The organism is Kitasatospora sp. NPDC088391 (assembly GCF_044753345.1).
Taxonomy (GTDB): domain Bacteria; phylum Actinomycetota; class Actinomycetes; order Streptomycetales; family Streptomycetaceae; genus Kitasatospora.
In genome coordinates this window covers 649,672-763,584 of record NZ_JBIVNB010000002.1, presented here as the reverse complement: position 1 = coordinate 763,584, position 113,913 = coordinate 649,672, and the positions used below count along the sequence as shown (strand labels likewise).

The window sequence follows — 113,913 nt, the reverse complement described above, 5'->3', positions numbered from 1 at the left end:
GCCGTGCACCGGACAACCGGTCGTTCGGCCAACCGCGGCGGCTTCACCGGATGTTGACACGCCGTCAACGAACGGCGGGTCAGTCGGTCAGGGCGCGCCGGCGCTTGACGGTGCGGAAGCGGCGGGCGACCTGGCGGGCCAGGTCGGCGGCGCCGACCAGGCCGGCCTCGTTGCCGAGGGCGGCGGGCACGATCTCGGCCTCGGGGCGGAAGCCGCGGCCGGTGAGGGTGCGGCGGAAGGCGTCCCGGGCGGGGCCGAGCAGCAGGTCGCCGGCCTCGCTGACGCCGCCGCCGACCACGAAGCGGCCGGGGTCGAGGGCGGCGGCCAGGTTGGCGAGGCCGACGCCGAGCCAGCGGCCGACCTCGTAGAGCAGTTCCACCGCGACCGGGTCGCCGTCCCGGGCGGCCGCGGTGACCAGCGGGCCGGTGATGCCGAGCGGGGTGCCGCCGGCCCGGGCCAGCAGCGGCTGGACCACCGGGGACTCCTCGGCGGCCAGCTCGCGGGCCTCCCGGACCAGCGCGTTGCCGGAGGAGTACTGCTCCCAGCAGCCGCGGTTGCCGCACGGGCAGCGGTGGCCGCCGGGCACCACCTGCATGTGGCCGAACTCGCCGGCCAGGCCGTACCGGCCGCGGTCGACCCGGCCGTCCCGGACCACCGCGCCGCCGATGCCGGTGCCGAGGGTGATCATCACCATCTGCTCCTCGCCGCGGCCGGCGCCGAACCGCCACTCGGCCCAGGCCGCGGCGTTGGCGTCGTTCTCGACCACGACGGGGAACCGCAGCCGGGAGCTGAGCGCCTCCCGGAGCGGCTCGCCGCGCCAGTTCAGGTGCGGGGCGAACAGCACGGTGGAGCGGTCGGCGTCGACCCAGCCGGCCGCGCCGACGCCGACGGCGTGCACGTCGTGCTTGTCGGCGAGCTCCAGCACCAGGTCGACGATGACGTCCTCGACCACCTTGGGGCTCTTGCTCTTGTCGGGGGTCTCGGCGCGGACCCGGTCCAGCACCCGGCCCTCGCCGTCGACGACCCCGGCGACCACCTTGGTGCCGCCGATGTCCACGCCGATGGTCGGCAGGCGGAGCACCCCGGCGGGCAGCGTGCGGCGGCGCCGTTCGGCGCGGGGGCCGAGGCCCAGCAGGTTCGGCAGGACGGGGCGGCCGGAGCCGCTGGCTGTGGTCACGTGATGAATGCTCCTGGATTCGGTAAAAGGTCCGCCCGAGTGGAGGTCGGCCGTCGGCGAACTGGCAGACTGAGCCACGAACGCACAGCGGATTCTCACGAAAACGTGATGTTCCTCTCAGGTTTCTCCGGGTGTCGGCAGCAACTGATCGTGTGTTTGACGCAGTCTGACAAGTGTGATGTGCGAACCGGGGGACCGTGCCCCGGACGGCCGGACGACCCGATTCGAGAGACCCCGATGCAGCTGACAGGCACCCCGTTCCTCCTCCTCACGATCGTCCTGGTGCCGGTCTCGATCGCGGTGGCGCTGCTGCTGTGGGGGCGGGTCCGGGGCCCGCGTCCCGTCCAGGCACTGTCCAGGATCGTGATGCTGCTGTTCTGCCAGATCACCGCGGTCACCACGGTCTTCGTGATGGTGAACAACGCCAACCTGATCTACGGCAGCTGGGACGACCTGCTGGGCACCGGCAACCACGTCCGCGCGGTGCCGAACGTGCAGGCCGAGACCGGCGGCGCGTCCGGCGGGCCGGGCGCCCCCGGCAACGACGCCAAGCACAGCAAGGTGATCCAGAAGTTCGACCCGGTCGGCGACCCGAAGGTGCCGAACGACGTGCGGACCACCAACCTGAAGGGCGCGGTCTCCGGCGTCGACGGCGAGGTGCTGGTCTGGCTGCCGCCGCAGTACGACGACCCGGCGTACAAGGACAAGACCTTCCCGGTGGTCGAGCTGCTGCCGGGCTGGCCGGGCTCCTCGAAGACCTGGTTCGGCACCCTGCGGGTCTCCGAGCAGCTGAAGCCGATGATGCAGAGCGGCCAGGTCGCCCCGTTCATCCTGGTCTCGCCGCGCACCAACCTGCTGGGCGACAGCGTCGACACCGGCTGCGCGGACGTCCCCGGCAAGGTCAACGCGGACGCCTGGCTGTCCCGGGACGTGCCGCAGATGGTGCTGGACAACTTCCGGGTCGACCCGTCGGCGGACCGCTGGGCGGTGGCCGGCTACTCGGCGGGCGCGCACTGCGCGGCCAAGCTGGCGCTGGAGCACCCGGACCGCTACCGCGCGGGCGTCAGCCTGTCCGGCTACAACGACCCGGCGGGCGAGGACAAGTCGCTGACCGCGAAGGACCCGCACCTGCGGGAGGTCTCCAACCCGCTGAACATCCTGAAGTCCGCCAAGACCCCGCCGAAGACCGCGCTCTACGTCAGCGGCAACAAGGGCGACGGCCTGGAGGCCGGCGAGGCGCTGAAGGCCGCCGCGAAGGCGCCGACCACCGTGACCGTGCAGGAGACCACCGGCGCGCACAGCAGCGACGTGTGGAAGCCGATGGTCCCCGGCATCTTCACCTGGCTGACCTCGGTGATCCCGGCCAACCACTGACCCGGGGCCCCGGCCCGGTGCCGGCCCCCGTGCGGGGGCCGGCACCGGTTCAGGACTTCGGCACCGTGTTCACGTAGTCGGTGCCGGCCGCGTAGAAGGCGTCGACGGTCTTCTGCACCTCGGCCGCGGGGACGGCCTGGTCGGCCTTGTAGTAGAACCAGTTGACCTTCATGTCCCAGCTGCGGCTGCCGCCGATCGCGGGCAGCAGGTCGATGAACCAGTTGCTGAAGTGGACGTCCACCTTCTCGCGCAGGACGTACTTGCCGGAGCTGGTGTACAGGTCCTTGCCGTCCATCGCGTAGGTGGCCTTGCCGTCCATCACGGTGATCGTCATCAGGTGCCAGCCGCCGAACGCCTGCTTGGTGGGCTTGGTGACCCGGTCCGGCGGGTCGGCCTTGAACCAGCTGGTGGTGTCGAGCTGCGGGCCGGGCGCACCCCAGCCACCGTTGGCCAGGTACTCGAAGTCCAGCTCGCTGTAGTTCGGCGAGGTGTCGGCGGGCGAGATCGGGAAGAAGGTCTGCACGACGTGGTCGCCGGTGCGGCCGGTGGCGGGCTTGTCGCTGAGGTAGATCCGGGCCGCGTAGGTGCCGTTGAGCAGGTTGGTGCCGGTGGTCAGCACCTCGACCTGCCGGGTGCCCTGCTTGGTGCCGTCGGTGGTGGAGCGCAGCTGCATGGTCCGGCCGCCCTGGGCGGTGGAGTCGGCGGGGAAGCCGGCGCCGGCCGCGGACCAGGTGTCCTTGATGCCGGGGCCGCCCGCGCCGGAGCGGACCTCCCAGCCGTGCGCGGTCAGCGCGGGGTCGTCGGCGCCGGTGTAGTGGAAGGTGTCGAACAGCGTCCCGGGCGGGCCGGTGGGCGTCGGCGAGGCGCCGGCGGCGGGGTCCTTCGCGGCGCCGTCCTTGGCTCCGGCGGCCGCGCCGCCGGTGGCGGGGGCGGAGGAGCAGGCGGCCAGCGCGCACAGCAGGGCCGACAGCGCGAGCACGCTCCGCGCGCGGCGGCGGGGGAGGCGGCGGGGCTGGCTCAACTCGGGCTCCTTGGGTGGCGCGGCGGTGCGGTGGGCCCGTCCGCTGCGCGGGCGTCGACGGCCGTTCCGGTGAGGCGGTCATCCTAACGGGGCGCGCAAGGGTCACCGCCCTTGCCCCGTCCGCTCGCTGACGTGCATGAGCCAAGGTCAACGGTCCGTGCACAGGTCTGTACCGGTACGTGGTGGTAGTGGTCTCGATCCGATTACAACACTGCGTCAGATCGCCGTAAAAGCAGACATAGTACCCATTCCCTTAAGGGTCCCCTCAGGTCCGTGGACTAGCGTTCGCCCTAATCTCCCGCGGCCCGAGGGCCGCGCTCCGAAAGGCCCGCACCATGCGCCCTGTCATGACTTCTCCCGAAGCCGGATCGGTGCCTGCCGCGGAGCCCGTTCCATCCGGTACGAACCTCGAAGCCGAAGAGGCGCTCCCCGAGCCGGTGTTCGTCGACGGTTCGGGCCTGCGCGGCCGGCTGCTGCGCGGTCTGGGCTGGCCGGTCTCGCTGGTCGGCGCGGTGCTGGCGGTCGCCATGGGCGGCAGCCTGGTCGGCATGCAGGCGGACGCCCCGGCACTCGGGATACCGCCGCAGCCCGCGCAGTCCCCGGCCGCCCCGGCGCCCTCGCCCTCGGCCGTGCCCAGCACGCCCGCGCCGAGCGCCTCCCCGGGGGCGAAGCCGGGGGGCGCCGCCTCCTCGCCCGCCAAGCCGAAGAACTCGCCCAGCGCCCCGGCCAGGTCGACGGCCTCCACGGCCTCCACGGCCGGGCTGCGCGGGGCGGCGCCCACCGGCGCCGCGTCCAAGCACCCCTGACCCGCTTCTCGGAGCAGCACCCCCGAACGTCCGCACCGCCCTCCCAGGAGCACCATTGTCCCGCCACCAGCGCCGCCGGCAGTCCCTGCTCAGGCCGCGCCGACTGGCCGCGCCGCCACTGCGCTTCTTCATGCCGCTGTCGCTGCTGGCCTGCCTGCTGGTGCTGCTCGTGCTGCGCGGCCTGGCCACCAACGAGGTGTTCCACGACACCCGGATCGCGGTGTCGGTCGACAAGGACACCGTGCCGCCGGAGCTGCTCAAGGGCGGGCCGGTGATCGACGCCCGCGGCAGCAAGAACGCCCACCCGGTGAGCTACCGCATCCCCGACAAGACGGTGGTGCTGAGCTTCGACGACGGCCCCTCCCCGGACTGGACGCCGAAGATCCTGGACGTGCTGGCCAAGCACGACGTGCGCGCGGACTTCTTCGTCACCGGCTCGATGACCACCCGCAACCCGGAGCTGATCCGGAAGATCGTCGCGGGCGGCCACGAGATCGGCCTGCACACCTTCACCCACCCCGACCTGGCCTACCAGTCGCACGCCCGGATCAGCTGGGAGCTGGCCCAGACCCAACTGGCGCTGGCCGGCGTCGCGGGCGTGCACAGCTCGCTGTTCCGGCCGCCGTACTCCTCCGACGCCTCCGCGATGGACGACTGGAACTACCCGGTCATCAAGTACGTGGGCGCGCACGGCTACCTGACCGCGTTCATCGACCGGGACACCGACGACTGGAAGCGCCCCGGCGTCGAGGAGATCGTCAAGTCCGCGATGCCGACCAGGCCCGGCGCGGGCGAGCTGATCCTGCTGCACGACGCGGGCGGCGACCGCGCCGAGACCGTCGAGGCGCTGGAACAGATCATCGTCAAGCTGCAGGGCGAGGGCTACCGCTTCACCACCGTCTCGGACGCGCTCGGCGCGTCCAGCGCGATGGTGCCGGTGCACGGCTTCCAGCTGTGGGCGGGCAAGGGCTTCATCTGGGCCACCCACGCCGCCGTGGTCACCCTGCCGCTGCTGGTCGGGATGCTCGCCCTGGTCGGCTTCCTGAACTTCGGCCGGTTCGCGCTGATGCTGGTGCTGGCCCCGGTGCACGCCCGCCGCGCCAAGCGCAAGGACCAGTGGGGGCCGCCGGTGACCGAGCCGGTCACCGTGCTGGTCCCGGCGTACAACGAGATCGAGTGCATCGCCAACACGCTGAACTCGCTGGCCGCGAGCGACTACCCGATCGAAGTGATCGTCATCGACGACGGCTCGACCGACGGCACCGCGGACGCCGTCGAGGAGATGGACCTGCCGTTCGTCCGGCTGATCCGCAAGGTCAACGGCGGCAAGCCCAGCGCGCTCAACGCCGGCATCGCCGCCGCCTCGCACGACATCGTGGTGATGATGGACGGCGACACCGTCTTCGAGCCGTCCACCGTCCGCGAGGTGGTCCAGCCGTTCGCCGACCCGGCGATCGGCGCGGTCGCGGGCAACGCCAAGGTCGGCAACCGGGACAGCCTGATCGGCGCCTGGCAGCACATCGAGTACGTGCTCGGCCACAACCTGGACCGCCGGATGTACGACGTGCTCAACGTCATCCCGACCATCCCCGGCGCGGTCGGCGCGTTCCGCAAGGAGGCGCTGCGGCAGGCCGGCGGGATGAGCGACGACACCCTCGCCGAGGACACCGACATCACCATGGCGGTGCTCTGCGCGGGCTGGCGGGTCGTCTACGCCGAGCGCGCCCGGGCCTGGACCGAGGCCCCCGCCAGCCTGCAGCAGCTGTGGTCGCAGCGGTACCGCTGGAGCTACGGCTCGATGCAGGCGATGTGGAAGCACCGGCGCGCCGTGGTCGCCACCGGCCCGGCCGGCCGGTTCGGCCGGATCGGCCTGCCGCTGGTGGTGCTGTTCGGCGTGGTCGCCCCACTGCTGGCGCCGCTGGTCGACCTGTTCCTGCTGTACGGGGTGCTGTTCGCGGACGCCCCGATCACCCTGGCCAGCTGGGGCGGCTTCATCCTGCTCCAGTCGGTGCTGTCCTGGTACGCCTTCCGGCTGGACCGCGAGAAGCCCTGGCACCTGATCAGCCTGCCGCTCCAGCAGGTGGTCTACCGGCAACTGATGTACATCGTCCTGCTGCAGTCCACGATCACCGCGCTCACCGGTGGCCGGCTGCGCTGGCAGAAACTGCGGCGCACCGGCGAGGTCTCCGCCGCGCCGGTGGAGGTCTGACATGGCGTCACCTGCCGAGCCCCAGGGCCGCGACGGGCGGGACGGACACGGCGGCCGCGACGGGCGGGACGGCCGCGACAGCCGCGGCGGCCACCAGGACACCGTGGCACTGCGCCTGCCGGTGAACTTCGGCGGCCACCAGGACACCCTGGCGCTGCGCATCCCCGAGCAGCTGCGCCGCGAGTACGCCGAGGACAGCGGGCACCCCGCGGAGCCCGTGGAGCCGGTGCGCAAGGGCGGCCGCGACCGCTACCTGGACCTGCTGCGCGCCCTGGCGCTGGTCCGCGTGGTGCTCTACCACAACTTCGGCTGGTTCTGGCTGCCGCTGCTCTTCCCGTCGATGGGCGTGATGTTCGCGCTGGCGGGCTCGCTGATGGCCCGTTCGTTGAGCCGCCCCGCGCTCGGCGTGGTCCGGGGCCGGCTGCGCCGCCTGCTGCCGCCGATGTGGCTGTTCGGTGGCCTGGTGGTCGTCCTGCAGGTGGCCGACGGCGGCGGCCCGCACGCCGACGGCCACCCGACCTGGTGGTGGGCGAAGCTGGCGTTCTGGGTGCTGCCGCTGAGCACCCCGCCGTACGCCGACGAGGGCCTGGGCGGCTTCGGCCACCTGGTGGAGTCGGGCTGGGCGACCCAGCTGGTGGTGCCGCTGTGGTACCTGCGGGCCTACCTCTGGTACGTGCTGCTGTCGCCGCTGCTGCTGAAGGCGCTGCGCCGCTTCCCGGTGCCGACGCTGCTGTTCCCACTGGCGATGGTGATCGTCATGAACGGCTGCTTCCCGGACCAGGAGTTCGTCTACCAGCGGGTCTGGGAGACCGCCAACGACTTCGCCACCTTCGGCTCCTGCTGGGTCCTCGGCATGGCGCACCAGGAGGGGCTGCTGAAGCGGATCCCGCAGTACGTGCTGCCCTCGATCGCGCCGCTGGTGATGGTGGCGGGCTTCTGGTACCTGCAGAGCCGGCCGGTCGACCCGACCCAGTCCACCGACATCGAGGCGTGGCCGATCGCGCAGGCGGTCTGGTCGTTCGGCTTCGTGGCGCTGCTGCTGCACGTCAGCCCGTCCTGGGAGCAGTGGCCGGAGCCGCTGGAGCGCTGGAACGGGCTGGTGAGCCTGCTGAACGCGCGGGCGGTCAGCGTCTACCTGTGGCACGTGACGGCGCTGGTGCTGGCGGTGCCGCTGATCGACCACCTGTGGGACGTCGACTTCTTCTACTCCCACCTGCGCTGGCTGCTGACCAGCCAGTGGCTCACCCTGCTGGTGGGCGTCGTGCTGCTGGGGCTGCTGGTGCTGCTCTTCGGCTGGGTCGAGGACGTGGCGGCGAAGCGCTCGCCGCGGCTGTTCCCGTACCCGCGCCGCAAGCGCGGCAAGCGGCGCGGCAGCACCGTCTGACGGGGCGTCGTCCCGCGGGGCCCGGCACGGGGGTGCCGGGCCCCGCGGCGTTGCGCACCGGACGGTCAGGCCGGGGGACGGGGTGCTCTGCGGCGGCGGGACCGCAGGTGGAGGACGGCCGCGGCGGCGACAGCGGCGACGAGGGCCCCGGCGAGCGCGGCGAGGAGCGGGCCGGCAACCGGGGCGCGGCCGGCCGACACCGGCCGGGCGTCCGTCGGGCCGGTGGCGGCCGGCGTGCCGGGGACTGTCGTGCCGGTGGCCGTCGGGTCAGGGGCGGCGGAGGGCGGGGCGGGAGCGGGCGGGGTGCCGTCGGCGGGGGCGCTGCTCGCGGCAGCGGGGGCTCCGGTTCCCGACGGGGTGTCGGCCGGTGTCGCGGAGGACGGGGCCGGGGCGCCGGTGGGCGGGGCGGGAACGGCCTTCGCGGGGGTGACCTCGAAGGGGGCGACGGTGCTGTCCTGGCCCGCGTTCAAGGTGCAGGGGACGTCGACCCGGCCGGGCCCGGCCAGGTTGCCGTCGGCGTCCTTGGGCACGAGGTGCAGGACGAAGCTGCCGGCGGTCACCCGCCCGGTACCGGGGCGGGTGAAGGAGAGCCGGGGCGCGTTGCCGGTCGCGGGGATCTCGAAGGCCCCTGCGGCGGGAACGGGCGTGGGCGTGATGGCGAGGTGGACCGGGACGGCGGTCTCGCCCTGCGGGGCGAGGACCCGGGTGTCGGCGTCGACGGAGCCCTCGATGCTGCGCACCCCGAGGACGTAGCGCAGGCCGAGGGTGAAGGACGCCTCGACGGTGGCGGCGGCCCGGATTCCGAAGGCGGGGCTGGATTCGCCGGCCGGCAGGGCGGCCGGGATGTCCGCGGAGATCACGGCGGTGACGGCCTGTCCCCCGATGGTCGGGAAGACGCAGGTGTAACGGAGGGTGGGGGCGGCGGGCCGGGCGGCCGCGGGGGCGGCTCCGAGGGTGCCGACGAGCGCGGTGGCGGTCGCGGCGACGGCCGCGCGCCGGGTGCGCCCGGGCGGGCGGTGCGTACGGGGTGCGGCGCTCATCGTGTCCCTTCCGTCAGGTGCTGTTCCGCCGGGCGGCCGGGTCGGTGCCGACCGTGGCGCTGCCGGTGGCTGCGGCTCAGGTGGCTCTGGATCCAGGCGTGCCGGAACTGGTAGACCGCTCCGACCTGGCGGAGCACGCCGCGCTGGTGGGCGTCCTCCAGGAAGGCGATCAGCGCCCAGGGCAGTCGGCCGGTGAGCGGCAGCCAGATCCGGGCCAGTGCCACCCACTGGCCCCAGGCGGTCAGGCTCAGCCCGTAGCCGAGACCGGCGCCGAACGCACCCTCCAGTCCGAACACCAGGCCGACCTCGAAGCCGCGCAGCGGCCCGTACACGATGCCGTTGACCAGGCCGACGCCGGTGCCGAGGACGAGTGCCCAGGTGATCAGGTGGTAGACGACGTTGCGGCGCTCGATGCGCAGCAGGTCGGCGGGGCTGACCACGGAGTCGGTGCGGACCGGGGCCTCGAACAGGGCGATCAGGCCGAAGACCAGGCCGACCGAGAGGGCGATCGGGCCGACGAAGACCAGCCCGGCGGTGAGCCCGGCGCCCTGGCCGTCGGCGAGGCCGAGCGGTGCCACCAGTCCTTCGTCGACCAGGATGAGCAGTGCCATTCCGGCCGCTCCGCCAGCCAGGCCGATCAGGAACCGGGTGCGGGCGTTGCGGCGGGTCGTCGGGGTGCCGGGGCCGAGCCGCATGCGGACCGGCGAGGGTCTGAGGCCGGCGCGGGCGTGCCGGTACAGGAGTCCGAAGAGCGTGCCGGCGGCGAGGCCGTGCAGGAGGCCGACCAGCAGGCCCCGGACGACGGCGAACCGGAGGCCGTGGGTGGTGGCGACCAGGTCGACCGGGAGGTTGCCGATCGCGGTGGTGACGCCGAAGGCGAGACCGGCCAGGAAGGCGATGACCAGGGTGCGCGGGGTGCGGCCGAGGCTGGTGCCGATCTCCCACCAGGTGAGGTCCTGCCGTTCGGGGCCGAGCCGGGTCAGGTGGTCGGCGAGGTGGCCGAGCCAGTGTTCGGCGCGTTCCGCGTCCCACGGTCCGGGTCGGCGCCGGGCGGTGTCGAGCCGTTCGGCGGGACGGGGGCGGTAGACGGCGGGGACGAACCCGGCCAGCAGGTGCTCCTCGATCGCCTCGGGGTCGGGGAAGCGCGCGGTGTCGAGGAGTTCGCCCGGCCGCCGTTCGGGGTGGTCGCTGTACATGGTGCGGGCGAGGGCGATCATCAGCGGGGTGCGCAGCGCGGTGGCGAGGTTGGCGCGGCCGGTGCGGTCCGCCGTCCGGGCGGGGTCGAGGACGGCCTCCCAGCTCGCGTCCGGCCCGTCGGTGTCGGCGGGACGGGGGAAGGCCGGGTCGGTCCGGGGCAGGTAGTCGCGCAGGTCGTCGAGGTCGAGGTCGCGCAGTTCCAGGACGACGGCGGTGGCCAGTGGGGCGTGGGCCGTCCGGACGGCGGCGGTGAACTCGGCGTGCCGGCTGGTCAGGACGAGTGGCAGCCGGGAGAGGTTGAGCGCTTCGAGGGCCGGGGCGCGCAGGCCCTCGGCGAGTTCGTCGAACCCGTCGAGGACGGGGAGGACCAGGTCGTCGTCGAGCAGGTCCGCGGCCAGTGTCTTGCCGCTGGCGACCCGGCGGGCCAGGTGCGGGTAGTCGCGCAGCAGTCGGCCGATCAGCCAGTCGCGCAGGGCCACGGCGGTCGGGTTCCAGGCGCCGAGGCTGAAGATCACCGGCACCCGTTCGCCGCGGGTGCGGGCGTCCAGCAGGTCGAGGGCGAAGCGGACGGCCAGGATCGACTTGCCCGATCCGGCCCGCCCGAGGACCACCAGTCGGCCGGACGGTATGCGCCGGTAGACCTCGGCGACCCTCCTCAGGTCGCCGCCGAGGTCCGGGGCGGCCCGGGTCTCGCCGGGAACCTGCAGGAGGGCGTTCGCCGACTGGTCGGCCACTCCCGCCGGCACCTGCTGCCAGCGCACCGGCAGCGCGAACGGGTGGTGCACCCGGTGCTGGGCCTCCTCGCGGCGCCAGCGCCGCCGGCTCTCGCGGGCCAACTCCTCGGCGGCGTCGGCGAGCGGGCCGTGCTCCCGGAGCGGTGGCAGTGGTTCCGGCGGGGCGTCCGGGGCTTCCGGCGCGGCCGGGCCGGTGCCACCGCCGAGGGCGTTCAGGCGGTGGCGGTCCCCGGGGCCGGCGTCGAGCGCGTCCGCGATGCGGTTGATGGTGCCGCGCCGGTGGTCGAAGGGCCGGTCGGTCTCGATCCGGCGGACGGTGCTCTCCCCGCACCCGGCCCGCTCGGCGAGCTGGAACTGCGTCAGACCGGCCCGTTTCCGTAACTCGCGGACCAGTGCTCCGAGCGTCTCCGCCACGCCCCGTCCCTCCCCCGGTGATTCGGATGCAGAGGTGAGCCTACCTCCGACGACCGGTCACATATGACCGGTGCCGTGACCTGGGAACTTCACTGACGCGACGTCAGCATCGGTGGTGCGGACGGCGGTTGCCGGGTCTTCGCGACGCACCCCGTCGCCCGGCCGGGCCGCCCCGTCCGCGGGACCGGTGCACGGATCGAGGGAGGCGGTGTTTGCGATGGCGGAGGCGAAGGGTGTCCTGCTGCCGGCCTATGTGGTGGCCGACGAGTCGGGTTCGATGGCGCCGTACCAGCGGGAGTTGGGGGACGGGGTGGCGTCGCTGTGCGAGGGGCTGCGGGCGGAGCCGATGGTCGCGGCCAAACTCCGGCTGGCGGTGCTGGGCTTCTCCGACGACGTCCAGGTCCGGCTCGCGGTGGCCGACATGCGCACCGAGACCACGGTGCCCCGGCTGGTGATCCGGGGAGTGACCAACTACCGGGCCGTCTTCGAGGACCTGCTGCAGCGGATCCCCGGCGACGTGAAGTGGCTGCGCGGCGAGGGCTACCGGGTGCACCGCCCGGTGGTCTTCCTGCTCAGCGACGGCCAGCCCACCGACGGCTCATCCTGGCGCGCGCCGCACGCGGAGCTGACCGACCGGGACCGCACGCCGACCGCGCCGAACATCATCGCCTGCGGCCTGGGCGACGCCCGGGCGCAGACCATGGTCGACGTCGCGACCCGCCCCGAGTTCGCCTTCCTCGCCAAGTCCGGCACCGACGTCGGCCGGGCGATCTCGGAGTTCTTCCACTCGCTCACCATGAGCCTGGTGGCCTCCGGGCACGCCCTGAACTCGGCCGCCCCGCAGTTGGTGGTGAACCGGCCCGACCAGTTCACCATGGCCATCGACGAGGTCGGCCGGTGACGCCGGCCCGCCGGGACGACCCGGAGCCCGCGCCGCCGACGGCGCCCCCCGGGCCCGCCGGACCGCCCCGGGCGGGCGGGCCGGACCCGGCTCCTTGGCAGCGGATCACCGTGGACGTGCCGGGCCTGGAGTTCGAGGCCCGGCCGCCCGGCCAGTACGCCTTCGACTTCCCGGACAGCGAGTGCGAGGGCTGGTCCACCGACCGGCTCACGCTGCGGTTCGCGTCCGTGCGCGGCGCCAAGCACCGCTACTACCGGCAGCCGCGCCAGGACGCGGCGCGCGCCGCCGTGCACGAGGCCACCGGCAGCGTCGTCTTCGCGGTCGCCGACGGCGTGTCCAGCGCCACCGAGTCCCACCAGGGCGCCGTCGAGGCGTGCCGGGCCGCCGTCGAGCGCATCCTGCACCTGCTCGACCGGGGCGCGCAGCGGCTGGACGGCGCCGACGTCGCGTCGTACGCCGCGGAACGGCTGCGCGAACTGGCCCGGTGGCGGCTGGGCATCGCCGCACCGCAGGTCGCCGAGGTGACCCGGCTGTACGCGACCACCCTGGTGGCGGGGGTGGTCCGGGTCGCGGGCGAGGCCCTGGAGGCCGAGGTGTTCCGGATCGGCGACTCCGGGGCGTGGCTCCTCGACCGGGTCGGCGGCGGCTACCACCCGCTGTTCGGGGGCAAGGCCGTACCGGGCACGCCGCTGGTCGGCAACGAGGTCTCGCCGCTCCCCCTGGTCCCGGACCGGCCGGAGAGCGCGGTCGGACGGCTGGCCGAGCCTTGGGTGCTGCTGGTCGGCACCGACGGGTTCGGCGATCCGCTCGGCGAGGGGGACGGCCGGGTCGGGGAGCTGTTCACCCGTCAACTCGGCTCGCCCCCGCCACCGTTGTGGCTCGGCCACGTGCTGGACTTCACCCGGGAGACCTTCGACGACGACCGGACCCTGCTGGCGGTCTGGCCCCGGGCCGAGGGGCGCGGGTGAGCGCGGGACCGACCGCCCCGGTCGATTTCGCCGCGCTCGCCCTGGGCGGGGAACTCGGCCGCGGCGGCCAGGGAACGGTCCACCGGGTGCGCAACAAGCGCATCAACGAGTCGGCGGCCGACGGTGGTTGGGAGGTGGTCTACAAGGAGTACGCCCCCTCGGTACTGCCGCAGGTGGACGCCGCCGCGCTGGCCGCCGCGGTCGCGCTGCCCACCCGGCTGACCGGTGAACAGGGGCGCTGGCTGTGCGAGAAGACCGCCTGGCCGGCCGCCGTGGTCCGGCGCGGCGGGCAGACCTGCGGGTTCCTGATGCGGGCCGTCCCCGACCGCTTCCGCTTCACGCTCCGGACCATGGCGACCGGCAACCAGGGCCCGCCCCGGCTCGCCACCCTGGAGTACCTCCTCAACCCGGACGCCTACGTCGCCGGCATCGGACTGACCGTCACCGACCGGGACCGGCTGCTGCTGCTCGCCGACCTCGCCACCACCCTCGACCGGCTGCACCGCTTCGGCGTCGCCGTCGGCGACCTCTCGCCGAAGAACCTGCTCTTCGCCCTCGGGCCGCGGCCCGAGTGCTTCCTCATCGACTGCGACGCGGCCCGGACCGACGGCGCGACGGTGCTGCCGCAGGCCGAGACCCCCGACTGGCAGGTCCCGCCGGGCGAGGAACGGGGGACCCGGCACAGCGACACCCACAAGCTCGCCCTGCTCGCCGTCCGCCTCTTCGCCCGGGACCAGGGCGCGACCGATCCGGCGGCACTGGCGGCGGTCGACCCGGCCCTCGGGGCGCTGGCCCGCGCCTCGCTCGGGACGGACCCGGCCGCCCGGCCGGCACCCGCCGCCTGGGCCGAGCAACTGGCCTCCGCGTCCGGCGCGTCGAAGCCCGGCCGCGGAGCGAAAGCCGCCGCCGGCGCGAAGCCGAAGCCGCCGGCCGGGCCGAAACCGCCCGTCAACGGCGGGGGCGGGCCGACCGGGCCGACCTCGGGCAGCACGGGGGCGGGCAGCACGGCGGCCGGGATCGGTAAGGTGCTCGCCGCCGTGGCCGCCGTCGTGGCCGTGGTGCTGCTGTACGCGGCCCACCACGACGATCCGCGACCGGCGGACAGCCGACGGCCGTCTGCCGTCGGCGGCTCGTACCGGCCCCCACTGCCCGACCCGGTCACCGGCAGCCCCCGTCCGGAGCCCCCGGGCCCGACGCCGACGCCCGTCCCGACGCCCACCCCGAGCCCGAGCCCGACGCCCACCCCGAGTCCGAGCCCGACCGATCCGGTCGCCCTCGCGGACCTCGGCGACTGCTTCTTCGACACCGGGACCAGTGGTCACGCCGACCTCACCGCGACCGCCTGCACCGGCGGGTCGTACAAGGTCGTCCGGATCAACGAGGGCAGCACCGACCTGAACGGCTGCGCCGGCGTGCGCGACAACGACGAGAGCGTCAGCTCCACCCGCTACTCGCGGGTCCTGTGCCTCAGCTACCAGAGTTCCGGCGGGGACTCGTACCACGCCGGACAGGGCGACTGCGTCTTCGGGCCGAACGGCACCGGCCCGTGGTCGCTGCTGTCCTGCCGGACCGGCGTCTTCAAGGTGCTCGCCGTCTACTACGGCACCGACGACCACTCCAAGTGCGACGGCTGGCCGCACTACAACCAGTGGCGGACGGTCTCCGGCCCCAGGGGCGCGGGGCGGGACGCCCTGCAGTGCCTGTCCATGGTGTTCCCGGACGACGCCGGCTACGCCACCGTCCGCGAATGCCTGTCCAAGTCGGGCTCCACGTTCACCAACGTCGGCAGTTGCGACCGCTCCAACGTCTACGTCACCGGACGCACCGACACGCCGAACTACCCGGCGTTCTGCGGCCAGGACGCCTCCGTCTACTGGCGTTCCAACGACTTCCCCGCCCTCGGTTACACCGTCTGCTGGCGCTGGCGCTGACCCCGCCGCCGCGCGTCGACCGATCCACCATCCCACCGACGAAGTTCGAGGACCCGACATGGCATACCGCTACCGGTGCGGCGAGTGCGGCTTCAAGACCTCCTGGGGCACCGAGTCCCAGGGCGAGCGGGACCAGGTCGCGCACTACGCCGACCGCCACCCCGGCCTGTACCCCGGCGGAACGGTCGAGACCAACACCAAGAACCCGGAGGGCAACGGCTGCCTCGGCTGCCTCGGCGCCCTCGCCGTGCTGTTCCTGCTGCTGATGCTGGCCGCCTCGTGCGGCCGGTGAACGACGACGGCCCCGACACCCCCACGAGGAGGGCGACATGACGAAGCACTACTGGAACCAGGGCCCGGCCGCACCGGCACCGCCCACCTGGCAGCAGACCCCGCGCGCGGTACCGCCCCCGCTCGGACCCGGCGGCGGCAACGGCGGCGGCAGCGGCGGCGGTTCGGCACCGTCCGTACCCGCGCGGCCGGCCGCCGGGACGGGCGGGCAGCCGCCGACCGGGCCGGTGACCCCGCCGCCGGTGCCGCCGGGCAGGCCGGTGCCGCCGGGCAGGCCGGTGCCGCCGGGCAGGCCGGTGCCGCCGGGCAGGCCGGTGCCGCCGCCCGGGGCGCGGGCGGCGCGCCGGGGAGCCGGGGTGCTGCGCCACTGGCGGCTGCTGGTGGCCGCGCTGGTGCCCTGCCTGCTGCTGGCCGGCATCGGGTGGTGGTTCTGGCCGCAACAACCGACGGGCCTCCCGCCGCACATCACCGAAGGGACCGTCCAGGCGGACCTGCTCGGCACCGACGGCGTCAGCGAACTGGTCGGGACGACGGTGGTGGCCGGGCCCGAGTCGAACCGGCCCCACCCGCCGCTCGCCACGGCCCCGGCGGACTGCGCCGTCGCCGCCGGGCCGACGACGCAGTCGGTCTATGGGCAGGCGTGGAAGGCCTTCCTGTCGGCGACCTACCAGGACGCCGCGGGCTCGGGCAGCTACACCGTCAACCAGGTGGTCGGCGTGTTCCCGGACGGCGCGAAGGCGACCGCGGCCTTCCGGACGCTCACCGAGGGCCTCGCCAAGTGCCCGTCCTCGACCCTCGCCGACCAGGCCGGACGCACCTCGAAGTGGACCTACGCGACGCACCCCGCCGCCGAGGACGCGGTGGCGTGGACCGCCACGCAGGGCGACACCGCGAACTGGTCCTGCTCCCACCAGGCCCGGGTGAAGGGCACCGGTCTGATACAGGTCTCCGTCTGCCAGGCCGGTGACGGCGGACCCACCGCCTTCATGATCGCCGACGCGCTGGCCGGCCGGGTGACCGGATGACCGCGCCCGCGCGCACGAAGGCCGCGCGCCGCCGGTGGATGCCGCGCCGGGTCCTGCACCTCGTGCTGGTGGCGCTCCTGGCACCGTTCCTCGTCGCGGTGACGCAGACGGTCACGGCGACCGGTGCCGCGGCGGTGACGGCCGCGGCGGGAGCCGTCGCCCCCGCTCCGCTGGTGGCGCCCCGGGGCTACGAGGCCGCCGTGGCGGCCCTGTTGGCGGGGGCCGAGGACGCCAACCGACAGGCGGCGGAGCAGGCGCAGCAGGAGAAGGCGGTGGTCGCCGAGGCGGAGCGGATCACCAAGGAGGCCGCCGCCGTCCGCGACAGCAAGGCGGCGCTCAACGCCAGGGTCGCCGCGGTGAACCAGGAGATCAGCAGCCACAACGAGCGCGCGAAGGCCGTGGACGAGGAGATCACCGCCCACAACGCGAAGCAGGGCACGGTCCAGGGTGCGGGCGCAGTCGCCGCCTACAACGCCGAAGCGCGCCAGTTGGAGGCCAAGAGGGACCAGGAGAACGCCGTCGAGGACCGGGTCCAGGGCGAGCAGAACCAGATCCGGCAGGAGGCCGCCCAGGTCGACGCCAGGTCCTCGCAGCTCGACAGCGCCGCCGCGGCCAACGATTCGAAGGCCGCCGCGCTCAGGGCGAAGGGGCAGCAACTCCATTCCCAGGCGCAGCAGTTGATCATACAGATGGCGCAGGTGGTGCAGAGCTTCGACTCCGCCCCGGCCGACCCGGTGGCCGCCATGGACCGGGGCGGTGACGCGCCCGCCCCGGCTCCGCAGGCCGGCAACCGGTCGGCCGGCCAGGACGAGGACCCCGGGGACAGTCCCGACCGGCAGCCCAGGACCGCCGCGCTGGCCCAGTACGCGAAGCAGCACGGCGGCACCGTCGAGGCGCGCCCGGGCACGGCGTACCTGACGCCCGACGCCGTCCGGCGGCTCTCCCCCGCGCAGGCGGCCGCCCTGGGCAGCCCCGCGGTCGGCTACGACGGCCTGGTCCGCAAACCGAACGGCCACTACACGGCGGTACAGGTGCGGGCCCCGGCCGCCGCCGACGCCCCGTCGACCGCCCCGGCCCCGGCGGCCCTCGGTTCCGGCGGCCTGGTCGCGTACCAGAACGGCGCGCGGCTCCCTGTCGACGAGGTCACAACGGTGGACGAGGCCCCCGCAGCCGCCCCGGCGCCCGCCCCGGGAAGCGGCAGCCCGGCCCCCGGGGGCTCCCCGGCCTCCGGAGCGGGGCACGGCGATCCGGCTGCCGAGGGGGACGGCGACCGGAGGATCAGTGCCTGCAAGGACCTGAAGCCGTCGGGTGCCACGGACCTGCAGGGCGGCGGCTGGGTCGACTACCTGCCGGCGGACGACAAGGGCCGCAACCGGGGGGTCCGGGCCTGTCTCGAGGGGAAGCCCGATTCCAGGAACAGGGGTCAGGACGCGGCCGGCACCATCCGGGGCTGGACGGACGCCGAGGCGCGGGCCACCGCTCTCGGACTGCGCCCGGGCGATGTCCTCGCCCGCTGCCACTCCGTGCCGAAGATGGCGGGCGGAACAAAGGACGAGCGGAATCTGACGCCGTGTTTCCAGGTGGGGGCCAACATCAACCAGGCGACCGGCGGCACCATCACCAACAGCATGCGGGCCTTCGAGAGCAGGGCCGGGAGGAGCATGGACGGAGGCTGTGTGCTGTACAGCGTGCGTCCGCAGTACAGGAACCCCGGCAGCACCATTCCGTACAAGTGGTACATGGCACTGTACGCGTGGGACGCCACCACCGGGGCGTTCCGGGACTTCGCGGCGACGGCGGTGGAGAACGCCATGTACATCCAGGCCGGACTCGTGAACCTCGCAGACTAGCCGTCCCGCAGGAGCGGGCGGCCGACAGGAGTGGACATGGACGTCGAGGAGATGCTGGACCGGCTGGGCACGGTGCTCGGGCCGCCGCCGGAGGGCGGGGTGGCACCGGTGCCGTGGGAGCTCGGCCCCGGGGTGATGGGTTTTCAACTGCCGCTGGACTACCGGGCGTTCGTCGACCGGTACGGGTCGGTCAGCATCAGCGGCGAACTGCACGTCCGCACGCCGTCGGGAGCGCGCGGGGTCGAGGCCGACGCACCGCTCGGCTTCGAGGGGTTCCTGTACGGCACGACGAACCCGTACGGATACTGCGCCTGGCTCGCCGAGGCCCATCGGGACGGGGACCACGAGGAGTGCCCGTACCCGTTGTTCCCGGCCGAGCACGGGCTGCTCAGGTGGGGCAACAACTACAACTCGGACTATTTCTTCTGGCTGATGCGGGGCCCGGACCCGGACCGCTGGCCGGTCGCCGCCAGGTTCCACGCGAGGCAGGAGTGGGACCTGTTCGAGGGCGGCTTCCTGGCGTTCCTGCTGGCGACGGTGTCCGAGCGGTACCCGTACCACGGCGCCGTCCTCCCCGGCGGGGTGCAGGAGGTCGAGGACGGGCGCTCCTACCGCCTCCGGGGCGACTGGGCGAGGCAGTTGCCATGGTGAGCCGCGGCGTTCACTGGGCCAGTTCCAGGGCCAGGTAGAAGTCGACCCGGTCCTCCAGCCGGGACAGGTCGCGGCCGGTCAGCTCCTCGATCCGGCCGATCCGGTAGCGCAGCGTGTTGACGTGCACGTGCAGCCGGGCGGCGCAGCGGGTCCAGGAGCCGTCGGAGCGGAGGAAGGCTTCGAGGGTACGGACCAGGTCGGCCTGGTGCTCCAGGTCGTAGGCGATGACGGTGTCGAGCAGGCGGGAGCGGAAGGCGCGCCGGACCTCGTCGGGGACGGCGGCCAGCAGCAGGACGTGCGAGGCGAGTTCCTCGGGGCCGGCGACGCAGACCCGGCCGACCCGGGCGGCGGCGATCCGGCGGGCGTGCCGGGCCTCCTCCAGGGCGCCGCGCAGGCCGCCGGACTCGGCGGCGGGGGCGCAGACGCCGACGGTGATCCGGCCCTCGGAGCCGAGGCCGGCCTCCAGCGGGGCGAGCAGGTCGCGGACGGCGTCGGCGGGGACGGCGGCGTCCAGGGCGGGGAGGACGGCGACGGCGCCGGTGCGGCCGAGGGCGGCGGTCAGCGCCCGGTCGGTGGCGCCGGCCAGCGCCTCCTCGAGGATCGGGCGGAGCGCGCCGTCGGGCAGGCCGGTGGCGTCGGCGGACAGCACCAGCCACTGCGGGTCGGTGCCGGGGGGTTCGGCGGCGCCCTCGTAGCGGACGGCCATGGTGGTGGCGGTGTGCAGGGCGCGGCCGGTCTCGGCGGGGTCGGCGTCGCGCTGGAGCAGGGCGAGCACCTCGTCGGCGATCCGGCGGCGCAGCCGGCCGCCCTCGTCGCGGCGGGCGCGTTCGGCGGCGACCAGGCGGGCGAGGTTGTCGGCGAGCTGCTGGCGCTTGGGCGTCCACTCGGTGACGTCGCCGGCGACGGCGAGGATCCAGTCGGCGAGCGGGGACTCCTCGGCGCCCTCGGCGGCGGCGGGCAGCAGCGAGTAGGTGCGGTCGGCGAGCCGGACCCGGTGCGGGGGGCGGCGGCGGCCGCGCTGGGCGGCGAGGTGGGCGCGGGCGAGCCGGTCGCGGTCGGCGGGCGTCAGGTGGTCGGCCGGTCCGGCGACGACCCGGCCGGTGGGGGTGAGCACCCAGCAGTCGAGGTCGAGGTCGCCGCCGAGCAGGTCGAGGACGGCGTCGAGGCCGCCGGCCCCGGCGGCGGAGACCAGCAGGCGGTGCCGGTCGACCAGGGCGGCGAGGTCGGCGGCCCGGTCGGCGGAGACCTGGCGGCCGACGTACTCGGTGACGGCGCCGAAGGCGACGTCGTCGGGGACGGCGAGCAGCGGCAGCCGGTGCCGGCGGCAGGCGGCGGCGAGGTCGTCGGGGACGGGGCCGACCTCGACCTGGCCGGCGCCGAGCGCGGCGGCCCCGGCACCGGCCAGGGTGCGGACGAAGCGCTCGGAGTCGGCGGGGTCGGTGCGCCAGAGCATGCCGGTGAGGACGAGTTCGCCGCCGTGCAGGTAGCGGCCCGGGTCCTGGAGGTCGGTGGTCATCACGCCGGTGACCTGCCGGTCGAGCTCGTCCTCGCCGGCGAGCAGGCGCAGCCGGGGGGCGCCGGGGGCGAGCAGGTCGCGGACGCGCATGGGCGGGCCCTCCTTGTGGTCTGTGAGGGTGGCGGCGAGGGCCGGGACGGCCCAGTGTGCACGACCTGAACGGGCGGATCGTCCATCTTGGAGGAACGTACAGGACGGTGCCACGGGCCACCGCCGGGGCTCATGCCATCGGTGACTGCCAGTGGTCCCCGTCACAGCGGTTCACTGGCCAACACGCCGCCGGGCTGCACCGCGGCACCCGACCGGCCCCGGCCGCGGGCGCCGGCAAGGGCGCAGTGCCCGCGTCCGGTCGGCGACGACTTGAGGAGTTACCCGCATGGAGTTCCTTCGGCCCGCGAGCTGGGACGAGGCACTCGCGGCGAAGGCCGAGCACCCCGCCGCGCTGCCGGTCTCCGGCGGCACGGACGTCATGGTCGAGTTGAACTTCGACGTGCGCCGGCCGTCCGCGATCCTCGACCTGAACCGCGTCACCGAGCTGGCCGAGTGGTCGGACGACGGCGCGGTGGTCCGGCTGGGTGCGGCGGTGCCGTACGCCCGGATCATCGAGGAACTGTCGGGGCCGCTGCCGGGGCTGGCGCTGGCCGCGCACACGGTGGGGTCGCCGCAGATCCGCAACCGGGGCAGTGTCGGCGGCAACCTGGGCGCGGCCTCGCCGGCCGGCGACGCGCACCCGGCGCTGCTGGCGGCGGGCCGGGACGTGTCCGTGGAGGCGGAGTCGGTGCGCGGGACGCGGCTGATCCCGATCGACGAGTTCTACGTCGGCGTGAAGCGCAACAGTCTGGCGCCGGACGAGCTGATCCGGGCGGTGCGCATCCCGGTCGCGGACGGGCCGCAGCAGTTCTCGAAGATCGGCACCCGGAACGCGATGGTGATCGCGGTCTGCGCGTTCGGCTTCGCGCTGCACCCGAAGGACGGCACGGTCGGCACCGGCATCGGCTCGGCCGCGCCGACGCCGCGCCGGGCGGTGGCGGCCGAGGAGTACCTGGCCGGGGAGCTGGCGGCGCGCGGCCTGTGGGAGTCGGGCGGCCTGCTGGGCCCGGAGGTGGTGCGGCGCTTCGGCGAGCTGGTGCGGGAGGCGGCCTCGCCGATCGACGACGTCCGGGGGACCGCCGCGTACCGGCGGCACGCGCTGGCCGTGCTGGCCCGGCGCACCCTGACGTGGTGTTGGAACGACTACGGCAAGCAGATCAGGAGCGCGGCATGAGGGTCACGTTCAGCGCGAACGGGAAGCCGGTGGAGGCCGACGACGTGTGGGAGGGCGAGTCGCTGCTGTACGTCCTGCGCGAGCGGGTCGGCCTGCCCGGCTCGAAGAACGCCTGCGAGCAGGGCGAGTGCGGCTCGTGCACGGTCTACCTGGACGGGGTGCCGGTCTGCTCCTGCCTGGTGGCGGCGGGCCAGGTGCAGGGCCGCGAGGTGCGCACCGTGGAGGGCCTGGGCGGCCCGGACGGCGAACTGGGCCCGGTCCAGCGGGCGTTCGTGGACGCGGGGGCCGTGCAGTGCGGCTTCTGCACGCCGGGCCTGCTGGTGCAGACCGACGCGCTGCTGGCGCGCGACCCGCAGCCGTCCGACACCGACATCCGGGAGGCGCTGTCGGGCAACCTGTGCCGCTGCACCGGCTACGAGAAGATCATGGACGCGGTGCGGCTGGCCTCGGCCCGGATCTGCGCCGGCTCCGGCGGGGGTGCGGAGAAGTGACGGCCCGTACGGTGCGGGGCGAGAAGAACCTGCAGAACATCCACCAGTCGTCGAAGGACGGGATCGGCGGCTCGCCGCTGCGCCCGGACGGCGTCCTGAAGGTGCGCGGCGAGTTCGCGTACTCCTCGGACCTGTGGCACGAGGACATGCTGTGGGGCACGGCGCTGCGCTCCCCGCACCCCCGGGCGAACATCCTGTCCGTGGACGTCTCGGCGGCGCTGGCCGTCCCCGGCGTGTACGCGGTGCTGACCCACGAGGACGTCCCGGGCGAGAAGTACTACGGCCTGGAGATCGCCGACCAGCCGGTCCTGGCGATCGACAAGGTCCGCTACCACGGCGAGGCGATCGCCCTGGTGGCCGCCGACCACCCGGAGACGGCGCGGCGCGCGGCGAAGAAGATCAGGGTCGAGTACGAGGTGCTGACCCCGATCACCACCGAGGAGCAGTGCCTGCACCCGGAGGTGCACGGCTACGTGCACGAGCCGCACGAGTACAGGTCGCACGCCCACGGCAACGTCTGCCACGAGCAGCGGCTGGTCTCCGGCCTGGGCGTGACCGACGAGGTGCGGGCGCTGGCGGACGTGGTCGTCTCCGGCGAGTACGAGGTCGGCATGCAGGACCAGGCGTTCCTGGGCCCGGAGTCGGGCCTCGCGGTGCCGGCCGAGGACGGCGGCGTCGACCTGTACGTCGCCACCCAGTGGCTGCACGTGGACCGCCAGCAGATGGCGCCCGTGCTGGGCCTGCCACCGGAGCGGGTCCGCCTGACGCTGGCGGGCGTGGGCGGGGCGTTCGGCGGCCGCGAGGACCTGTCGATGCAGATCCACGCCTGCCTGCTGGCGCTGCGCACCGGAAAGCCCGTCAAGATCGTGTACTCGCGCGACGAGTCCTTCTTCGGGCACGTGCACCGGCACCCGGCACGGATGCGCTACGAGCACGGCGCGACCCGGGACGGCAGGCTGGTGTTCGCGGACTGCCGGATCGTGCTGGACGGCGGCGCGTACGCCTCCGCCTCCCCCGCCGTGGTCGGCAACGCGGCCTCGCTGGGCCACGGCCCGTACGTGATCCCGAACGTGCGGATGCACGCGATCGCGCTGTACTCCAACAACCCGTCCTGCGGGGCGATGCGCGGCTTCGGCGCGGTGCAGGCCGCGTTCGGCTACGAGTCGCAGATGGACAGGCTGGCCGAGGCGCTCGGCATGGACCCGGTGGAGCTGCGGCAGCTGAACGCCGTCGCGCAGGGCGACCGGATGCCGACCGGGCAGGAGATCGACGCGCCCGCGCCGGTCGCCGAACTGCTCCAGCGGGTCAAGGACATGCCGCTGCCGCCGCCGCTGGACCCGGAGCACCTGGACGTCCGCACCCTGCCGGGCGCGCTGTCGAACAGCTCGCACGGCGAGGGCATCGTGCGGGGCGTCGGCTACTCGGTGGGCATCAAGAACGTCGGCTTCTCCGAGGGCTTCGACGACTACTCGACGGCGAAGGTCCGGCTGGAGGTGATCGGCGGCGAGCCGGTCGCCATGGTGCACACCGCGATGGCCGAGGTCGGGCAGGGCGGCGTCACCGTGCACGCCCAGATCGCCCGCACCGAGCTGGGCGTCGAGCAGGTCACCATCCATCCCGCCAACACCGAGGTCGGCTCGGCGGGTTCGACCTCCGCGTCCCGGCAGACGTACATGACCGGCGGCGCGGTGAAGCTCGCGGCGGAGGCGGTCCGGCACGAGCTGCTGGAGCGCGGCCGGCGGCGCTACGGCTGGACCCGGACCGACCTGTCGCTGGCCGGCAGCAAGGTGGTGTCGGCCTCGGCGGGCGTGCTGGTGCCGATCGTCGACCTGCTCGGCGAGGACGTGATCGAGCAGACCCGGGAGCACCGGCACCGCCCCACCGTCCCGTTCGACAAGGAGACCGGGCAGGGCTTCGGCCACGTCCAGTACACCTTCTGCGCCAACCGGGCCGTGGTCGACGTCGACGTCGAACTGGGCCTGGTGAAGGTGGTCGAGCTGACGGCCGTCCAGGACGTCGGCAAGGCGCTGAACCCGCTCTCGGTGGTCGGGCAGATCCAGGGCGGCTGCACGCAGGCGCTCGGCCTGGCCGTGATGGAGGAGATCGTGCTGCGGGACGGCAAGGTGCGCAACGCCTCCTTCACCGACTACCTGATCCCGACCATCCTGGACACCCCGCCGATCCCGGTGCAGCTCCTCGAACTCCCCGACCCGCACGCCCCCTACGGCCTGCGCGGCGTCGGCGAGGCCCCCACCGTCTCCGCGACGCCCTCGATCGTCGCGGCGATCCGGCAGGCCACCGGCAAGGCGCTCACCCGCATCCCGGTGCGGCCCGAGCACCTGACCGACACGCTCTGACGGTGCGCCACCCCGGGCCGCCCGCGCCTCGCCGGGCCGGGCGGCCCGCGCACCACCCGTGAGTCGAACCAGTCCCCCTGCGTACCCCCCTGACGGGCGCTCAGGTCGGCTCGCCCACCCCAACCCCCTATGAACCTTGGGAGTGGACATGAACCGGACCTCCACGGAGCCCGGCCCCACCGAAGCGGCCCCCACGCCGCCCGCACCGGCGGCGCGCGGCGCCCTGGACGCCTACTTCAAGATCTCCGCCCGGGGCTCCACCCTCGGCAACGAGATCCGCGGCGGCCTGACCACCTTCATGGCGATGGCCTACATCGTCCTGCTCAACCCGATCGTCCTGAGCGGCGCCGACGTCACCGGCGCCAAGCTCGACCACGCCCAGCTGACCACCGCGACCGCGCTGGCCGCCGCCGTCACCACGATCCTGATGGGCGTGGTCGGCAACGTGCCGCTGGCCGTCGCCGCCGGGCTCTCGGTCTCCGGGGCGATCTCCGCGCTGGTGGTGCCGCACACCACCTGGGCGCAGGCGATGGGCCTGTGCGTGCTCTACGGCCTGCTGATCGTGCTGCTGGTGGTCTCCGGCCTGCGCGAGAAGATCATGAACGGCATCCCGGTGGCGCTGAAGCACGCCATCACCATCGGGATCGGCCTGTTCGTCGCGATCATCGGCTTCTACAAGGCCGGGTTCGTGCACACCGGCGGCCCCACCCCGCTCTCGCTCGGCCCGTTCGGCGAGCTGCGGGGCTGGCCGGTGCTGATCTTCGCGCTCACCCTGCTGACCGTGTTCGTGCTGCTGGCCCGGAACGTCCGGGGCGCGATCCTGATCGGCATCGCGGCCGGCACCGTCGTCGCGCTGGTCGTGGACAAGGCGGCCGGGCTGACCGCGGCGGACTGGGGCGGCTCCGCGCCCGCCTGGCCCGGCTCGCCGGTCTCCGCCCCCGACTTCGGCCTGTTCGGGCACGTCGACCTGTTCGGCGCGTTCGGCCCGCACGGGCTGGGCGCGATCAGCGCCTCGGTCGCCGTCTTCACCCTCGTCCTCGCCGGGTTCTTCGACGCGATGGCCACCGTCATCGGGGTCGGCACCGAGGCCGGGCTCGCCGACGACAGGGGCCGGATGCCCGGCCTGTCGAAGGCGCTGTTCGTCGACGGCGCGGGCGGCGCGATCGGTGGCCTGGCCGGGGCGTCCGGGCAGACCGTGTTCGTCGAGTCGGCGACCGGCGTCGGCGACGGCGCCCGGACCGGCCTGGCCTCCACCGTCACCGGCGGCGTGTTCGCGCTGATGCTGTTCTTCTCGCCGGTCGCCGCCGTGGTGCCGGTGCAGGTCGCCTCGGCGGCGCTGGTGGTGATCGGCGCGATGATGATGAGCCAGGCCCGGCACATCGACTGGGCCGACCGCGAGACCGCGGTCCCCGCCTTCCTGACCTGCGTGCTGATGCCGTTCACCTACAGCATCACCGCGGGCGTCGCGGCCGGCGTCGTCTCCTGGACCGTCATCAAGGCCGGGGCCGGCAAGTGGCGCGAACCCGGCCCGCTGATGTGGGTGCTGACGGCGGTGTTCGTCGTGTACTTCGCGCTCGTCCCGGTCAAGTCCTGGCTGGGCGTGCACTGATCCCCGGCCGCCCCGCCGGTGTCCCCTCCACCGGTGGGGCGGCGCCTCCTGTCGCACACTGGACCGGTACCGCAAGGAGCACGCTCGTGCACGACATCGCCGCACCACTCCGCGACTGGCACGCCGCCGGACGCCCGTTCGCCGTCGCCACCGTCGTCGGCGTCTCCGGCTCCGCCCCGCGCGACCCCGGCGCCGCCCTCGCCGTCGACGCCGACGGCGAGGCCGTCGGCTCGGTCTCCGGCGGCTGCGTCGAGGGCGCCGTCTACGAGCTGTGCCGGGAGGCGCTGCGCACCGGCCGCCCCGCCCTGGAGCACTTCGGCTACAGCGACGAGGACGCCTTCGCCGTCGGCCTGACCTGCGGCGGCCTGCTCGACGTCTTCGTCCAGCCGGTGCTGCCCGGGGCCTCCCCCGGCCTGGACGCCGCCCTCCCGCTGACCGCCGCCGGCACCCCCGTCGCCGTCGCCCGGATCGTCGACGGCCCGCCCGCCCTGCTCGGCGGCACCCTCGCCGTCACCGCCGACACCCGGCACGGCGCCCTCGCCTCCTTCCCGCTGGAACGCGCGGTGACCGCCGAGGCCCGCGCGATGCTCACCGCCGGACGCACCGGGCGCCTGGTCCTCGGCCTGGACGGGCGGCCCTGCGACCCCTCCTCGGCGGGCACCGTCACGGTCTTCGTCGAGTCCTGGGTGCCCGCCCCCCGGATGATCGTCTTCGGGGCGATCGACTTCGCGTCCTCCGTCGTCCGGATCGGCAAGTTCCTCGGCTACCACGTCACGGTCTGCGACGCCCGGCCCGTCTTCGCCACCGCGCGGCGCTTCCCCGAGGCCGACGAGATCGTGGTCGACTGGCCGCACCGCTACCTCGACACCCAGCTCGACCGGCTCGACGGCCGCACCGTCCTGTGCGTCCTCACCCACGACGCCAAGTTCGACCTCCCCCTGCTGGAACGCGCCCTGCGCCTCCCCGTCGGCTACGTCGGCGCGATGGGCTCCCGCCGCACCCACCGCGACCGCCAGGCCCGCCTCCGCGAAGCCGGCCTCACCGAGGCCGAGTTGGCCCGCCTGCACTCCCCCATCGGCCTCGACCTCGGCGCCCGCACCCCCGAGGAGACCGCCGTCTCCATCGCCGCCGAACTCGTCTCCCACACCCGCGGCGGCTCCTGCCTCCCCCTCACCACCACCCCGGGCCCCATCCACCACGACCGCTCCCCCACCGACCGCTCCCCGCACGCGGCCTGACACCGCGTCGGCCGCGTCGGGCGGTCTGCGAGAGTGGGGCCATGAGCGATGTGGTGATCCGCCGGGCCGGGGTCGACGACGCGCCCGCGCTGGCCGCGCTGCGACTGCGGTTCAAGCGGGAGGACGAGGACGGCGAACCGCCGGTTCCGGCGGCGGAGTTCCTCGCCGGGTGCGAGGGGTGGCTGCGCTCCCGGCTGGCCGGACCGTGGCGGGTCTGGCTGGCGGAGGCGGACGGGCGGGTCTGCGGCCACGTGTTCCTCCAACTGGTGGAGAAGGTGCCGAGCCCGTACCCGTCCGCCGACACGCTGGGGTACGTGACGAACTTCTACGTCACCCCGGAACGGCGCGGCCGGGGCCTGGGCGGCGCCCTCCTCGACGAACTGAACCGCTACGCCCGCGCCCGCCCCCTGGACACCCTGGTCGTCTGGCCCTCCGACCGCAGCACCCCCCTCTACCGCCGCCACGGCTTCGGCCCCCCGGCCGAACTCCTCGAACAGCCCGTCGCCCCCGGCTGAACCCTCCCCGCCCGGAGGGCGTCCTCACAGCCCGGCCCCCAGGGGCTCGCCCGGCTTCGCGCCCGGGAGGACCCAGGCGACGGCGGAGGCGGTGTGGGTGAGGTAGGGGGTGAGGGCGTCGTGGTCGGCGAGGCGGGATTGGACGCGGGTGAAGAGGGCGGGGTCGCGGAGGAAGGCGCAGAAGAGGAGGCCGCGGTCGGTGGGGGTGTCGTCGTAGGAGTAGCCGCGGCGGAGCATGCGGGTGCCGCCGTCGAGGCGGGGGCTGGTGAGGCGGACGTGGGCGGTGGCGGGGATGAGGTAGGAGCCGTCGGGGTGTTTGGCGTAGATGTCGGGGTCGTCGTGTTCGGCGGTGCCGGTGAGGGGCGCGCCGCTCGTGGCGCGGCGGCCCATGGCGAGTTCCTGCCGGTCGGTGGGGAGGGCGGCGAAGGCGGCGGTGTCCATCCGGATGCGGCGGTAGACCAGCAGGGTGCCGTCCTGGTGCCAGAGGGCGGGGTCGGCGGGGTCGGGGTTGGCGGTGCCGTCCTTGAAGCCGAACAGGTTGCGCGGGGTCTGCCCGTCGGGGACGGGCGGCAGGAAGCCGGCCTGGTGCCAGCGGACGGCGGCTCCGGCGGTGTGCGCGGCGGCCACCAGGTGTTCCGTCAGGATGCCGGTGGTCCACGGTTGTTCGGCGCAGACCTGGACCAGGAGGTCGCCGCCGCTGCGCGCCGGTTCGAGCCGGTCGCCGGTGAAGGCGGGCAGTTCGGCGAGGGTGTCGGGGGCGGGGAGCGCGAGTCGTCCGGCGAGGGCGGCGCCGACGGCGACCAGGGAGGTGACGGGCGGGGTGCCGGTGAGCCGGGTGTCGCCGAGCGTGCCGTCCGCGGTCCTGGCGAGGACGTCGGAGAGTCCGGCCAGCAGCACCCGCAGGGCGCCGCGGTCGGCGTCGGCGGGGAGGTCGAGGGCGAGCAGCCGGGTCGCCGGGAGTTGCGGGTGCGTCAGCGCGGACTGCCGGGCCCCGTGGAAGGGCACGGCGGCGGGCGGCGGCGGGGCCGCGGTGGCGGGGGCGGGGCGGGTGTCCCGGGCGAGCACGGTCGCGGCGCCCGCTCCGGCGGCGAGCGCGGCCCCGGCGGCGAACAGGGTCCGCCGGTCGAGCCGGGGGCGGGCGGGGTCGGGCGCGGCCTGCGGGTTCCCGGGTTCGGTGTGCATGCCCGCCATTGCAGACGATAGAACACGTTTCATGCAATTCCTCCGTGGTCTCGTGTCATTGATGGACCGTCAGCTCCGCGCGGTCCCGCCGCTGCTGGGCGTGCTGCTGCTGGCGGCGGCCGCGGCCGGCTGTTCCGCCGGCCCTGGCGGCGCCTCGGCGGACCGGCATCCGCCGGGGACGGTGCTGCGGGTGCCGGCGGACTTCCCGTCGGTGCAGCGGGCGGTGGACGTGGCGGTGCCGGGCGACCTGGTGCTGGTCTCGCCGGGCACGTACCGGGAGAGCGTGCGGATCACGAGGCCGCGGGTGGTGCTGCGCGGCACGGACCGCAACGCGGTGGTCTTCGACGGCGGTCTGAAGCTGGTCAACGGGATCACCGCGACGGGCGCGGGCACCGTGGTGGAGAACCTGACGGTGCGCGGGTACCTGGCGAACGGGGTGCTGTTCACCGGCGTCACGGACGAGAAGCTGCAGCGGCACGGCGCGGGCGGCTCCGCGTACGACCCGCTGGACACCACCCGGTTCCCGGCGGTGGAGGGCTTCCGGGCGACGCGGGTGACCTCGTACGGGAACGCGCTGTACGGCATCTACGCGTTCGACGCGCGGGGCGGGGTGATCGAGGACTCGTACGCCTCGGGGATGGCGGACTCGGGGATCTACGTGGGGCAGTGCCGGCCGTGCGACACCCTGGTGCGCGGCAACACGGTGGAGCGCAACGCGGTGGGCATCGAGATCACCAACGCCTCGGAGAACCTGACGGTGGTGGGCAACCGGGCGGTCGGCAACCGGGTCGGGGTGACGGTGAACTCGAACGACCTGGAGTCGCTGGCCCCGCAGCACGCCGCGGTGATCGCGGGCAACGTGGTGGCGGACAACAACGCGGCGGACTCGCCGGAGCAGGCCGACGGCGGCTTCGGGATCGGGATCGGGATCGGCGGCGGGACGGGCAACCGGGTGGAGCGGAACCTGGTGCGCGGGAACCGGGCGGCGGGCGTGGTGGTGACCGACCCGCCGGGGCACCCGGCGAGCGGCAACCGGGTGGCCGGGAACCGGGTCTCCGGGAACGGCGTGGACCTGGTCGGCGGGGCCGCCGATCCGAGCAACTGCTTCACCGACAACGCCCCGGCGGTGCAGAGCCCGCCCGGGCTGGAGCAGTTGGCCCCGTGCGGGGCGGCGGGCGGGGCGAAGGTCCCGGCGGGGCGGGCCGCCGCTGTGCAGGCGCCGCCGGGCACCGCGTTCAACGCCGTGCCGGCGCCGCCCGCGCAGCCCTCGCTGCCGGACCCGAACGTCCCGGCCGTCCCGGCGGTGGGCCTGCCCGGCCCGGTCGACCCGGACGCGTACCCGCTGCCCGCCGCCGTCTGACGCCCCGTCGGCCACGGTCGCGGCCCGGTCAGCCGGCCGTGGCCCAGGGGGCCTCGGGGAGTTTCGCGCCCGCCTGCTGCCCCTGCAGGTCGAGGGTGGTGGGCGTGCCGAGGCCGGCGATCCGCATGGTGACGCGGCGCAGCCCGCCGTCGGCGTCGATCCAGTAGGTGAGCGGGGAGTCGGCGGTGTCGCGGTCGGCGGCCTCGCGCGGGCGGGGGCCGGAGATCCGGTCGTAGGCGCGGCCGTCGATGGTGTCCCGGCCGAGCCGGCGCGGGCCGGACTGGACGAGCAGCAGCGGGTTGTCGGGGCGGTCGGCGCCGAGCTGGACCAGCAGGTTCAGGCCGGAGTCGAGCGGGTCGGTGCCGTAGGCGCGGGACGACCAGCCGCTGCGGGGCACGTGGTCGGCCTGTTCCCAGGCGGGCCCGGCCACCCCGGCGGGGGCCTTGGCCAGGCCGAGGCCGCCGGTGTCCCAGACCACCAGGCCCTCGTCCAGCGTCCCGGCGGGCCCGCTGACCCGGTAGCCGCCCGCGGCGTGCCGGGTGCGGTAGTCGACCACGCCGTGCACCTCGACCACCATGCCGTCGCCCTCCTGCGCGGTCAGCGCGACCCGGACGGGGCTGGCCCCGTAGAGGGTGAACCGGGACAGGGCGAGCCGGGACGCCTCCTCGGTGGTGAGCGGCCGCGGCCCGTCCTGACGGTCCGTCAGCTGCCAGGCCGTCACCCCGCCGGCGGCGAGCAGTGCCGCGGCGAGGGCGGCGACCACGGCGGTGCGGCGCTTCTTCCCGGCGGGCCGGGGCTCCCGGGCGGGCCGGGTCTTCTCGGTGGCCCGGTTCGGGCCGGTGCGGGTCGCCATGCGGGTCGGGTCCTCCGGGGTGCGGGGCTCGGGCGGGGCCCCGGGGCGGTTCGCCCCGGGGCCCCGGTGGTGCACTGACGGTACGTCAGCCGGTGCGGCGCCTGCGGACGGCGATCAGCAGTCCGGTGCCGAGGGCGACCAGCAGGCCGCCGGCGGCGAGCAGGTGGGGCAGGTTGCCGCCGGCTCCGGTGCTGGCCAGCGGCCCGGACGGGACCGGCCGGGCCTGCGGCGGGGCCGGGGTGTCCACCGTCGGGGTCGGGGTGGGCGTCGGCGGGATCAAGGTGTTGACGGCGGTGGTGGTGATGCCCGCGTCCAGGTGGTCGTCGTCCAGCACGACCGGTCCGAGGACCGGCTCGCGCGGGGCGGCGTAGCCCTGCGGCGGGGCGACCTCCTCCCAGTAGTAGGTGCCCTGGTCGGCCTGGGTGGCGCAGGTGCCGTCGGTGCCGGTGGTGCAGGGGCCGCCGACCTTGGTGTCGGGCTTGTCGCCGGCGGTCTGCAGGCCGTCGGTGCCGTCGGTCTCGCGCCACAGCTGGAACACGGCTCCGGCCAGGGGCCTGCCGTCCTGGTCCTGCTTGGCGAGGCGCAGTGCGCCGCGCTGGGGCTGGAAGCCGAAGTCGAAGCTGTGGTCGTCCTGTCCGGCCGCGCCCGTGGTCAGGGCCCGCTCGACGTAGGTGCCGCCCTTGGGGACGGTGCCGTCGGAGTCGGTCAGCCGGTTGTCGCCGACGTTCGCCGCGGTGGGGACCCAGTGGTGCAGCGGGCCGCCCTTGGCGTAGTCGGCGGGGTTGTCGAGCCGGATGGTGTACGCGGTCCTGGGCCTCAGCCCGCCGGTGACGTTGCTGTCGTCGAAGTAGTACTCGCCGCGCGCGGTGGTCCTCGTGCTGCCGACCTTCTTGCCGTCGGCGTCGTACAGGTCGACGGTCGCGCCGGGGACGGGTTTCTGCTGGGGCAGTTGCAGGCCGGAGCGCTCCGGGTCGTACCAGACCCGGTTGCCGATCTGCAGGGGCGCCCGGTCGCAGAGGACTTCCAGGTCGGCCATGGCGGCGCCCTTGCCGAAGCGCGAGCGGCCGTCGGAGAGTTCCTGGCCGAAGCCGGGGTCGGGGCCGCCGGTGCGCAGGGTGAACATGGTGCCGGCGGTGACGATGTTGTTGGACACGTCGTAGCCGGAGGTGGCGATGGAGTTCTCCGCCTTGGACAGCGCCATGCCCGCGAACGCCGGGTACGGGTGGCCGCCGGGGTAGGGGCGGTGCAGGTCGAAGAAGCCCTTGTTCCGGGTGGTGGCGCCGCAGCCCAGGTTGACGTCGAGCACGTAGGCGTCGCCGGCCCTGCAGGCCTTGTTGAGGTCCGCGGAGGCGAGCACGTACACGAAGCCGGGCGGGAACGGCTGGCCCTCGGCGGGTGCGGCGGCGGCCTGGTCGGCGTACCGGTCGCGGAAGGCGAGCAGCATCGAGCCGTCGGTCTCGAAGCCGACCTCGCCGAGTTCGGGCTCCGGGTAGAGGCCGCAGTCCTGGCCGTTGGCCGACCGGACCCGGGTGTCCGTCCACGGGTACCAGTAGTAGCCGCCGGTGCAGGACACCGGGGGCGTGCCGCGGTGGTCGAGCGGCTGGTCCAGCACGGCGGCGCCGAAGACGCCGGTGGCCGGGTCGAACGGCAGCACCACGGCCCGCAGGTCGGTGATCCGCTGGGTGGACTCGCCGGAGCAGACGCCGCCGAGGTAGCCGACGCCGTCCTGCATGCCGAGGCCGTAGGGCCGCCAGTCGCCGGCGGCCGGGCAGTCGGCCGCCGGGATCGGGTAGACGGCCTTCGGCGCGGACGCCGTCGCCGCGGTGGCGTCGTACCGGTAGAGCTTGCGGTCGTGCAGGTTGACCACGTACAGGTCGCGGCCGTCCTCGGTGAGCTTCAGCCCGCCGAGGCTCTCCTTGCCGACGGCCGGGTAGAAGGCCGCGTCGTCGCCGCCGCCGTGCGCGGTCGTCCCGGTGTTCGGGACGGTGGTGAACAGCGTGGTGGCCTTGGTGGCGGGGTCGGTGACGTAGACCGCGCCGGGGCCGCCGGGGCCGTACTTGGTGTCCCGCTTGGCCTGGGCCGAGCTGAACAGCCGCTTGTCGTCCCGGTTCCAGGCGATGCCGAAGACGTTCCCGGTGTCGGCGGTGTCGCCGATGTCCGTGACGTCCTTGTTCACGCCGCGCGAGCGGTACGGGAAGGTCAGCAGGGTGCGCTGGGTGTCCGGGCCGAGGGCGGCGGGCTGGCAGGCGGTGGCCAGCGGGGCGTTGGCCTGGCAGTAGTCGGACGGGTTCCACAGGCCGGTGGTCAGGGTGGCCTGCTTGCCCGCCGAGAGGTCGACGAACTCCTCGTTGCTGCTCAGCCGGTTCGGGGCGCCCGCCAGGCCCTCGCGGGCGGCGAACGCGGGGTACAGCACGCCCGGCTTCGGATTGACCACCTCCACCCGGTACCTGCCGCTGGCGGTGGCCTTGGCGGGGGCGAGGGTGACGGTGCCGTCGGCGGCGGTGACGGCGGTGCGCACCGTGCCGTCGTCGCCGGTGAGGGTGACCGTCACTCCGGCCATGCCGGGTTCCAGTGCGGGGCTCCACGTCCCGCTCTCGTCGACGGCGCGGACCACCCGCACCGTGACCGAGCCCTCCGCGCCGGCGGGCGAGGCGGACGGCGCGGCCACCGCCGTCGCGGCGGCCAGTGCGGCCACCACGGCGGCGGCCCGGCCTGCCCGCCGCCGGCCCGTGCGCGGCACGGGTGATCGAGGCTGTTCTGCTGTCTGAATCATGCCCTGCTCTCGTGGTCGGGAAGGCACGCCGGACCGGGGCCGCGGAACCACCCGGACGGCCCTGCGTACACCTCTTTTGGCCGAATCGTAAGCGGAATACGGCCATCCGGCGTACGGAACAGGAAAATTGACGTCCCATCAGGAAGCACGACCGATCCTCCGCGTGCGCCCGGTGCGCCCCGCGTGCCCCGCCCTGCGACTGCCATGTCAAACGCTTTCGGCCACCGGCACTAGGGTGGCCCGATGGTCGAACAACCTTTGCCGTCCGCCCACGGGGCGCTGCACCACGTCGAGTTGTGGGTGCCCGACCTGGAGCGCGCGGTGCGGTCCTTCGGGTGGTTGCTGGAGTCGCTCGGGTACGCCGTGCACCAGGACTGGCCCGCCGGGCGGAGCTGGGTGCTGGGGGCGACCTACCTGGTGGTGGAGCGCTCGCCCGCGCTGGCCGCCGACCGGCACGAGCGCCGTCGGCCGGGGCTCAACCACCTGGCCTTCCACGTGCGCGACGCGGCCGCGGTGGACGCCCTGGTGGCGGCGGCGCCCGCGTACGGCTGGCGGCTGCTGTTCGCGGACCGGCACCCCTACGCGGGCGGGCCCGGGCACTACGCCGGCTACCTGGAGGACGAGGACGGGTTCGAGGTCGAGCTGGTCGCGCTCGCGGGGCCGGGCGACTGACCGTTCCGCCGTGACCGGGGCCCGGGGGCGGAGGAGAATGGGACGGTTCGCCGAAGGCCCGCACCCCCCGGGAGGCACGCGATGCGAACGATGATCGTGGCGGAGCTCGACACCGAGAAGTCCAACCGGCTGATCGCCGAGGGGCTGATGCCCGAGCGGATGGGCGCCATGCTGGCGGCCCTGAAGCCGGAGGCGGCCTACTTCTACCCGGCCGGCGGCCACCGCGCCTTCACCCTGGTGGTGGACCTGGACCAGGAGTCCGCGCTGGTCACCGCCGTCGAACCGCTCTGGATGGAACTGGGCGCCCACGTGACGCTGACGCCGTGCATGAACGCGGAGGAACTGCGGGCCGGTATCGACAAGTTGACGAGTTGACCGCAGGGCGGCGGCCGGCGGCTCAGCGGGTCAGCCGGACGGTGCTCTCCTGCGCCCAGTCGGCGTCCCGGACGGCCAGCACCCCCAGGACGGGCTGGGCCAGGTCGCCGTACTGGTCGAAGGCGACCGGCCCGGTGACACCGTCGAAGCGGAGTTCGGCGAGGGCCCGGACCACCTCGGCCCGGGCGTCCGCGGGCAGCGTGCCGCCGTGCGCGGCGGCGACCGCGCCGACGGCCCGGACGATCGCGCCGGTGGCGTCGTAGGCGTAGGCCCCGTACTGCTCGGGGTCGCTGGTGTAGCCGCCCTTGGCGAAGGCCGCCAGGAACTGCTTGGCGCCGGGCATCCGGCTGCCGGGGACGGTGGTGGAGACCGTCAGGTCGCCGGGGGCGGCGGCCTTGGCGAACTCGGGGGCGTAGAGGCCGTCGCCGCCCATCAGCGGGCCGTCCACGCCGCCCTGCTTGAGCTGCCGGGAGAGCGGTCCGGCGTCCGGGTACATGCCGCCGAAGAACACCGCCTGCGCGCCCGAGGCCCGGACCTTCGCCACCAGCGCGGTGAAGTCGGTGTCGCCGGTGCGGATGTGCTCGGCCCCGGCCGCGGTCCCGCCGACCCGGTCGAGTTCGGCGGCGAACCGGGCGACGATGCCGCTGCCGTACGCGGAGCCGTCGTCGACCAGGAACACCTTGGGCCGCTTCGCCGTCCGCACCAGGTGGTCGGCGGCGGTGGCACCCTGCTCGGCGTCGTTGGCGCAGACCCGGAAGAACGAGCCGTACTGCCGGGTGGCCCGGCCCGCCGCCCAGTCCGGGCCGAGGGTGAGCATGGTGTTGGTGGCAACCGGTGAGACGGTGGCCAGCCGCGCGGCGTCCAGCGGCGGCAGCATGCTCTGCGCCACCGAGGAGTTGACCGGGCCGACCACGCCCAGCACCGCGCCCTCCTCGACCAGCCGGGTGGCGTTGGCCCGGCCGTCGGCGGGCTGCCCGTGGTCGTCCAGGGCGCGCAGCTCGAACTGCACGCCGGGGACGGTGTTGCCGCGGTTGGCGTCCTTGACGGCGAGGTCGGCGGCGTCCTTGACGGCCTGGCCGGTGGCGGCGAGCGAGCCGGTCAGCGGGGCGTCCAGGCCGATCACCACCTTGACGGCCTTCCCGTCGGGGGGCGGTGCCGCGGTCAGCCCGCTGCCGTTGCTGCCGCCGGTGCCGCCGCTCCCGATGAACTGCCGGGCCAGCAGGCCGCCGCCCAGCACGGCGAGCGCGACGGCGACGGCGGCGATCCGCAGCCCGGTCCGGCGGGGGCGGGCCGGCGGGGCGGTCGGCGGCGGGGGCGGCGGGGGCGGTGCCGTCAGGGTCTCGGTGGCGGCGGCCAGCAGGGCGGCGGCCCGGTCGGTGTCGGCGCGCCGCCCGGGGTCCTTGGCGAGCAGCGCGTCCAGGACGGGGGCGAGCGCACCGGCCCGGACCGGCGGGAGGTGCGGGCGGGTGAAGACGGCGAGGGCGAGCGCGTGCAGGCCGTCGGCGTCGAACGGGGGGCGGCCCTCGACCGCGTGGTAGAGGGTGGCGCCGAGCGCCCACAGGTCGTTGGCGGGGGCCGGGTGCCTGCCCTCCAGCTGCTCGGGCGGCATGTAGTGCGGGGTGCCGACGACGGCGCCGCTGTGGCTGAGCCGGGTGGTGGCGTCGGCGAGGTGGGCGATCCCGAAGTCGGTGAGGACGACCCGGTCCCCGGCCAGCAGCACGTTGTCGGGCTTGAGGTCGCGGTGCACGATCCCGGCGGCGTGCGCGGCGCGGAGCGCGCCGAGCAGGGCGGTGCCGATCCCGGCGACCCGGGCGGGCGGCAGCGGGCCGTCGGCGCGCAGCAGGGCGGCGAGCGAGCGGCCGCGCAGGAACTCCATCACGATGACGGGCGAGCCGCGATGCTCGACCACGTCGTGGACGGTGACCACGGAGGGGTGGTTGAGCAGCGCGACGGCGCGGGCCTCGGCGGTGAACCGGCCCAGCAGGCGGGCGCGTTCCTCGTCCTCCAGGCCGGGCGGGAACAGGATCTCCTTGACCGCGACCTCGCGCCCGAACAGCTGCCGGTCCCGGGCCAGCCAGACCCGGCCCATCCCGCCCTGTCCGATCATTTCGGCCAACTCGTAGCGGCCCGCGACGACTTCCGGCTGCTGCTCGGTCACCCGGGCACTCTAACGGGACGGGCGGGTCGGCCCGGGCGCTGTCGACAAGTCGTGACGTTCCGCCCTGACGGTCCGTCAGTCGCCGAGGGCCAGCTTGGCGCCGAAGCCGAGGACGGCGGTGCCGGTGACCCGGTCGAGCAGGCGGCGGGCGGCGGGGCGGCGCAGCCAGCCGCGCAGGGTGTGCGCGAAGCCGATCAGGACGGCGGACCAGAACAGGCCCTCGACGACGTGCACGGAGGTGAGCAGCACGCCGGCGGCCAGGTGCGGGGCCCCGGCGGGGATGAACGGGGGCAGCACGGCGACGTAGAACACGCCGACCTTGGGGTTGAGCAGGTTGGTGACGGTGCCGCGCCGCCAGCCCGCCCACCAGCCGCCGTCCCGGTCGGCGGGCCCGGCGTCCTCGTCCTGCGCGGAGTGGCGGCTGCGCAGCAACTGGACGCCCATCCACAGCAGGTAGCAGACCCCGGCCCAGCGCAGCGTCTCGTACGCGAGCCGGGAGGCGGTGAGCAGCACGCTCAGCCCGGCGGCGGAGGCGGTGCCCCAGACCAGGGTGCCGGTCTGGATGCCGAGCACCACACCCCACGCCTGCCGCCGCCGGCCGAGGGCCGCGGTCCGCAGGATGAGCGCGGTGTCGAGCCCGGGCGTCAGCGTGAGCAGCCCCACCACCAGGGCGAAGGAGGCCAGCGGCCCGGCCATCGTCGTCAGGTCCATGGGCGCTCAGCCTAGCTCTGCGCCGGGCGGCCGTAGCGGGCGAGGCAGTGCCAGACCTGTTTGACGTGCTGGGGGTCGTGCGCGCCGCTGCGGGCGGCGGCGCCGATCGCGGCGGGGTCGAGGACGCCGTCCCGGGCGAGGATGGCGGCGAGGGCGGTGATGTGCGGGCCCCGGTAGTCGGCGTACCGGTGGAGGTCGGTGGCGGGGAGGCGGTGGCCGGGGTGCCATGCGAGGGGGCAGGGCAGCAGGCGGGCGGCGGCCTCGATCTCGGTGCCGCGGTAGCAGGGGTCGAGGACGAGGGCGTCGACGTGTTCGGTAAACCGGACGGGGCCGTGCAGTTGGGCCTCGATGTAGGAGTCCAGCAGGTCCTGGTCGTCGGCCTCGGCGAGGGCGATCAGGTGGTTGGCGGCGGCGGTGCCGAAGTCCTCGGGTTCGAGGAAGCTGTCGGGGTAGCAGAAGGTGGCCCGGTGCAGGGTGTCGGGGCGCAGCCGCAGGTGGGCGGAGCCGAACCGGGGCGCGCCGCCGCAAGGGCCGGCCCTCGGACCCCCGTCGCAGCCCTGCGGCGTCCGGTGCGTGCTCTCGGCGTGCCGGCCGGAAGCCCTCGTACTGGGTGTACTCGGGCTTTCGGCCGGTGCGGCGAGAGGGCGTGCCGGGAGTCGTGGGGCAGGCGGGGGTCCGAGGGCCGGCCCTTGGGGTCGCGGCGGTGGTCGAGGGCGCCGTAGACGGGGCGGAGTTCGGCGGGGGCGTCGTCGTAGGCGCCGCCGAAGATCCGGCTCTCCCACTTCCAGCGGTCGCCGCCGGGGTGGGCGGTGAGGCCGCCGTTGCTGGTGCCGGTGGAGAACTGGGAGCGGTAGACGCCGTCCTCGGCCATCGAGCGGAGGATCGGGCGGCCGTCGATCAGCCGGTCGGGGTGGAAGTTGAGGGTGACGGTGAGCCCGGCGGGCAGCGGCCCGCCGCGGCTGCGGGCGGCGACGTGGTGCAGGGCGCGGGCTGCGGGGGTCGGGTCCATGCCCCCGCAGTCTGCCGGGGCGGGCCGGGTGGCGCAGCCGGTTTTCCGGCGGGCGGCGGGCGGTGGCCCGGTGGCGAGCGGGCGGTGGCCCGGTGGCGGCCCGGTGGCGGGCGGTACGTCAACGCCCTTGCCGTGGTGGCTACTTGCGAGTAGGAAGTGTCCGGGTCCGTTGTCGCGTGCATGCGCAGAGCCGCCCGACGGGCCGTCGACTCCCTCCACTTCCCCCAGGGATGGCCATGAAGCTGTTCGTCCGCCGCGCGCTGTCCGCCGCGGCCGCGCTCGCGCTCTGCCTGCCGCTGTCCGTCTCCGCCGCCCGGGCCGCGCCGTCCGCCGCGGCCGATCCCGGCCCGCCGCCGGTGCTGACGGGGGCTCAGCTGGCCGCGTCCTGGACCGGGCCGTTGAGCACCCGGGGGCGGTACGTGGTGGACGCGAACGGGAACCGGTTCAAGCTGAAGGCCGGCAACTGGGCCGGGGCGCAGGGCACCTGGCAGGGCAGCGGGTCGACCACCGACCCGGCGAACAACCAGGCGGGGCAGGTCTCGTACAACCTGCCGCTGGGGCTGGACCGGGCCCCGGTCGCGGACATCCTGGCCGGGTTCCACCGGCTGGGGATCAACAGCGTCCGGCTGCCGTTCGCCGACGCGATGCTGCACGACTCCGCGCCGGTGCCGGACGCGGCGGTGGCGGCGAACCCGCAGTGGCGGGGCCGGACGCCGCTGCAGGTGTACGACGGGGTGGTGGCGGCGCTGACCGCCGACGGCTTCGCGGTGATCCTGAACAACCACACCACGAGCTACCGGTTCTGCTGCGGCCTGGACGGCAACGAGCGCTGGAACAGCGGCCAGTCCACCCAGGCGTGGGAGGACGACTGGCTGGCCCTGGCCGCCCGCTACCGGGACAACAAGCGGGTGGTCGGCGCGGACCTGCGCAACGAGGTGCGCCGCGACACCTGGGACGACCCGAACTGGGGCCTGGGCGACGCCCACGACACGTACGCGGCCTACGAGGAGGCGGGCAACCGCCTGCTGCGTGCCGACCCGGACCTGCTGGTGATCATGGAGGGCATCAACTGGTACGGCATCCCGGCCGCCGGGTTCAGCCACGGGCGGCCGCAGTTGACGCCGGTCCGCACCCTGTCGAACACCCTGGTCGACTCCGGGAAGCTGGTGTACTCGGCGCACTTCTACGGCTACACCGGCCCGGCCAACACCGGCGCGGGCAGCGGGCCCGGCTCGACGAGCGACCCGCGCTACCAGGACTTCTCCCCGCAGCAGTTGGAGCAGGTGGTGAACGACGAGGCGCTGTTCGTCACCCAGGCCGGGCAGCACTTCACCGCCCCGGTGTGGATCAGCGAGTTCGGCGCGGGCGGCCGGGGCGACACCGACGCCGCGGGGCAGGCCTGGTTCGCGAACTTCACCGCGATCCTGGCCGCGCACGACACCGACTTCGCGATCTGGCCGCTGGTCGGCTGGCAGAACGGCGGTTTCCCGCAGGACAGTTGGGCGCTGCTGAGCTTCGACCCGGCGGGCCGGGCGCTCGGCCTGGAGGACCCGGGCGACTGGCGGGCGGCGGCCTGGAACCGGCTGCTGGCCGCCCCGTCCGCGACCGGGCCGGTCGCCCCCGTCGCGCACTGGAACCTGCTGGACCTGGACCACGCCGACGCGATCGCCTCCCGCCGGATGCTGGCGCTGCCGGACTGGAGCGGCGGCAACCGCAAGGGGAACTGCCCGGACGGGCAGCGGGTGGTGGGCCTGGGCCGGGGCAGCGGGCGCGGCCTGTGCACCGACGCCGGGCAGCCCGCGACCGGGCCGGGCGGCTGGACGACCGTCACCGACGAGCGCTACGTGACGGGCGGCGACTGGGCGTCCGGCTACAACAAGCTCCAGTGCCCGGACGGGAGTTTCGCGGTCGGCTACGGCGTCCGCAACAACGCGATGGCGGCGCTGCTCTGCGCCCCGGCGGCCGGGCCGCTGCCGTCCACCGGGCGGGTGCTCTGGTTCGACCACGGCGACAACCGGCCGGCCGCCGGGGGCTCGGCGGGCAGCGACTGGGCGCCGGGCTCGTACAAGGGCCAGTGCGCGGACGGCGAGTACCTGGCCGGGGTCGCCTACACCTGGAAGTGGCTGCACTACGGCGTCCCGGACGCCGTGCTCTGCCGCCCGCTGGCCTGACGCACCGGCAGGAGCACGGCGGTGGGGGGGGCCCCCCCCCGCGCCCCCCCCCCCCCCCCCCCCCCCCCGGCGGGCCCCCCCCCGGGGGCCGGGCGGGGGGGCGGGGCCGCGCGGGGGGGGGGCTAGACGCTGTTGTGGGGGGCGTCGTGGGGGCCCGCGCCGGGGGGGCCCCCCCCCCCGCCGCCCCCCCCCCGGCGCGGCGGGGGGGGGGGGGCCCCCCCCCCCCCCCCCCCCCCCGCCCCCGCCCCCTCCCGACGGGCCGTCAGCCCGCGTTGATCCGGGCGGCCTTGCGCAGCAGCGCGGGGCTGAGCCGGCCGAGCAGCCGGGCCGCCTTGGCCTCCACGGTGACGGGCACCACGGCCTTGTTCGCCCGGACGGCGCGGACGATCTCGGCGGCGACCTTCTCCGGCGGGAAGCCCCGGCGGGCGTACATCTTGGACACCTTGGCCTGCTTGGCGGCCTGGTCGTCCTCCCCCAGGCCGGAGAAGGTGGTGGTGCGGGTGATGTTGGTGTTGACGATGCCGGGGCAGATGGTGGAGACGCCGATCCGGTGCGGGGCGAGTTCGGCCCGCAGGCAGTCGGAGAGCATGAACACCGCCGACTTGGAGGTGGCGTACGCGGCCAGCACCTTGGACGGCAGGTAGGCCGCCGCCGAGGCCAGGTTGACGATGTGTCCGCCCTGGCCGCGCTCCACCATCAGCTGTCCGAAGGCCCGGCAGCCGTGGATGACGCCCCACAGGTTGACGTCCAGCACCCGCTTCCACTCGGCCTCGGTGGTCTCCAGGAACGTCCCGGAGTGGCCGACGCCCGCGTTGTTGACCACCACGTCGGGGACCCCGAAGTCGGCGGCGACCTGCCGGGCGAAGGCGTCCACGGCGGCGGCGTCGCTGACGTCGACCCGGTAGGCGGCGGCCTTGACGCCGGACAGCTCGCACAGTTCGGCGGTGCGCTGCGCGGCGGGCAGGTCGCGGTCGCAGACCACCACCCGGGCACCCCGGTCGGCGAAGGCCAGCGCGGTGGCCCGGCCGATGCCGCTGCCCGCGCCGGTGACCACCACCAGCTCGCCCGCCCCGGAGGGCTCCTGGCGGACCGCGCCGTGGTCGCGGGCGGCGAACTCGCGCACCAGCGCGGCCACCGCCGGGCCCTTCTCCAGCAGCGCCGACCAGTGCGTGGCGTTCAGCGAGCGCCTGGTCAGCCGGGGCACCCACTGCTCCAGGCCCTCGGAGAGGAAGTCCGAGACGTAGTGGTCCCGTTCCAGGGTGATCAGCTGCACCGGGACCTCGGTGAACCGTTCGCGCGGCCGGCGCACGGTGGGCTTCATGTTGGCCCGGTACAGCTCGATGCCGTGCACCGCGTCCTTCGCCAGGGTGGCCTGCGGGTGCCCGGGGCGCGGCCGGACCGCCTCCAGGTCGCGCAGCACCCGGGGCCAGAGCCGGGCCAGGCCGAGCTTCCAGGCGGCGGGCGCCAGCACCGGCAGGTGGAACAGCGCGATGTACCAGGAGTGCGCGCCCTGCCGGAGCAGCTGGGAGAGGTGACGGGGCGTCGGGCGGCGGGTGCGGTGCCTGATCCAGTGCCCCATGTGGTCCAGGCACGGGCCCGACATGGTGGTGTAGCTGGCGATCCGCCGGTACGAGCCGGGCGTGGTGATCGCCTCCCAGGACTGCACGCTCCCCCAGTCGTGCGCCACCACGTGCACCGGCCGGTCCGGGCTGACGGCGTCCGCGACCGCGAACAGGTCCTCGCCGAGCAGTTCCAGCCGGTAGCCCTCGCGGCCGGCCGGCACCCCGGACGCCCCCGAGCCCCGGGTGTCGTACCGCACCACGTGGTGGTCGGCGGCCAGGTCCGCGGCCACGTCGTCCCAGACCGAGTGGTCGTCGGGGTAGCCGTGCACCAGGACCACCGTCGGGTTCGCCGGGTCGCCCTGCTCGTACACGGCGAGCGCCAGCCCGCCGGAGTCGACGGTGCGTCGGCGGATCTCGGTGTTGCCGCTGGTCATGCCGCGTCCTCCAGGAGTGCCCAGCGCCGCACGTGCGGCAGGTCGTCGTCGAGCCAGTACACGTCGTCCTCGGTGACCACGAGGAGTTCCTCGAACTTGATGCCCACCTCGCGGAACCCGATGTGCGGTTCCACCGCCCACAGGCCCGGCGTCGGCGCGTGCCGGGAGGCCCGGCCGCCCGCCCACAGCGGGGACCTGCCCTCCAGCCGCTCCTTCACCAGTTCGCGTCCGAGGGTCTGCAGCGTACGCACCCCGAAGCCGAACAGGTTCACCCCGGCCGGGCCGCGGGCCGTCATCCGGGTCACCTGGTGGCCGATCACCCGGCCCGGGTAGACCTGGTGGCGGTTGTCGTAGCCGTGCTCGGCGATCTGCGCGTCCACGGCCGCGTACACCTCGGCGAGGGTCCTGCGGGCCTTCACCTCGCGCAGGATCAGCTCCCGGTACGCCTTCAGGTCCAGCGCGAGGCGGTCCCAGACCGGGTTCTCGCCGACCTTGCCGCCGTAGCCGATGTCGGCGGTGTAGCCGTCCACCACCGGCGCGCAGTCCAGCACGTACGGCATGCCCTCCTTCAGCACCCGGGAGCCCGCGAAGAACTGCAGCGGGGTGTGGAAGTGCCGGAACGCCGTGCGGTCGCCGAACCAGGCGAACGGCACGTGGAAGAAGTCCTGCACGCCCGCCCGGACCAGGCAGCGGCGCAGCTGCGCGGTGGCCTGACGCTCCGTCACGCCCGGCTCGATCCAGGCCGCGACCTGCTCGGCGCAGTGGTAGGCCAGTTGCTGGGTCTCCCGGAACCGGGCCAGGTCGCGCTCGTCGAAGGGGAACTTCGGGGGTTGCTTCATCCGACTACACCTCCAGTTCGAGGGTCTCGCCCTCGGCGGCCCGGGACACGCACGGCAGCATCAGGCCGGCGGCCCGCTGCTCCTCGGTCAGCCTGCGGTCGCGGTGCTCGGGCGTCCCGGACGCCACCTTGAGCACGCACGTCCCGCAGAAGCCCTGCTTGCACGAGTACGGCAGCTCCGGCCGCGCCTCGCGCGCCACGTCCAGCGCGGAGCGGTCGGCCGGGACGGCCAGCTCCGGGCCGCCCGGGCCCAGCCGGAGCGTGAACGGACGGCCGTTCAGCACCGGGGCGGCGCCGAACCGTTCGTAGTGCAGCGAGACCGCGGGCGAGGCGTCCAGCGCCCGCTGCACGGCCGCCAGCATCGGCGCCGGGCCGCACACGTACACCGCGGCGCCGCGCGGGGCGCGGGCCAGCAGTTCGGCGGCGTCCGGGAGGCCGTGCTCCTCGTCGGTCCTGATCTCCACCCGGTTCGGGTCCAGCGACCTCAGCTCGTCGGTGAACGGCAGCGAGGCGGCGCTGCGGCCGGTGTGCACCAGCCGCCAGTCCACGCCCGCGTGCTGGGCGGCCCGGGCCATCGGCAGCAGCGGGGTGACGCCGATGCCGCCGGCCAGGAACAGCACCTTCTCCTCGCCGCAGAACGCGAAGCCGTTGCGCGGGCGGCGCACCCGCAGCCGCACGCCGACGTGCAGTGCGTCGTGGACCTCGGCGCTGCCGCCCCCGCCGTCGGGGACGCGGCGCACCGCGATCCGGTAGCCGTGCCGGTCGGCCGGGTCGCCGCACAGCGAGTAGTGCCGCTCGCGCCCCGACGGCAGCGTCAGCCGCACCCGCGCGCCCGGCTGCCACTCCGGCAGCATCCCGCCCGAGGGGTCCGCCAGCCGCAGCTCCACCACGTCCTCGGCCACCACTCGGTGCGCCGTCACCACCAGGAACAGCGGCGGCACCCCGCGCGCCTCCGCCCGCCGCGGACTGCGCCGCAGTCCGGGCCGCCCCAGCGCCGGGCTGTACCAGTCCCCGAACGCGGTCAGCCGCTCGAAGAACCGGTCCGCCCGCGGGCGTCCGTACAGGTCCGGCGGCGGGGTTTCGAGATCCATGGGGGAACACTCCGGGAAGAGGGCTGTCAGGGAGACGGAACGTGCGGTCGGGGCACTCGTGAGCGTGCACCCAGGGGCGCGGGGAACTGCGCGGGTGGGGCACAGGAGCGTCCGCAGGGTCCGTGGGCCGAGGGGGAGGTGCAGGTGGACGGGCCACCCGCGAGGGGCCGCGTCCCCGCTCCGCGCGGTCAGTGCGTGGCGGCGGCCCGGGCGGCCGGGGACTTGGCCAGGTAGGCGAGGGCCTGGGAGGAGCTGCCCTCGCGGGTGGGGTGGTAGCCCGGGCCGAAGTAGCGCAGCGCGGAGCGGACGAAGCGGGCCGGTTCGGGGAGCAGGCCGCGCCGGGCGGCGCGCTGGGCCTCCCGCCAGGTGGGGACGATCCGGCCGTCCAGGGTGGGGTCGGCGGCGAGCATGAAGCGGGCACCGCGGACCCAGAGGTGGACGAGCAGCGGGCCGGAGACGAACATGCCGCGGACCCGGCGCAGGTAGCCGGGGTCGAGGTGGCGCATCAGGTCGTAGGCGACGCTGCGGTGCTCGACCTCCTCGGCGCCGTGCCAGCGCAGCAGGTCGAGCATGGTGGGGTCGGCCTTGGCCCGGTCCAGGCCGGGCGAGTTGAGGGCCCAGTTGCCGAGGAAGGCGGTGAAGTGCTCGATCGCGGCGACGAAGGCGACCCGTTCGATGACGTTCTCGCGGTGCTGCCGGGCGCTCAGCCCGGGCTTGTCGCCGAGGACGCGGTGGAACAGCCAGCTGACCTGCCGGACGTACGGCCGCGGGTCGAGGCCCTGGCCGAGCAGGTGGTCGAGGACCTCCTGGTGGGCCTCGGCGTGGATCGCCTCCTGGCCGATGAAGCCGAGCACCTCCTCGCGGAGCTGCTCGTCGCGGATCATCGGGAGCGCGTCCTTGAAGACCTTGACGAACCAGCGCTCGCCCTCGGGGAGCAGCAGGTGCAGGACGTTGATGGTGTGGGTGGCCATCGGCTCGTCGGGGATCCAGTGCATCGGCAGCGCGGACCAGTCGAAGTGCACGTCGCGGGGTTCGAGGACCAGGCTGTCGTGCACGGCGGGCGGCGGGGTGGTGCGGGGCATGGGGGTGCCTCCTTGGGCGCGGACGGACGGGTGGCTCCGGGCCTTCCGGTGCGGTCATCTCCCGTCGGCGGGGCTTCGGTTCCGCACCCGGCGGCAGGGAGGGTGCGGGCGCCGGCCGGGAGATGGCCGTACCGGAGGGTCCGGGTCCGGAGGGCTCCGGGGGGACCGGTGGGCACACCGGCAAACTACTCGCGGGTAGTGGGCTGGACAAGGGGTTGGACCGTTCTTATCAACATCGAGTCTAATAAGCCGCTCGATAGGGTGACTCCGAGCCGCCCAGGGAGACGCCGTGACCGACCGCCCCGCACCCGCCCCGCTCGTCGCCGCGCTGCTCGCGCACCCGGTGCTGGCCGCCCCGGCCTACCCGGCGCCGCCGCCCGGGCCGGTCGCCGACCCGGCGGGCCTGCTCGCCGCCTGGCTGCTGGACGCGCTGGCCGCCGGGGAGCCGGACGCCCAGGTGGTGACGCTCTCCACGCTCGGCGCCGACGGGCACCCGGACGCCCGGGTCCTCGTCCTGCGCGACCTCGAACCGGGCACCGCCGCCTGCCACTTCTGGACCGAACCGGACTCCGCCAAGGCACGGCAGCTCGCCGCCCACCCGCAGGCCGCGCTGACCGCCTACTGGCCCCGGCAGGGCCGGCAGGCCCGCCTGCGCGGACCGGTCCGCCCCGGGCCCGACTGCTGGACGCCGTCGCCCGCCCTGCGCTGCTACGTCCTGCACCCCGTCGCCGTCGACCTCTGGCAGGCCGCCCCGGACCGCCGGCACCTCGCCCTGCACGCCGCCCGCACCCCGGACGGCTGGACCCCGGCCGACTGGACCGCCGCCGCCGTGGACTGACGTCCCGTCAGGCCACCGGGGACGACGGGGCCGCGTCCTCGGGCAGGTGCTGCAGGACCAGCGCCACCGAGGCGGCGGCGGTGCGGCCCTCGTGCACCCGGCCGTCGGCGAGGTGGACGTCGAAGCGGTTCCCGCCGTGGGTCCGGACCCGGGGGAGGTCGTGGCACTGCGGCGGGGCGGCCCGGTGGCTGAAGGTGATCCAGTACATCGCCCGGCCCGGCGCGAGCGCCCGCAGCCGGGGCTGGGCGTAGGCCGCCTCGACGAACTCCCGGGCGTCCGCGCCGGGTTGGCCGGCCGCGAAGGCCCGCAGCGCCTCCCAGCGGACGGCGATCGGGTCGAGGGTGCGGGGGTGGGCGTCGGGGTCGTCCTCGGAATCGGGGGGCTCGGCGGCCTCGGTCAACTCGGGCATGGGGCCGAGTGTGCCAGAGCGGGCCCGGGTTTCCCCGGAGCTTCGGAAGTCCGCCGCCCGTTCGTGGGGCTTCCGCCCGATTCCCGTCACCCGGCCGCCGTCATGCCCTTCGCCCGGCCGCCGTCATGCCCCCTCGCCCTCGGCCCTGCGCACCCGAACCGCTACCCTCCCCCGCATGGAGAAGATCACCGTCCCGGACGAGCCGCGCTGGCCCGGGTACGCGGCGGGGCGGTGGGCCGCGCTCGCGGCCCTCGCCGCCCTGGTCGCGGCACTCGGCCTGGCCGCGGGGGCGGCCTGGCGGCACCTGCCCCCCGGGTACTCCGCGGTCCCCCCGCTCCTCGCGGCGGGGGCGGCCTGCTGGGCCCAGCAGGTGGCCCGGGGCGCCGAGTGGTGGACGTCCTGGCCACCGATCGGCCGGTGGACCGCCTCGCTCGGCGCGGTGGCGCTGTTCGCGGCCGGGACGGCGCCGGCTGGCCGGCCGCCGCGCTGGCGCTGACCGCCGCCGGACCGGCCGTCGCCACAGGCCGGGCGGACCGCCACAGACGGCTGGGGCGGCTGACCCGGGAGCGGAACGCCGCGCTGCACCGGGTGCGCATCCGGCAGGAGGGCGAGAGCGCCCGCGGCGCGGTGGTCGAGGTCGCGGACCTGTCGGACGAGCCGGACTACCGGGGCCTGTACTCGGCCCGGCTGCGCATCCGCTACACCACCGCGGCGGGCACCGACCACACCGTCCGGCACGACACGGACTTCTCGGTGCACCGCCCGCCCCGGGTCGGCCTGGGTGCGACCGTGCGCTTCCTCCCCGAGGACCCGACCGACACCGAGATCGCACTGGACCCGGTGACCGCCGCCGCGGAGGCCCCGCCCGCCCCCGCCCCCGCCTCCGCTCCCGCTCCCGTGGACGTCCCCGCCGTCCCCGGCCTGCCCGCGCAGCTGGAGCACCTGCACCACCTGCACCTGGACGGGGCGCTCACCGCCGAGGAGTTCGCGCTCGCCAAGCGGCAGTTGATCGCCCCGCCGGACTGACCCCGCCCCGTCGCCCGCGCGCCCGCCGGGCTTCTCCCCCGCTTCACCGGAAAATGGTCCGGACCAATCCGGGCGGCCGCTACGCTCCCCCGCATGGAGGAGATCATCGTCCCGGGCGAGCCGCGCTGGCCGGGGCTGTCGGGCGGGCGCTGGACCGGGATCGGCCTGCTCGCCGCGGTGGTGGCGGTGCTCGGGTGGCTGGCCGGGTCCGCCCTGCGGGGCACCGGGGCGGCCGCCGAGCGGTACGTGCTGTTCGGGCTGGCGGCGTTCTTCGGGTTCCTGGCCTTCCTCTGGGCGCAGTACCTGGCCCGGGCCGAAGGGGAGCTGTACCGCCCGGTGTTCGGCTGGTGGGCCGCTTTCCCGGCGGGGGCGGCGGTGTTCGCGGCCGGGGTCCTGCTCGGCGGCGCCGGCGGGTGGCCGGTCGGCGCGGGGGCGGTCGCCGCCGTCCTGGCCGCGGCCGGGGCGGCCCGGCGCGACCGCCGGCTGCGGCTGGCCGCGCTGGCCGGGGTCCGGGCGGCGGCGCTGCACCGGGTGCGCGTCCGGGCGGAGGGCGAGACCGTCCGCGCCTCGGTGGTCGAGGTGCTGTCCCGCGCCGACACGCCCGACGACCGGGGCCGGTACTGGACGGGGCTGACGCTCCGTTACACCGTCGCGGCGGGCACCGAGCACACCGTCGAGCACCGGGCCGGCTTCTCCGTGCACGACACCCCCCGGGTGGGCCGGGGCGCGACCGTGCACCACCTGTCGGCGGACCCGGCCGACATCGAGGTCGTGCTGGACCCGGCGGGCCTGCCCGCCGACGACCCCGACCTGCCCGACCGGATCGCCCGCCTGCACCGGCTCCATCTGGACGGGGCGCTCACCGCCGAGGAGTTCGCGCTCGCCAAGCGGCAGTTGCTGGCCCCGGGGAACTGACCCCGCGTTCGGTTCGGGTGCGATAGGTTCCCGGGCATGACCGAGATACCGCCCGCCGCCTGGCCGCCGCCCGCCCCGATCCGGACCGCCCGTCTGGTGCTGCGCCCCTCGGAGGCCCGCGACCGGGCGGCCTTTGTCGACCTGTTCTGCTCGCCGGAGGTCGGCACGTACATCGGCGGCGCCCGCCCGCGCGCGGAGCTGGAGCGGGCGGTGCCGGAGGTCCCGGGGAACCGTCCGGGCTTCTTCGTCGCGGAGCTGGACGGCGCGGCGATCGGCGTCGTCACGCTGGACCGGCGGGCCCCCGAGCGGACCGGGCACCTGCGGCCGGAGGGCGGCGAGGCCGAGATCGGCTACCTGTTCCTGCCGCACGCCTGGGGCCGCGGCTACGCCGCCGAGGCGTGCGCCGCCGCCCTGGACTGGCACGCGGAGGTGCTGCCCGGGGAGCCGGTGGTGCTCTGCACGCAGAGCGCGAACGCGGCCTCGATGCGGGTCGCGGAGAAGCTGGGCTTCGCCGAGCTGGAGCGCTTCGAGGAGTACGGCGCCGAGCAGTGGTTCGGCGTCCGCACCCCTCCCGCGCCCGCCGGCTGACGCCCCGTCGGCCCGCTGCCGGGCCGACGGCAGCGGGTCAGCCCGCGAGGATCGCCAGCTGCCCGGTGGCCCGGGTCATCGCCACGTAGCGGTCGACCGCGCCCTCGATGCCGTCGCCGAAGGACTCCGGGTCGACCAGCACCACGAAGTCGAACTCCAGGCCCTTGACCAGCTCGGGGGCGAGCGAGCGGACCCGGGGCAGGCCGAGGAAGGACGGGTCGCCGATCACGCAGGCGGTGCCCTCGGGGTGCGCGGCCAGCCACTCGGCGAGCACCGCGTCCCGCTCGGCGCGGGCGCCGTGCCGGACCGGCAGGCCGCTGGAGCGGATCGAGGTGGGCACGTTGGCGTCGGGCAGCACGGCCCGGATGACGGGCGCGGCCTCGGCCATCACCTCCTCGGGGGTGCGGTAGTTGACGGTCAGTGAGGCGAGGGTGATCCGGTCCAGGCCGGCCCGCTCCAGGCGCTCGGTCCAGCTCTCGGTGAAGCCGTGCCGGGCCTGGGCGCGGTCGCCGACGATGGTGAAGGAGCGGGACGGGCAGCGGGCGATCAGCATCTGCCACTCGGCGTCGGTGAGTTCCTGCGCCTCGTCGACCACGATGTGCGCGAACGGGCCGGCCAGCAGGTCGGGGTCGACGGGTTCGGCCTCGCTGTGGTCGATCAGGGCGTCGCGCAGGTCGGCGCCGCGCAGCATGGCGACCGCGCCCTCGCCGTCGTCGTCGGATTTCAGCAGGTGGTCGACGACGCCGTCCATCAGTTCGCGCTCGGTGGCGAGCCGGGCCCGGTGGGCGCGCTCGCGGCGGTCGGCGTCGGTGTCGCCGAGCCGGCGGCGGGCGGCGTCCAGCAGCGGCAGGTCGGAGAGCGTCCAGGCGGCCGGGTCGGTGCGCTGCAGGGCGCGGACCTGCTCGCGGTCCAGGAACGGGGCGCACAGCCGCAGGTAGGCGGGGACGGTCCACAGGTCGCCGACCAGGTCGGTCGGTTCGAGGATCGGCCAGGCCCGGCGGAGCGCGCCGAGCAGTTCGGGGTCGCGCCGTAGTTCGCGGCGGAGCACCTCGGGCGAGATGCCGTCCTCGTCGTCGAAGGAGTCGGCGTTCTTGTCGAGCAGGATGGTGATCAGCTCGTCGAGGATCTGCTGGCGGGCCTCGTTGTGCGGGACGCCGGGGCCGGGGGCGGCGAACGCCTCGGACCAGTCCTGCGGGTCGATCCACAGCTCGTACCACTCGGTGGAGAGCTTGCGGCCCTCGGCGGGCGGCTCCTCGTAGACGGCGACGGCCTTCTCGATCGCGTGCACCATCCCGGCGGCGGCCTTCAGCCGGGCCACCTCGGGGTCGGGTTCGGGGGCGACGGCGGCGCCCTCGGGCAGCAGGTCGCGCAGGGTGCAGGTCTGCACGCCCTCCTCGCCGAGGCTGGGCAGCACGTCGGAGACGTACGCCAGGTACGGCTGGTGCGGGCCGACGAACAGCACCCGGCCCTTGCGGTGGCCGAGCCGGGGGTCGGAGTACAGCAGGTGGGCGGTGCGGTGCAGGGCGACCACGGTCTTGCCGGTGCCGGGGCCGCCGTCGACCACCAGGGCGCCGCGCGAACCGGCCCGGACGATGGCGTCCTGGTCGGCCTGGATGGTGGCGAGGACGTCGCGCATCCGCTCGGAGCGGGAGCTGCCGAGGCTGGCGATGAACGCGGACTGGTCGTCGAGCGCGGCGTGGCCCTCCAGTCCCTCGGCGGTGAACACCTCGTCCCAGTAGTCGCCGACGGCGCCGCGCTGCCAGCGGTAGCGGCGGCGGCTGACCAGGCCCATCGGGTTGGCGTGGGTGGCGGCGAAGAAGGGCTCGGCGGCGGGCGAGCGCCAGTCGATCAGCAGGCGGCGGCCGTCGGCGTCGGCGAGGCCGAGGCGGCCGATGTAGACGGGCTCGGGGTCGTCGGCGCGGACGATCCGGCCCAGGCACAGGTCGGTGCCGAAGCGGCGCAGGGTGCGCAGCCGGGCCGAGAGCCGGTGCACCTCGCTGTCGCGGTCCATCGCGGCCCGGCCGGCTCCGCCGGGGCTGCGGCGGACCTCCTCCAGGCGGGCGGTGAGGTCGGCGATGTCGGCTTCCAGGGTGGTGGCGATGTCCGTGAAGTGCCGGTCGTCGGCGGCGATCAGGGCCGGGTCCGCCTTGGCGGCGAGCCGCTCGGGCAGGTCGAAGGCGCTGGTCGTCGGGGAATTCATGGGTGTCGGCTCCGATCCGCTGTCTGGTCCGCCGCGCGCCGCCCGCGTGCTGCTCGCGGTCTGCCCCGTTTGTGCTGTTTGCGCGGGTTCCCAGGTTCAGATCAGCGATTGTGCGGCACTGGGGGGGCCTTGCCGCAAGGCCCCCCGTGCGGTATACATTGGATAACGGCAGGAGAGTGCGAACTCCCTGCCTTTCGTGTTTCCCGGGCCGGTGCGCCCGGGCTTCCCCCATCCTCGCCCATCCTCGCCCGTCGGCGGCCCTGCCTTCGACCTCACGAGCCGCCTCACAGGCGGTCCAGGGCCTCCACCGGGTCGGGGCCGTTCCACTCCTCCGGGTCGTCGTCCTCACCCACCTGGCCGGTCGCCTCGAACTCGGCGTCGGCGGCCCGGACGGCGGCGGCGTAGGCCGCGGCGTCCGCCACCGGGTGCAGCACCCGGGCCCCGGCGGGGGCCAGCGCGAGCACCCCGAGGGTGTAGCGGTCGCGCGGACCGGGCCAGATGTGGTCGCGGACCACCGCGAAGCCGCCGGCCGGGCCGGTCTCGGGGGCGGCGGCGCGGACCAGGGCCAGGAACCACAGCGGGTCGCGGAAGCTCTCCCGATGGACCGTCAGGTTCACCACCGTCAGCACGCCCCGCCCGGCGTCGTAGTCGACCCGGGCCAGGCCGGGCTCCTCGGCGGTCCGCAGGAAGGCCCGGAGCTGGGCCCGGTGGTCGTCGCCGTCCGCCAGCCAGCGCGCCACCGTCTCCTCGTCCGGCCCCGGGTGCAGCGACCAGGGCAGCCCGCCGTCCTCCCCCCGCCGGTCGTGCCACCCCGTCAGCCCCGCCCGGTCGGCCCACTCGGCCAGCGGCCGGGGCGCGGCCGCCAGGTAGCGCCCCAGCGCGGCGGGCTCCAGGTGCAGTCGGGCCATCGCACAGTACGGCTCGGACATCACGGCTTCCTTCCCGGTGGGCGACGCTGCGTCAGGGGGCCGATCCTGCCAGGGGGTTGCGACAGTGCTCCGGGGCGGCCCCGAGCCGCTCGGGCGGACCTGGGATGCTGGCGGGTGGCGGGGGCCGGCGAGGTGGAGGGCGGGCGGGGCATGGCAGTGGCGACGGGCGGGGGTGCCCCGGACGAGGGGGTGGACCCGAAGGACTGGTTCGACGCCTGGCGGGAGCTGATCGGCCTGACCAGGGACTGCGACACCACCAGCCCGTACGCGGACCGGTTCGAGGCTGAACTGCGGCGCTCCGAGCTGGGCCCCGTCACCTTCCTGGGGACGTCGTTCCCCTCGGCGAGCTTCCGGCGCACCGACACCCGGGTGCGGCGCTCCGACCCGGGCGTGTTCCACCTGACCCTGGTGCTGCGCGGCGAGTTGAACCTGACCCGGGCCAACGAGCCCACCCGGTCCTTCCGGCCCGGCGAGCTGACCGTGGTCGACAGCTCCCGGGCGTACGAGCTGCGGGCGCTCGGCGGGCGCGCCGACGGGCACGACCGGCCCGCCTCGGTGGACGCGGTCGGCATCGACTTCCCGATCTCGCTGCTGCCGATGTCGCCGTTCCAGCTGCGCCGGCTGCTCGGCCGCGGTTTCCCGGCGGGCGAGGGCACGGCGGCGCTGGTCGGCGACTTCCTGCTCAGCCTGGACCGGCAGTCCGGCAGCCTCGGCCCGGCAGCCGCCGCCCGGCTCGGCCCGCTCGCCGTCGACCTGGTCTCGACCTGGCTCGCCGACGAGTTGGAGCAGGACGCCGCGCTGTCGCCGACCGCCCGGCGGCGGGTTCTGATCGAGGGCGTCCGGGCGTTCGTCCGCCGCAACCTGCACGACCCGGGGCTGACCCCGACCACGGTCGCCGCCGCGCACCACATCTCGGTCAGCTACCTGCACCGGGTGTTCGCCCAGGAGTCGCCGGGCGAGACGGTGGCCGGCTGGGTCCGCCGCCAGCGCCTGGCCCGGGCCCACCGCGACCTCGCCGACCCGGCGCTGCGCGCCACCCCCATCCACACCGTGGCGGCCCGCTGGGGGATGCCCCGCCCGGACGACTTCAGCCGCGCCTTCCGCGCCGAGTACGGGCTCTCGCCGCGCGACCACCGGCGGCAGGCGCTGACCGCCGCCGCCGGACGCGCGGACGGGTGAACGCAGTGCCAATCCGCTGTCGACGCAGCGCCAACACCCGCCCGGCCCCGCCCGCCTAGCCTGGACACCGCGGGGGGAACTCCGGGCCCCACCCCACGGCGGCCCGGCCCGAGGCGAACCACCACCGGCCCCGGGGGGACCGGGCCGGAACACGGGGGAGGTTCGCCGAACGCCGGGAGCGGCCGTTCCGGATCACCCGGTCCGGACCGGCCGCTCCCGCGTCCGTTCCCCGGGAGTGACGGGGCGTCAGCCGAGACGGCGGCCCAGGTAGGTGACGGGGCCGGGGTCGGGGACCGCGACGGGGTGGAAGCCCAGGCGGTCGTAGAACGGGCGGGCCCGGGTGTTGGCGGTGACCATACCGAGGTGCAGGCCGGGGACGCCCTTGGCGGTCAGCGCGGCGACCAGGGTGTCGATCAACTCCCGTCCGTGGCCGACGCGCTGGTGGCTGGGCAGCAGGTCGATGTGCAGGTGGGCCGGGTAGGCGGCGAGTTCCGGCAGCAGCATCCGCTCGGGCTCGTGCAGCAGCCGCGCCATCTCCTCGCTGGGGGTGCCGGGTTCGCCGGCGGGCGGCGGGAAGCGGTCGGCGACCCGGGGCAGCCACTCGGCGCGGAACCGCCGGACGAACTCCGCGGTGTCGGCGGTCGCCACCACGTAGCCGACCGCCCGGGTGCCGTCGTCCACCACGAAGGCGAGGTCGGGCTCCAGTTCCGCGTACGGGGCGGCGAAGATCGTCGGCAGCAGGTCGAGGTCGGGGTACTTGTGCCGCGAGTCGCCGCCCAACTCCCCCGTCCGGACGCAGATGTCGAACAGGTCGGCCCGGTCGCGCGGCTCGTACGGGCGCACCACGGCCCGTTCCCGGTGATCGCTCATGCCCCATCCTGACCGGCCGGGGAGCGCTCCCACAAGTGGATTGCGCCGGACCCCGTCAGACCGCCATCGCCAGCATCAGCGGCGCGGCCCGCAGGGCGAGGAGTTCGGCGGCCTCGCGGAGCCGGTACGCCTGCGCGATCGGCAGCGAGGTGGCCAGGCAGCCGACGGTGCCGCCCGCGACCACCGGCACGGCCGCGCACACCGTGTCCATCGAGTACTCCTGCAGGTCCAGCACCGGGACGGTGGCGGGCTGCCGGTCGAGCCGGTGCAGCAGCCGGTCGGTGCGGGTGATGGTGCGGGCGGTCAGCCGGGCCGCCGGGTGCCGGGACAGGTGGTCCAGCCGGGCCCGGTGGTCGAGTTGGGCCAACAGGCACTTGCCGATCGCCGAGGCGTGCGCCGTCGCCCGGAAGTCCGCCCACTCGTGCACCGCCGGGGCGTGCTCGGCGGCGCTCACCGCCTCCACCGACAGTTCCCCGTCGTGGTAGCGGGAGAAGTACACGGCGGCGCCCAGCTCGTCCCGCAGCTCCTCCAGCCGGTGGTGCAGCCGGGCCCGGACCATCGGCTCCCGGTGCTGCGACCCCAGCAGGGTGAACGCCCCGCCCAGCGCCCAGACCCCGTCCAGGTGGACCAGGTACCCCTCGGCCTCCAACTCCTCGGCCAGCAGCCGGACCGAGGCCACCGGCATCGTCAACTCCCGTGCCAGCTCGGCCAGGACGACCCCCTCCGGGCGGCGGTCCACCGCCTCCAGCAGCCGCAACGCCCGCCGCAGCACCCCGAACGACCCCGGCCCGCCACCGCCTCCGAGCAATCCCCCGTGCCGCCCGCTGCTCACCGTCGCCATCGCCTCGCCCCCTCCGTCACCACCCTAGCCAGCCCGCCCCGAACCCATGCCCCACCCACCGAATATTCGCCCGAGAGGGCCGGGCCCCCTTGACAGGCATATGCCCCGGAGGGTGTTCAGGGGCCGGGCCTTCGGCCCGGAACGGGGTGGCGTTCAGCGGCCCGTCGGACAGCAGCCACTCGGCACCGCCGTTCCCCGGGCCCCTGGAGCTTCGCTCCGCGGGCCTGGGAGAGCGAAGGGAAACGCGCGGCTCAATGCCGTTCAGTCCGCGTACAGGGCCCGGACGGGTGTCGCGTCGGCGAGGGGGCGGGCGGTGGCGAGGTCGGTGGGGAGGCCGGCCGCGGTGAGGGCTTCGCGGGCTTCGGCCGGGGGGAGGGCGTTGAACCAGCGGAGGGCGAGGGCGTCCTGGCCGGCGGGGGTGAGGCGGCCGGTGAGGCGGAGGCGGGCGAGGCCGCCGTCGGGGTAGACGTTGATCCGGACGTGGGTGACGGGGGCGCCGGCCGGCAGGCGGTAGCGGTGGCGGGTGTCGGGTTGGAGGCGGGTGCGCGGGAGGAGGACGGTCTCGGTCCCGTCGACGGAGCCGACGAGTTCGGCCCAGCCGGGGGCGTTGGCGACGAAGCAGGAGGTGTCCACCTCGGCGGCCAGCACCTCGCCCTCCCCGGCCAGGGCTATCCGCACCCAGTCGTGGCCCTGGTCGCGCCGCCGCCGGGTCTCCCAGCCGTCGCCCATGACGGCGGCGCGGCCGGGGGCGTTCAGGTGGTGCGGGGAGGAGTAGAAGCGGTCGGAGGCGGCTTCGGCGACGCCGCCGTGCTCCTGGGCCGCCAGGTCGAAGGTGAGTCCGGTCAACTCCCGCGGGTCGGGCCGGACTTCGCCGTGCACCCGGAGCCGGGCGACGCCGCCGTCGGGCCAGATGTTCAACCGGACGTGGGTGTACCGGGTCGGGTCGGCGACCGTGAAGGCGTGCGCGGTGTCGCCGCGCAGGGGGGTGCGCGGGACGAGGTCGGTCCACTCGGCGGCGGCGAGTTCGTCCGGCGCGGGGTGGCCGGGCACGGACGCGGCCTGGACGGACGCGGTCTCGGGGTAGTTGCCGGTGAAGTGCGCGGTGTCGACGATCACGCCGCGCACCACGCCCGCGACGCCGAGCCGGACGACCGCCCAGTCGTGGTCCTCGTCGGTGGGGTGCGGCTGCCGGGCGCTGCGGCCGCGGCGGCGGCGGGACTCCCAGCCGTCCATGATCTGGCCCTTGTGGCCGAAGGTGTGCGGGCGGAACTCGGCGGGCGCGGCGACCAGCAGGTTCTCGGCGTCGGCGAAGGTGTCCTCGTTGGTGGCGACCACGCCCGCGCCGAGCAGCCGGGAGGCCAGGTCGACCAGGTCGGTGAACGGCGTCTCCGCGGTCCGATCGGTCGGAACGGTCCGATCAGTGGGCAACTGATTCTCCTTCGGGTCGGGTCGGGTCGGGTCGGGTCAGGGTCGGGTCAGGGGCGGGTGAGCGGGCGGCCGTGCGGCGCGCCGTCGGGGTCGACGGGGCGGCCGCGCAGCCAGGTGCGGCGGACCCGTCCGGTCAGGGTGCGGCCCGCGTACGGGGTGACGGGGTTCTTGTGGTGGAGCCGGTCGGCGTGGACGGCGAAGTCGGCGTCCGGGTCGAAGGCGACCAGGTCGGCGTCGCGGCCGGGGGCGACGGCGCCCTTGGCGCCGGTCAGGCCGACCAGGGCGGCGGGCCCGGCGGACATCCAGCGGACCACGTCGGCCAGGGTGTGGCCGCGGCGGCGGGCCTCGGTCCAGATCGCGGGCAGGCCCAGTTGCAGGGAGGCGATGCCGCCCCAGGCGGCGGCGAAGTCGCCGCTGCCGCCCAGCCGCCGGAGCAGTTTGAGGTCGGGGGTGGACGGCGAGTGGTCGGAGACCACGGCGGCGAACTCGCCGGCGGCGAGGGCCTGCCAGAGCAGGTCGCGGTTGGTCTCGTCGCGGATCGGCGGGCAGCACTTGAACGCGGTGTCGCCGTCCGGGACCTGTTCGGCCGTCAGGGTCAGGTAGTGCGGGCAGGTCTCGGCGGTGACCCGGACGCCGTCCGCCCGGGCGGCGCGCAGCAGCGGCAGCACGGCGGCGGAGGAGACGTGCAGGACGTGCACCCGGGCGCCGGTGCGGCGGGCCGCGTCGAGCAGCCGGGCGACGGCGGCGGCCTCGGCATCGTCGGGGCGGGAGGCCAGGAAGTCGCGGTAGCGGCCGCCGGGGACCTGCGGGGCGGCGGCCAGCACGGCCGGGTCCTCGGCGTGGACGATCGCCAGCGCGCCGAGCCGGGCCTGTTCGGCGAGCGCGGCCTCCAGGTCGGCGGGGGTGGCCAGGTGCGGGAACTCGTCCACCCCGGACGGGGCCAGGAAGGACTTGAACCCGAACACCCCGGCCCGGTGCAGCCCCTCCAGCTCGCCGGTGTTGCCGGGGACGGCGCCGCCCCAGAAGCCCACGTCGACCCAGGTCTGCCCGGCGGCGGTGCCGCGCTTGGCACGCAGCCCGTCGAGCGTGGTGGTCGGCGGGACGGAGTTGAGCGGCATGTCGACGATCGTGGTGACGCCGCCGGCCGCGGCGGCCTTCGTCGCGGAGGCGAAGCCCTCCCAGTCGGTCCGGCCGGGCTCGTTGACGTGCACGTGGGTGTCGACCAGGCCGGGCAGCAGCGCGGTGTCGCCGAGGTCGGTGAGCGGCAGGCCGTCGGCCGCCAGGGTGCCGTGCCCGGCGACCCGTTCGATCGTCCCGGCCCGGACCAGCACGTCGGCGGGGCGTTCGCCGTCGGGCAGGACGACCCGCCGGGAGCGGATCAGCGCGCTGTCGCCGAGGGGCACGGGGAACCTCCGAACGTCGGGAAGGACAGGGGTGGGTCGAAGGAGTGGGGGGAGCGTAGGCCCGCCTTCAACAAAACGTCAATGTGTGAACGTACGAGGCCACGGACGGTTGTCAGGCCAGCAGTTCGGCCGCCAGCCGCTCCCCCGCCAGCTCGGCCAGCTCGCCCGCCCGGGCCATCGACTCGGCCGGGTCGGCGGCCAGGTCGGCCAGCGCCAGCGCCCGGACGAAGCCCGCGCGGCGCCACTCCCGTTCGGCCAGCTCCAGCCGCCCGGCCACCGCCGCGACCGGCACCCCGGCCCGGGCCGCGGCCGCGGCCACCCCGGCCGGGGCCTTGCCGTGCAGGGTCTGCGCGTCCAGGCAGCCCTCCCCCGTCAGCACCAGGCGGGCGCCCCGGACCGCCCGGTCGAAGCCGAGCAGTTCCAGCAGCACGCCGATCCCGGGACGCGCCTCGGCCCCGAGCAGGGCCAGCGCCGCGAAACCGACCCCGCCGGCCGCGCCCGCGCCGGGCGCCTCCCGGACCTCACGGCCCGTCAGCTCCGCGACGGCGTCCGCCCACCGGGTCAGGCCCTGCTCCAGCACCACCAGGTCCGCGGCGTCCGCACCCTTCTGCGGGCCGTACACGGCGGCCGCCCCGCGCGGCCCCAGCAGCGGGTTGTCGACGTCGGACGCGACGAGCACCTCCACCCCGCGCAGGCCCTCCGCGAGCGGCCCCGGCTCCACCCGGGCCAACCGCCGCAGGGCGGCCCCGCCGGGCGGCAGCGGACGGCCGTCGGCGTCGTACAGCTCCGCCCCGAGCGCCTGCGCCAGGCCCGCGCCGCCGTCGGTGCAGGCGCTCCCGCCGAGGCCGAGCACCACCCGGGTCGCGCCCAGCGCGACCGCCTTGGCGATCAACTGGCCCACCCCGTACGAGCCCGCCGCCAGCGGCGCCGTCCGGCCGCCGGGCAGCCGGGCCAGCCCGGCTGCCTGGGCCAGCTCCACCACGGCGGTCCCGCCCTTCACCGCCAGCCCCGCGACCACCGGCAGGCCGGTCGGTCCGGCGACCTTCACCACCACCCGCCCGAACCCCGCCGCGAGCGCGGCCGCCAGCGTCCCCTCCCCGCCGTCGGCCACCGGCAGCTCCCGCACCTCCGCCCCGGGCACCGCCCGCCGGACCCCCGCCGCGAGGCGCGCGGCCGCTTCGGCCCCGTCCATCGAGCCCTTGAACTTGTCGGGGGCGACGACCACATGACCTCGCACGGGCGGACTCCTTCTGGCAGGCGGGACGGGAGACATCAGGGGCCCGGGGGAACTTCTCGGCAGGCGGGACGGGAGAAGCCAGGGGCCCGGGGGAACTTCTCGGCAGGCGGGACGGGAGAAATCAGGGGCCCGGGGAACGGCGGGGCCGAGAGGCTGATCGCCGGAACACAGCGGGGCGCCACGGGGCGTCGGCCAAAAGACCTCCGGCCCGAAACGGGGTAGCGCCTCGCAGCCCGTCGGTCACCAGCCACTCGGCACCGCCGTTCCCCGGGCCCCTGGAGCTTCGCTCCCCGGGCCCAGGACAGAGCTTCGCTCCCGGCGGGCCCGGAAGGGAGCTTCGCTCCCGCGAAGCCCGGCGGGCCCCTGGTTCACCCGAGCGGAGCGACCTCGCGGCCGGAGAGGCGTTCGACGCCGCGGAGGAGGGCCGAGTGGTCGAGGGGGCCGTCGCCGTTGGCGCGGGCGGAGGCGACGAGTTGGGCGGCGAGCGTGCCGAGCGGGAGGGGGGCGCCGACGGCGCGGGCCGCTTCGGTGACGATGCCCATGTCCTTGTGGTGGAGGTCGATCCGGAAGCCGGGGGCGAACTCGCGGGTGAGCATGTTGGTCTTCTTGCGGTCGAGCACCGTGGAGCCGGCCAGTCCGCCGCCGAGGACGTCGAGGGCGGCGGCGAGGTCGACACCGGTGTTCTCCAGGAAGACCACGGCCTCGGCGAGGACCTGGAGGTGGACGGCGACGATCAGCTGGTTGGCGGCCTTGACGGTCTGGCCCGCCCCGGCCGGGCCGACGTGCACGACGGTGGTGCCGAGCGCGTCGAACAGCGGTCGGGCCTCGGCGAAGTCGGCGGCCGCGCCGCCGACCATGACGGAGAGCACGGCCTCGACCGCGCCGGCCTCGCCGCCGGAGACGGGGGCGTCCAGGGTGCGGACGCCCTTCTCGGCGGCGGCCGCCGCGACCGCGACCGAGGTCTGCGGGGTGATGCTGGACATGTCGATGACCAGCGTCCCGGCGGGGACGTGCGCCAGCACGCCGTCCGGGCCGAGGAGCACCTGCTCGACCTGCGGGTCGGCGGGGAGCATGGTGATGACGACCTCGGCGTCGGCGACGGCCCCGGCGACCGAGTCGGCGCCGTGGCCGCCGGCGGCGACCAAGGCGTCGACGGGCTCCCGGGTGAGGTTGTGGCCGGTGACGTGGTGGCCGGCCCGGACCAGGTTGAGGGCCATGGGCCGGCCCATGATGCCGAGGCCGATGAAGGCGATCTTGCGGCTCATCGCGTGCGTGTCCTTGTCTGGGAGTGGCCGGGGGTGACGGGGCGTCAGCGCAGTTCGCGCGGCAGCCATCCGAAGCTGTCGGCGCTGGCGCCGCCGGCCGGGCGGTACTCCAGGCCGATCCGGCCCCGGTAGCCGGCGGCGGTGAGGCGGGCGAACAGGTCCTCGAAGTCGAGGTCGCCGGTGCCGGGTTGGTGGCGGCCGGGGGTGTCGGCGATCTGCACGTGGCCGATCCGGTCGGCGTGGCGGTCGATGACGGCGGCCGGGTCCTCGCCGTTGCGGGCGAGGTGGTAGAGGTCGCAGAGGAACCTGGCGTTGCCGAGTCCGGTGGCGGCGTTGACCCGGTCGACCACGTCGACGGCGGCCCGCGCGGTGACCAGCGGGTAGTCGGGGGACTCGGCGGAGTTGAGCGCCTCGACCAGCAGCACGGCGCCGATGCGGTGCGCGGCGTGCGCGGCCAGCACGAGGTTCTCCAGGGCGAGCGCGTCCTGCGCGGCCGGGTCGGCGCCCGGGACGCGGTTGCCGTAGAGGGCGTTGAGGGCGCCCGCGCCGAGGCGTTCGGCGAACCGGGCGGCGACCGGGAGGTTGGCCCGGAAGCGCGCGCTCTCGGCGGGCAGCGAGAGGGTGCCGCGGCCGCCGAGGGACAGGTCGTCGAGCAGGTTGAGGCCGGTCAGCCGGACGCCCGCGGTCTCGAACGCCGTTGCCAGCGCGTCGAGTTCGGCCGGGTCGGGGGTGGGGTCCGCGCCGAACGGCCACCAGAGCTCGGCAGCGGTGAAGCCGGCCGCGGCGGCCGCGGCGGGCCGTTCCGGCAGCGGGAGTTCGGCGAACAGGATGGACAGGTTGACCGTGAAGCGGTGCTGGGCGGCGGCGGTCACGTGGTTCACCTTTGCTCTCGCCTGCGGCTGAGTATTCCATGATGCGGAAGTTGAATTCTGCTTGACGGAAGCCTCTCCGCCGTCCGTCCGGACTGTCAAGGAAGCCCGCGACGTTTTGTCGGAGCAGCCGAACGGCGGCCGCCCGCCCGGCCGTCCGCTGTCCGATCGACCAGGCCGGTCGATAAGGTGAGCGGGTGCGATTGATGGTGGAGTTCACGACAGAGCCGTTCGAACTGGACGGTTTCCCCGAGCACGCCAGGGCCGCCCGCCGGGCGGTCGACGAGGCGGGCCTGGAGGTCGCCGTCGGGCCGTTCGGCACCAGCGCCGAGGGCGACGCCGAACCGGCACTGGCCGCCGTCGTCCGACTGCTGCGGGAGAGCCTGGCGGCGGGGGCGAGCCGGATCTCGCTCCAGGTCAGCGTGCTGCCCGCGGCGGACCCGGCGGAGGATGCCGCCGACGGGGGTGCGCGGTGAGCAGGGCCCCGCGCCACCCGCTGGCCGCGGCGCTGGAGCCGCTGCTGGCGGCGGTCGGCGCGACCGCCGTCGACCCGGCCGAGGCCCGCGCCGAGGACGTCGTCCTGGAGTGGGACGGCGCGCCTGCGGTGGCCGTCCGGCTGCCGCACCTGGGCAGCGCGCTGGACCGGCTGCTCGCCGAGATGACCCGCCAGTTCGACGGCCGGCCGCTGGACGGGCTGGAGCGCGCGGAGAAGCAGCGGGTGGTGGCCCTGCTGGAGGAGCGCGGGGCGTTCACCGTCCGGCACGGCGTGGAGACGGTCGCGTCGGCGCTCGGGGTCAGCCGGTTCACGGTGTACAACTACCTCAACCGGCAGGAGAAGGGCTGAGCCCGGCCGTTCGGCCCGCTCGACCGGTTCGACCCGCCCGCCCGCTCGACACGTTCCGCCCGCCCGGCCCGCGCGGTCCGTTCGGCGGATCGCACACGGCGCCGGACCGTCCGGCCGGGCGCCTCGGGACGGCCCCACAAACACTTCAACAAACTGTTGACGCTCCGTTGCGGCGGATCTAGCTTGTGCGGGTGGCACCAACCCCCAGGAGGTCCACCCGTGACCCAGCCACCCCCCGCCCTCGCCGCCCTGGCCGCCGCCGACCCGGCCGGGCTGCGGGAGATCCTGTTGGAGGTCTGCTCCAGCCCCGCCTGGGCCGCCGCCGTCGCGGCGTCCCGTCCCTGGTCGGACCGCGCCGAACTGCTCGCCGCCAACGCGGCGGCGACGTCGGGGCTGTCCGCCGCCGACCTGCGCGACGCGCTGGCGGGCCACGCCCGGATCGGCGCGCCGAAGACCGGCGACGCCGTCTCCGAGCGCGAGCAGTCCGGCGTCCGCGGCGCCGACCGGGCCCTGCTGGACGAGCTGCGCACGGCCAACGCCGCCTACGAGGCGAAGTTCGGCCACGTCTTCCTGATCTGCGCGACCGGCCGCACCGCGGCCGGAATGCTGGAGGCGCTGCGCGAACGCCTCCCGAACGACCCGGCCGCCGAGGCCGGGACGGTCCGGGGCGAGCTGCGCCGGATCAACGACCTCCGCCTCGGCCGACTGCTCGACGCGCCCTGACCGCCCGACCGGGCGTCATATCCTGACGGGTCGTCATCTTTTGTCGCCTGCAAGGCCCTTCCCGCCACCAGTGAGGTCCTCCCCATGACCGGCATCTCCACCCACGTGCTCGACACCAGCCTCGGCCGCCCGGCCGCGGGCGTCCCGGTCGAGCTGGCCCTGCGCACCGCGGGCGGCTGGACGGTGCTCGGCACCTCCGCCACGGACTCCGACGGCCGGGTCACCGACCTGCCGGCCGTGGCGGCGGGCTCGGTCGTCCGGCTGCTGTTCGACACCGCGGCGTACGGGGCGGGGCCGGACGGGCCGCCGTTCTTCCCCGAGGTGTCGGTCGTCTTCGCGGTCGCGCCCGAGCAGCGCCACTACCACGTGCCGCTGCTGCTCTCCCCGTTCGGCTACTCGGTCTACCGCGGAAGCTAGGTAGACCGCCTGGACCCCTAGGAGTCACGTCATGGCCCACGTGCTCGGCCAGAACCAGTACGGCAAGGCGGAGAACCGCATCGTCCGGGTGTACCGCGACTCCGCCCGGCACGAGATCAAGGACCTGAACGTCTCGGTCTCGCTGCGCGGCGAGTTCGAGGACGTGCACCTCACCGGCTCGAACGCCAACTGCCTGCCCACCGACACCACCAAGAACACCGTGTACGCCTTCGCCAAGGAGCACGGCATCGAGTCCGCCGAGGGCTTCGCGGTCCTGCTGGCCCGGCACTTCGTGGACAACACCGAGCGCGGTGTGGTGCACAGCGCCCGGATCAGGGTCGAGGAGTACGCCTGGGACCGGATCGGGCCGCCCGGCCCGGCGGACGCCGACCCGACGGACGCCGACGCGGCGGAGACCGGTACGGCGGAGTCCGGCCACTCCTTCGTCCGGGACGGCCGGGAGGTCCGCACCACCGAGGTGGTGTACGACGGCGACCGGTTCCGGGTGGTCTCCGGGCTCAAGGACCTGGTGGTGATGAACACCACCGACTCCGAGTTCTGGGGCTACATCAAGGACCGGTACACCACCCTGCGGGAGGCCCACGACCGCATCCTGGCCACCCAGGTGACGGCCCGTTGGGCGTTCGGCTTCCACGGCCGCGACGGCCTGGCCGCGCCGGACTGGAACCGCTCCTACCGGCAGGTCCGCCGGCACCTGCTGGCGGCCTTCGCCGACACGTACTCCTACTCGCTGCAGCAGACCCTGCACGCGATGGGGACCAGGGTGCTGAACAACTGCGCCGAGGTGGACGAGGTCCGCCTGGAGCTGCCGAACAAACACCACTTCCTGGTCGACCTCGAACCCTTCGGGCTGCGGAACGAGAACGAGGTCTACTACGCCGCCGACCGGATGTACGGCCTGATCGAGGGCACCGTGCACCGCGAGGGCGTCACCCCGGTCATACCGGTGGCCTGACCCGCCGTTCCCCCGGCGGGCGTGGCCCGAACCGCCGTTCCAGCAGGCCGGTGCCGCCGGCCGTTCCCCGCGAGGAGCTTCCCCCATGGCAGTCCAGCCCCCGGCCGCCGACCGGCGGACCGTGATCGAGAACGCCGCGATCGCCACCGTCGACGCGCGGGACACCGAGTACGCCCGCGGCCACGTGGTGCTGCTCGGCAACACGATCGAGTCGGTCGGGGACGGGCCCGCGCCCGCCGGGCTGGACGGCGTGGCGCGGCGGATCGACGGCGAGGGGCACCTGCTGACGCCCGGGCTGGTCAACACCCACCACCACTTCTACCAGTGGATCACCCGCGGGCTGGCCCAGGACGCCATCCTGTTCGACTGGCTGGTGGCGCTGTACCCGACCTGGGCCCGGATCGACGCGGACCTGGTGCGCGCCGCCACCCAGGGCTCGGCCGCCGCCCTGCTCAAGTCGGGCTGCACCACCGCCTCCGACCACCACTACGTGTTCCCGCGCGGCGCCGGCGACCTGCTCGGCGCCTCGATCGACGGGGTGCGCGAACTGGGCCTGCGGTTCACCGCGCTGCGCGGCTCGATGGACCGCGGCCGGAAGGACGGCGGACTGCCGCCGGACCACGCGGTCGAGGACACCGACGAGATCCTGGCCGCCTCCGAGGCCGCCGTCGACCGGTGGCACGACCCCTCCCCCGGCTCGATGCTGCAGGTCGCGCTGGCGCCCTGCTCGCCGTTCTCGGTCTCCACCGAACTGATGCGGCAGTCCGCCGAGTTGGCCCGCCGCAAGGGGGTGCGGCTGCACACCCACGGCTCGGAGACCGCCGAGGAGGAGGAGTTCTGCAAGCAGCTGTTCGGGATGGGCCCGACCGACTACTTCGAGTCGACGGGCTGGCTGGGCGAGGACGTCTGGATGGCGCACTGCGTCCACATGAACGACTCCGACCTCGCCAAGTTCGCCGAGACCGGCACCGGCGTGGCGCACTGCCCGTCCTCCAATGCTCGCCTGGCCGCCGGGATCGCCCGGGTGCCCGCCATGCTGGCCGCCGGCGTCCCGGTCGGCCTGGGCGTGGACGGCACCGCCTCCAACGAGTCCGGCGAGCTGGGCACCGAGCTGCGCAACGCGCTGCTGATCAACCGGCTGCACGGCCGCCCCGACGCGCTGACGGTCCGTCAGGCGCTGCGGCTGGGCACCATGGGCGGCGCCCGGGTGCTGGGCCGCCAGGCCGAGATCGGCTCGATCGAGCCCGGCAAGCTCGCCGACCTGGCGCTGTGGAAGGTCGACGGCGTGCTGCACTCCTCGATCGCCGACCCGGTGGCCGCCCTCGTCCTCGGCGCGCTCCCGCCGCTGACCGCGCTGTTCGTCAACGGCAACCCGGTGGTCGAGCACGGCCGCCTCAGCACCGTCGACGAGGACCGGATCGCCCGCACCGCCGCCCGCGCCGCCCGCACCCTGGCCGCCCGCGGCTGACACCCCTTCCCGCCCCGGGGGCCCGCCGCCAGGGACGACGGCGGACTCCCGGCCCACGGCCCCGGACCCCGGCGAAGGGTCCGGGGCCGACCACGCCCGTCCCGCTATGCCGCGACGGCGGCCCGGGGCCCGGTCACCCCGCGGGTCGCCAGGGGAATCGTCAGGCCCGCCGCCGCGAGCAGGGCGCCCAGGACGGCCCAGCCCGCGACGCCGTGGGCGAGGACGGTGGCGGTGACGACCAGCGGGCCGATCACGTGCGAGCCGGCCTGGCCGCTCATGAAGACGCCCTGGTACTCGCCGTGCGCGGCCGGGTCGGCCAGGTCGAGGCTGAGCGTCCAGCCGCCGGCCGAGGTGAGCAGTTCGGCCAGGCTGTGCAGCAGCACCCCGGCCAGCAGCAGCGCCACCGCGAGGGCCACGCCCCGTCCGGCGGCCGCCGCGTACACCAGGCAGGCCGCGCCGAGCAGCACGCCGCCCCGGGCGCAGGCCCGCGCGGCGCTGCGCAGGTCGGTGACGCCGCGCCCGGCCCGGACCTGGAACAGCACCACCGTCAGGCAGTTGACGATGCCGACCACCGCGACCAGGGCGCGCGGCGCGCCGGTGTGAACGGCGATCCACAGCGGGATGCCGATCTCCAGCATGGCGAACTGCAGCTCCAGCACGGCGTGCAGGAACGCCACCAGCAGGTAGCGCCGGTCGGCGAGCGCGGTGCGCGGCCGGGCCCGGCGGTCCTGCGGCCCGGCGGGGTTCCCGGCGTCGGGGCGGGCGGCGTCGGGGCGGGCGGAGCCGGGGAGGCCGCGCAGCAGCAGCGAGGTGGCGGCGAAGCTGGCCGCGTCGAGGGCGAGCACCACGGCGTACCCCCAGTGGCTGTCCTCCTGGAGGGCGAAGATCGCGCCGGTGCTGCCGATCACCAGTCCGGCGTTCATCACCGAGCGCAGCAGGGCGCGGGACCTCACTTGGTCCTCGGCGGGCAGCAGGTGGGCGATCAGCGCGCTGCGCACCACGACGGCGCCGCGTTCCAGCACGGTGGCGACCACGATGGCCACCGCGAACGCGGCGAAGCCGTGCACCACGGTGTAGGCGAGCACGGCGAGGCCCTGGAGCGGGCCGAGGACGTACAGCAGGCGGCGGTGGCCGACCCGGTCGGCGAGCCGCCCGAACGGGACGCCCGCGAGCATGCCGGAGACCCCGGCGAACGCCATGCCGGTCGCCAACTGGGCGGCGCTCAGGCCGACCTGCCGGGTGAAGTAGAGCGCGCTGACGGAGTAGTAGAGGCCGTTGCCGACGGTGTTGACGGCGGTCAGCACGGCGAGCCGGCGCAGGACGGGGTCGGCGGGCAGCAGGGAGCGGCGCCCGGCGGGCGCGACGGTGGCGGTCATGGCGGTCAGGACACCAGGGTTCCCAACGCCCCGGCACTCTTTTACCGTGGGGGTCAATGTTCGAGTTCTCCTTCGGCGTGGACGATCTCGCCACCACCTGGATCACCTATTCGCCCCTGCAGGAGGCGGTGTTCACGCTGCGGGCCCGGCGGCGGCCCGCGGCGTACCCGCACTACCGGCGCTGGACGGCGTCCTGGGAGGACGGCTACCGCTCGCTGGACACGGCGCTGCTGGACGCCCTGGTGACGCCGCGGGTGTGGGTGCCGGACTTCCTGACGCCCCGTCCGGCGGTGCGGCGACCGTCCTTCGAGAGCGAGTTGGCGGTGCTGGCGCGGACGCCGCCGGCCGAGGCGGCGGCGGACTTCCTGGCCGCGTACCGGGGCGACGGGGCGCCGCTGCCGCCGGTGGTGGCCGAACTGCTGGACGATCCGGCCGAGTTGCCGGCCCGCTGCGCGCGGGTGCTGGCCGCCTACTGGGAGCGCTGCCTGCTGCCGCAGTGGTGGCCGCGGGCCCGGGCCGTGCTGGAGGCCGACCTGGCGCACCGGGGGCGGATGTTCGCGGAGCGCGGCGCGGAGGGCCTGTTCGCCGACCTGGCGCCCGAACTGTCCTGGCGGGACGGGGTGTTGCGGCTGGACGACCCCGATCCGCGGGTGCGCGCGCTGGGCGGGCGGTGCACCCGGGTGGCGGGGCGCGGGCTGGTGCTGATCCCGGCCCTGTGCGGCGGCCGGGCGCACACCGTGATCAGTCCGGACGGGCCGCCGGCGATCAGCTACCCGGCCCGCGGGCAGGCGCTGCTGGGCGAGCGGCCGCCGCTGCGGGTGCCGGACGCGCTGGCCGAGCTGATCGGCCCGCCGCGGGCCCGGCTGCTGGTGCTGCTCGACCAGCCGGCCTCGACCACGGCGCTGGCGCACCGGTTGGAGGTGACGCCGGGCGCGGTCAGCCGCCACCTGTCCGCGCTGGCCGCCGCGGGCCTGCTGACCCGGACCAGGAGCGGCCGCTCGGTGCTCTACGCCCGCTCCGCCCTCGGCGACTCGCTGGCCGGGGGCGGAGCCTGACGCCCCGTCACTCGCCCTGCCGCTCCCACGGCCAGGCGGCGTTCCGTCCGGCCTCCAGCAGCGGGATCAGGCGGAACGCGGCGTCGGTGAGGCCGCCGAAGGTGTGCCGGCGGGCGCCGCCGGACGGGGCGTGCCCGGTCCGGTAGCCGGCCAGGTTCCAGGTGTAGACCGGGACGTGCGCCGGGACGGCCTCCAGCGGGTCGTGCCGGAAGTCGCCGTACGCCTGCTCGTCGGTGACGATCACCACCCGGTCGTGGCGGCGGTAGTGGGCGCGCACCGCCGCGGCGGTGTTGGTGCCCCAACACCGCCGCGGCGGTGTTGGTGCCGCCGAGGTCGCCGAACCGGTCGACCACCTTGAGCACCGACTCGGCCCGCTGCAGCCGGACCGGCCGACTGCCGGTGCCGAACTCGACCAGGTCGGCGTCGGCGGCCCGGAGGGCGAGCGCGGTGCCGAACACGGCCGCGGTGTCGGCCCGGTTGAGCTGGGTCTGCTCGCTCGGCCGGTCGAACATCGAGCCGGAGCGGTCGACCAGGACGAGGGTGCGGCCGGGCAGCACGGGGACGTTGGCCAGCGAGTGCCGCAGCGCCGTCTCCAGCGCGTGCCCCCAGCGCAGCGAGGGCGCGTGCCGGTACGCGGCCAGGTAGCGGAACGGGAACTGGCGCGAGCGCCGGACCTCCTCGGGGTCGGAGATCCGTCGGGCGACCCGTTCGGCGACCTGGTCGGACACCCCGGCCCGGTCGAAGTTGCGCAGGTTGCGCACCAGCGCCATCGGGCCCATCGAGGGGATGACGGCCGTCCAGACCTCGGCGTCCAGCGGGCCCTGCAGCCAGCCGGCCAGCGCCTCCCAGGTCAGGCCGGCGGCGGCCAGCGCCTCGGCCCCGCCGGGGCCGGTGACGACGGCGCGGCGCTGCGCGACGGGCAGCGCCATCAGCTCCCGGTGGGCCGTCAGCACGGCGTCGCCGGACGGCGGGACGGCCTCGTCGGGGCGGTGCCGCCGGTCGAGCGCGTACCGGAACAGCTCGCCCTGCCACGGCTTGTCGCGGTGCGGCGAGGGGTGGGTGAGCTCCAGCACGTCGCCGAACCGGAAGCCCTTCCCGGCGGTGTCGTACTTGAGCAGGGCGCGGCTCCCGTACAGCCGGGCGGCGGCGTCGGCGACGCCGCGCTTGACGGGCTTGGGCAGGGCGCGGCCGTAGCGGGACGTCCAGTAGGCGAGCATCTCGCCGGGTTCGTCGGGGCGCTGCAGGACGGCGTCGACCGCCTGCCGGGAGTGGCCGGGCAGGCCGGCGGCGAGCCGGGCGCGGGCGAACTCGGCGGCGCCGACCAGCGCGGCGGTGCGCATCGCGGCGCCGTCGCGCAGCCAGCGCAGCAGGCCGAGCGTCCACTCGGGGTCGGCGACGGCGAGTTCGCGCACCAGCGCGGTGTAGCGGTCGTCGCGGGCGCCGCCCTGCTCGTAGAAGGTGTCCTGGCCGACCAGGTTGGCGACGGCGAGCAGGAAGAGTTCGGACTTCCGGTCGCGCAGGAAGCCGGGGCCGCCGCCGTGGTTGGCGGTGGTGCGCCCGGTGGTGGCGACGGGCGAGGTCGGGCCGCCCGTGGGGCGGCGGTGGTTGAAGCGGGCCATGGCGGACTCCTCTCCTGCGGCGAGGCGTGCCGAACCGGGGCGTCCGAGGTCGGGCCGGCCCGGTGGGCCGGCCGCGGCGGGGGTGCCTTTCCGGCGCTCTACCAGCTGAGCTACCGGCGGCACGCGCCGCCGTCCGGGACTCGAACCCGGGACTGCCGGAACCAGAAGTAACCCCCGCCCGCGCACCGGACGCCCCGGCACGGTGCCTCCCGAGATCGAAAGCGGCGCCGGTGGTTTCGTTGGAGGAAGTAACCGGCGCCTGCGCACCGGGAGGTGGCAGTGGTGTGAAGTTGGGTGTCCGGAGATCGAAGGCGGCGGAGGTGACATTAGCTGCTCTGCCGACTGAGCTACACCGGCACGGAGCGCCGATGGCGGGACTCGAACCCGCGACACGCCCATTAACAGTGGAAGTAACCCCTGCCTGCGCACCCGGACGAGACCGACCCTACCGACGCCCCGCCCGCACCCGCACCCGGTTTTCCGGCCCCGTCCCCGGGCGGGCCGGGGCGGGGTCTCAGTCGAGCAGCGCGAGCGCGGGGAGGGTGAGGAAGTCCGGGAACTCCTCGGCGAGGGCGACCTGTTCGAAGAGGACGGCGGCCTCGGTCCAGCGCCCGGTGGCGTACGCCTGCTCGCCGAACTCGGTCCGCAGGGCGGCGAGTTCCTCGGCGACCAGGCGGCGGACCAGCTCGGCGGTGGTCTTTTCGCCGGTGTCGGCGAGGACGACGCCGTTGTGGACCCACTGCCAGATCTGCGAGCGGGAGATCTCGGCGGTCGCGGCGTCCTCCATCATGTGGAAGATGGCGACCGCGCCGAGGCCGCGCAGCCACGCCTCGATGTAGCGCAGGCCGACCTGGACGGCGTTGTGCAGTCCGGCGCGGGTGCAGCTGCCGCCCGCGCCGGCGACGTCGAGCAGCCGGGCCGCCGTCACCTCGCCGTCCGGGCCCGGGTTCTCCTTCTGGTGCGGGCGGTCGCCGAGCACCGCGTCGAAGCACTCCCGGGCCACCGGCACCAGGTCGGGGTGGGCGACCCAGGAGCCGTCGAAGCCGCCGCCGGCCTCCCGCTCCTTGTCGGCCCGGACCTTCACCAGGGCGGCGGCGTTCACCTCCGGGTCCGTGCGGGAGGGGATGAACGCGGCCATCCCGCCGATGGCGTGCGCGCCGCGCCGGTGGCAGGTCCGCACCAGCAGCCGGGTGTAGGCGGCCATGAACGGGGAGGCCATGGTGACGGTGTTGCGGTCGGGCAGGACGTAGTGCCCGCCGGCGTCCCGGAAGTTCTTCACGATCGAGAACAGGTAGTCCCACCGGCCGGCGTTCAACCCGGCGGCGTGCTCGCGCAGTTCGTACAGGATCTCGTCCATCTCGAAGGCGGCGGTGACGGTCTCGATCAGCACGGTGGCGCGGATCGTGCCGTGCGGGACGCCGAGTTCGGCCTGCGCGCGGGTGAAGACCTCGTTCCAGAGCCGGGCCTCCAGGTGGCTCTCGGTCTTGGGGAGGTAGAAGTACGGGCCGGAGTTGGGGTCCTGCGCGCCCCTGGCGAGCAGCCGGGCGGCGTTGTGGAAGAAGTACAGGCCGAAGTCGAGGAGCGCGCCCGCGACCGGCGTGCCGTCCACCGTCAGGTGGCGCTCGTCCAGGTGCCAGCCGCGCGGGCGGACCACGACGGTGGCGAGTCCGGCGGCGGGCCCGAGGGCGTACGCCTTGCCCCGGGCGTCGGTGAAGTCGATCCGGCCCTCGAAGGCGTCGATCAGGTTGACCTGGCCGGTCAGGACGTTCTCCCAGGTGGGGGCGGTGGCGTCCTCGAAGTCGGCGAGCCAGACCTTCGCGCCGGAGTTGAGCGCGTTGACCACCATCTTGCGGTCGGTGGGGCCGGTGATCTCGACCCGGCGGTCCGTCAGGGCGGGCGGGGCGGGGGCGACCTGCCAGTCGGCGGCCCGGACGCCGGCAGTCTCCGGGAGGAAGTCCAGCGTCCCGGTCCGGGCGATCTCGGCGCGGCGCGCCCCGCGGGCGGCCAGCAGTTCCTGCCGCCGGGCCTCGAACGCCCGGTGCAGGCCCGCGACGAAGGCCACCGCCGCCGGGGTCAGCACCTCCTCGGCGCGCGCCACCGGCGGGCCCGCGACCACGACACCGGGGACAACGGGGGACGGACCCTGATCTGCGGCCATGGCGGGACTCTCCTCGGGCAGTTCCGTTCTGTAGGGTGGAGACTAGTTTCCGCGATACAGAATTTCAACGGTTTGTTGATCGGATCGCGCGGAGCCCGCCCCCACCACAGCAAAGGGAACCGCCCGTGGCCAGCACGCCCACCGAACGCACCACCAACTCGGTGCAGTCCGTCGAGCGCGCCTTCCGGCTCCTCGAGGTGCTCGCCGACTCCGGCGGCGTCGCCACCCTCAGCGAGCTGTCCGGCGCCTCCGGCCTGGCGATGCCGACCATCCACCGGCTGGTCCGCACCCTGGTCGCCCAGGGCTACGTCCGGCAGGACAGCGCCCGCCGCTACACCCTCGGCCCGCGGCTGATCCGCCTCGGCGAGACCGCCGGCCGCCTGCTCGGCTCCTGGGCCCGCCCGCACCTCGCCGAACTGATGGAGGCGACCGGCGAGACCGCCAACCTCGCCGTGCTGGAGGGCGGCGAGGCGGTGTACGTCGGGCAGGTCCAGTCCCGGCGCTCGATGCGGATGTTCACCGAGGTCGGCCGCCGCGTCCAGCCGCACTGCACCGGCGTCGGCAAGGCCCTGCTCGCCCAGCTCCCCGAGGACGAGGCCCGCGCCCTGCTCGGCCCCGGCCCGCTCCAGGCCCACACCCCGCACACCGTCACCGACCCCGGCGCACTGCTCGCCCAGCTCGCCGCCGCCCGCGAGCGCGGCTACGTCGTCGACGACCAGGAGCAGGAGATCGGCGTCCGCTGCCTCGCCGTCGCCGTCCCAGGCGCCCCCACCCCCACCGCCCTCTCCGTCTCCGGCCCCGAGGCCCGCATCCAGGCCCTCGAAACCCAGTCCGGCGCCAGCGCCCTGGTCCCCCTCCTCCAGTCGATCGCGGCCCGCCTCGGCGAAGTCCTCTGACCGGAACCGCCGAACAGTACGCTGGGCCCAGCAGCACGGAGCCCGCCGACTCCCGAGGAGGTACGCCGATGACCGCCGAGATGGTCGCGCCCGAGTGGATGCACCACCAGATCACCGCGGACGAGTACGACTCCTGGTCCGAGGAGCAGTGTGCGGGCATCGAGGTCGTGGACGGGATGGTCGTCGTGAGCCCGAGCGCGTCCAAACGGCACAACCGCCTGGCCCGGATCCTGGCGAACGCCCTGGACGCGGCCGCCGGTCCGGACTGGAACGCCGACACGGACTTCGACGTCCGGCTGCAGGACGTGCCGCTCACCAACCGGCGGCCCGATGTCGTGGTCTACCGGGCCGAGACCATCGACATCACGCCCACCCGACCGGAGCACGTCCTCCTGGTCGTCGAGGTCGTGTCACCCGGCTCGGAGACCACCGACCGCATCGTGAAGGTGGAGCAGTACGCCCGGGCGGGCATCGCCTTCTACTGGCGGATCGAGCAGACCGCCAACGGCGTCCCCCTCGTCTGCACTTACGTTCTCGACCCCGCGAGCCGGTCCTACCGCGACACGGACGTGTTCACGGGCACCATCAGGACGGCCGCTCCGTTCGCCGTCGAGATCGACCTCGGCGCGATCTGACACGTACGCGTGCGCGCCCGCGTTCCTCGGGAACGTCCCGGGTCGGGGCCGCCCGGTCGTTCCGGGTCACCGGCACCAGAACAGGAACGGGGTGCAGGTCGGGGACGGCGAGGGCTTCGAACCGGGCGGGCCGCCGGGCGCGGTGGCGGCCGGGGTGCTCGGCGCGGGCGTGGTCGCGGGGGCCGCGACCGGGACGGCGGTCGACGGCGCGGTGGTGGCAGGTGCGGCGCCGGACGGCTTCGCCCCCGGGCTGCGGGACGGCTTGGCGGTGGTCGCGGACGGCGTCGGGGCGTCCGACGGCGCAACGCTCGCGGGGGCCGACGACGGCGCCGGCCGGTCGGGGCTGCCGACGGGGGCGGGCGGCGGGGAACCCGCTCCGCCGTCGACGGTGGCGGCGACCACGCCGGCCCCGCCGAGGACGAGCCCGGCGGCGGTGAGCACGGCGACCCGGCGACCCGGTCGGCCGGCCCGGCGCCGGGAGCCGGCCCGGTCCCGGCGGGGCCGGTCCGCGACGACGGCGGGCAGCACGGCGGCGGGGGAGGCCCGGGGCGCCTCCGGGACGGGGCCGACACCGGCCGGGGCGCCGCAGCCGGGGCAGGAGAACGCGCCGTTGAGGTGGCGCCGGCAGGGCACGCAGTAACTCGTAGCTGTCATCGGTGGTCGGAGCTTTCGCAGGTCTGGGGGATCTCCGAGCTTGGCAGAACACGATCACCTGCGGCATGGACGACCTGTGAGGCCTTCGCGGAGATCCGTTGCGGAGACGAACCACGGCTCCGACCGCGGGCGACCTGCCCGGCGGGCGCGCTGCGCCGCGGATTCCCCCGGCGTGCGGCTACGCTGAGTGAACGTCAGACCGCCGTCCGCTGGAGCGTTCCCGTGCACCGTCTCGTTCCGCTGCTCGTCGCCCCCGTGCTCGCGCTGGCCGGGCCGGCCGCGGCTCCCGCCGTCTCGGACTCGGACCTCCAGGTGGTGCGGCTGGACCCGGACCCGGTCGCGCCGGGCGGGACGACCACGGTGCACGCCTTCGTCGCCAACGGCGGGCCGGAGCGGACGGCCTCGGCGTTCACGGTGCTGGTGGACCTGCCCGCCGGGTTCACCGCGGAGGGCCCGTACTTCCCGTCCTCCTGCACCGCGTCCGCCGCCGGCCGGCGGGTCAGCTGCACCTTCCCGGCGGGCCTTCCGCCGCTGCGCTCGGCGACGGCCCTGGTCCCGGTCCGCGCGGACGCGCACCTGCCCCGCGGCCTGACGTCCTCGGGGCAGGTGCGGGTGGTGGGCGCGGACGACCACGACCCGGCGAACAACCTGACGCCGTTCGCCCTGCGGGTCTCCTGACGGGTCGTCAGCGGTAGACCCGGACCCAGTCGGCGCTGAAGCCGATCGGCGTGCCGCCGCTCGCCGCGGGGTGGTACTGCCCGGCGCCGATCGACAGGTTGAGGATCGGGTAGGCCGACCAGTTCGGGCCGACGCCGTTGCCGTCGGAGAACACCTTCTCCCCGTTGACGTACCACTCGACGGTGTCGGCGCCGTAGTAGGTGCCGACGGTGACCCAGCGGTCGGGGCCGACCGCGCCCGCGTCGGTGTGGTACTTCAGGCTGGACCGTATCCGGTTGGAGAGTTCCAGCAGGTTCGGGTTGTCGGGGTGGTACTCGAAGGAGTCGATCTCGTTGTTGCCGTCCTTCCAGGTCCACAGCGCGGGCCAGGCGCCGTCCGCGGCGGGGAGCTTGACCCGGGCCTCGATGTAGTCGCCGGTGCGGACCTGGAAGCCCTCCTGGCTGTACTCGGTGGTCAGCATGCCGGTGTCCCAGGCCCGCTTGCCGCTCTCCAGGGTGTGCGCGGACGGGGTGGCGGTGAAGACGGCCGCGCCGCCGGAGACGGTGACGGCGGACTGCGCCAGCCAGTCGAGCTTGTTGTCGTCCGGGTTGTGGGTGCCGTAGCGGTAGGAGCTGGAGCGGTCGCCCGTCCACTTGGCACCCCAGGCGATCGGCCCGTCGAACTCGTCGGACCAGGTCAGCTCCTTGCCCTGGACGGGGCCGGACGGCACGGTCGGGGCGGTCGGGGCGGTGACGGCCAGGGTGCGCGAGGGCAGGTTGTGCCAGCCGCCCGCGGTGTCCTGCCAGAAGCCGAACTGGGTGTAGTCGCCGGCCGGGAGGTTCCGCGCGCCGGTGGTGACGGTGGTGCCGCCGGGGCAGATCCGGACGTTGCTCGCGCTGCCGGGGAAGTCCAGGTTCGCGCCGGAGGCGTCCCGGACGCCGACGCCGACGGTCCTGGCGGTGAAGCAGCGGGCGGCGTGCAGGGTCACCGAGGCGGTGCCCGCGGTGCCCGCGGTCATGCCCGCCGGGGCGAGCCGGTCCTGGGTGACGGTGGGGGTGGCGGCCGCTCCGGCGGGGGTGGTGGCGAGCGGGACGCCGACCAGCGCGGCCGCGCCGGCCAGCACGCCGAGCCGGGCGAGGGAGGCGGGGCGGGCGGGACGGTCGGAACCGGCGGGACGGGCGGGGGAAGCGGGGCGGGCAGGGGTGGCGAGGGGTCGTCGCATGGAAGGGGGTCCTCCGCGACGCCTGCGAGGTGAGCTGTCGGGTTCGGGCGCCGAGGTCGCCCGGCCGCGTCGGCCCGCGCTGGGTCGGGCGCGGGCGCGGCTTCACCCCGAGCCGCGCCGCTCACCACGGCTGCCGGGCGGGCCCGGGCAGGCACGGGGGAAGGCACGGCGTACTGCCGTGGGTCCCCCGCTCCCGCCCGTGGTGTGCTGGGGGAACCGCGCCGTCGGCCGGGCAGGATTCGGCGTCCCGACGGCGGGTCCGCCCGAACGGGCGGCTTCTGCAGGCTAGGCGGATTGTCGCTTTGTCTCCAATAGCCACCGGCCCGCTGAGAGCAGCCTCACAGGCCCTCATGTGACGCCGCTCACCAGGGCGTTCATCCCAGCCAGGCGCGGACCTGCCCGATCGCCTCCGGGGCCCAGGCCAGCTCCATGTGGTTCAGACCACTCAGCAGTGCGGTGCCGCCGACCGTCCCGTACCCGGCGGTGTCCAGCGCGCTGGCGGTGAACACCAGCCCGTCGCTCGGCCCGCGGTTCTCGTTCAGGATGCCGGGGACGTCCGCCGAGCCGCCCGCCAGCAGGTAGCTCCGCACGGCGGCCGGGACGCCCGCCCGCTTCAGCGGGGCGATCAGCGAGCCGGCGTCGATCGCGGCCTGGATGCCCCGGCCGGAGGTGTAGTAGCCCTGGCCGCCGTAGTACGTGGTCCACCAGTCCTGCATCGTGCCGTCCACCCCGTACGTGCCGTCCCAGCGGGCCAGCAGCTGCCGCTGGCCGGGGAAGCAGTCGCGGCCTCCGCCGGGCAGCACGCCCAGGCAGGGCTGCGCGGTGTAGCTGCCGTAGCAGGTCATGTACAGGTGCGGGGAGGGCGCGTTGGCGGTGCCGCCGCAGGCCGGCCAGGTGGCCAGCGAGAACGCCCAGCCGTGCGCGTAGACGTAGTCGAGGCCGCCGTTCGGGCCGCCCAGGGTGACCAGTCGGCGCACGTCGCCCGCGTAGGACCGGCCCCAGGACGGCTTCACCGAGGAGACCCAGGCGCGGGCCGCGACCTCGCCCTTGCTCCAGGCCACCAGGTCCACCTGGGGCGCGCCGGTCCTGGCCCGGATCAGCGCGAGCGCGTCGCCGACCGCCTGCGCCTGCATCAGGTCGTCGCCCTGCTTGTGCGCGAACCCGATCGCGAAGACCCGGTGCCCGGCCGCCGCGAGCGCCTGCGCCATGCCGGTGGCCGGGCAGCTCGACGCCCCGCAGCTGCCGCTCTCCCCCGGGTTCGCCCAGGCCCGGTCGGCGTTGTCGTTGGCCCCGTGCACCAGCAGCACGGGCGTCCCGGCGGCGGTGTCCCAGCCCGCCGCGCTGTACAGCAGGAACCGGCCGGAGAACGGGCGCCCGACCCCGCCGAAATAGGTGACGCGGGCGCCGTCCTGGTCGCCGCGCCCGTCGTCCGGGTACTGCTCCTGGGTGAATCCCGGCGTGCCGTCCAGGTAGCGCTCGACCTGCGCCCAGCCGTTGCCGGGCGCGCCGAACACCGCCTCCCTGGTGAGGTACGCGGGGGCGGTGGCGGGGGCGGTGGCGGGGGTCGCGGCCTGCACGGGGACGGGGCCGAGCGCGAGCAGCGCGCCGGCCAGCAGTGCGGTGATCAGGGACCTCAGCGGGTGGCGCACGCGGTCCTCCTTGCCCTGGTGACGGGGTGACGACGGGTCAGGTCACGGTAGGGGCGGGGCGGCCCGGCGCCCATGTGCCCGGCCCACAGGGCGGGGGCGCCGCCGGTGGCGGTACGCCACAAGTCGGCCGGTTTTCCCCGGAGTTACCCAGAAATGAAGTGTTCGCGCCAAGGGTTCCGCCGGGCCGGGGCCCGCGCCACACTGCTGGCATGCGAATGACTCTACGCGCGTTGAAAATCCGTTCCGCCTCGGTCGCCGCCCTCGGCCTGCTGGCCCTCGCCCCGGTCGCCGTGGCCACCACCGAGGCGCACGCCGCCGTCAGCGGCACCGTCTGCTACACCGCACTGCCCAGCCAGGGCCGCGACACCATCCGCCTGATCGACGCGGGCGGCCCGTTCCCGTACTCGCAGGACGGTGTCGTCTTCCAGAACCGCGAGGGCGTCCTCCCCGCGCAGAGCAGCGGCTACTACCACGAGTACACCGTCATCACCCCGGGCAGCCCGACCCGCGGCACCCGACGGATCATCACCGGCCGGACCTACCACGAGGACTACTACACGGCCGACCACTACGCGTCCTTCCGCCGCGTGAACTTCGGCTGCTGAGCGGAGCCCCGGTCGGATAGGTTGGAACGGCGGCGGCCGCACCCGGCCGCCGCCGTCCACCGCGCCGACCGTCCGAAGGACCGCCCACACCATGACCGCCGCCCCCCTGCCGGGCTTCGCCGGCCGCACCTACCTCTTCGAGGTCGACAACGGCGCCGCCTTCCGCAACTCCTACTCCGCGGACGGCACCCGGCTGCGCTGGGAGGGCCTCGGCGAGTCCGCCGGCCAGTACGAGGACGTCCCGCTGCACGCCGCCCAGGTCGCCCCCGGCATCTGGTTCGTCTCCTGGACGGAGCGCAGCGGCATCACCGTCAGCCACGTCATGGACCTCAACGCCCTCACCGTCAAGGTCTTCTGGACCTGGGAGGGCGAGACCGGCCGCGTCGGCGAACTCCACACCGGCACCCTCACCCCGGCCTGACGCCCCGCCCGGCGCGGCCGGGCATGCGCACAAAAGTTCGTGGACAGCGTCTGAGGGCCTGCCATAGTCTGCGCCGGGCCTCGGCGGGTCGGTGGTCGGGCCCGTTCCCAGCCCCCGCTGCCCCGAAAGGGTCCTCCCTTGTCCACGACCCGCAGTCGCCCCGGCCGGTGGAATCCGCTCCGCGCCCTGCTCGGCGTCCTGTCCGTCCTCGTCGCGAGCCTGGTCTCGCTGCCGACCGCGGCGGGAGCGAGCGGTAAGGGCCCCTGTGACATCTACGGCTCCCACGGCACGGCGTGCGTCGCCGCGCACAGCACCGTCCGGGCCCTGTTCACCGGCTACAGCGGCCCGCTGTACCGGCTCACCCGGGTCTCGGACGGGGCGGTGCACGACGTCTCCCCGCTGCCGGACGGCTACGCCGACGCGGCCGACCACGACGCCTTCTGCGCCGGGACCGAGTGCGCGATCACCCGGATCTACGACCAGACACCGAACCACAACGACCTGACCCCGGGCCCCGCGGGCGTCCCCTGGGGCACCCACTCGGCCTGGGGCACCGGCGCCGACCGGCCCGCGGACGCGAACGCGCTGGCGGTCACCGCGGGCGGCCACAAGGTGTACGGGGTCTGGATCACCCAGGGCGTGGGCTACCGGTCCGCCGGGCGGGCCGTCGGCGTCGCGGTGAACGGCGCGCCCGAGGGCGCCTACATGGTGGCGAGCGGCAAGCACGTCAACGCCGACTGCTGCTTCGACTACGGCAACGCGGAGACCGTACCCGCCGACACCGGCAACGCGCACATGGACGCCCTCACCCTCAGCACCAGGTGCTTCTTCGGGTCCTGCACCGGCTCGGGCCCGTGGGTCCAGGCCGACCTGGAGGACGGCCTGTTCTCCGGCGACGACGGGGTCAACCCCGCCAACCTCGGCAACAGCAGCCAGTTCGTCACGGCGATGCTGAAGAACGACGGGCAGAGCACGTACGCGCTCAAGGGCGGCGACGCCCGGTCCGGCGCGCTGAGCACCTGGTGGAACGGGCCGCTGCCGAGCCGGGGCACCTACCGGCCGATGAAGCAGGAGGGCGGCATCATCCTGGGCATCGGCGGCGACAACAGCAACTGGGCCGAAGGCACCTTCTTCGAGGGCGTCATGACGGCCGGTTACCCGAGCGACGCCGCCGAGGACGCGGTGCAGGCGAACATCGTCGCGGCGGGCTACGCCGGCCGGACCGGCGTCCCGAACGGGCCGCACGGCATGCTCGCCGGCGCGCAGGCGACCGTGGTCGACCACAACGGCGCCCTCGCGGTCTACGCCCTGGGCACCGACGCCCGGATCCACGAGAGCTACCAGCGCTCCCCCGGCGCGGGCAACTGGTCCGGCTGGGCGTCGCTCGGCGACGGCCAGGTCTACAGCCCCACCACCATCGCGAACGGCTTCGTCAGCGCGCCGAGCGCCTTCGTGGACGCGACGGGCCGGACGGTGCTGACCGCGATCGACGGTGCGGGCGACCTGGAGGAGAACTACCAGACCCTGCCCGGCAACGGCCCCTGGTCCGGCTGGCACCGCTACAGCACGCCGCAGCCGAACGGGGTCCGGTTCGTCGGCACGCCGTTCGCCACCAAGGACGTGAACGGCGTCAACGCGACGTACGTCCTGGGCACCGACGGCAACGTCTACGAGAACTACCTGAAGCCCGGCACCGGTTGGACCGGCTGGACGGCCGCGCCCGGCACGAACGGCTCGCTCGCCGGTTCCCCCAGCGTCTTCGTCGACTCCGCCGGCAAGACCGTCATCACCGCCCTCGACCGCTCCGGCAACCTTCAGGAGAGCTACCGGACCCAACCCGGCAACGGCCCCTGGTCCGGCTGGCACACCTACAACACCCCCCTCCCCAACGGGGTCTCCTTCGTCGGCACGCCGTTCGCCGGCAAGGACGCGAACGGTGTCAACACCACCTACGCCACCGGCACCGACGGCAACATCTACGAGAACCGTCTGACCCCCGGCGTCGGCTGGAACGGCTGGACGGCCGCACCCGGCACGAACGGCTCGCTCGTCAGCTCCCCCAGCGTCTTCGTCGACTCCGCCGGCAAGACCGTCATCACCGCCCTCGACCGATCCGGCAACCTCCAGGAGAGCTACCGGACCCAACCCGGCAACGGCCCCTGGTCCGGCTGGCACACCTACAACACCCCCCTCCCGAACGGGGTCTCCTTCGTCGGCGTCCCGAACTCGACCAAGGACCGCAACGGCGTCAACGTGACGTACGTCCTGGGCACCGACGGCAGCATCTACGAGAACTACCTGAAGCCCGGCGTCGGCTGGACCGGCTGGACGACCGCCCCCGGCACCCCGCCGGTGAGCCTGACCCGGTTCTGACCTGCCGGAGCGTCTTCTTCTCCCTCGTTCGCAGGCCCCGGCGGAGCACCCCTTTCTCCGCCGGGGCCCTCTTCCCTCCGCCCCCGGCCCGTCAGGGCCTCCTGTCCTTCCCCCCGGCCCGGCGAAACCTCCCCTTCCCCTCCGGCCCGGCGGCTCCGGCCCGCCAGGGCCCCCGTCCTCCCGGCTCCGCTCCGGCGGAGCCTCTTCCGCCCCGGGCCGGTCAGGGCTTGAGGTGGGCGGAGAGGAACTGGAAGCCGGCCGGGAGCAGGCGGATCCAGGTGGTGTAGTTGTGGCCGCCCTCGGGGACGGAGGCGACGGCGGTGGTGAGCGGGGGCTTCGCGGCGGCGGTGAAGGCGTCGGCGTCCTTGCGGAAGTCGCCGTCGCCCTTCTCGGCGCCGCTGAGCATCACGGCGGTGCCCGGCATCGGGAGGTGCTGGAGCCGCCACAGCAGGTCGGCCTCGTCGCGGCGCTGCTGGCTGCCCTTGAACAGGTCGCCGGTGGTGACGTCCTCGGCGGCCTTGAGGTAGCCGGAGATGGAGACGCCGCCCGCGAAGACCTCGGGGTGCCGCATGGCGAGCTTGGCCGCGCAGTAGCCGCCGGTGGAGTTGCCCATGACGCCCCAGGCGCCGGGGCCGGTGGCGAGGCGGTAGGTGGCGGCGAGGGCGCGCGGGGCGTCCTTGGCGAAGTAGGTCTCGGCCTGCGGGCCGCCGGGGACGTTCTCGCACTCGGGGTCGGCAGGCATCGCGGGCGAGGGCCGCATCAGGACCAGGACGGTGGGCTGCATCCGGCCGGCCCGGATCTCGTCCAGGGCGACGCCCGGGTAGTTGAAGCGGGTGATCAGCGCCTTGGCGTCGCCGGGGAAGCCGGTCATCGCGATGATCGCGGGGAACTTCCGCTGCTCGTTGCCGGGCTGGAAGTACTGCGGGGGCAGGTAGACGTAGCCGTCGGTGCTGAGGCCGGTGCGGGCGCCGGGTATCCGGACCGCGCGGATCTCGCCGACCTTGCCGGGGTCGCGGCCGAGGCCGGTGTTGACGGGTTCCCTGCCGGTCTCCTCGGCGGGCAGCAGCGGCAGGTTCGCCGGCTCGGGCTCCGGTTCGGGGGTGGCGCCGGGGGCGGGGGCGGTGCCGGGCGCGGGGGTGGGGGTGACGGCGGCCCGGACGCTGACCGGGGCGTCCTTGCCGCTGCCCAGCAGGTCGTCCCAACTGCTGTAGAACGAGAAGTAGTTGTTCGCCAGCAGGCCGATCACGGCGAGCAGTGCGAGCTGGCCGCCGAGCAGCACGCCGATCCGGCCGAGGACGGCCCGCCAGTGCCGGGCGGCGAGCGCGGGCCACCAGTGGACGGTGGCGGCGAGCACCCCGACCGCGATCTCGATCGTGAACAGCAGCAGCGTGGTGCTGGTCAGCCCCATGGCCCGTGATCCCCGTGTCTCCCACTCGCGGCGCGTCCGCGAGCCGGGTGGAGTCGGGTGCCTCGGGCTCGGCGCGGCCGTGACGAACGTGCGGTCAAGTATGCACGCCGTGGGGTGGACGTCCGCGCCGGGCCCGACGGTTCCCCCGGGCCCGGCGGTTCCGTGCCCCCCGACCCCCGGGGCGGGTCAGGCGTGGGTGCCGCCGTCGATCCGGATCTCGGTGCCGGTGACGAAGGCGCCGTCGTCGGAGGCCAGCATGGCGATCACGCCGGCCACCGTCTCGGGTCCGGCGAAGCCCCGGCCGAGGGCGGGCTGCAGCTTGGCGAACCAGGACAGGTCGGCGTCGGCGGGCAGGCCGGGGTCGGCGGTCATCCCGGAGGCGATCGAGCCGGGGGCGACGCAGACGGCGCGCAGGCCCTGCTTGGCGTACTCGGCGGCGACGGCGTGCGTGAAGGACTGGATGCCGCCCTTGGTCGCGGCGTACGCGGCCATGTAGGGGTGGGCGAAGGAGGCCGAGGTGGAGGAGAAGTTGACGACCACGCCGCGGCCGGTGGCGAGCAGCGCGGGCAGCGCCTCGCGGGTGACCAGGAAGGTGCCGGTCAGGTTGACCGCGAGCATCCGGTTCCAGAACTCCAGCGTGGTCTGCTCGGTGTGCGCGGAGCGCAGGATGCCGGCGGCGTTGACGACCGCGTCCAGGCCGCCGAGTTCGGTGATCGCGCCGCCCACCCCGGCCCGGACGGACGCCTCGTCGGAGACGTCGACCAGCCGGGTCAGCAGGCGGTCGGCGGTGCCGTCGGCCTCGGCCTGCGCGCGGGTGCCGGCCAGTCCGGCCTCGACCACGTCGGCGGCGACCACGGTGCCGCCCTCGGCCAGGACGCGGTGGACGGTGGCCCGGCCGATGCCGGAGCCGGCGCCGGTGATCAGGACGCGGCGGCCTTCGAAGCGGTGCATGGGGGTCTCCCTGGGGTGCGGGGCGGGTCGGTCCGACCTCTCGAAAGACACGGTACGCCTCGATGGCACGTTGTGCCACATTCGCATACGGTGACGTTCCGGCTACGCTGGAGATCTTCCGCGCCCGCGCCGCACCTCCGGGGGAACCGACCATGGCCGCACACCCGCCCGCACCCGACCGCGACCCGGGCCCCGCGCTGTCGCTGACCGAGCGGCGCAAGGCCGCCACCCAGCACGAGATCGCGCTCGCCGCGGCCCGCCTGTTCGCCGAGCGCGGCGCGGAGGGCACCACCGCCGAGGACATCGCGCGCACCGCGGGCGTCTCGCTGCGCACCTTCTACCGCTACTTCCGCACCAAGGAGGACGCCGTCGCCCCGCTGCTCGCGGAGGGCTCCCGGCAGTGGATCGCGCTGCTCGCGGCGGCCGGTCCCGGCAGCGCGCCGCTGCCCGCGCTGGTGGCGGCCGCCCGGGCCGCGCTGGACCCGGCGCCCGGGCAGCCCGCCGAGTCGCTGGTCTGGACCCGCGGGCTGCTGCGCGCGATGCCCGCGGACCCGGCGCTGCGCGACGTCTGGCACCGGGTCCACCACGAGGCGGAGGCCGCGCTGCTGCCCGTGCTGGCCCGGCTGGGCGGCCTCGACCCGGCGGGCCTGGACGCCCGGCTGCTGGCGGCCACCGCCAACACCGCGATGCGGGTCGCGGTCGAGACCTGGGCGGCGGGCGACGCCCCGCCCGCGGCCGCCGCCGAGCTGGCCGCCATCGCCCTGCACCGGCTGGCCGGCCCGCTCCCGGCCCCCGCCGCCGGGGACTGACCCCGGCCGGCACGGAGGTTCCGACCGGGACGGCGGTTCAGACCGGGACGACCGCCACCGGGCAGTGCGCGTGGTGCAGCACCGCGTGCACGGGGCCGGTCAGCCGCAGGCCGAAGCGCGGGGCGGGTTCGTAGCGGGAGAGCACCACCAGGGCGGCGGTGCGGGACTCTTCGACCAGCGTCGCGGCGGTGGAGCCGGTCAGCTGGTGGGCCGCCAGCTCGACCTCCGGGTAGTCCTCCCGGACGGGGTCGCAGGTCCGCCGCAGCAGCCGCTCGTGCAGTGCGGCCTCCTCGCCGGGCTCGTCGACCATCGGGGTCGTCCGTCCGACCTCGGCGACCACCGGCGACCAGGTGTGCAGGGCCCGCACCGGCAGCCCTCGGCGGGCGGCGCCCGCGCAGGCGAAGCGGAGCGCGGCGGCGTCCCGCTCGTCGTGGACGGCGACCAGGAAGGGGCCCGCGGGGTGGTCGGCGCCGCGGACCACCACCACGGGGCAGTCGGCGTGGGCGGCGACCCGGAGGCTGACCGAGCCCAGCAGCAGGGCGGCGAAGCCGCCGTGGCCGCGGGTGCCGAGGACGGCCAGCGTGGCGTGCTCGGCGGCGGCGAGCACGGCCTCGGCGGCGTCCCCGGGCACCACGTCGGCGGTGATCCGCAGCGCGGGGTGGGCGGCCTCCAGGGCGGCGCGGACGGTGTCCAGCAGTTCGGCGGCCTCGCGCAGGATCAGGTCGGTGACGGCGGTGCCGGTGCGCGGCGAGAGCGTGACGGTGCCGGTGTTGACGGCGTGCACGAGGTGCAGCCCGGTGCCGCGCCGCTCGGCCTCGCGGGCCGCCCACTCGGCGGCCGCGGCGGCGGGGGCCGAGCCGTCGACGCCCGCGACCACCCCGTTCGGTCCCCTGATCTCCATGACGCTCTCCTCGGAGCCGGGCTGGTCCTTCCAGGATGCTCCGCCCGGCGCGGGTCGGACAAACAGGGGCGTTCCGGGGCGGGGTCAGTGCTTCGCCGGGTCCTCGGCGCCGGTGTAGGGGGCGGTGGGCAGCGGGGCGCCGGTGAGGAAGGCGAGCACGGCGGCGCGGTACTCGGCGGGCCGGTCGACGGCGACGGCGTGGCCCGCGCCGGGCACGTACAGCAGGCGGGCGTCGGGCAGGGTGTCGCGGTACTCGCGGGTGACCTCCCAGTGCTTGTAGTCGCACTCGCCGCGCAGCACCAGGGCGGGGACGTGCACGGCGCGCAGCCGGGGGCGCGGGTCGGGGCGGGTGCGCAGGTCGGCGGCGATCAGCAGGTTGGCGTAGAACCCCGGTGTCCGGAGCGGGAGTTCGGCGGCGTGGCCGGGGTCGCAGGTGGCGGCGGGTCCGGCCGCGGCGAGCAGCCGGGCGAACAGGGCGTCGGCCTCGGCGTCGGGCACCAGGGCGTGCGCCTGGGCGGGGTCGAGGGCGGTGAGCAGGGTCCAGAGCGGGACGCGCGGACCGGGGCCGCCGATCCGGGAGACCCGGGCGCGCTGCTCGGGGGTGAGCCGGTCCCAGAGCTGCCCGGCCTGCTCGTCGGTGTGGGCGGGGGTCCAGAGCGCGCCGGGCGAGGTGAACACGACGGCGGCGACGTGCTCGGGGTGGGCCGCGAGGTACTCGGCGGCGAGGGTGCCGCCCCAGGAGGCGCCGATCAGCACCACCCGGTCGGCGCCGATCCGCTGCCGGACCGCCTCCAGGTCGTCGACCTGCCGCTGGACGGTGTAGCCGGAGAGGTCGGCGGGGCGGGGCGAGTCGCCGGAGCCCAGCTGGTCGTAGTCGTGGACGGGCCAGTCGGCCGCGGCGAGCGCGTCGGCGAGTCCGTCGGCGGCCTCGCCGGGGGTGCCGGGGCCGCCGTGCAGCCGGATCACGGGGGTGGCGCGGGGCGTTCCCCGGGCGGGGGTCAGGTGGTGGGCGAGGCGGGAGCCGGTGGGCAGGTCCCACAGGTCGGCGGCGGCGCCGGGGGCGGTCCGCTCCCCCGGCGGCAGGACGGCGGCGGCCAGGACGGCGGCCAGCAGCACGCCGATCACCGCGGGCGTGCGGCGCGGCCAGCCGCCGATCCGCCGGGCGGCCCGTCCGGGCAGCCCGCACCCGACGGCGGTCCCGAGCGCCGCCCCGGCCAGCATCGCCCAGGGCCGGGGCACCAGCGCGCCCGCCGCCACCAGTCCGGCCCCGGCCCCGAGCGTCCCACCGACCAGTCCGACCACCATCAGGGCCAGCGCGAGCAGTTGCTTCTTCATGCACCCCACCCTCGGACCGGGCCGGGCCGGGCCGCGTCCCCCCGCCGGCTCGGCCCGGTCCGCCCCCGGGTGGACCGGGCGCCGCCCGGGGGATCACGGTCACCCCGGGAGGCCGGTCTCCTTCCGGGCGCCGTCGATCCAGCCCGCGACGGCGTGCGCGCCGCTGCGGCGGGCGAGTTCGGCGGCCTCGTCGAGGAGCGCGGCGGCGTCCTCGCGGCGGTCCTGCTGGGTGGCGAGGTGGGCGAGGCCGACCAGGTTGGCGGCGACGCCGGGCAGGAAGCCGAGGTCGCGGCGGAGCCGGGTGGACTCCTCCAGGCGGGCGCGGGCCCGGTCGAGCCGGCCGGCCATGTGCTCGGCGAAGCCGAGGTGGCGCAGCGCGTAGGAGGCGGTGAGGCGGTCGTCGGCCTGTTCGGCGAGTTCGAGGGCGCGGGTGAACAGCGGCAGCGCGGTGTCGTGGTCGTCCCGGACGACCTGGTGGAAGGTGCCGGTCCAGAACAGCGCCTCGCCCTCGCCGCGCGGGTCGCCGAGCCCGCGGTACAGCGCGGCGGCGCGCTCGAACAGCGCCAACTCCTCGGCCTGTTCGACGCGTTCGGCCAGGTAGCGGGCGTGGACCAGGCGCCCGCGGGCCAGTGCGGTGTCGGCCTCCAGGGCGTCGAGGGCCCGTGCGCCGACCGCGAGTTGGGCGTTGTCACCGCCGAACGTGGCGCTGTGGTAGGCGTGTTCGGCCAGGGCGAGTCGTTCGTCTGCGGTCATGCGGTGATCGTATCCCCGCCGCCCGGGCCCCCCGGGTCCTCCCGCAGGGGGACGGGGCGTCAACTCCCGGGCGGACGACCGGCGGTGGGGACTGTCCTTAGCCTGGCGGAATGAGCAGTCGCTTCTTCGTCCGCCCCTCCCCCGGCCCGGCCCCGGCCCCGCCGCGCCCCTCCGGCCGGGGGAAGCGGGCGGGCCGGTGGCGGGCGGGCCGGTGGCGGGCGGACGGGCGGGTGGCGCGCGGGTGGTGGGTGGTGCTGGACGGGGTGGTGGCGTGGGCGTCGGCGGGGATCGCGGTGGGCGGGTCGGGGTACACGGCTTCGCTGCTGCACGGGCCGCCGGTGTCGCGGGCGGCGGTGGCGGTGTGGTTCGGGGCGCTGCTGGGGCGGCGGTTCGCGCCGGTGGCGGCGCTCTGGGCGGGGGCGGCGGCGACGGTCGCGGTGGTGGCGGTGGGCGGGCCGGTGACCAATCTGTCGTTGGCCTCGGCGCTGCCGCTGGCGGTGCTCGGCCGGACCAGGCCGCCCGTTCCGGCGGCGCTGCTGGCGGTGCTGCCGGTGGCGGCGGTGCTGCTGGCGCTGGCGCCGCGGCCCGGGTTCGCGCCGGTGTGCCTGGTGCACGCCGGTTCGGCGGCGGCGGGGGTGGCGGCGCGGGTCCGGGCGGGGCGGCGGCGGGCGGCCGCGGCGGACCGGGAGCGGCGCGCGCTGGCGGAGGAACGGGCGCGGATGGCACGGGAGTTGCACGATGCGGTGGGGCACGCGGTGACGGTGATGGTGATGCACGCGGGGGCGGCCCGGCTCTGCCTGGGGGGCGGCCCGGCGGAGGCGCGGGGGGCGCTGGAGCGGATCGAGCGGGTGGGCCGGACGGCGATGGAGGATCTGGACAAGGTGCTGGGACTGCTGGAGCCGTCCTCGCCCGGGCCGCTGGAGGGGGTGCTGCGGGCACTGCTCGCCGATCTGCCGCCCCGGCTGACCGGACAGCTCGAACTCCCTTCTTCCGCACTGGAGTTGACGCCTTCGCAGGCGGAGGCGGTGCACCGAGCGGTGCAGGAGTCGCTGACGAACACGCTGCGGCACTCGACGGCGACCGCGACCACCGTCCGGCTCTCCCCCGGCCCGGCGGCGCTGCGGCTGGTCGTCACCGACAACGGCCGTCCGCTGGAGGGGGGTTCGGGCGGGCGGGGCGGTCGCGGCCTGGCGGCGGCCCGGCACCGGGTGGCGGCGCTGGGCGGCACGGTGGTGGCAGGGCCGACGGCGGGGGGCTGGCGGCTGGAGGTGGTGCTGCCGTGGTGAGCGCGGGCGGGTCGGGGCCGGTCCGGGTGCTGGTGGTGGACGACGAGGACCTGATGCGGGCGGGGCTGCGGATGATGCTGGGGACGGCGCCGGACCTGCTGGTGGTCGGCGAGGCGGCGGACGGCGCGCAGGCGGTCCGGCTGGCCGGGGAGCTGCGGCCGGACGTGGTGCTGATGGACGTCCGGATGCCGGTGCTGGACGGGGTGGCGGCGACCCGGGAGCTGGCGGCGGGCTGTCCGGGGGCGCGGGTGCTGGTGCTGACCACCTTCGAGCTGGACGCGTACGTGTTCGCGGCGGTCCGGGCGGGCGCGGCCGGGTTCCTGTTGAAGCGTTCGCCGCCGGAGCTGCTGCTGGAGGCGGTGCGGACGGTGGCGGCGGGCGAGGCGCTGCTGGGGCCGTCGGTGACGCGGCGGCTGCTGGCGGAGTTCGCCCGCTCGGCCCCGGCGGAGGGCGGGGCGGCGGGGCGGCGGGCGCTGGCCCGGTTGACGGGGCGGGAGCGGCAGGTGCTGGAGCTGCTGGGCCGGGGCCGCTCGAACGCGGAGATCGCGGCCGTCCTGCACCTGGGCGAGGCGACCGTGAAGACGCACGTCCGCCGGGTGCTGGACAAGCTGGGGGTGCGGGACCGGGTGCACGCGGTGGTGTTCGCCTTCGACCACGGCGTGGTCCGCCCGGGGCCCTGAGCGCCGGTCCGCGCGCGAACCGGACCGAACCGGACCTGTCCGGAATATCGCACCCGAATTCTCCCCGGGGTCTATTACGGGCATCCGGGAAGGCTCAGAAAATACCGCTCCATTGATTCTCCAGCGACTCTCGACCAGCCTCCCCTGGCTGCCGGATAGGTTACGCACGGCCCTTGGCAAAGGGCTGTTCCGTAACACAGTTGACGGTGCGTCAGCCGACAAAAGGGGTGGGATGTGTCCATCGATTTCCAGGATTTCGTCAAAAGGAGAAATCGCCGTCCGGTCGGCCGGAATTTGATTTCCGCCGGTGTCATGGCGCTGGTGGTCTCGGTGCTCGCGCCGGTGCAGTTCGCGAGTGCCGCCGGCCCGGACTTCTCCCGCAAGTGGAGCCCGTCGGGGACCGCCCTGCCGCGGACCGCCTCGGTGCACGGCTCGGACGTCGCGGCGGCGGCCCCGGCGAAGCCCGCCCACCCGGTGCCGCCGACCTGGCAGCCCCCGGCGGCGGGCGCGGCGCGGCCGCACGGCACCGCCGACCTGGTGCTCGGCGCGGCCCCGGCGGCCGGGGCCCGGGCCGCGAAGGCGTCCGGGTCGGCCCCGGCGCCCTCCGACCGGGAGGCCGGCGCCGCCAGCGCGACCGGCCTGGCGGTGGCACTGGCCCCGCTGGCGGCCGACGCCGGGCAGCGGTCGGCCGGCTCCGGGCAGCACGTGCAGGTGACGGTGGCCGACGAGCGGGCCGTCGCCCGGGCCGGCGCGCCCGGGCTGCTGCTCTCGCTGGCCCGCACCGACGGCACTCCGGCGGGGCCGGTCCGGGTCGCGGTGGACACCGCGAAGCTGGGCCACGGCACCGGCGGCGACTGGGCGGCCCGTTCGCACCTGGTCCAGCTGCCCGCGTGCGCCCTGACCACTCCGGAGCTCGCGGGCTGCCTGGAGCGGACCCCGCTCCCCTCGGCCTTCGACCCGGCCACCGGCACGCTGTCCGCCGACGTCACCCTGGCGGGGGCGGCGCAGCCGGGCGGCGCGAAGGCGCCCGCGACGGCGAACTCCGCGCAGCGGGCCGAGTCGGCGGCCGCGGCGGCCGCGCCGATGGTGCTGGCCGCCGTCGCCGACGCCTCGGGCGGCGCGGGCACCTTCGCGGCGACCGGCCTGAACCCCTCGCAGTCCTGGACGGCGGGCGGGTCCGCGGGCTCGTTCACCTACAGCTACCCGATCACGGTGCCGCCGACGATCGGCGGGGCGGCGCCGCAGGTCGCGCTCTCCTACGACTCGTCCTCGGTGGACGGCCTGACCTCCTCCACCAACGCGCAGGCGTCCTGGGTGGGCGACGGCTGGAGCTACGACCCGGGCTACGTGGAGCGCTCCTACCAGTCCTGCAACAACGACGGGATCGCCAACTCCGGCGACGACTGCTGGGCCGGGGCGAACCTGACGCTGTCGCTGGCCGGGCACTCGGGCGAGCTGGTGCAGGACGACGCGAGCTGCCGGGCGAACGCGCCGCGCACCAGTGAGCAGTCGGACTGCACCTGGCGGCTGAAGGACGACGACGGCACCAAGGTGCAGTTCCTGACCGGGGCCGACAACGGCACCTGGAACGGGGCGTACCTGAAGGTGACCGACACCTCCGGCACCGCCTACTACCTGGGCCTGAACCACCTGCCGGACGCGAACGGCAACCCGACCTCGACCGGGCCGGCCAGCAACTCGGCCTGGACGGTGCCGGTGTTCTCGCCGAAGAGCGGCGACCCGTGCTACGACAGCGCCAAGGGCGCGAAGTCCTGGTGCAACGCGGGCTGGCGGTGGAACCTCGACTACGTCGTGGACCCGCACGGCAACCTGACCAGCTACGCGTACACCCCCGAGACCAACTACTACGCGCTGGGCGGCGGCCAGAACAACGGCACCGGCACCAACACCGCGTACACCCGGGCGGGCGTGCTCTCCACCGTCGGCTACGGCCAGCGGCTCGCCGACCAGACCGGCGCGAACGGCGGCTACCAGTCGGCCGCGCAGATCGTCTTCGACTCCGGCGAGCGCTGCGTCACCTCGACCGCGGCCTGCGACCCGGCGAACCGGACCTCCGCGCACGCGGGCGACTGGCCGGACGTGCCGATGGACCAGCAGTGCGGGGCCACCGGCGCCTGCACCAACTACCAGCCGACCTTCTGGTCCTCGAAGTGGCTGACCGGCGTCACCACCCGGATCAGGTCGAACGGCGGCTACCAGGCGGTCGACGGCTACGTGCTCGACCACCGCTTCGTGAACGTGCAGAACGCGACCGAGAACACCCAGGTGCCGTGGCTGGGTGCGATCCGGCGGACCGGCCGGGACGCCACCGCCTCGCCGGACCCGGTGGAGCTGCCGCCGGTGTCGTTCACCGAGATGCTGCTGCCCAACCGGGTCGACGGGACCAACCTGGTGCCGTCCCGCCCGGCCTTCAACCGGCCGCGCATCCAGCTGATCACCATCGAGACCGGCGGCACCATCGGCGTCGACTACGCGCCGGCGGCCTGCTCGCGGGTGAACAACGTGATGCCGGCCTCGGCCGACAGCGACACCAAGTCCTGCTACAACGTCAAGTGGCACGTCCCGAACGAGGCGCCGGGCGCGGCCCCGGTCGACGACTGGTTCCAGCGCTACCCGGTGAAGACGGTGACGGTCAATCCGAACACCGAGGGCTCCGTCCCGCAGACCACCGCCTACACGTACGGGAACGCCGCCTGGCACCGCAACGACTCGCCGCTGGTGAAGAGCGCGGACCGGACCTGGGACCGGTTCCGCGGCTACGCGAGCGTCACCGCCGTGACCGGCAACGGCAACGACGGGCCCAAGTCGCAGACCTCGACCACCTTCCACCAGGGCATGGACGGCGACTACAAGGCCGACGGGACGACCCGCAGCGTGCAGGCGGCCGGTCCGATGAGCGGTCCGGTCACCGACTCCGACTGGCTGTCCGGCCGGACCCTGGAGAGCGACACGTACACCGCGGCGGGCGGCTCGATCGCCGCGTACACGGTGAACACCACCAGCGGCCCGACCAGCACCGCGACGCACGCCCGCACCGGGCTGCCGAACCTGGTCGCGCGCTACCCCGCCACCACCGCCGGCACCGTCTCCAAGGCGCTGAAGGCGGACGGCAGTTGGCGCACCACCGGGACGACCACCAGCTCGGACCCGGCGCACGCGAACCGGGTGACCACCGTGCTGAACACCGCGGACGGCCTGCCCGACAGCTGCCTGCGCGACAGCTACGCGAGCGGCCCGGACCCGCAGGTCTCCTCGGTGCTCTCCGAGCAGCTGACCGTCTCGGGTCCGAACGCCTGCACCGCGTCGCCGACCGCGGCGAACACGGTGACCTGGACCAGGTCGCTGTACGACGGCAAGGCCCTCGGCGCCATGGGCGCGACGCACGACGTGACCGGCGCCCAGGCGGTGGAGGGCATCGACGCCGGCGGCACCGCGACGTTCACCACCTCCGCCGTCACCGTCTACGACGCGTACGGCCGCAGCACCAGCGTCACCGACCCGAACCACACCGACGGCACGCACGGCTCCGGCGTCACCTTCACCACCGCGTACGCCTCCGCGCAGCCGGGTGAGCTGCCGACCTCGATGACGGTGACCACGCCGGCCCCGGCCGGGGCGCCGGACGCGACGGGGCCGGGCCGGGTCACCACCACCGCGCTCGCGCCGGGCCGGGCCCTGCCGCTGCAGGTGACCGACCCCAACGGGCGGGTGACCGGCAAGAAGTACGACGCCCTGGGCCGGCTGACGGCCGCCTGGCAGCCGGGCCGGGCCGCCCCGCAGAACGCCTCCGTGACGTTCGCGTACGCGGTGCCCGGCGTGGTGAACAACGTGGCGCAGCCGCCGACCGTCACCACCAGGACGCTCCGCTCCGACGAGGGGTGGACCACCTCGGTGAGCATCATGGACGGCCTGGCCCGGACCGTGCAGGTGCAGTCCGACCCGGCGGTCTCGGCCTACCACGGCCGGATGCTGACCGACACGTTCTACGACTCGCAGGGCCGGGTCCAGCGGGCGAACGCGACCTGGTACAACGACGAGGCGGCGCCGGGGACGACCCGGTACGCGGCCCCGCCCGCCAAGGTGCCCGCCCAGACCGTCACGTCCTTCGACGGCCGGGGCCGCCCGGTCTCCTCGCAGCTGCTGGCCTTCGGCGTCGCGCAGAGCACCACGACCACCGCCTACCCGGGCGCGGACCGCACCGACGTCTCCCCGCCGGCCGGGACCACCCCGACCAGTTCGGTGACCGACGCGCTCGGCAACCTGGCGCAGCTGTGGCAGTACCGCACCGCGACCGCGACCGGCAACCGCGCGGACGCGGACGTCACGGCGTACACCACCACCCCGGCCGGGAAGCCGGCCATCCGCACCGACGCGGCCGGCAACGTCTGGACGTACGGCTACGACCTGAGGGGCCGTCAGACCTCGGCCACCGACCCGGACAGCGGAACCGCGACCCAGGTCTACACCCCCGGCGGCAGCCTGGTCAGCCAGACCGACGGCCGGGGCCGGACGGTGGCGTACACCTACGACCTGCTGGGCCGGAAGACCGGCTCCTACGCCGGTTCGGTGGCGACCGCCAACCAGCTGACCGCCTACACCTACGACACCGTGGTGAAGGGCCAGCCCGGCGCGTCCACCCGGTACACGGCGGGGGCGGGCGGCCCGGCGTACACGGACGCGGTGCTCTCCTACGACACCGCGTACCACCCGACCAAGACCACCACCACCGTTCCCGGCAAGGACGTCGGCCAGGCCGACAACACCACCTTCACCTACACCTACCAGGCCCGGTTCGACCCGATCACGGGCGTGCTGGCCGCCGACAACCGCTCGGCGATCGGCGACATCCCCGCCGAGACGGTGAACTACAGCTACGACGTGTACGGCACGCTGAGCAGCTTCGGCAGCGCGACCACCACGTACGACCTGTCCTCGGACTGGGACGCCTACGGGCGCAGCATCCGCTCCACCGTCAACCCGTGGGGCACCCAGATCGTGCTCACCAACGTCTACGACGAGTCGACGGGGCGTCCGCTGTCCCAGTTCGTCGACAAGCAGACCGCGGCGACCGGCGCGGTGCAGCAGACCACGTACGCCTACGACGCCTCGGGCCGGGTCACCGGCATCCGCAGCATCCCGGACAACACGCCGTCGGCGACCGACCTGCAGTGCTTCGGCTACGACTACCTGGGCCGGCTGACCTCGGCCTGGAGCGACAGCGGCGCGCTGAACCTCGCCCCCAACCCGGCCGTCGGCGGACGCGGCGCCTGCGCCAACTCCAGCCCCACCAGCGGCGCGACGGCCCCGGCGCTGACCACGGTCGGCGGCCCGGCCCCGTACTGGCAGACCTACCAGTACGACCTGACGGGCAACCGCAAGCAGCTGGTCCAGCACGACCCGGCGGGCAGCACCGCCAAGGACCGGACCGTCACCCAGTCCTTCCCGGCCGCCGGGACGGTCAACGGGGTGAACGGCGCGGTCGCGGGCCCGCACGCCGCGGTGTCGGCGAGCACCGTCACCGGGACGGGCGCGCCCTCGGTCACCAGCACCGAGTACGACCGGGCGGGCGGGGTCACCAAGGTCACCGGCGGGGCGGACGGCCCGACCGGCCTGACCTGGGACAGCGAGGGCCGGCTGAGCGCCTACTCCAGCACCCGGGCCGGCGGGGTCGGCTACCTGTACGACGCGGCCGGCAAGCAGATGGAGAAGACCTCTCCGAGCGGGACCACGCTGTACCTGAAGAACGACGAGCTGACCTTCAGCGGCGGGAAGCTGACCGGCACCCGGTACTACAGCATCCCGGGCGGCATCACGCTGGTCCGGCAGGGCGGCGGGTCGACGTACCAGTTCGCCGACCCGCACGGCTCCAACCTGCTGTCCATCGACGGCGGTTCGCTGGCCGAGACCCGGCGCCCGCTGGACCCGTTCGGCAACACCCGCGGGGCCGAGCCGTCCTCCTGGGCGGGCGACAAGGGCTTCGTCGGCGGGCTCCAGGACAGCTCGACCGGGCTGACCACGCTCGGCTCCCGGCTGTACCAGCCGTCCACCGGACGGTTCGTCAGCCCCGACCCGATCACCCGGCCGACCAGCCCGCAGCAGTGGAACGCCTACGCGTACAGCGAGAACGACCCGGTCAACCAGTCCGACCCGAGCGGGCTCGCCCCGTGCGCGGACGGCCTCAAGGACCACTGCGGCGGCGGCCCGACCTGCAGCATCTTCCAGCCGGGCTGCGGTGCCACCAGCAGCAGCGGCGCGTGCAGCTACAACCCGTACGCGACGAACCGCTGCCCGGGCAGCCCGCCGGCCACCACCACGCCGGGTCCGCTCGGCTCCGGCGACGACATCGACCAGGTCGACGACGCCCAGAACGAGGGCTTCGGGTGCGACACGCCCACCGGCGCGCAGCGGACCCACCTGTTCGTCAAGCGCTCCTCCCAGGACCACGGCGTGATCATGGTCCGGTTCTTCATCCACCAGAAGGAGGTCGGGCTCGGCGTCAACATGCTGGGCGACGACCGGGACTTCTCCGACGACCCGAACGCGGGCTACCGGATGGTGCTGTTCTGGGACACCGCGACCGGTGAGATCAGCTTCACCGTCGCGCCCTCGCACAAGCCGGCGCACCGGTTCCTGACCACGGACGTCCCGGTGAAGATGGTCCCGGCCCGGCCGCTGGACGTGGGGCCGTACAGCTTCACGGACACCACGGTGGCCTGGCACAACAACATCAACCCGCTGGAGACCGACCCCGACAACGTCAAGGTCGACATCCACGGCGTCAACTCGATCCTGCCGGTGTTCGCGGCGAACCAGACCATGACGATCAGCCTCGGCACCAACTCGGTGTCGGTGCGGCGCAAGGGCGACAGCTTCCCGGACATGGAGGTGGTCCAGTACCGTCGGGGCATGTCGCCGAACGTGATCGCCAAGGACTCGATGTCGGACGGCTGGCCGGACCCAGCGGTCCGCGGCACCAACCCGCTGGAGTCCGGCGACCGCGACCGCACCTTCCAGTGCCATGACTGCTGACCGGGGCAGCGCGCGGGCGGAGGGCGCCTGGCGCTGGTTCGTGCGGACGGCGGGGCGGCTGGCCCTGTTCACCGCGGCGGGCTGGTGCGCACTGTTCGCGGCGGGGGCCGGACTGGCGGCCGCGTTCGGCGAGGGCCCGGCCTTCGACCGGGTGCGGGAGCTGTACCTCGCGCTGCCGGTGTGGGCGGTGACGGCGCTGGCCGCGCTGCTCCTGGTGTCGCCGCTGCGGTTCAACCGGTGGCTGCCGTGGTTCGCCGGGGCGGCGCTGCTGGTCCCGCTGGTGCCGCCGCTGCTGGTCTTCGGGCCGGTTCCGGTGCTGCTGTCCCTGCTGGCGGTGCAGGCGGCCTTCCTGCGCTGGGGGGTGGTCGGGGGCCGGTTCCGGATGGTCCGCGCCCGGCGGGCCTGACCCGCGCGACGACCGGACGCCGGTGGGCGGGAGCGCTGCTCCCGCCCACCGGCGTCCGCCGTTCCCGGGCTGTCGGGGCGTCAACTGCCCTCGGCGGCCTGCCACTCGGCGCGGTACTCGTCGAAGATGGCCTTCAGGTGGTGGCCGATCTTCAGGTAGTCGAGGTCGTCGAGGTTGGCGAGCGAGACCCGGACCGACCACTGCGGGCCGTCGAAGCCGCCGCCGTTGAGCAGCACCACGCCGGTCTGTTCGGCGAGCCGGAACAGCGGCTCGGTGGGTTCGTAGTTCTTCTCCAGGAAGGCCGCGAAGGCGGGGCCGGAGGTGCGCTCGGCCTCGGCGAGCAGGTCGAGTTCGATGTAGTAGCCGGCCCGCTGCGGGTCGTCGGAGATCTTCATCCCGGAGCCCTCCAGCAGCAGGTCGAGGCGCCGGTGCACGATGCCCTGCACCTTGGCCTTGTAGGCGCGGCCCTCGGGGAGCAGCGCGAACAGCGAGAACAGGGTGAGCTGGGCCTGCTGGGGCAGCGACAGCCCGGCGGTGTGGTTGAGGGCGACCTGCCGGGAGTCGGCGACCAGCCGGTCGATGAAGCGGATCGCGCCGGGGTCGAGGCTGAGGCTGCCGTAGCGCTTGGCGAGCCGGGCCTTCTCCTCGTCCGGGAGGGCGGCGAGGGCGTCGTCGAGGACGTTGTCGCGGTGCAGGCCGATGACGCCGAGGCGGTGGCCGGTGCAGCCGTAGTGCTTGGAGTAGGAGTACACCAGCAGGGTGTTGCGGGGCAGTTCGGCGGCGATCGAGCGGAAGTGGTCGACGAAGGTGCCGTAGACGTCGTCGGTGACGACGATCAGCCCGGGGTTGTCGGTGGCGACGATCTCCTTGATCTGGTCGGTGACCCGCCGGGACAGCGCCAGCGAGGGCGGGTTGCTGGGGTTGACCAGGCAGACCAGTTTGACCGACGGGTCGGCGAGCTTGGCGACCTCCTCGGTGGGGTAGCGCCATTCGCGGACGCCGGCCTCGGCGAAGGAGCTGGCCTCGACCCGGACCACGTCGAACTCGTAGGTGTCGAGTTCGGGGATCTCGATGTAGGGGGTGAAGACCGGCACCATCAGGGCGATCCGGTCGCCCTTGTGCAGCAGGCCGTTCTTCATCAGCGAGTCGAAGATGTAGCACATGGCGGCGGTGCCGCCCTCGGTGGCGAACAGGTCGAGCTGCCCCTCGGGGGGCCGGCGGTCCATCAGTTCGTCGTGCAGGTAGCCGGCCACGACCTGTTCGGCGCCGGTCAGCATCCGGTCGGGGACGGGGTAGTTGTCGCCGATCGCGGCGTCGGCGAGCTCGTGCACGAAGTCGTCGCGGTCGAGGTCGAAGCGGTCGACGGCGAGGCCGACGCAGGCGGTGAGCAGTTCGATGCCGGGCAGTTCGGGGTGCGAGCGGGCGAAGCGGTCGTAGCGGGCGGCGATGCCGTTGCGTTCGGGCATGCCGCCGAGGTTGTCGGCGGTCCAGACCCGGCGGGACTCGGAGAGCGCGAAGTGGCCGAGCGCGAGCATCGCCTCCCGCGGGCCGGTGCAGATCCAGTTGGGGTTGCCGCGCCCGGCGTTGAGCATGTGCGCGGTCGACTTCTCCTGCTGCCCGGGCCGGTCGCCCTGGTGCTGCTCGGCGAGCTTGATGAACTCGCCCTTCAGCTCGAACGGGCTGAGCTGCGAGAGCCGGTGGATCTCCTCGCGGCCGATGGTGGGCTTGGTCATGGTGCTGGGTCCTCCGGGACGACTAGCCGAGCAGGGCGACGATGATCGCGCCCCAGATGGTCAGCAGGACGTTCCCTGCCGCGTACGGGATGGTGTAGCCGAGGGTGGGGATCTGGCTGCGGGAGGCTTCGTTGATCGCGCCGATCGCCGCGGTGGTGGTCTGCGCGCCCGCGACGACGCCCATCAGGATCGGCGGGCGCATCCGGAACACGAAGTGGCCGACCAGCAGGCCGACGACCAGCGGGACGACGGTGGCCACCGCGCCCCACAGCAGCAGGCCCCAACCTGCCTGGGAGAGGCCGCTGGTGAAGCTCGGTCCGGCGTTGATGCCGACGATGGCGACGAACGCGCACAGGCCGAAGGTGTCCATGAACCACTGGGCGCCGGGCGGCACGTTGCCGTAGGTCGGGTACTTGCCGCGGATCCAGCCGAACAGCAGGCCCATGATCAGCGCGCCGCCGGAGGTGGACAGGCTGATCGGGACGCCGCCGAGGGTGAGCGCGGGGATGCCGATGCAGCCGCCGAGGAAGATGCCGAGGCCGACCCAGGTCATGTCGGTGGCGAAGCTGGTCGGGACGGGTTTGCCGATCGCCTTCGCGGCCGGTCCGACCAGCCGTTCCGGGCCGGTGAGCAGCAGGGTGTCGCCGCGTTCGACCTGCGTGCTCAGCCGGTAGGGGAACTCGGCCCCGGACCGGTAGAGCTTGTCGACGAACACTCCGGCCATGAACGGTTCGCGGCGCAGTTCGGCGACGGTCTTCCCGAGCTGGGCCTTCTCGGAGGCGACGACGTGCAGCGTCTCGGTGCGGTAGCCGAGCAGTTCGACGTCGTCGGTCTCGGGGCCGATGGCGGTGGCCGGGTCGAACTCGACCAGGTCGTGGCGGAGCGCGCTGACGGCGAGCACGTCGCCGGCCTCGATCACGGTCTGCTGGTCGTGGTCGAGGATCTTGCCGTCCCGGCGGACCCGGGTGAGGTAGATCCGGCGTCCGGCGTCGCGCTGGCGCTGCTCGAACTCCTCGATGGTGGAACCGATCGGGCCGTTGCGGGCGGTGTGGGCGCGCAGCACGACCTCGTAGTAACCCTCGGCGAGGTCGGGGTCGTCGGCGGGGGCGTCGAGTTCGGCGGCGAGTTCGCGGGAGTCCGCGGCGAGGTCGCTGTGCAGGAGACGGGGGGCGATGTTGGCGAGCAGGATCGCGCACAGGATGGTGCCGAGGGGATAGGTGACGGCGTACCCGATCGGCACCAGGTTCTGCTGGGCGGTGATCTGGTCCTGGCTCAGGCCGGGCAGTCCGCCGATGGCGTCCTGGGCGACGCCGATGACGGCGGACTGGGTGAGCGCGCCGCCGAGCAGTCCGGCGCCGAGCCCGGGCCCGTAGCCGAGCATCTCGGCGAAGCCCCAGCAGATCGCCAGGCCGCTGAGGCAGACCGCGAGGGTGACGGCGACCTGCGGCAGGCCGTCCTTCCTGAGGCCGCGGAAGAACTGCGGGCCGACCTTGTAGCCGAGGGCGAACAGGAACATGATGAAGAACACCGACTTGACGGTGCCGTTGATCTCGACGCCGGTGAGCCAGCCGGTGAACAGCCCGGCGATCAGGCAGCCCGTCACGGCGCCCAGGCCGATGGCCTTCCAGTGCAGCCGGCCGACCAGGAAGCCGATCGCGACGGTCAGGAAGATCAGCAGTTCCGGGTAGGGCTTGAAGACGTGCGCGGTGATCCAGTCCATCGGTCGTCCCCTTCGTTCAGAGCCCGACCAGGCCGACCAGGACGGGGCCGGTCAGCGGGAGCAGGAAGTTGGAGATGGTGTAGGTGATGGTGTAGCCGAGCATCGGGACGCTGCTCTGCGCGACGTTGCCGATCGCGGTGATCGCGGGGGTCGAGCACTGCTGTCCGGCGATCGCGCCGATCAGGATCGGCGGTTCGATCTTCAGCAGCTTGCGGCCGAGGAACAGGCCGAGGAACGCCGGGACGACGACCATCAGGATGCCGGAGAGCGGCAGCAGCACGGGGTACTGCTTGAGCAGCGGTCCGGCGTCGGGCCCGGCGGCCATGCCGGTGACGGCGATGAAGATGGCCAGGCCGAGGTCCTTCATGGTCTGCGCGGCGACCGGCGGGTAGGCGCCGAAGGTGGGGCGCAGCGAGCGGGCCCAGCCGAAGACCAGGCCGGCGATCAGGCAGCCGCCGCCGGTGCCGAGGGTGAGGTTGACCTCGCCGAAGTGCACGTTGATCTTGCCGAGCAGGACGCCGAGGCAGATGCCGAGCGAGAGGTAGACGTAGTCGACGGTGTCCTGCCGAACGGTGGCGCCGACCTTGGCGGCGAACCGCTCCACCCGGGAGCGGGCGCCGACCACGGTGAGGGTGTCGCCGCGGTGGACCTCGGTCTCGCCGACGGCGGGCAGGTGGTGGTCGATCCGCTGGATGTCGGTGAGGAAGACGCCGCCGGTGGCCCGCGCGTCCCCGTCGCGGACGGCGTCGAGGGTGCGCCCGGCGACGTCCTTGCTGGTGACGACGACCTGACGGACCGCCATCGGGCTGTCCAGGCCGGGGACGCCGCTGGTCTCGGGGCCGAGGTCGTGCCCGGCGTCGATCACGGCGGCGCGGCGGCCGACCACCAGCACCTGGTCGCCGCGGCGCAGCACCGGGTCGTCGTCGACCGTGAGCTTCTTGCCGCCGCGGCTGACGGCCTCGACGGTGACGAGCTGGCCGGAGCCCTCCTGGACCTGGCTGATCCGGGTGCCCTCGCCCTGCGAGACCAGGTAGGTGCGGCCGACCAGCGCGGGCAGCGAGGGGGCTTCGCCGGCCTCGAGTTCGCCGGCCTGGCCGCGCATCTTCTCCCACAGCTTGCGGGAGGACTCGGCGAGGTCGATCCGCATCAGCATCGGGAACAGCTGGCTGGTCAGCAGGACGATGCTGATCAGGCCGAACAGGTAGCAGACCGAGTAGGCGGTGGCGACGTGCGCCTGCAGCTGGGTGGTCTGGTCGGGGGTGATGCCGGGGAGTTTGGCGATGGCGTCCTGCGCGGTGCCGACGGCCGCGGACTCGGTGGCGGCGCCCGCGAGGATGCCGGCGGCGGTGCCGACGTCGAGGTCGGCGGCCTTGGCGATGCCCAGCGCCATCAGGATGACGACGACCGCCTCCATCACCGAGAGCACGCCGAAGCGCAGGCCCTTGGCGTTCATGTTGGCGAAGAACTGGGGGCCGGCGATGTAGCCGAGCGAGAAGATGAACAGGGCGAACGCCACGTTCTTGACGTCGGCGTTGACCGAGACGTGCTGGGCGCCGACCAGCATCGACACGATCAGGACGCCGCAGATGCCGCCGAGTTGGATCGGTCCGACCCGCAGTTTCCCGACCAGGTAGCCCAGGCCGAGGCAGAAGAAGAGGGCGAGGACGGCGTTCTCGCGCAGGAGGCTCATGGTCGCATGAGACCCCATTCGCACCTTTTGCACGTATTTGACACGCCGTCAGCACGGCCGTGATCACACCGGCACCGCCCCGACCGGGGGAAAACCGGGTGCGAACGGCCCCGGCGGTGGTGTGGGATGCGTGGCCATGACCTTCGTTGTGAACGAGCCCGGCGTCGCCGACCTGCCCGCGGTCGTGGACGCGCTCCGCTCCTGGCAGGACGACGGGGCGCCGCTGCAGTTCCACCCGGGCGACCTCGGCTGGGCCTGGGCGGTGGGCCCGGAGCGGCTGGCCGCCACGCTGCGGACCTGGAGCGCGGACGGACGGATCGTCGCCCTCGGGTACCTGGACGCCCCCGACCTGCTGCGCCTGACCACCGCGCCGGAGCTGCGGCAGGACGAGGCGCTGGCCCGGCGCCTGCGGGCCGATCTGGACGACCCGGCGCGCGGCGTGCTGCCCGCCGGGCGGGCCGGGGTCGAGGTCCCGAACGGGGCGCTGCTGCGCGAGGTGCTCGCCGGGGCGGGCTGGCGGGCGGACGAGGCGTGGACGCCGCTGCGGCACGACCTCGCCGGGCCGCTGCGGGTCGACGGCCTGCGGATCGAGGTGTCCGGCCCGGGGACGGCGGCGGTGCGGACGGCCGTGCACCGCTCGGCCTTCGCCAGCGCCCGGTTCACCGAGGAGCGGTGGCGCGTCCTCGCGGCCGGGCCGCTGTACGCCGACGCCCGCTGCCTGGTCGGCCGCGACGAGCAGGGCGTCGCGGTGGCCGCGGCCACGGTCTGGTCGGCCGGCCCGGGGCGGCCCGGCCTGCTGGAGCCGGTGGGCGTGCACGCCGACCACCGGGGCCGCGGCCACGGGAGGGCGATCAGCGTCGCCGCGGCGGCCGCGCTGCGCGACCTGGGGGCCTCCAGTGCGCTGGTCTGCACCCCGAGCGCGAACACCGGCGCCGTCGCCACCTACCGGGCGGCCGGTTTCGTGTCCGGCCCCGAGCGGCTGGACCTGGTCCGGGGCGCCTGAGCGCCGCCGGTCCGTCACCCCCCGCCCCGTGTCGGGGGGGTGACGACGGGTCAGGCCGGGACGGACTCGCGCGGTCCGGCGGCCGGGGCGGGTGCCCGGTGGCCGGGCTCGATGTTCAGCTTCGGCAGCACGCGGTCGAGCCAGGCCGGGAGCCACCAGTTGTGGCGGCCGAGCAGCGTCATGGTGGCGGGGACCAGCACCAGCCGGACCACGGTGGCGTCGACCAGGACGGCGACGGCCATGCCGACGCCGATCATCTTGACGGTGATGTCGGGGTCGATGGCGAAGCCGGTGAAGACCGCGACCATGATGGCGGCCGCGCTGCTGATCACCCGTCCGGTCGCGGACAGGCCGCGCACCACGCTGCCCCGGGGGTCGCCGGTGGCCAGCCAGTCCTCGCGGACCCGGGACAGCAGGAACACCTCGTAGTCCATCGACAGGCCGAACAGCACGGTGAACATCAGGATCGGCACCCAGCTGGAGACCGGCACCGCGTGCGGCAGGCCGAGCAGCTTCGCGCCCGCGTCGTGCTGGAACACCGCCGTCATCACGCCGTACGCGGCGGCCACCGAGAGCAGGTTCATCGCGGCGGCCTTGACCGCGATCACCGGGGCCCGGAACAGCACCGTCAGCAGGATCAGCGAGAGCGCGACCACGAACGGCACCACCACCCACAGCCGGGCCGAGAGCCGGTCGGAGATGTCGGAGAAGGACGCGACCACGCCGGTCACCTCCACCCCGGCCGGCAGGTCGCGGTCGCGCAGCCGCTGGAGCAGCTCCACGGTGGCCGGGTCCTGCGGGCCCGTCCTCGGCTGCACGGTGATCACGGCGGCGTTCCCGGCCGCGTTGACCTGCGCGGGCTGGACCGAGGCAATGTCCTGATCCATCGTCAGCCGCTGTTCCAGTGACGGGAGTTCGGACTTCGGCAGCCGGTCCAGATCGACCGCGAGCAGCAGCGGGCCGTTCGCGCCGGGCCCGAACCCGGCGTCGATCAGGTCGTACGCCTTGCGGGTGGTGTTGCCGGACGCCTGGCTGCCCGCGTCCTGCGGCCAGGTCCGCATGTCGAGCATCGGCGCGGCCAGGCCGAGCAGCGCCACCAGCGAGAGCGCGGCGGCGGCCAGCGGGCGGCGGCCGATCAGCTTCGCCCAGCGCTCGGTCCGGGTCGGGGCGCCGTCGGCGCGCGCCTCGGCCGGGGCCTTCCGCTCGGCGCGGCGCAGCAGGCGCGGCCCGGCGAGCGCCGCCAGCGCGGGCACCAGGGTCAGCGAGGCGGCCATCACGCCGCCGACGGTGGCGAAGGTCGCGTAGCCGAACGAGGCGTAGACCGAGAGCCCGGCCAGCTTGAGGCCGAACAGCGAGACCAGCACGGTCGACCCGGCCACCACCACGGAGGACCCGGCGGTGGCGTTGGCCTCGGCGGCCGCGGCCCGGGCGTCCAGGCCCCGGCGCAGCCCCTCGACGTGCCGGGAGACCAGCAGCAGCGCGTAGTCGATGCCGACGCCGAGGCCGACCATGGAGGCGACGGTCGGGGCGATGTCGCTGATGTCGGTGACGGCCGCCATCAGCGTGATCAGGCCGGTGCCCGCGCCGAGACCGGCGAGCGCGACCAGCAGCGGCAGGCCGGCCGCGGTCACCGTGCCGAGCGCCACCACCAGGATGACCAGTGCGGCCGCCATCCCGAGACCTTCGGCGGTGCCGTCCGGGGCGCTGAAGTTCTCCGGGAGCTGCCCGCCGAACTCCACCTGGTACCCGGCGTCGGTGGTCGCCCGGGCGGCCCCGCGCAGCGCGTCCAGGCCCGTGGCGCCCTTGAACTCGGTGACCTTGACGTCGTACCCGACCGTCAGCAGCGCGGTCGCCCCGTCCGCCGAGGGTATCGGCGGGGTCACCGACAGCGCGTGCGGCAGCGCCGCCAGCCGCTCGCGCAACGCGAGCAGCGGCTCCGCCGGGAGCTGCTTGCCGCCCCTGTCGTGCACCACGACCCGGGCGCTGGTCCCCGCCGTCTCCGGGAAGCGCTCGTTCAGCAGGTCCAGCCCGGCGGTCGAACGGGTGCCCGGCACCCGGTAGTTGTCGCGGGGCTGGCCGCCGAAGACCTGCGCCAGGCCGAAGACCGCGACGATCAGCAGCACCCAGGCGGCGACAGTCCGCCAGGGCCGGGCCGCCGCGGCCCCGCCGAGGCGGCCGAGGAGAGTGGACATTGCGTGCGCCTTCCGTCCTGCGTTCGATCCCGATGTCGAACCCCAGTCTGGAACCCCCCGCTTGGAGCCCACTTGGCGCCCCCGCCCACCCCCCGGGGCACACCCCGGGGGCTGCCCCGCCCGCCCGGCAGGGCGTCGGCCGGTCAGCCCGCCGCCTCGATGCGGGCGATGAGGTCCGGGTCGCGGAGGCCGACGCAGTCGTGGGCCCAGAACGGGTCGGCGTAGACGTAGCTGCCGGTCATCCAGGGGCGGTGGGCGGGGAGGAGGGCGACCTGGAAGGCCGGGGCGGGGATGCGGAGGGAGGGGCGGCGGAAGCCGAGGGTGTCGGCGCGGGTGAAGCCCCGGGCGCCGTAGTAGGCGGGTGAGCCTTCGAGGAAGACGGCGGGGCAGTCGAGTCGTCCGGCGGCGGCGAGGGCGGCCGCGAGCAGGCGGGTGCCGAGTCCGTGCCGCTGGTGGGCGGGGTGGACGCCGAGCGGGGAGAGGGTGAGGACGTCCACCAGCCGTTCGGGGGTGTCCAGGCGGGCGGGGCTGAGCATCAGGTGGCCGACGACGGCCCCGTCCGCGGTGGCGACCAGCGAGGTGGTGCCGCCGCGGGCCCGCAGGGCGTCGACCAGGTCGGGCACCCGGTCGGGGGCGGGGCCGCCGAAGGCGAGGGCGTGCAGGCGGCGGACGGCGGCGTGGTCGGCGTCCTGTTCGGGGCGGATCTCGTGCAGGGGGCTCATGCGGGGCACAGTAGGCCGCGGCGCTTTCGCGGGCGAACGGGTTTCCGGGGCCGGTCAGAGCGCGGCGAGCGCGGCGGCCGCCTCGGCCTCCCAGGACGGCGACTCCCAGCGGCGGGCCACCTCGGCCGCCCGGCGGAACCACTCGGCGGCCTCGGCGGTGCGCCCGAGGTGCCGGGCCAGTTCGCCGAGCGACAGCGCGACCGGCCGGATCGCGATCGAGGTGGAGGCCGCGCCGGACACCAGGTGCCCCAACGGCCGCATCTCGTCGAGGAGTTCGGCGGCCTCCGCGCGTTCGTCCAGCGCGATGACCACCTCGGCGCGCAGGGTCAGGAACAGCGAGCGGAAGTAGTCGGCGTGCACCTCGACCCGGCCCCGCCGGACCGCCCGGGCCTCCTCGGGGTCGCGGCCGGCGGCGAGCAGGGCGAGCGCGGTGACGTCGACGACCAGCGGGCCGTACTGCTCGCGGTGCCGGGCGATCAGCGGCAGCGTCTCGGCCAGCCTGCCCTGCCGGTGCGCGATGACGATCCGGATCAGCGCGCCGAGCCCGGCGGCGTGCAGCGAGCCGCGTTCGCGCAGGCCGGTCAGGGCCTGCTCGTAGAGGGCGGCGGCGGCGTCGATCCGGTCGGCGGCGAGTTCCAGCATGGCGCGCTGGAACAGCACCACGTCGGCGAGTTCGACCAGTCCGTAGCGGTGCGCGATCTCCTCCCCGGCGGCCAGGTGGCGGCGCAGCGCGGGCAGGTCGCCGTGCACGGCGGCGGCGGTCGCGGCGAGGTGCTCGGCGTGCCAGCGGTAGGCGGGCAGGTCGTGCTCGGTGGCGAGGGCGGCGAGTTCGGCGGCCAGCCGGGCCCGGTCGACGGGCGCCAACTCGTGGTCGCAGGAGCGGGCCTGGGCGGCGAGAGCGAGGCAGAGCAGCCGGGGGTCGCCGACCGCGCGGGCGATGGCGACGGCCTCGGCACCGGTGTCGAGCGCGTCGGGCGAGCCGGCGCAGTCGAGTTCCTGGGTGAGCGCGTCGAGCAGGCGGCAGCGGGTGGCGGGCGGCAGGTCGGGGCGGCGCAGCAGCCGGGTGAGCTGTTCGACGGCCTCGTGGTCGAACGCGCCGTACGGGTGGGTGACCCACGGGGTGGGTTCGGTCCAGGCCGTCCAGGCGGCGATCAGCAGGTCCTCCCGGCCGCTCTCCCGGGCCAGCCGCAGGGCGCGCGCCTTGGTCTCGGTGGCGGCGGTGACCTGTCCGGCCCGGACCTGGGCCCGCAGCAGGGCGCCGAGCAGGTCGATCCGGCGGGCGGCCCGGTCCTCGCCGGGCGGCTGGGCGGCGCGTTCCAGGTTGTCGACGGCCTGCCGGTACAGGGTGACGGCGCTGCGGTGGGCGTAGCGCCGGTCGGCCGCCTCGGCGGCGCGGACGCAGTGCTCGACCGCGAGGGCGGCCGTGCCGGTGGCCGCGGCCTCGGTGAAGTGGTGGGCGAGGGCGGTGAGTTCGCCGGGCCGCAGGTCGTGCAGGGCGTGGCCGATCCGGCCGTGCAGCCGGGCCCGGCGCAGGCCGCCGAGGTCGGCGTACAGGGTGTCGCGGACCAGCACGTGCGCGAACCGGACGGTGCCGGGCCGGGGTTCGAGCAGCAGGCCGCCGGCCACGGCCGCCTCGACGGCCTCGGTGGCGGTGTCCTCGTCCTGCTCGCCGGCCCGCAGCAGCAGGTCGACCTCGCTCTCCCGGCCGGCGACGGCGGCCAGCCGGAGCAGGTCGACGGCGGGCGCGGGCAGCCGCTCGAAGCGGCGGCGCAGCACCTCCCGGACGCCCTGCGGGACCTGCCGCAGGGCCGTCGACTCGTCCTCCAGGGCGAGCAGTTGGGCGCTCTCGGCGAGGTAGAACGGGTTGCCGCCGGTGCGTTCGGCCAGCGCCCGGACGGTCTCCGGGCGGACGGGGGCGGCGCACACCGCCTCGATCAGCCGCCCGGCGTCCTGTTCGGCCAGGCCGCCGAGCGGCACCCTGGTCGGCGCGCGGCGCGCCAACCGGGCGAGGACGTCGGCGAGTTCGCCCTCGCCGGGGCGCAGCGCGGCGACCAGCAGCAGGCCGCCGGCCGGGTCGTCCGGGCCCGGGTCGGCGGCCAACTCGCCGAGCAGTTCCCGGGTTTCGGGGTCGGCGGCGTGCAGGTCGTCGAGCAGCACGGCGAGCGGCGCGGTGCGGGCGGCGGCGTTCAGCCGGGCGACCACGGCCCGGTGCAGCCGGAACCTTCCGGACACCGGGTCCTGACGGTCCGTCAGGGACGGGTCGGCGAGCAGCGGGGCGAGTGCCGGGTCGGCGGCGGCGCCGGGTTCGTGCCCGGCGAGTTCGCGCAGCACCTCGGTCCAGGCCCAGGCGGCGGGCGCGCCGGCGCTCTCCGGGCAGCGCCCGGTCACCACCCGCCAGCCCGCGTCGGCGAGTTGCTCGCGCAGCCGCCCGAGCAGCGTCGACTTCCCGGCCCCGGCCTCCCCGCCGACCAGCGCGAACCCGACCCCGCCCCGCGCCGCCCCGGCCGCCCGCCGGAGCGCCGCCAACTCCTCCTCCCGCCCCACGAACACCCCCGCCCGCCGCGCGGACCGGCCCCCGCCGACCCCCGCCGAAGCCGCCCCACCCACCCCCGAACCGGCCCCCGGGCCCCCCGCCGCCCCGCCGCCCCGACCTGCTGTCGCCTCGCTCTCCCGGCCGAAGGCCACTACTCCCCCGCCGTCCCGACCCGAAGCTGCCCCGCCGTCCCGACCGAAGGCCACTCCCGCCCCGCCGTCCCGGCCGAAGGCCACTCCCGCCCCGCCGCCCCGGCCGAAGGCCACTCCCGCCCCGCCCGCACCGCTCTCGCCCGCAGCCCTCCCGACCGCGCCGCTCGCACCCGTCCGGGCCCGCACCTCCCCGTTCCCGTCCGTCCCGTTCCCGTCCGCCCCGCTCCCGTCCGCCCCGCTCCCGTCCGCCCCGCTCCGGTCGCCTGCCGGGCCGGAGGCCGGTTCCGGCCCGGCGACGGCGAGTTCCTCGATCCGCTGGTGCAGGATCGCGGACTCGACGGCGGCGAGCGCGGGCCCCGGGTCGAGGCCGAGTTCGGCGGCCAGGTGGGCCCGGGCGCGGCGGACGGCGGCGAGGGCCTCGGCCTGGCGTCCGGCGTGCCAGAGGGCGAGGGCGAGCAGGCGCCAGCCCTCCTCGCGCAGCGGGTGCTCCTCGACCAGGGCGGCGGCGTCCTGCGCGGCGGCCCCGGCCCGGCCGGCGGCCAGTTCGCGGGCCGCGACGGCCTCCCGGGCGGCGGTGCGCAGCCCGTCCAGGCGGGCGGTCTCGGTGGCGGCCCACGCCTGGTCGGCGAACTCGCCGTACGCCGTGCCCCGCCAGAGCGCGAGGGCCCGCCGCAGCACGTCCGGGCCGCCGGGGGCGGTGAGCAGGGCCTCGAACTCCCCGGCGTCGGTGCGCACGCCGCGCAGCGCGTAGCCGCCGGCCTCGCTGACCAGCAGCCTGGCGGGGCGGCGGGGGCCGCGGTCGGGTTCCAGCAGGCGGCGCAGGTTGGAGACGTACGCCTGGAGCGAGACGGCGGCCTTGGCGGGCGGGCGGCCGTCCCACAGGTGGTGGATCAGCCGGTCGGCGGGGACGGCGGTGCCGTGGGCGACCAGCAGTTGGGCGAGCACGCCGCGCTGGCGCGGGCCCCCCAACCGGATGTCGGCCCCCGCCACTTGCGCCGTCAGTGCACCGAGCACCGTGATCCGCACCATCGTGTCCCGAGCCTATGCGATGCCGTCGCCCCACCGCCGCCGACCTGCGTTCCAAGCCGCTTCCAAGCCGGTGCCGGGGCAGTGCCGGGCCGGTCCCGGACACCGCCCCGGGACGGGGGTGGCAGGTGGGGCGGGTGGGACGACTGGACGCCTTGTGCCAGTGCAGTTTCCGTCCACCGGATCGGCCTTCCGCGGGTTCCGCGGAGCCGCCAGAGTAGAGGTGTCGGCAGGGAAGAAGGAACGAAGGAAACCGGCCGACACCGACCGAACGGGAATTCCCGGGCAGTGTCCGCGAATTCCCCGCCGCAGTACCGATTCCCGCGAAGGAGCGCATTCCGTGAACGCCACCCGTACGACTCGCACCGCGTTCGCCGGACTCCTCCTCGCCGGAATTCCGGTCCTGTTCGGCACGGCCGGCTCGCCTTCCCCCGACCTCCGGACCGCCGCCGTCGCGGCCCCGGTGCCCGGTGCCACGCCGACCGCCGAGGGCGGCGACGTGACCTGGGGCCACTGACCGACTCTTCGCCAAGGAGAACGCCATGAACGCCACCACGAACTTCCTCGCCGATTCGCCGGAGTCCGCGGAGCGCACCGAGAGCGTCTTCGGGAATTCCCGCCGCTCCGCGAACCAGGGCTGGATCGTCGCCTGACCTTCCCGGTTCCCCGGAGGACCCGGGACCGGTGATCCGCTCGCCGCAGCCGACCGCAGAAACGCCGACCGCAGAAACGCAGAAAGGGGTGGACAGCATGAAACGCACGCACCACATGTTCGCCGGGGACGATCCGCTGTTCTACGACCACCCCGTGGCCGGCTCCGCCCGGCGCAGGTTCGCCGCCACCGACCGTCCCGCTCCGGCGGGCTGGCGGCGGGACGAGGGCACCAGCTGGCTGTACCTCACCCCGGACGGGGCCGAACTGCCGGACCAGGGCTGGAAGATCCACGTCTCGGCGGTGCCCGGCGAGGCCGCCGAGGTGATCGACCTGGTCAGCGGGTACTGCCTGACGGCGGGGCTGCCGCACAAGTTCCTGGTCGGCCCCCGGGTGCACCACCTGAACAACAGCAAGTACGCCCGCCGGGGCAGCAGCGGCAAGCTGCTGGCCGTGTACCCGGCCGACGAGGCCGAGCTGCAGGCCGCGCTCGACGGCCTCGGCCCGCTGCTGGCCGGCCGCCGCGCCCCGTACGTGCTCGGCGACCTGCGCTGGCAGGACGGCCCGCTGTACCTGCGCTACGGCGCCTTCCGGGAGCTGTGGTGCACCTTGGAGAGCGGCGAGCGGGTGCTCGCCCTCGCCGGGCCGGACGGCGCCCTGGTGCCCGACCGGCGGCCCCCGTACTTCGAACTCCCGCCCTGGGTCGAGCCGCCCGCGTGCGTCGCGGCGCAGCTGCGGGCCGACCAGGCCGCCGCGGCCGGGCAGGCGGGACTGCCCTACGACATCGAGCGCGCCCTGCACTTCTCCAACGGCGGGGGCGTCTACCTGGCCCGGGACCGGGCCGACGGCGGGCCCGTGGTGCTGCGCGAGGCCCGGCCGCTGGCCGGGCTGGACGGGGCCGGCCACGACGCCGTGGACCGGCTGCGCACCGAGGCCCGCGCCCTGCGGGCCCTGGCGGGGCTGGAGTTCGTGCCCCGGCTGCTCGGGGAGTTCACCGTCTGGGAGCACCACTACCTGGCGGAGGAGTACGTCGAGGGCGAGACGCTGCGCCAGTTCCTGGCCCGCTCCAACCCGCTGACCCGCCCCGACCCGTCCCCGGCCGACCTGGCCCGGTACACCGCCCGGGCACTGGACGTCGTCGATCAGCTGGAGCGCGCGGTCGAGCAGATGCACGCCCGCGGCTGGGCCTTCGGCGACCTGCACCCCGCCAATGTGCTGCTCCGCCCGGACGGCCGGGTCTGCCTGGTCGACTTCGAGGTGGCGCACCGGCCGGACCTCGACCCGGGACCGTCCGTGGGCTGTCCCGGCTACGTCGCCCCGCACGCCGACGCCGGTTTCGAGCGGGACCGGTACGCGCTGGACTGCATCCGGCTGGCACTGTTCCTGCCGTACACCATGCTGCTCGACCTGGAGCCCGGGAAGTCCGACCAACTCGCCGACGCGATGGCCGAGTTCTTCCCCGTCCCGGCCGCGCACACCGAGCGGGTCCGGCGCGGCCTGCGCCGACCCGGCGCCGCCCCGGCCGTTCCGGCCGCCCCCGACCTGTTCGGGTCCGGACGGGCCGACCTGCTGGCGGAGTCGCTGACCCGGGCGATCCTCGGCTCGGCCACCCCGGAGCGCGCCGACCGGCTGTTCCCCGGCGACCCGGCGGGCCTGACCGACGGCGGCTGGACCCTGGCGCACGGCGCGGCCGGCGTGCTGCACGCCCTGCACGTCACCGGCCACCCGGTCGAGGAGGCGCACACCGACTGGCTCTGGCGGGCCGCCCGCCGGGCCGCCGACCCCCGGCCCGGCCTGTACGGCGGACTGCACGGCGCGGCCCTGGTGCTGGCCGAACTCGGCCGCGAGGAGCAGGCGTCGGAGCTGGTCCGGCGCGCCGCCGACACCACCGACCCGTTCCTGCACAACGGCCTGGCCGGCGTCGGCCTGACCCTGGCCGAACTGCACCGGCGCACCGGCGACGACCGCCTGCGGTCCGAACTCGACCGCGTCACGGAGCAGTTGGCCGCCGCACTGGCCCCGGGCGGACTGCCGCCCACCGGTGCCGGACTGCTGCACGGCCCCAGCGGGATCGCCGAGTTCTTCCTGCGCCGGTACGAGGACGGCGGCGACGCCGCCCACCTCGACCTGGCCGCCCGCGCCCTGCGAGCCGACCTCGCGCAGTGCCGCACCAGCGAGGAGGGCGCGGTCAACCTGCTGGACGGCACCCGGCTGCTGCCCTACCTGGGCTCCGGCAGCGGCGGCGTCGGCCTGGCCCTCGGCCACTACCTGCGCCACCGCCCCGACCCGGAGTTCGCGGCCGCCCTGGACGGCGTCCTGCTCGCCGCCCGGGCCCAGCTGGTGATCTTCGGCGGCCTGTTCCACGGCCGGGCCGGCCTGCTGGCCCTGCTCGCCGAGCACCGCGACCGTCCCGGCACCGCCGACCTGATCGACCGCCAACTGCGCCTGCTGGCCTGGCACGCCGTCCCGTTCCGCGACGGCACCGCGATGGTCGGCGACCAGCTGCACCGGCTCTCGATGGACGTCGCCACCGGCACCGCCGGCGTCCTGCTCGCCGTGCACGCCGCCGCCGGCGGACCGCTGCACCTGCCCGGCGCCGCCGCCCTGCCCCACCCGGCGGCCGGCCGCGCCTGAGCCCGCCCCGCGGGCCCCACAGACTCTCCGGGCCATCGCCCTGGAGCCGAACGCACCACTACCGCATGGGAGTTGAACATGTCCGAGATCCTCAAGCTGCAAAACCTGTCCGTCGCCGACACCGACGAGGGCGAGCTGAACGACTGGAGCACCATCTCCAACCACTGCGGCAGCAAGATCGAAGAGGACGCGCTCTAAATCCTCCGCCCACCCCCGCAACTCCCCACCCACCGAAGGAGAACCGCCATGTCCGAGATCCTCAAGCTGCAGAACCTCTCCGTCGCCGACACCGACGAGGG

At 75.1% G+C, this 113,913-nt stretch carries 90 protein-coding genes and 2 pseudogenes; 49 read left to right on the top strand and 43 right to left on the bottom strand.

What is annotated here, in order from left to right; genetic code table 11:
* Positions 1-79 precede the first annotated feature (79 nt).
* The gene (locus ACIQBJ_RS07805) at positions 80-1,177 is read right to left on the bottom strand and encodes an ROK family glucokinase (protein WP_400705293.1); all 1,098 of its coding nucleotides are present in this window, start codon (positions 1,175-1,177) and stop codon (positions 80-82) included.
* A 237-nt stretch (positions 1,178-1,414) separates the two neighbouring features.
* Between ACIQBJ_RS07805 and ACIQBJ_RS07800 the strand changes: the two genes are divergently transcribed.
* Positions 1,415-2,551 (top strand): alpha/beta hydrolase, encoded by a 1,137-nt coding sequence (locus tag ACIQBJ_RS07800; RefSeq protein ID WP_400705290.1) that lies wholly within the window; start codon positions 1,415-1,417, stop codon positions 2,549-2,551.
* Positions 2,552-2,600: 49 nt separating this feature from the next.
* Here ACIQBJ_RS07800 and ACIQBJ_RS07795 read toward each other — a convergent pair whose 3' ends face one another.
* A complete protein-coding gene (locus tag ACIQBJ_RS07795) occupies positions 2,601-3,572 on the bottom strand; it encodes a glycoside hydrolase family 16 protein (protein ID WP_400705287.1) in 972 nt (323 codons plus the stop codon).
* 347 nt (positions 3,573-3,919) lie between these two features.
* On the opposite strand from ACIQBJ_RS07795, the gene ACIQBJ_RS07790 reads away from it, so the two are divergent.
* Genes ACIQBJ_RS07790 through ACIQBJ_RS07780 form a run of 3 tightly spaced genes read left to right on the top strand, consistent with a single transcriptional unit; the run spans position 3,920 to position 7,971 of the window.
* Positions 3,920-4,378 carry a hypothetical protein gene (locus ACIQBJ_RS07790; RefSeq protein ID WP_400705284.1) on the top strand — a complete coding sequence of 153 codons (459 nt, stop codon included), beginning with the start codon at positions 3,920-3,922 and terminating at the stop codon, positions 4,376-4,378.
* Between the two features lie 55 nt (positions 4,379-4,433).
* Complete coding sequence (locus ACIQBJ_RS07785; RefSeq protein WP_400705281.1) at positions 4,434-6,587, top strand: bifunctional polysaccharide deacetylase/glycosyltransferase family 2 protein; 2,154 nt, start codon at positions 4,434-4,436, stop codon at positions 6,585-6,587.
* A 1-nt stretch (position 6,588) separates the two neighbouring features.
* Entirely contained in the window at positions 6,589-7,971 is a 1,383-nt protein-coding gene (locus tag ACIQBJ_RS07780; RefSeq protein WP_400705278.1) for an acyltransferase, read from the top strand.
* Between the two features lie 65 nt (positions 7,972-8,036).
* Here ACIQBJ_RS07780 and ACIQBJ_RS07775 read toward each other — a convergent pair whose 3' ends face one another.
* Together ACIQBJ_RS07775 and ACIQBJ_RS07770 are read right to left on the bottom strand one after the other, a co-directional pair.
* Positions 8,037-9,011, bottom strand: a complete 975-nt coding sequence (locus tag ACIQBJ_RS07775; protein ID WP_400705275.1) for a DUF6801 domain-containing protein — start codon at positions 9,009-9,011, stop codon at positions 8,037-8,039.
* Complete coding sequence (locus tag ACIQBJ_RS07770; RefSeq protein ID WP_400705272.1) at positions 9,008-11,356, bottom strand: helix-turn-helix domain-containing protein; 2,349 nt, start codon at positions 11,354-11,356, stop codon at positions 9,008-9,010. The genes ACIQBJ_RS07775 and ACIQBJ_RS07770 overlap by 4 nt, the downstream gene beginning before the upstream one ends.
* A 217-nt stretch (positions 11,357-11,573) precedes the next feature.
* Here ACIQBJ_RS07770 and ACIQBJ_RS07765 point away from each other — a divergent pair, with 217 nt between their 5' ends.
* From ACIQBJ_RS07765 to ACIQBJ_RS07735, 7 genes are read left to right on the top strand one after another with little or no spacing between them, the layout of a single operon-like run.
* The gene (locus ACIQBJ_RS07765; RefSeq protein ID WP_400705270.1) at positions 11,574-12,257 is read left to right on the top strand and encodes a hypothetical protein; all 684 of its coding nucleotides are present in this window, start codon (positions 11,574-11,576) and stop codon (positions 12,255-12,257) included.
* Entirely contained in the window at positions 12,254-13,225 is a 972-nt protein-coding gene (locus tag ACIQBJ_RS07760; protein WP_400705267.1) for a protein phosphatase 2C domain-containing protein, read from the top strand. The genes ACIQBJ_RS07765 and ACIQBJ_RS07760 overlap by 4 nt, the downstream gene beginning before the upstream one ends.
* A complete protein-coding gene (locus tag ACIQBJ_RS07755) occupies positions 13,222-15,156 on the top strand; it encodes a hypothetical protein (RefSeq protein WP_400705264.1) in 1,935 nt (644 codons plus the stop codon). The genes ACIQBJ_RS07760 and ACIQBJ_RS07755 overlap by 4 nt, the downstream gene beginning before the upstream one ends.
* A gap of 58 nt (positions 15,157-15,214) precedes the next feature.
* Positions 15,215-15,448, top strand: a complete 234-nt coding sequence (locus tag ACIQBJ_RS07750) for a hypothetical protein (RefSeq protein WP_400705261.1) — start codon at positions 15,215-15,217, stop codon at positions 15,446-15,448.
* 37 nt (positions 15,449-15,485) lie between these two features.
* Complete coding sequence (locus tag ACIQBJ_RS07745) at positions 15,486-16,472, top strand: sensor domain-containing protein (RefSeq protein WP_400705258.1); 987 nt, start codon at positions 15,486-15,488, stop codon at positions 16,470-16,472.
* Entirely contained in the window at positions 16,469-18,322 is a 1,854-nt protein-coding gene (locus ACIQBJ_RS07740) for a hypothetical protein (protein WP_400705255.1), read from the top strand. The genes ACIQBJ_RS07745 and ACIQBJ_RS07740 overlap by 4 nt, the downstream gene beginning before the upstream one ends.
* 36 nt (positions 18,323-18,358) lie before the next feature.
* Positions 18,359-18,973 (top strand): hypothetical protein, encoded by a 615-nt coding sequence (locus ACIQBJ_RS07735; protein ID WP_400705252.1) that lies wholly within the window; start codon positions 18,359-18,361, stop codon positions 18,971-18,973.
* 10 nt (positions 18,974-18,983) lie between these two features.
* Here the strand turns inward: ACIQBJ_RS07735 and ACIQBJ_RS07730 are convergent, their stop codons facing one another.
* Positions 18,984-20,579, bottom strand: coding sequence for a PucR family transcriptional regulator (locus ACIQBJ_RS07730; protein WP_400705249.1), 1,596 nt, complete (start codon positions 20,577-20,579; stop codon positions 18,984-18,986).
* A 286-nt stretch (positions 20,580-20,865) separates the two neighbouring features.
* On the opposite strand from ACIQBJ_RS07730, the gene ACIQBJ_RS07725 reads away from it, so the two are divergent.
* The 6 genes from ACIQBJ_RS07725 to ACIQBJ_RS07700 all read left to right on the top strand — a co-directional run bounded on the left by ACIQBJ_RS07725 (position 20,866) and on the right by ACIQBJ_RS07700 (position 27,963).
* The gene (locus tag ACIQBJ_RS07725; protein ID WP_400705246.1) at positions 20,866-21,753 is read left to right on the top strand and encodes an FAD binding domain-containing protein; all 888 of its coding nucleotides are present in this window, start codon (positions 20,866-20,868) and stop codon (positions 21,751-21,753) included.
* Complete coding sequence (locus ACIQBJ_RS07720) at positions 21,750-22,244, top strand: (2Fe-2S)-binding protein (protein ID WP_400705243.1); 495 nt, start codon at positions 21,750-21,752, stop codon at positions 22,242-22,244. Before ACIQBJ_RS07725 ends, ACIQBJ_RS07720 begins: the two co-directional genes overlap by 4 nt.
* Positions 22,241-24,601 (top strand): xanthine dehydrogenase subunit D, encoded by a 2,361-nt coding sequence (pucD, locus tag ACIQBJ_RS07715; protein WP_400705240.1) that lies wholly within the window; start codon positions 22,241-22,243, stop codon positions 24,599-24,601. Before ACIQBJ_RS07720 ends, pucD begins: the two co-directional genes overlap by 4 nt.
* A gap of 148 nt (positions 24,602-24,749) precedes the next feature.
* Complete coding sequence (locus ACIQBJ_RS07710; protein ID WP_400705237.1) at positions 24,750-26,210, top strand: NCS2 family permease; 1,461 nt, start codon at positions 24,750-24,752, stop codon at positions 26,208-26,210.
* 86 nt (positions 26,211-26,296) lie between these two features.
* A complete protein-coding gene (locus ACIQBJ_RS07705; RefSeq protein WP_400705234.1) occupies positions 26,297-27,448 on the top strand; it encodes an XdhC family protein in 1,152 nt (383 codons plus the stop codon).
* A 41-nt stretch (positions 27,449-27,489) separates the two neighbouring features.
* The gene (locus tag ACIQBJ_RS07700) at positions 27,490-27,963 is read left to right on the top strand and encodes a GNAT family N-acetyltransferase (RefSeq protein WP_400705231.1); all 474 of its coding nucleotides are present in this window, start codon (positions 27,490-27,492) and stop codon (positions 27,961-27,963) included.
* Positions 27,964-27,987: 24 nt separating this feature from the next.
* Here ACIQBJ_RS07700 and ACIQBJ_RS07695 read toward each other — a convergent pair whose 3' ends face one another.
* Entirely contained in the window at positions 27,988-29,145 is a 1,158-nt protein-coding gene (locus ACIQBJ_RS07695) for a Dyp-type peroxidase (protein ID WP_400705228.1), read from the bottom strand.
* A gap of 61 nt (positions 29,146-29,206) precedes the next feature.
* Here ACIQBJ_RS07695 and ACIQBJ_RS07690 point away from each other — a divergent pair, with 61 nt between their 5' ends.
* Entirely contained in the window at positions 29,207-30,505 is a 1,299-nt protein-coding gene (locus ACIQBJ_RS07690; protein WP_400705225.1) for a right-handed parallel beta-helix repeat-containing protein, read from the top strand.
* 28 nt (positions 30,506-30,533) lie between these two features.
* Here ACIQBJ_RS07690 and ACIQBJ_RS07685 read toward each other — a convergent pair whose 3' ends face one another.
* Together ACIQBJ_RS07685 and ACIQBJ_RS07680 are read right to left on the bottom strand one after the other, a co-directional pair.
* The gene (locus ACIQBJ_RS07685) at positions 30,534-31,358 is read right to left on the bottom strand and encodes a hypothetical protein (RefSeq protein ID WP_400705222.1); all 825 of its coding nucleotides are present in this window, start codon (positions 31,356-31,358) and stop codon (positions 30,534-30,536) included.
* A gap of 85 nt (positions 31,359-31,443) precedes the next feature.
* Positions 31,444-34,098, bottom strand: coding sequence for an SdrD B-like domain-containing protein (locus ACIQBJ_RS07680; protein WP_400705219.1), 2,655 nt, complete (start codon positions 34,096-34,098; stop codon positions 31,444-31,446).
* A 276-nt stretch (positions 34,099-34,374) separates the two neighbouring features.
* On the opposite strand from ACIQBJ_RS07680, the gene ACIQBJ_RS07675 reads away from it, so the two are divergent.
* Together ACIQBJ_RS07675 and ACIQBJ_RS07670 are read left to right on the top strand one after the other, a co-directional pair.
* Positions 34,375-34,803, top strand: a complete 429-nt coding sequence (locus tag ACIQBJ_RS07675) for a VOC family protein (protein WP_400705216.1) — start codon at positions 34,375-34,377, stop codon at positions 34,801-34,803.
* 81 nt (positions 34,804-34,884) lie between these two features.
* On the top strand, positions 34,885-35,178 hold the full coding sequence (locus tag ACIQBJ_RS07670; protein WP_400705213.1) for a hypothetical protein: 294 nt from the start codon (positions 34,885-34,887) through the stop codon (positions 35,176-35,178).
* A gap of 22 nt (positions 35,179-35,200) precedes the next feature.
* On the opposite strand, the gene ACIQBJ_RS07665 is transcribed toward ACIQBJ_RS07670, so the two are convergent.
* From ACIQBJ_RS07665 to ACIQBJ_RS07650, 4 genes and pseudogenes are all read right to left on the bottom strand, one after another.
* A complete protein-coding gene (locus ACIQBJ_RS07665) occupies positions 35,201-37,336 on the bottom strand; it encodes a bifunctional serine/threonine-protein kinase/ABC transporter substrate-binding protein (protein WP_400705210.1) in 2,136 nt (711 codons plus the stop codon).
* Between the two features lie 75 nt (positions 37,337-37,411).
* Positions 37,412-38,047: a LysE family translocator gene (locus tag ACIQBJ_RS07660; RefSeq protein WP_400705207.1), complete on the bottom strand. Its 636-nt coding sequence runs from the start codon at positions 38,045-38,047 to the stop codon at positions 37,412-37,414.
* 11 nt (positions 38,048-38,058) lie between these two features.
* Positions 38,059-38,829 carry a DUF3626 domain-containing protein gene (locus tag ACIQBJ_RS07655; RefSeq protein ID WP_400705204.1) on the bottom strand — a complete coding sequence of 257 codons (771 nt, stop codon included), beginning with the start codon at positions 38,827-38,829 and terminating at the stop codon, positions 38,059-38,061.
* A pseudogene (locus ACIQBJ_RS07650) lies at positions 38,742-39,056 on the bottom strand (DUF3626 domain-containing protein); the annotation flags it as partial. The gene ACIQBJ_RS07655 and the pseudogene ACIQBJ_RS07650, both read right to left, overlap by 88 nt.
* Positions 39,057-39,292: 236 nt before the next feature.
* Between ACIQBJ_RS07650 and ACIQBJ_RS07645 the strand changes: the two are divergent.
* Positions 39,293-41,227, top strand: coding sequence for a glycoside hydrolase family 5 protein (locus ACIQBJ_RS07645; protein WP_400705201.1), 1,935 nt, complete (start codon positions 39,293-39,295; stop codon positions 41,225-41,227).
* Between the two features lie 262 nt (positions 41,228-41,489).
* On the opposite strand, the gene ACIQBJ_RS07640 is transcribed toward ACIQBJ_RS07645, so the two are convergent.
* The 4 genes from ACIQBJ_RS07640 to ACIQBJ_RS07625 all read right to left on the bottom strand — a co-directional run bounded on the left by ACIQBJ_RS07640 (position 41,490) and on the right by ACIQBJ_RS07625 (position 46,234).
* The gene (locus tag ACIQBJ_RS07640) at positions 41,490-43,223 is read right to left on the bottom strand and encodes an SDR family oxidoreductase (protein ID WP_400705195.1); all 1,734 of its coding nucleotides are present in this window, start codon (positions 43,221-43,223) and stop codon (positions 41,490-41,492) included.
* A complete protein-coding gene (locus tag ACIQBJ_RS07635) occupies positions 43,220-44,062 on the bottom strand; it encodes a M24 family metallopeptidase (protein ID WP_400705192.1) in 843 nt (280 codons plus the stop codon). The genes ACIQBJ_RS07640 and ACIQBJ_RS07635 overlap by 4 nt, the downstream gene beginning before the upstream one ends.
* A 4-nt stretch (positions 44,063-44,066) precedes the next feature.
* A complete protein-coding gene (locus ACIQBJ_RS07630; protein WP_400705189.1) occupies positions 44,067-45,152 on the bottom strand; it encodes a PDR/VanB family oxidoreductase in 1,086 nt (361 codons plus the stop codon).
* A gap of 188 nt (positions 45,153-45,340) precedes the next feature.
* Positions 45,341-46,234, bottom strand: coding sequence for a metal-dependent hydrolase (locus ACIQBJ_RS07625; protein WP_400705186.1), 894 nt, complete (start codon positions 46,232-46,234; stop codon positions 45,341-45,343).
* Positions 46,235-46,523: 289 nt separating this feature from the next.
* Between ACIQBJ_RS07625 and ACIQBJ_RS07620 the strand changes: the two genes are divergently transcribed.
* Positions 46,524-47,072, top strand: coding sequence for a pyridoxamine 5'-phosphate oxidase family protein (locus ACIQBJ_RS07620; RefSeq protein ID WP_400705183.1), 549 nt, complete (start codon positions 46,524-46,526; stop codon positions 47,070-47,072).
* Positions 47,073-47,079: 7 nt separating this feature from the next.
* On the opposite strand, the gene ACIQBJ_RS07615 is transcribed toward ACIQBJ_RS07620, so the two are convergent.
* Complete coding sequence (locus tag ACIQBJ_RS07615; RefSeq protein ID WP_400705180.1) at positions 47,080-47,481, bottom strand: DUF6193 family natural product biosynthesis protein; 402 nt, start codon at positions 47,479-47,481, stop codon at positions 47,080-47,082.
* A 175-nt stretch (positions 47,482-47,656) separates the two neighbouring features.
* Here ACIQBJ_RS07615 and ACIQBJ_RS07610 point away from each other — a divergent pair, with 175 nt between their 5' ends.
* The 4 genes from ACIQBJ_RS07610 (at position 47,657) to ACIQBJ_RS07595 (ending at position 50,010) form a co-directional block, all read left to right on the top strand.
* Positions 47,657-47,977: a hypothetical protein gene (locus ACIQBJ_RS07610; protein WP_400705177.1), complete on the top strand. Its 321-nt coding sequence runs from the start codon at positions 47,657-47,659 to the stop codon at positions 47,975-47,977.
* The gene (locus ACIQBJ_RS07605; protein WP_400705174.1) at positions 47,899-48,507 is read left to right on the top strand and encodes a DUF3592 domain-containing protein; all 609 of its coding nucleotides are present in this window, start codon (positions 47,899-47,901) and stop codon (positions 48,505-48,507) included. The genes ACIQBJ_RS07610 and ACIQBJ_RS07605 overlap by 79 nt, the downstream gene beginning before the upstream one ends.
* A gap of 93 nt (positions 48,508-48,600) precedes the next feature.
* Positions 48,601-49,422: an SHOCT domain-containing protein gene (locus tag ACIQBJ_RS07600; protein WP_400705171.1), complete on the top strand. Its 822-nt coding sequence runs from the start codon at positions 48,601-48,603 to the stop codon at positions 49,420-49,422.
* Positions 49,423-49,458: 36 nt separating this feature from the next.
* Positions 49,459-50,010, top strand: a complete 552-nt coding sequence (locus ACIQBJ_RS07595; protein ID WP_400705168.1) for a GNAT family N-acetyltransferase — start codon at positions 49,459-49,461, stop codon at positions 50,008-50,010.
* 37 nt (positions 50,011-50,047) lie between these two features.
* Here the strand turns inward: ACIQBJ_RS07595 and helR are convergent, their stop codons facing one another.
* Together helR and ACIQBJ_RS07585 are read right to left on the bottom strand one after the other, a co-directional pair.
* Positions 50,048-52,210, bottom strand: coding sequence for an RNA polymerase recycling motor ATPase HelR (gene helR / locus ACIQBJ_RS07590; protein WP_400705165.1), 2,163 nt, complete (start codon positions 52,208-52,210; stop codon positions 50,048-50,050).
* A gap of 284 nt (positions 52,211-52,494) precedes the next feature.
* Positions 52,495-53,139, bottom strand: a complete 645-nt coding sequence (locus ACIQBJ_RS07585; protein ID WP_400705162.1) for a hypothetical protein — start codon at positions 53,137-53,139, stop codon at positions 52,495-52,497.
* A gap of 150 nt (positions 53,140-53,289) precedes the next feature.
* Here ACIQBJ_RS07585 and ACIQBJ_RS07580 point away from each other — a divergent pair, with 150 nt between their 5' ends.
* Positions 53,290-54,318 (top strand): helix-turn-helix domain-containing protein, encoded by a 1,029-nt coding sequence (locus ACIQBJ_RS07580; protein WP_400705160.1) that lies wholly within the window; start codon positions 53,290-53,292, stop codon positions 54,316-54,318.
* Between the two features lie 246 nt (positions 54,319-54,564).
* Here the strand turns inward: ACIQBJ_RS07580 and ACIQBJ_RS07575 are convergent, their stop codons facing one another.
* The 7 genes from ACIQBJ_RS07575 to ACIQBJ_RS07545 all read right to left on the bottom strand — a co-directional run bounded on the left by ACIQBJ_RS07575 (position 54,565) and on the right by ACIQBJ_RS07545 (position 62,243).
* The gene (locus ACIQBJ_RS07575; RefSeq protein WP_400705156.1) at positions 54,565-55,188 is read right to left on the bottom strand and encodes a GNAT family N-acetyltransferase; all 624 of its coding nucleotides are present in this window, start codon (positions 55,186-55,188) and stop codon (positions 54,565-54,567) included.
* Between the two features lie 55 nt (positions 55,189-55,243).
* Positions 55,244-56,029 (bottom strand): IclR family transcriptional regulator, encoded by a 786-nt coding sequence (locus tag ACIQBJ_RS07570; RefSeq protein ID WP_400705153.1) that lies wholly within the window; start codon positions 56,027-56,029, stop codon positions 55,244-55,246.
* 261 nt (positions 56,030-56,290) lie between these two features.
* Positions 56,291-57,457 carry an allantoicase gene (gene alc, locus ACIQBJ_RS07565; protein WP_400705150.1) on the bottom strand — a complete coding sequence of 389 codons (1,167 nt, stop codon included), beginning with the start codon at positions 57,455-57,457 and terminating at the stop codon, positions 56,291-56,293.
* A 47-nt stretch (positions 57,458-57,504) separates the two neighbouring features.
* On the bottom strand, positions 57,505-58,860 hold the full coding sequence (allB, locus tag ACIQBJ_RS07560) for an allantoinase AllB (RefSeq protein WP_400705147.1): 1,356 nt from the start codon (positions 58,858-58,860) through the stop codon (positions 57,505-57,507).
* A 112-nt stretch (positions 58,861-58,972) separates the two neighbouring features.
* Positions 58,973-60,133, bottom strand: a complete 1,161-nt coding sequence (locus tag ACIQBJ_RS07555) for a glycerate kinase (RefSeq protein ID WP_400705144.1) — start codon at positions 60,131-60,133, stop codon at positions 58,973-58,975.
* A gap of 332 nt (positions 60,134-60,465) precedes the next feature.
* Positions 60,466-61,362: a 2-hydroxy-3-oxopropionate reductase gene (locus tag ACIQBJ_RS07550; RefSeq protein WP_400705141.1), complete on the bottom strand. Its 897-nt coding sequence runs from the start codon at positions 61,360-61,362 to the stop codon at positions 60,466-60,468.
* Positions 61,363-61,406: 44 nt separating this feature from the next.
* Positions 61,407-62,243: a hydroxypyruvate isomerase family protein gene (locus ACIQBJ_RS07545; protein ID WP_400705138.1), complete on the bottom strand. Its 837-nt coding sequence runs from the start codon at positions 62,241-62,243 to the stop codon at positions 61,407-61,409.
* A gap of 185 nt (positions 62,244-62,428) precedes the next feature.
* Between ACIQBJ_RS07545 and ACIQBJ_RS07540 the strand changes: the two genes are divergently transcribed.
* From ACIQBJ_RS07540 to ACIQBJ_RS07515, 6 genes are all read left to right on the top strand, one after another.
* A complete protein-coding gene (locus ACIQBJ_RS07540; RefSeq protein ID WP_400705135.1) occupies positions 62,429-62,707 on the top strand; it encodes a thiamine-binding protein in 279 nt (92 codons plus the stop codon).
* Complete coding sequence (locus ACIQBJ_RS07535; RefSeq protein WP_400705132.1) at positions 62,704-63,075, top strand: helix-turn-helix domain-containing protein; 372 nt, start codon at positions 62,704-62,706, stop codon at positions 63,073-63,075. The genes ACIQBJ_RS07540 and ACIQBJ_RS07535 overlap by 4 nt, the downstream gene beginning before the upstream one ends.
* Positions 63,076-63,294: 219 nt before the next feature.
* On the top strand, positions 63,295-63,798 hold the full coding sequence (uraD, locus tag ACIQBJ_RS07530; RefSeq protein ID WP_400705129.1) for a 2-oxo-4-hydroxy-4-carboxy-5-ureidoimidazoline decarboxylase: 504 nt from the start codon (positions 63,295-63,297) through the stop codon (positions 63,796-63,798).
* 84 nt (positions 63,799-63,882) lie between these two features.
* A complete protein-coding gene (uraH, locus tag ACIQBJ_RS07525) occupies positions 63,883-64,215 on the top strand; it encodes a hydroxyisourate hydrolase (RefSeq protein ID WP_400705126.1) in 333 nt (110 codons plus the stop codon).
* Positions 64,216-64,246: 31 nt separating this feature from the next.
* On the top strand, positions 64,247-65,191 hold the full coding sequence (gene pucL / locus ACIQBJ_RS07520) for a factor-independent urate hydroxylase (protein WP_400705123.1): 945 nt from the start codon (positions 64,247-64,249) through the stop codon (positions 65,189-65,191).
* A gap of 85 nt (positions 65,192-65,276) precedes the next feature.
* The gene (locus tag ACIQBJ_RS07515; RefSeq protein WP_400705120.1) at positions 65,277-66,659 is read left to right on the top strand and encodes an 8-oxoguanine deaminase; all 1,383 of its coding nucleotides are present in this window, start codon (positions 65,277-65,279) and stop codon (positions 66,657-66,659) included.
* Between the two features lie 104 nt (positions 66,660-66,763).
* On the opposite strand, the gene ACIQBJ_RS07510 is transcribed toward ACIQBJ_RS07515, so the two are convergent.
* A complete protein-coding gene (locus ACIQBJ_RS07510) occupies positions 66,764-68,035 on the bottom strand; it encodes an MFS transporter (protein WP_400705117.1) in 1,272 nt (423 codons plus the stop codon).
* Between the two features lie 56 nt (positions 68,036-68,091).
* Here ACIQBJ_RS07510 and ACIQBJ_RS07505 point away from each other — a divergent pair, with 56 nt between their 5' ends.
* Complete coding sequence (locus tag ACIQBJ_RS07505) at positions 68,092-69,090, top strand: helix-turn-helix domain-containing protein (protein WP_400705114.1); 999 nt, start codon at positions 68,092-68,094, stop codon at positions 69,088-69,090.
* A 7-nt stretch (positions 69,091-69,097) separates the two neighbouring features.
* On the opposite strand, the pseudogene ACIQBJ_RS07500 reads toward ACIQBJ_RS07505, so the two are convergent.
* Positions 69,098-70,709 (bottom strand): annotated as a pseudogene (locus ACIQBJ_RS07500) (TROVE domain-containing protein).
* 514 nt (positions 70,710-71,223) lie between these two features.
* Complete coding sequence (aceB, locus tag ACIQBJ_RS07495) at positions 71,224-72,867, bottom strand: malate synthase A (RefSeq protein WP_400705111.1); 1,644 nt, start codon at positions 72,865-72,867, stop codon at positions 71,224-71,226.
* 125 nt (positions 72,868-72,992) lie between these two features.
* Between aceB and ACIQBJ_RS07490 the strand changes: the two genes are divergently transcribed.
* Positions 72,993-73,763 (top strand): IclR family transcriptional regulator, encoded by a 771-nt coding sequence (locus ACIQBJ_RS07490; RefSeq protein WP_400705108.1) that lies wholly within the window; start codon positions 72,993-72,995, stop codon positions 73,761-73,763.
* A gap of 68 nt (positions 73,764-73,831) precedes the next feature.
* On the top strand, positions 73,832-74,398 hold the full coding sequence (locus tag ACIQBJ_RS07485; RefSeq protein WP_400705105.1) for a Uma2 family endonuclease: 567 nt from the start codon (positions 73,832-73,834) through the stop codon (positions 74,396-74,398).
* Positions 74,399-74,464: 66 nt separating this feature from the next.
* Here ACIQBJ_RS07485 and ACIQBJ_RS07480 read toward each other — a convergent pair whose 3' ends face one another.
* On the bottom strand, positions 74,465-75,052 hold the full coding sequence (locus ACIQBJ_RS07480) for a hypothetical protein (protein ID WP_400705102.1): 588 nt from the start codon (positions 75,050-75,052) through the stop codon (positions 74,465-74,467).
* Positions 75,053-75,274: 222 nt separating this feature from the next.
* Between ACIQBJ_RS07480 and ACIQBJ_RS07475 the strand changes: the two genes are divergently transcribed.
* Positions 75,275-75,730, top strand: coding sequence for a hypothetical protein (locus ACIQBJ_RS07475; RefSeq protein ID WP_400705100.1), 456 nt, complete (start codon positions 75,275-75,277; stop codon positions 75,728-75,730).
* Positions 75,731-75,737: 7 nt separating this feature from the next.
* Here ACIQBJ_RS07475 and ACIQBJ_RS07470 read toward each other — a convergent pair whose 3' ends face one another.
* Both ACIQBJ_RS07470 and ACIQBJ_RS07465 read right to left on the bottom strand, forming a co-directional pair.
* Positions 75,738-76,931: a hypothetical protein gene (locus ACIQBJ_RS07470; RefSeq protein ID WP_400705098.1), complete on the bottom strand. Its 1,194-nt coding sequence runs from the start codon at positions 76,929-76,931 to the stop codon at positions 75,738-75,740.
* A gap of 374 nt (positions 76,932-77,305) precedes the next feature.
* Positions 77,306-78,580 carry an esterase/lipase family protein gene (locus tag ACIQBJ_RS07465; RefSeq protein WP_400705096.1) on the bottom strand — a complete coding sequence of 425 codons (1,275 nt, stop codon included), beginning with the start codon at positions 78,578-78,580 and terminating at the stop codon, positions 77,306-77,308.
* A 209-nt stretch (positions 78,581-78,789) separates the two neighbouring features.
* Between ACIQBJ_RS07465 and ACIQBJ_RS07460 the strand changes: the two genes are divergently transcribed.
* The 3 genes from ACIQBJ_RS07460 (at position 78,790) to ACIQBJ_RS07450 (ending at position 81,979) form a co-directional block, all read left to right on the top strand.
* Positions 78,790-79,185 (top strand): ribonuclease domain-containing protein, encoded by a 396-nt coding sequence (locus ACIQBJ_RS07460; RefSeq protein ID WP_400705093.1) that lies wholly within the window; start codon positions 78,790-78,792, stop codon positions 79,183-79,185.
* Between the two features lie 91 nt (positions 79,186-79,276).
* The gene (locus ACIQBJ_RS07455; RefSeq protein ID WP_400705090.1) at positions 79,277-79,606 is read left to right on the top strand and encodes a MoaF-related domain-containing protein; all 330 of its coding nucleotides are present in this window, start codon (positions 79,277-79,279) and stop codon (positions 79,604-79,606) included.
* Positions 79,607-79,744: 138 nt separating this feature from the next.
* The gene (locus tag ACIQBJ_RS07450) at positions 79,745-81,979 is read left to right on the top strand and encodes an arabinofuranosidase catalytic domain-containing protein (protein WP_400705087.1); all 2,235 of its coding nucleotides are present in this window, start codon (positions 79,745-79,747) and stop codon (positions 81,977-81,979) included.
* A gap of 220 nt (positions 81,980-82,199) precedes the next feature.
* Here ACIQBJ_RS07450 and ACIQBJ_RS07445 read toward each other — a convergent pair whose 3' ends face one another.
* Together ACIQBJ_RS07445 and ACIQBJ_RS07440 are read right to left on the bottom strand one after the other, a co-directional pair.
* Entirely contained in the window at positions 82,200-83,387 is a 1,188-nt protein-coding gene (locus ACIQBJ_RS07445; protein WP_400705084.1) for an alpha/beta hydrolase, read from the bottom strand.
* 186 nt (positions 83,388-83,573) lie between these two features.
* Positions 83,574-84,338 carry an SDR family NAD(P)-dependent oxidoreductase gene (locus tag ACIQBJ_RS07440; protein WP_400705081.1) on the bottom strand — a complete coding sequence of 255 codons (765 nt, stop codon included), beginning with the start codon at positions 84,336-84,338 and terminating at the stop codon, positions 83,574-83,576.
* Between the two features lie 152 nt (positions 84,339-84,490).
* Here ACIQBJ_RS07440 and ACIQBJ_RS07435 point away from each other — a divergent pair, with 152 nt between their 5' ends.
* Positions 84,491-85,147, top strand: a complete 657-nt coding sequence (locus ACIQBJ_RS07435; protein ID WP_400705078.1) for a TetR/AcrR family transcriptional regulator — start codon at positions 84,491-84,493, stop codon at positions 85,145-85,147.
* 37 nt (positions 85,148-85,184) lie between these two features.
* Here ACIQBJ_RS07435 and ACIQBJ_RS07430 read toward each other — a convergent pair whose 3' ends face one another.
* The 3 genes from ACIQBJ_RS07430 to ACIQBJ_RS07420 all read right to left on the bottom strand — a co-directional run bounded on the left by ACIQBJ_RS07430 (position 85,185) and on the right by ACIQBJ_RS07420 (position 88,136).
* Complete coding sequence (locus ACIQBJ_RS07430) at positions 85,185-86,048, bottom strand: universal stress protein (RefSeq protein ID WP_400705075.1); 864 nt, start codon at positions 86,046-86,048, stop codon at positions 85,185-85,187.
* Positions 86,049-86,132: 84 nt separating this feature from the next.
* Positions 86,133-87,383: an alpha/beta fold hydrolase gene (locus ACIQBJ_RS07425; protein WP_400705072.1), complete on the bottom strand. Its 1,251-nt coding sequence runs from the start codon at positions 87,381-87,383 to the stop codon at positions 86,133-86,135.
* A gap of 99 nt (positions 87,384-87,482) precedes the next feature.
* Positions 87,483-88,136 carry a tetratricopeptide repeat protein gene (locus ACIQBJ_RS07420; RefSeq protein ID WP_400705069.1) on the bottom strand — a complete coding sequence of 218 codons (654 nt, stop codon included), beginning with the start codon at positions 88,134-88,136 and terminating at the stop codon, positions 87,483-87,485.
* Positions 88,137-88,246: 110 nt separating this feature from the next.
* On the opposite strand from ACIQBJ_RS07420, the gene ACIQBJ_RS07415 reads away from it, so the two are divergent.
* The 4 genes from ACIQBJ_RS07415 (at position 88,247) to ACIQBJ_RS07400 (ending at position 97,558) form a co-directional block, all read left to right on the top strand.
* Positions 88,247-89,422 carry a sensor histidine kinase gene (locus tag ACIQBJ_RS07415; protein WP_400705065.1) on the top strand — a complete coding sequence of 392 codons (1,176 nt, stop codon included), beginning with the start codon at positions 88,247-88,249 and terminating at the stop codon, positions 89,420-89,422.
* On the top strand, positions 89,416-90,102 hold the full coding sequence (locus tag ACIQBJ_RS07410; RefSeq protein ID WP_400705062.1) for a response regulator: 687 nt from the start codon (positions 89,416-89,418) through the stop codon (positions 90,100-90,102). Before ACIQBJ_RS07415 ends, ACIQBJ_RS07410 begins: the two co-directional genes overlap by 7 nt.
* A gap of 312 nt (positions 90,103-90,414) precedes the next feature.
* Positions 90,415-97,152 (top strand): RHS repeat domain-containing protein, encoded by a 6,738-nt coding sequence (locus tag ACIQBJ_RS07405; RefSeq protein ID WP_400705059.1) that lies wholly within the window; start codon positions 90,415-90,417, stop codon positions 97,150-97,152.
* Positions 97,142-97,558, top strand: coding sequence for a hypothetical protein (locus ACIQBJ_RS07400; RefSeq protein ID WP_400705056.1), 417 nt, complete (start codon positions 97,142-97,144; stop codon positions 97,556-97,558). Before ACIQBJ_RS07405 ends, ACIQBJ_RS07400 begins: the two co-directional genes overlap by 11 nt.
* An 80-nt stretch (positions 97,559-97,638) precedes the next feature.
* On the opposite strand, the gene ACIQBJ_RS07395 is transcribed toward ACIQBJ_RS07400, so the two are convergent.
* The 3 genes from ACIQBJ_RS07395 to aspT (ACIQBJ_RS07385) are packed head-to-tail and all read right to left on the bottom strand — an operon-like array spanning position 97,639 to position 102,701.
* The gene (locus tag ACIQBJ_RS07395) at positions 97,639-99,291 is read right to left on the bottom strand and encodes a bifunctional aspartate transaminase/aspartate 4-decarboxylase (RefSeq protein ID WP_400705054.1); all 1,653 of its coding nucleotides are present in this window, start codon (positions 99,289-99,291) and stop codon (positions 97,639-97,641) included.
* A 22-nt stretch (positions 99,292-99,313) separates the two neighbouring features.
* On the bottom strand, positions 99,314-101,011 hold the full coding sequence (aspT, locus tag ACIQBJ_RS07390; protein WP_400705051.1) for an aspartate-alanine antiporter: 1,698 nt from the start codon (positions 101,009-101,011) through the stop codon (positions 99,314-99,316).
* Between the two features lie 16 nt (positions 101,012-101,027).
* Positions 101,028-102,701, bottom strand: a complete 1,674-nt coding sequence (aspT, locus tag ACIQBJ_RS07385; RefSeq protein ID WP_400705048.1) for an aspartate-alanine antiporter — start codon at positions 102,699-102,701, stop codon at positions 101,028-101,030.
* 136 nt (positions 102,702-102,837) lie between these two features.
* Here aspT (ACIQBJ_RS07385) and ACIQBJ_RS07380 point away from each other — a divergent pair, with 136 nt between their 5' ends.
* The gene (locus tag ACIQBJ_RS07380; RefSeq protein ID WP_400705045.1) at positions 102,838-103,704 is read left to right on the top strand and encodes a GNAT family N-acetyltransferase; all 867 of its coding nucleotides are present in this window, start codon (positions 102,838-102,840) and stop codon (positions 103,702-103,704) included.
* A gap of 50 nt (positions 103,705-103,754) precedes the next feature.
* Here ACIQBJ_RS07380 and ACIQBJ_RS07375 read toward each other — a convergent pair whose 3' ends face one another.
* The 3 genes from ACIQBJ_RS07375 to ACIQBJ_RS07365 form a co-directional block, all read right to left on the bottom strand.
* Positions 103,755-105,896 (bottom strand): MMPL family transporter, encoded by a 2,142-nt coding sequence (locus tag ACIQBJ_RS07375; RefSeq protein ID WP_400705041.1) that lies wholly within the window; start codon positions 105,894-105,896, stop codon positions 103,755-103,757.
* A gap of 143 nt (positions 105,897-106,039) precedes the next feature.
* Positions 106,040-106,618, bottom strand: a complete 579-nt coding sequence (locus ACIQBJ_RS07370; protein WP_400705038.1) for a GNAT family N-acetyltransferase — start codon at positions 106,616-106,618, stop codon at positions 106,040-106,042.
* Between the two features lie 54 nt (positions 106,619-106,672).
* Positions 106,673-110,332 (bottom strand): BTAD domain-containing putative transcriptional regulator, encoded by a 3,660-nt coding sequence (locus ACIQBJ_RS07365; protein WP_400705035.1) that lies wholly within the window; start codon positions 110,330-110,332, stop codon positions 106,673-106,675.
* Between the two features lie 337 nt (positions 110,333-110,669).
* Here ACIQBJ_RS07365 and ACIQBJ_RS07360 point away from each other — a divergent pair, with 337 nt between their 5' ends.
* From ACIQBJ_RS07360 to ACIQBJ_RS07350, 3 genes are all read left to right on the top strand, one after another.
* Complete coding sequence (locus ACIQBJ_RS07360) at positions 110,670-110,846, top strand: hypothetical protein (RefSeq protein WP_400705032.1); 177 nt, start codon at positions 110,670-110,672, stop codon at positions 110,844-110,846.
* Between the two features lie 233 nt (positions 110,847-111,079).
* The gene (gene lanKC / locus ACIQBJ_RS07355) at positions 111,080-113,614 is read left to right on the top strand and encodes a class III lanthionine synthetase LanKC (RefSeq protein WP_400705029.1); all 2,535 of its coding nucleotides are present in this window, start codon (positions 111,080-111,082) and stop codon (positions 113,612-113,614) included.
* 78 nt (positions 113,615-113,692) lie between these two features.
* Positions 113,693-113,812, top strand: coding sequence for a class III lanthipeptide (locus tag ACIQBJ_RS07350; RefSeq protein WP_400705026.1), 120 nt, complete (start codon positions 113,693-113,695; stop codon positions 113,810-113,812).
* Positions 113,813-113,913 lie beyond the last annotated feature (101 nt).

Bases quoted from the DNA above. Each gene is read 5' to 3' on its own strand.
- ACIQBJ_RS07800 (WP_400705290.1), top strand. From the start codon at position 1,415: ATGCAGCTGACAGGCACCCCGTTCCTCCTCCTCACGATCGTCCTGGTG.
- ACIQBJ_RS07790 (WP_400705284.1), top strand. From the start codon at position 3,920: ATGACTTCTCCCGAAGCCGGATCGGTGCCTGCCGCGGAGCCCGTTCCA.
- ACIQBJ_RS07780 (WP_400705278.1), top strand. From the start codon at position 6,589: ATGGCGTCACCTGCCGAGCCCCAGGGCCGCGACGGGCGGGACGGACAC.
- ACIQBJ_RS07775 (WP_400705275.1), bottom strand. From the start codon at position 9,011: ATGAGCGCCGCACCCCGTACGCACCGCCCGCCCGGGCGCACCCGGCGC.
- ACIQBJ_RS07765 (WP_400705270.1), top strand. From the start codon at position 11,574: ATGGCGGAGGCGAAGGGTGTCCTGCTGCCGGCCTATGTGGTGGCCGAC.
- ACIQBJ_RS07750 (WP_400705261.1), top strand. From the start codon at position 15,215: ATGGCATACCGCTACCGGTGCGGCGAGTGCGGCTTCAAGACCTCCTGG.
- ACIQBJ_RS07745 (WP_400705258.1), top strand. From the start codon at position 15,486: ATGACGAAGCACTACTGGAACCAGGGCCCGGCCGCACCGGCACCGCCC.
- ACIQBJ_RS07740 (WP_400705255.1), top strand. From the start codon at position 16,469: ATGACCGCGCCCGCGCGCACGAAGGCCGCGCGCCGCCGGTGGATGCCG.
- ACIQBJ_RS07735 (WP_400705252.1), top strand. From the start codon at position 18,359: ATGGACGTCGAGGAGATGCTGGACCGGCTGGGCACGGTGCTCGGGCCG.
- ACIQBJ_RS07730 (WP_400705249.1), bottom strand. From the start codon at position 20,579: ATGCGCGTCCGCGACCTGCTCGCCCCCGGCGCCCCCCGGCTGCGCCTG.
- ACIQBJ_RS07725 (WP_400705246.1), top strand. From the start codon at position 20,866: ATGGAGTTCCTTCGGCCCGCGAGCTGGGACGAGGCACTCGCGGCGAAG.
- ACIQBJ_RS07720 (WP_400705243.1), top strand. From the start codon at position 21,750: ATGAGGGTCACGTTCAGCGCGAACGGGAAGCCGGTGGAGGCCGACGAC.
- ACIQBJ_RS07710 (WP_400705237.1), top strand. From the start codon at position 24,750: ATGAACCGGACCTCCACGGAGCCCGGCCCCACCGAAGCGGCCCCCACG.
- ACIQBJ_RS07700 (WP_400705231.1), top strand. From the start codon at position 27,490: ATGAGCGATGTGGTGATCCGCCGGGCCGGGGTCGACGACGCGCCCGCG.
- ACIQBJ_RS07695 (WP_400705228.1), bottom strand. From the start codon at position 29,145: ATGCACACCGAACCCGGGAACCCGCAGGCCGCGCCCGACCCCGCCCGC.
- ACIQBJ_RS07690 (WP_400705225.1), top strand. From the start codon at position 29,207: ATGGACCGTCAGCTCCGCGCGGTCCCGCCGCTGCTGGGCGTGCTGCTG.
- ACIQBJ_RS07685 (WP_400705222.1), bottom strand. From the start codon at position 31,358: ATGGCGACCCGCACCGGCCCGAACCGGGCCACCGAGAAGACCCGGCCC.
- ACIQBJ_RS07675 (WP_400705216.1), top strand. From the start codon at position 34,375: ATGGTCGAACAACCTTTGCCGTCCGCCCACGGGGCGCTGCACCACGTC.
- ACIQBJ_RS07670 (WP_400705213.1), top strand. From the start codon at position 34,885: ATGCGAACGATGATCGTGGCGGAGCTCGACACCGAGAAGTCCAACCGG.
- ACIQBJ_RS07660 (WP_400705207.1), bottom strand. From the start codon at position 38,047: ATGGACCTGACGACGATGGCCGGGCCGCTGGCCTCCTTCGCCCTGGTG.
- ACIQBJ_RS07645 (WP_400705201.1), top strand. From the start codon at position 39,293: ATGAAGCTGTTCGTCCGCCGCGCGCTGTCCGCCGCGGCCGCGCTCGCG.
- ACIQBJ_RS07640 (WP_400705195.1), bottom strand. From the start codon at position 43,223: ATGACCAGCGGCAACACCGAGATCCGCCGACGCACCGTCGACTCCGGC.
- ACIQBJ_RS07635 (WP_400705192.1), bottom strand. From the start codon at position 44,062: ATGAAGCAACCCCCGAAGTTCCCCTTCGACGAGCGCGACCTGGCCCGG.
- ACIQBJ_RS07630 (WP_400705189.1), bottom strand. From the start codon at position 45,152: ATGGATCTCGAAACCCCGCCGCCGGACCTGTACGGACGCCCGCGGGCG.
- ACIQBJ_RS07625 (WP_400705186.1), bottom strand. From the start codon at position 46,234: ATGCCCCGCACCACCCCGCCGCCCGCCGTGCACGACAGCCTGGTCCTC.
- ACIQBJ_RS07615 (WP_400705180.1), bottom strand. From the start codon at position 47,481: ATGCCCGAGTTGACCGAGGCCGCCGAGCCCCCCGATTCCGAGGACGAC.
- ACIQBJ_RS07610 (WP_400705177.1), top strand. From the start codon at position 47,657: ATGGAGAAGATCACCGTCCCGGACGAGCCGCGCTGGCCCGGGTACGCG.
- ACIQBJ_RS07600 (WP_400705171.1), top strand. From the start codon at position 48,601: ATGGAGGAGATCATCGTCCCGGGCGAGCCGCGCTGGCCGGGGCTGTCG.
- ACIQBJ_RS07595 (WP_400705168.1), top strand. From the start codon at position 49,459: ATGACCGAGATACCGCCCGCCGCCTGGCCGCCGCCCGCCCCGATCCGG.
- helR (WP_400705165.1), bottom strand. From the start codon at position 52,210: ATGAATTCCCCGACGACCAGCGCCTTCGACCTGCCCGAGCGGCTCGCC.
- ACIQBJ_RS07585 (WP_400705162.1), bottom strand. From the start codon at position 53,139: ATGTCCGAGCCGTACTGTGCGATGGCCCGACTGCACCTGGAGCCCGCC.
- ACIQBJ_RS07580 (WP_400705160.1), top strand. From the start codon at position 53,290: ATGGCAGTGGCGACGGGCGGGGGTGCCCCGGACGAGGGGGTGGACCCG.
- ACIQBJ_RS07575 (WP_400705156.1), bottom strand. From the start codon at position 55,188: ATGAGCGATCACCGGGAACGGGCCGTGGTGCGCCCGTACGAGCCGCGC.
- ACIQBJ_RS07570 (WP_400705153.1), bottom strand. From the start codon at position 56,029: ATGGCGACGGTGAGCAGCGGGCGGCACGGGGGATTGCTCGGAGGCGGT.
- ACIQBJ_RS07555 (WP_400705144.1), bottom strand. From the start codon at position 60,133: ATGTCTCCCGTCCCGCCTGCCAGAAGGAGTCCGCCCGTGCGAGGTCAT.
- ACIQBJ_RS07550 (WP_400705141.1), bottom strand. From the start codon at position 61,362: ATGAGCCGCAAGATCGCCTTCATCGGCCTCGGCATCATGGGCCGGCCC.
- uraH (WP_400705126.1), top strand. From the start codon at position 63,883: ATGACCGGCATCTCCACCCACGTGCTCGACACCAGCCTCGGCCGCCCG.
- pucL (WP_400705123.1), top strand. From the start codon at position 64,247: ATGGCCCACGTGCTCGGCCAGAACCAGTACGGCAAGGCGGAGAACCGC.
- ACIQBJ_RS07515 (WP_400705120.1), top strand. From the start codon at position 65,277: ATGGCAGTCCAGCCCCCGGCCGCCGACCGGCGGACCGTGATCGAGAAC.
- ACIQBJ_RS07510 (WP_400705117.1), bottom strand. From the start codon at position 68,035: ATGACCGCCACCGTCGCGCCCGCCGGGCGCCGCTCCCTGCTGCCCGCC.
- ACIQBJ_RS07505 (WP_400705114.1), top strand. From the start codon at position 68,092: ATGTTCGAGTTCTCCTTCGGCGTGGACGATCTCGCCACCACCTGGATC.
- aceB (WP_400705111.1), bottom strand. From the start codon at position 72,867: ATGGCCGCAGATCAGGGTCCGTCCCCCGTTGTCCCCGGTGTCGTGGTC.
- ACIQBJ_RS07485 (WP_400705105.1), top strand. From the start codon at position 73,832: ATGACCGCCGAGATGGTCGCGCCCGAGTGGATGCACCACCAGATCACC.
- ACIQBJ_RS07480 (WP_400705102.1), bottom strand. From the start codon at position 75,052: ATGACAGCTACGAGTTACTGCGTGCCCTGCCGGCGCCACCTCAACGGC.
- ACIQBJ_RS07470 (WP_400705098.1), bottom strand. From the start codon at position 76,931: ATGCGACGACCCCTCGCCACCCCTGCCCGCCCCGCTTCCCCCGCCCGT.
- ACIQBJ_RS07460 (WP_400705093.1), top strand. From the start codon at position 78,790: ATGCGAATGACTCTACGCGCGTTGAAAATCCGTTCCGCCTCGGTCGCC.
- ACIQBJ_RS07455 (WP_400705090.1), top strand. From the start codon at position 79,277: ATGACCGCCGCCCCCCTGCCGGGCTTCGCCGGCCGCACCTACCTCTTC.
- ACIQBJ_RS07445 (WP_400705084.1), bottom strand. From the start codon at position 83,387: ATGGGGCTGACCAGCACCACGCTGCTGCTGTTCACGATCGAGATCGCG.
- ACIQBJ_RS07440 (WP_400705081.1), bottom strand. From the start codon at position 84,338: ATGCACCGCTTCGAAGGCCGCCGCGTCCTGATCACCGGCGCCGGCTCC.
- ACIQBJ_RS07435 (WP_400705078.1), top strand. From the start codon at position 84,491: ATGGCCGCACACCCGCCCGCACCCGACCGCGACCCGGGCCCCGCGCTG.
- ACIQBJ_RS07430 (WP_400705075.1), bottom strand. From the start codon at position 86,048: ATGGAGATCAGGGGACCGAACGGGGTGGTCGCGGGCGTCGACGGCTCG.
- ACIQBJ_RS07425 (WP_400705072.1), bottom strand. From the start codon at position 87,383: ATGAAGAAGCAACTGCTCGCGCTGGCCCTGATGGTGGTCGGACTGGTC.
- ACIQBJ_RS07420 (WP_400705069.1), bottom strand. From the start codon at position 88,136: ATGACCGCAGACGAACGACTCGCCCTGGCCGAACACGCCTACCACAGC.
- ACIQBJ_RS07415 (WP_400705065.1), top strand. From the start codon at position 88,247: ATGAGCAGTCGCTTCTTCGTCCGCCCCTCCCCCGGCCCGGCCCCGGCC.
- ACIQBJ_RS07405 (WP_400705059.1), top strand. From the start codon at position 90,415: ATGGCGCTGGTGGTCTCGGTGCTCGCGCCGGTGCAGTTCGCGAGTGCC.
- ACIQBJ_RS07400 (WP_400705056.1), top strand. From the start codon at position 97,142: ATGACTGCTGACCGGGGCAGCGCGCGGGCGGAGGGCGCCTGGCGCTGG.
- ACIQBJ_RS07395 (WP_400705054.1), bottom strand. From the start codon at position 99,291: ATGACCAAGCCCACCATCGGCCGCGAGGAGATCCACCGGCTCTCGCAG.
- aspT (WP_400705051.1), bottom strand. From the start codon at position 101,011: ATGGACTGGATCACCGCGCACGTCTTCAAGCCCTACCCGGAACTGCTG.
- aspT (WP_400705048.1), bottom strand. From the start codon at position 102,701: ATGAGCCTCCTGCGCGAGAACGCCGTCCTCGCCCTCTTCTTCTGCCTC.
- ACIQBJ_RS07380 (WP_400705045.1), top strand. From the start codon at position 102,838: ATGACCTTCGTTGTGAACGAGCCCGGCGTCGCCGACCTGCCCGCGGTC.
- ACIQBJ_RS07375 (WP_400705041.1), bottom strand. From the start codon at position 105,896: ATGTCCACTCTCCTCGGCCGCCTCGGCGGGGCCGCGGCGGCCCGGCCC.
- ACIQBJ_RS07370 (WP_400705038.1), bottom strand. From the start codon at position 106,618: ATGAGCCCCCTGCACGAGATCCGCCCCGAACAGGACGCCGACCACGCC.
- ACIQBJ_RS07365 (WP_400705035.1), bottom strand. From the start codon at position 110,332: ATGGTGCGGATCACGGTGCTCGGTGCACTGACGGCGCAAGTGGCGGGG.
- lanKC (WP_400705029.1), top strand. From the start codon at position 111,080: ATGAAACGCACGCACCACATGTTCGCCGGGGACGATCCGCTGTTCTAC.
- ACIQBJ_RS07350 (WP_400705026.1), top strand. From the start codon at position 113,693: ATGTCCGAGATCCTCAAGCTGCAAAACCTGTCCGTCGCCGACACCGAC.